Source organism: Phocaeicola acetigenes (assembly GCF_027529745.1).
GTDB classification, from domain to species: Bacteria; Bacteroidota; Bacteroidia; order Bacteroidales; family Bacteroidaceae; genus Phocaeicola; species Phocaeicola acetigenes.
Genome location: NZ_JAPZVM010000007.1, coordinates 57,672 through 156,243, shown reverse-complemented (window position 1 = coordinate 156,243; position 98,572 = coordinate 57,672). Strand labels below are relative to the sequence as shown.

At 41.7% G+C, this 98,572-nt stretch carries 80 protein-coding genes and 2 tRNA genes (1 of these 82 running past the window's edge); 35 read left to right on the top strand and 47 right to left on the bottom strand.

The window, feature by feature from the left end; all coding sequences use genetic code 11:
• Positions 1-344: 344 nt before the first annotated feature.
• Positions 345-551: a hypothetical protein gene (locus O6P32_RS09620; RefSeq protein WP_269878262.1), complete on the bottom strand. Its 207-nt coding sequence runs from the start codon at positions 549-551 to the stop codon at positions 345-347.
• A gap of 98 nt (positions 552-649) precedes the next feature.
• On the opposite strand from O6P32_RS09620, the gene O6P32_RS09615 reads away from it, so the two are divergent.
• From O6P32_RS09615 to O6P32_RS09600, 4 genes are all read left to right on the top strand, one after another.
• A complete protein-coding gene (locus O6P32_RS09615; RefSeq protein WP_269878260.1) occupies positions 650-1,222 on the top strand; it encodes a helix-turn-helix domain-containing protein in 573 nt (190 codons plus the stop codon).
• A gap of 71 nt (positions 1,223-1,293) precedes the next feature.
• On the top strand, positions 1,294-3,531 hold the full coding sequence (locus O6P32_RS09610; protein WP_269878258.1) for a heavy metal translocating P-type ATPase: 2,238 nt from the start codon (positions 1,294-1,296) through the stop codon (positions 3,529-3,531).
• A gap of 161 nt (positions 3,532-3,692) precedes the next feature.
• The gene (locus O6P32_RS09605; RefSeq protein ID WP_269878257.1) at positions 3,693-7,970 is read left to right on the top strand and encodes an AAA domain-containing protein; all 4,278 of its coding nucleotides are present in this window, start codon (positions 3,693-3,695) and stop codon (positions 7,968-7,970) included.
• Positions 7,971-7,979: 9 nt separating this feature from the next.
• Complete coding sequence (locus O6P32_RS09600; protein WP_269878256.1) at positions 7,980-8,714, top strand: SDR family NAD(P)-dependent oxidoreductase; 735 nt, start codon at positions 7,980-7,982, stop codon at positions 8,712-8,714.
• 644 nt (positions 8,715-9,358) lie between these two features.
• Here the strand turns inward: O6P32_RS09600 and O6P32_RS09595 are convergent.
• The 4 genes from O6P32_RS09595 to O6P32_RS09580 form a co-directional block, all read right to left on the bottom strand.
• Positions 9,359-10,723: an MATE family efflux transporter gene (locus tag O6P32_RS09595; RefSeq protein WP_269878254.1), complete on the bottom strand. Its 1,365-nt coding sequence runs from the start codon at positions 10,721-10,723 to the stop codon at positions 9,359-9,361.
• Between the two features lie 34 nt (positions 10,724-10,757).
• Entirely contained in the window at positions 10,758-12,038 is a 1,281-nt protein-coding gene (locus tag O6P32_RS09590) for a voltage-gated chloride channel family protein (protein WP_269878252.1), read from the bottom strand.
• Between the two features lie 262 nt (positions 12,039-12,300).
• Positions 12,301-13,335 (bottom strand): UDP-glucose 4-epimerase GalE, encoded by a 1,035-nt coding sequence (gene galE / locus O6P32_RS09585; RefSeq protein WP_269878251.1) that lies wholly within the window; start codon positions 13,333-13,335, stop codon positions 12,301-12,303.
• 93 nt (positions 13,336-13,428) lie between these two features.
• Positions 13,429-15,096: a formate--tetrahydrofolate ligase gene (locus O6P32_RS09580; RefSeq protein WP_269878250.1), complete on the bottom strand. Its 1,668-nt coding sequence runs from the start codon at positions 15,094-15,096 to the stop codon at positions 13,429-13,431.
• Between the two features lie 95 nt (positions 15,097-15,191).
• Here O6P32_RS09580 and O6P32_RS09575 point away from each other — a divergent pair, with 95 nt between their 5' ends.
• Genes O6P32_RS09575 through O6P32_RS09565 form a run of 3 tightly spaced genes read left to right on the top strand, consistent with a single transcriptional unit; the run spans position 15,192 to position 18,973 of the window.
• On the top strand, positions 15,192-15,683 hold the full coding sequence (locus O6P32_RS09575; protein WP_269878249.1) for a pyridoxamine 5'-phosphate oxidase family protein: 492 nt from the start codon (positions 15,192-15,194) through the stop codon (positions 15,681-15,683).
• A complete protein-coding gene (locus O6P32_RS09570; RefSeq protein WP_269878248.1) occupies positions 15,680-17,020 on the top strand; it encodes an MATE family efflux transporter in 1,341 nt (446 codons plus the stop codon). The genes O6P32_RS09575 and O6P32_RS09570 overlap by 4 nt, the downstream gene beginning before the upstream one ends.
• 27 nt (positions 17,021-17,047) lie before the next feature.
• On the top strand, positions 17,048-18,973 hold the full coding sequence (locus O6P32_RS09565) for an SUMF1/EgtB/PvdO family nonheme iron enzyme (protein WP_269878246.1): 1,926 nt from the start codon (positions 17,048-17,050) through the stop codon (positions 18,971-18,973).
• A gap of 125 nt (positions 18,974-19,098) precedes the next feature.
• Here the strand turns inward: O6P32_RS09565 and O6P32_RS09560 are convergent, their stop codons facing one another.
• From O6P32_RS09560 to O6P32_RS09550, 3 genes are read right to left on the bottom strand one after another with little or no spacing between them, the layout of a single operon-like run.
• Positions 19,099-19,548, bottom strand: coding sequence for a DUF4293 domain-containing protein (locus O6P32_RS09560; protein ID WP_269878244.1), 450 nt, complete (start codon positions 19,546-19,548; stop codon positions 19,099-19,101).
• A gap of 22 nt (positions 19,549-19,570) precedes the next feature.
• A complete protein-coding gene (locus O6P32_RS09555; RefSeq protein WP_269878243.1) occupies positions 19,571-19,906 on the bottom strand; it encodes a DNA-directed RNA polymerase subunit omega in 336 nt (111 codons plus the stop codon).
• Between the two features lie 25 nt (positions 19,907-19,931).
• The gene (locus O6P32_RS09550; protein ID WP_269878242.1) at positions 19,932-20,765 is read right to left on the bottom strand and encodes an outer membrane protein assembly factor BamD; all 834 of its coding nucleotides are present in this window, start codon (positions 20,763-20,765) and stop codon (positions 19,932-19,934) included.
• Positions 20,766-21,113: 348 nt separating this feature from the next.
• Between O6P32_RS09550 and uvrB the strand changes: the two genes are divergently transcribed.
• The gene (gene uvrB / locus O6P32_RS09545; RefSeq protein WP_269878241.1) at positions 21,114-23,141 is read left to right on the top strand and encodes an excinuclease ABC subunit UvrB; all 2,028 of its coding nucleotides are present in this window, start codon (positions 21,114-21,116) and stop codon (positions 23,139-23,141) included.
• Between the two features lie 21 nt (positions 23,142-23,162).
• Positions 23,163-23,714 carry a sugar O-acetyltransferase gene (locus O6P32_RS09540; RefSeq protein ID WP_269878240.1) on the top strand — a complete coding sequence of 184 codons (552 nt, stop codon included), beginning with the start codon at positions 23,163-23,165 and terminating at the stop codon, positions 23,712-23,714.
• A gap of 289 nt (positions 23,715-24,003) precedes the next feature.
• Here O6P32_RS09540 and nqrF read toward each other — a convergent pair whose 3' ends face one another.
• The 8 genes from nqrF to O6P32_RS09500 form a co-directional block, all read right to left on the bottom strand.
• Positions 24,004-25,272, bottom strand: coding sequence for an NADH:ubiquinone reductase (Na(+)-transporting) subunit F (gene nqrF, locus O6P32_RS09535; protein ID WP_269878239.1), 1,269 nt, complete (start codon positions 25,270-25,272; stop codon positions 24,004-24,006).
• A 19-nt stretch (positions 25,273-25,291) separates the two neighbouring features.
• A complete protein-coding gene (gene nqrE / locus O6P32_RS09530; protein ID WP_269878238.1) occupies positions 25,292-25,915 on the bottom strand; it encodes an NADH:ubiquinone reductase (Na(+)-transporting) subunit E in 624 nt (207 codons plus the stop codon).
• 18 nt (positions 25,916-25,933) lie between these two features.
• Complete coding sequence (locus tag O6P32_RS09525) at positions 25,934-26,572, bottom strand: NADH:ubiquinone reductase (Na(+)-transporting) subunit D (RefSeq protein WP_269878237.1); 639 nt, start codon at positions 26,570-26,572, stop codon at positions 25,934-25,936.
• A 19-nt stretch (positions 26,573-26,591) separates the two neighbouring features.
• Positions 26,592-27,272, bottom strand: a complete 681-nt coding sequence (locus O6P32_RS09520) for a Na(+)-translocating NADH-quinone reductase subunit C (RefSeq protein WP_269878235.1) — start codon at positions 27,270-27,272, stop codon at positions 26,592-26,594.
• Between the two features lie 14 nt (positions 27,273-27,286).
• Positions 27,287-28,450, bottom strand: a complete 1,164-nt coding sequence (locus O6P32_RS09515; RefSeq protein WP_269878233.1) for an NADH:ubiquinone reductase (Na(+)-transporting) subunit B — start codon at positions 28,448-28,450, stop codon at positions 27,287-27,289.
• 72 nt (positions 28,451-28,522) lie between these two features.
• Positions 28,523-29,872, bottom strand: a complete 1,350-nt coding sequence (locus O6P32_RS09510) for a Na(+)-translocating NADH-quinone reductase subunit A (protein ID WP_269878232.1) — start codon at positions 29,870-29,872, stop codon at positions 28,523-28,525.
• 317 nt (positions 29,873-30,189) lie between these two features.
• The gene (locus tag O6P32_RS09505; protein ID WP_269878231.1) at positions 30,190-30,981 is read right to left on the bottom strand and encodes a glycoside hydrolase family 16 protein; all 792 of its coding nucleotides are present in this window, start codon (positions 30,979-30,981) and stop codon (positions 30,190-30,192) included.
• Positions 30,982-30,992: 11 nt separating this feature from the next.
• Complete coding sequence (locus O6P32_RS09500; RefSeq protein WP_269878230.1) at positions 30,993-32,366, bottom strand: C1 family peptidase; 1,374 nt, start codon at positions 32,364-32,366, stop codon at positions 30,993-30,995.
• A gap of 99 nt (positions 32,367-32,465) precedes the next feature.
• On the opposite strand from O6P32_RS09500, the gene O6P32_RS09495 reads away from it, so the two are divergent.
• From O6P32_RS09495 to O6P32_RS09485, 3 genes are read left to right on the top strand one after another with little or no spacing between them, the layout of a single operon-like run.
• On the top strand, positions 32,466-37,001 hold the full coding sequence (locus O6P32_RS09495) for a translocation/assembly module TamB domain-containing protein (RefSeq protein WP_269878228.1): 4,536 nt from the start codon (positions 32,466-32,468) through the stop codon (positions 36,999-37,001).
• A gap of 10 nt (positions 37,002-37,011) precedes the next feature.
• Complete coding sequence (locus tag O6P32_RS09490) at positions 37,012-38,046, top strand: agmatine deiminase family protein (protein WP_269878227.1); 1,035 nt, start codon at positions 37,012-37,014, stop codon at positions 38,044-38,046.
• A 4-nt stretch (positions 38,047-38,050) separates the two neighbouring features.
• Complete coding sequence (locus O6P32_RS09485; RefSeq protein ID WP_269878225.1) at positions 38,051-38,938, top strand: carbon-nitrogen hydrolase; 888 nt, start codon at positions 38,051-38,053, stop codon at positions 38,936-38,938.
• Between the two features lie 467 nt (positions 38,939-39,405).
• Here the strand turns inward: O6P32_RS09485 and rsxA are convergent, their stop codons facing one another.
• The 10 genes from rsxA to O6P32_RS09435 form a co-directional block, all read right to left on the bottom strand.
• On the bottom strand, positions 39,406-40,005 hold the full coding sequence (gene rsxA, locus O6P32_RS09480) for an electron transport complex subunit RsxA (RefSeq protein WP_269878223.1): 600 nt from the start codon (positions 40,003-40,005) through the stop codon (positions 39,406-39,408).
• 22 nt (positions 40,006-40,027) lie between these two features.
• Positions 40,028-40,612, bottom strand: a complete 585-nt coding sequence (rsxE, locus tag O6P32_RS09475; RefSeq protein ID WP_269878221.1) for an electron transport complex subunit RsxE — start codon at positions 40,610-40,612, stop codon at positions 40,028-40,030.
• 15 nt (positions 40,613-40,627) lie between these two features.
• The gene (locus tag O6P32_RS09470) at positions 40,628-41,266 is read right to left on the bottom strand and encodes an RnfABCDGE type electron transport complex subunit G (protein WP_269878219.1); all 639 of its coding nucleotides are present in this window, start codon (positions 41,264-41,266) and stop codon (positions 40,628-40,630) included.
• A complete protein-coding gene (locus tag O6P32_RS09465; protein ID WP_269878218.1) occupies positions 41,263-42,252 on the bottom strand; it encodes an RnfABCDGE type electron transport complex subunit D in 990 nt (329 codons plus the stop codon). The genes O6P32_RS09470 and O6P32_RS09465 overlap by 4 nt, the downstream gene beginning before the upstream one ends.
• Before the next feature lie 118 nt (positions 42,253-42,370).
• On the bottom strand, positions 42,371-43,708 hold the full coding sequence (rsxC, locus tag O6P32_RS09460) for an electron transport complex subunit RsxC (protein ID WP_269878216.1): 1,338 nt from the start codon (positions 43,706-43,708) through the stop codon (positions 42,371-42,373).
• Positions 43,709-43,745: 37 nt separating this feature from the next.
• Complete coding sequence (locus O6P32_RS09455) at positions 43,746-44,702, bottom strand: Fe-S cluster domain-containing protein (RefSeq protein WP_269878214.1); 957 nt, start codon at positions 44,700-44,702, stop codon at positions 43,746-43,748.
• Positions 44,703-44,722: 20 nt separating this feature from the next.
• Positions 44,723-45,145 carry a SoxR reducing system RseC family protein gene (locus O6P32_RS09450; RefSeq protein ID WP_269878212.1) on the bottom strand — a complete coding sequence of 141 codons (423 nt, stop codon included), beginning with the start codon at positions 45,143-45,145 and terminating at the stop codon, positions 44,723-44,725.
• Between the two features lie 154 nt (positions 45,146-45,299).
• Positions 45,300-45,875: an RNA polymerase sigma factor gene (locus O6P32_RS09445; RefSeq protein ID WP_269878211.1), complete on the bottom strand. Its 576-nt coding sequence runs from the start codon at positions 45,873-45,875 to the stop codon at positions 45,300-45,302.
• 316 nt (positions 45,876-46,191) lie between these two features.
• On the bottom strand, positions 46,192-48,819 hold the full coding sequence (locus tag O6P32_RS09440) for a valine--tRNA ligase (protein WP_269878209.1): 2,628 nt from the start codon (positions 48,817-48,819) through the stop codon (positions 46,192-46,194).
• A gap of 109 nt (positions 48,820-48,928) precedes the next feature.
• Positions 48,929-49,426 carry a DUF805 domain-containing protein gene (locus O6P32_RS09435; protein ID WP_269878207.1) on the bottom strand — a complete coding sequence of 166 codons (498 nt, stop codon included), beginning with the start codon at positions 49,424-49,426 and terminating at the stop codon, positions 48,929-48,931.
• A 407-nt stretch (positions 49,427-49,833) separates the two neighbouring features.
• Here O6P32_RS09435 and lepA point away from each other — a divergent pair, with 407 nt between their 5' ends.
• Positions 49,834-51,615, top strand: coding sequence for a translation elongation factor 4 (gene lepA / locus O6P32_RS09430; protein ID WP_269878206.1), 1,782 nt, complete (start codon positions 49,834-49,836; stop codon positions 51,613-51,615).
• Between the two features lie 89 nt (positions 51,616-51,704).
• On the opposite strand, the gene O6P32_RS09425 is transcribed toward lepA, so the two are convergent.
• The 3 genes from O6P32_RS09425 to O6P32_RS09415 all read right to left on the bottom strand — a co-directional run bounded on the left by O6P32_RS09425 (position 51,705) and on the right by O6P32_RS09415 (position 54,378).
• Positions 51,705-52,703 carry an MBL fold metallo-hydrolase gene (locus O6P32_RS09425; protein WP_269878205.1) on the bottom strand — a complete coding sequence of 333 codons (999 nt, stop codon included), beginning with the start codon at positions 52,701-52,703 and terminating at the stop codon, positions 51,705-51,707.
• Positions 52,704-52,884: 181 nt separating this feature from the next.
• The gene (locus O6P32_RS09420) at positions 52,885-53,334 is read right to left on the bottom strand and encodes a hypothetical protein (RefSeq protein ID WP_269878204.1); all 450 of its coding nucleotides are present in this window, start codon (positions 53,332-53,334) and stop codon (positions 52,885-52,887) included.
• A gap of 63 nt (positions 53,335-53,397) precedes the next feature.
• Positions 53,398-54,378: a DUF6340 family protein gene (locus O6P32_RS09415; protein WP_269878203.1), complete on the bottom strand. Its 981-nt coding sequence runs from the start codon at positions 54,376-54,378 to the stop codon at positions 53,398-53,400.
• Positions 54,379-54,785: 407 nt separating this feature from the next.
• Here O6P32_RS09415 and O6P32_RS09410 point away from each other — a divergent pair, with 407 nt between their 5' ends.
• Entirely contained in the window at positions 54,786-55,415 is a 630-nt protein-coding gene (locus O6P32_RS09410) for an HU family DNA-binding protein (protein ID WP_269878201.1), read from the top strand.
• A gap of 77 nt (positions 55,416-55,492) precedes the next feature.
• On the opposite strand, the gene O6P32_RS09405 is transcribed toward O6P32_RS09410, so the two are convergent.
• From O6P32_RS09405 to lnb, 4 genes are all read right to left on the bottom strand, one after another.
• Complete coding sequence (locus O6P32_RS09405; protein WP_269878200.1) at positions 55,493-56,269, bottom strand: carboxylesterase family protein; 777 nt, start codon at positions 56,267-56,269, stop codon at positions 55,493-55,495.
• Between the two features lie 256 nt (positions 56,270-56,525).
• Positions 56,526-59,828 carry a preprotein translocase subunit SecA gene (secA, locus tag O6P32_RS09400; RefSeq protein WP_269878199.1) on the bottom strand — a complete coding sequence of 1,101 codons (3,303 nt, stop codon included), beginning with the start codon at positions 59,826-59,828 and terminating at the stop codon, positions 56,526-56,528.
• A gap of 102 nt (positions 59,829-59,930) precedes the next feature.
• Positions 59,931-61,514: an alkaline phosphatase family protein gene (locus O6P32_RS09395; RefSeq protein ID WP_269878265.1), complete on the bottom strand. Its 1,584-nt coding sequence runs from the start codon at positions 61,512-61,514 to the stop codon at positions 59,931-59,933.
• Complete coding sequence (lnb, locus tag O6P32_RS09390) at positions 61,514-62,683, bottom strand: lipoprotein N-acyltransferase Lnb (RefSeq protein ID WP_269878197.1); 1,170 nt, start codon at positions 62,681-62,683, stop codon at positions 61,514-61,516. The genes O6P32_RS09395 and lnb overlap by 1 nt, the downstream gene beginning before the upstream one ends.
• A 143-nt stretch (positions 62,684-62,826) precedes the next feature.
• On the opposite strand from lnb, the gene O6P32_RS09385 reads away from it, so the two are divergent.
• From O6P32_RS09385 to O6P32_RS09340, 10 genes are all read left to right on the top strand, one after another.
• Positions 62,827-63,552, top strand: a complete 726-nt coding sequence (locus O6P32_RS09385; RefSeq protein WP_332909936.1) for a type III pantothenate kinase — start codon at positions 62,827-62,829, stop codon at positions 63,550-63,552.
• Entirely contained in the window at positions 63,542-64,798 is a 1,257-nt protein-coding gene (locus O6P32_RS09380) for an OmpP1/FadL family transporter (RefSeq protein WP_269878195.1), read from the top strand. The genes O6P32_RS09385 and O6P32_RS09380 overlap by 11 nt, the downstream gene beginning before the upstream one ends.
• A 36-nt stretch (positions 64,799-64,834) precedes the next feature.
• The gene (locus O6P32_RS09375) at positions 64,835-66,196 is read left to right on the top strand and encodes a tetratricopeptide repeat protein (RefSeq protein WP_269878194.1); all 1,362 of its coding nucleotides are present in this window, start codon (positions 64,835-64,837) and stop codon (positions 66,194-66,196) included.
• A gap of 3 nt (positions 66,197-66,199) precedes the next feature.
• The gene (gene lptC, locus O6P32_RS09370; RefSeq protein WP_269878193.1) at positions 66,200-66,814 is read left to right on the top strand and encodes an LPS export ABC transporter periplasmic protein LptC; all 615 of its coding nucleotides are present in this window, start codon (positions 66,200-66,202) and stop codon (positions 66,812-66,814) included.
• 18 nt (positions 66,815-66,832) lie between these two features.
• Complete coding sequence (locus O6P32_RS09365) at positions 66,833-68,089, top strand: hemolysin family protein (RefSeq protein ID WP_269878191.1); 1,257 nt, start codon at positions 66,833-66,835, stop codon at positions 68,087-68,089.
• 93 nt (positions 68,090-68,182) lie between these two features.
• Positions 68,183-70,321, top strand: coding sequence for a peptidylprolyl isomerase (locus tag O6P32_RS09360; protein WP_269878190.1), 2,139 nt, complete (start codon positions 68,183-68,185; stop codon positions 70,319-70,321).
• 208 nt (positions 70,322-70,529) lie between these two features.
• A complete protein-coding gene (locus tag O6P32_RS09355; protein WP_269878189.1) occupies positions 70,530-71,111 on the top strand; it encodes a LemA family protein in 582 nt (193 codons plus the stop codon).
• A gap of 4 nt (positions 71,112-71,115) precedes the next feature.
• Entirely contained in the window at positions 71,116-72,042 is a 927-nt protein-coding gene (locus tag O6P32_RS09350; RefSeq protein WP_269878188.1) for a TPM domain-containing protein, read from the top strand.
• 32 nt (positions 72,043-72,074) lie between these two features.
• Positions 72,075-73,154 (top strand): chorismate synthase, encoded by a 1,080-nt coding sequence (gene aroC, locus O6P32_RS09345; RefSeq protein WP_269878187.1) that lies wholly within the window; start codon positions 72,075-72,077, stop codon positions 73,152-73,154.
• Between the two features lie 204 nt (positions 73,155-73,358).
• Entirely contained in the window at positions 73,359-74,738 is a 1,380-nt protein-coding gene (locus tag O6P32_RS09340; RefSeq protein WP_269878185.1) for an MATE family efflux transporter, read from the top strand.
• A gap of 140 nt (positions 74,739-74,878) precedes the next feature.
• Here the strand turns inward: O6P32_RS09340 and O6P32_RS09335 are convergent, their stop codons facing one another.
• The 6 genes from O6P32_RS09335 to O6P32_RS09310 all read right to left on the bottom strand — a co-directional run bounded on the left by O6P32_RS09335 (position 74,879) and on the right by O6P32_RS09310 (position 78,807).
• On the bottom strand, positions 74,879-75,961 hold the full coding sequence (locus O6P32_RS09335; RefSeq protein ID WP_269878184.1) for a phosphotransferase enzyme family protein: 1,083 nt from the start codon (positions 75,959-75,961) through the stop codon (positions 74,879-74,881).
• 79 nt (positions 75,962-76,040) lie between these two features.
• Positions 76,041-76,493: a macro domain-containing protein gene (locus tag O6P32_RS09330; RefSeq protein WP_269878183.1), complete on the bottom strand. Its 453-nt coding sequence runs from the start codon at positions 76,491-76,493 to the stop codon at positions 76,041-76,043.
• A gap of 131 nt (positions 76,494-76,624) precedes the next feature.
• Positions 76,625-76,698: transfer RNA gene (locus O6P32_RS09325), tRNA-Arg, on the bottom strand.
• A gap of 24 nt (positions 76,699-76,722) precedes the next feature.
• Positions 76,723-76,796: transfer RNA gene (locus O6P32_RS09320), tRNA-Arg, on the bottom strand.
• Positions 76,797-76,892: 96 nt separating this feature from the next.
• Complete coding sequence (locus O6P32_RS09315) at positions 76,893-78,197, bottom strand: Na+/H+ antiporter NhaC family protein (protein WP_269878182.1); 1,305 nt, start codon at positions 78,195-78,197, stop codon at positions 76,893-76,895.
• Positions 78,198-78,291: 94 nt separating this feature from the next.
• Entirely contained in the window at positions 78,292-78,807 is a 516-nt protein-coding gene (locus O6P32_RS09310; protein ID WP_269878180.1) for a cysteine hydrolase family protein, read from the bottom strand.
• A gap of 254 nt (positions 78,808-79,061) precedes the next feature.
• Here O6P32_RS09310 and hisH point away from each other — a divergent pair, with 254 nt between their 5' ends.
• The 8 genes from hisH (at position 79,062) to O6P32_RS09270 (ending at position 86,464) form a co-directional block, all read left to right on the top strand.
• Positions 79,062-79,652 (top strand): imidazole glycerol phosphate synthase subunit HisH, encoded by a 591-nt coding sequence (hisH, locus tag O6P32_RS09305; RefSeq protein ID WP_269878179.1) that lies wholly within the window; start codon positions 79,062-79,064, stop codon positions 79,650-79,652.
• 24 nt (positions 79,653-79,676) lie between these two features.
• On the top strand, positions 79,677-80,396 hold the full coding sequence (gene hisA, locus O6P32_RS09300) for a 1-(5-phosphoribosyl)-5-[(5-phosphoribosylamino)methylideneamino]imidazole-4-carboxamide isomerase (protein ID WP_269878177.1): 720 nt from the start codon (positions 79,677-79,679) through the stop codon (positions 80,394-80,396).
• A 24-nt stretch (positions 80,397-80,420) separates the two neighbouring features.
• Positions 80,421-81,176: an imidazole glycerol phosphate synthase subunit HisF gene (gene hisF / locus O6P32_RS09295; RefSeq protein WP_269878176.1), complete on the top strand. Its 756-nt coding sequence runs from the start codon at positions 80,421-80,423 to the stop codon at positions 81,174-81,176.
• A 12-nt stretch (positions 81,177-81,188) separates the two neighbouring features.
• Positions 81,189-81,800, top strand: a complete 612-nt coding sequence (hisIE, locus tag O6P32_RS09290; protein ID WP_269878175.1) for a bifunctional phosphoribosyl-AMP cyclohydrolase/phosphoribosyl-ATP diphosphatase HisIE — start codon at positions 81,189-81,191, stop codon at positions 81,798-81,800.
• Between the two features lie 15 nt (positions 81,801-81,815).
• The gene (locus O6P32_RS09285) at positions 81,816-82,496 is read left to right on the top strand and encodes a cell division ATP-binding protein FtsE (protein WP_269878174.1); all 681 of its coding nucleotides are present in this window, start codon (positions 81,816-81,818) and stop codon (positions 82,494-82,496) included.
• Between the two features lie 111 nt (positions 82,497-82,607).
• The gene (locus O6P32_RS09280; protein ID WP_269878173.1) at positions 82,608-83,927 is read left to right on the top strand and encodes an aspartate kinase; all 1,320 of its coding nucleotides are present in this window, start codon (positions 82,608-82,610) and stop codon (positions 83,925-83,927) included.
• Between the two features lie 99 nt (positions 83,928-84,026).
• Positions 84,027-85,187 (top strand): diaminopimelate decarboxylase, encoded by a 1,161-nt coding sequence (lysA, locus tag O6P32_RS09275; protein ID WP_269878172.1) that lies wholly within the window; start codon positions 84,027-84,029, stop codon positions 85,185-85,187.
• Between the two features lie 122 nt (positions 85,188-85,309).
• Complete coding sequence (locus O6P32_RS09270; protein WP_269878171.1) at positions 85,310-86,464, top strand: glycosyltransferase; 1,155 nt, start codon at positions 85,310-85,312, stop codon at positions 86,462-86,464.
• Between the two features lie 21 nt (positions 86,465-86,485).
• On the opposite strand, the gene O6P32_RS09265 is transcribed toward O6P32_RS09270, so the two are convergent.
• The 3 genes from O6P32_RS09265 to O6P32_RS09255 all read right to left on the bottom strand — a co-directional run bounded on the left by O6P32_RS09265 (position 86,486) and on the right by O6P32_RS09255 (position 90,118).
• Complete coding sequence (locus O6P32_RS09265; RefSeq protein WP_269878170.1) at positions 86,486-87,199, bottom strand: TIGR02757 family protein; 714 nt, start codon at positions 87,197-87,199, stop codon at positions 86,486-86,488.
• Positions 87,200-87,272: 73 nt separating this feature from the next.
• Positions 87,273-87,737 (bottom strand): MaoC family dehydratase, encoded by a 465-nt coding sequence (locus tag O6P32_RS09260; RefSeq protein ID WP_269878169.1) that lies wholly within the window; start codon positions 87,735-87,737, stop codon positions 87,273-87,275.
• A gap of 449 nt (positions 87,738-88,186) precedes the next feature.
• Positions 88,187-90,118 carry an NAD(+) synthase gene (locus tag O6P32_RS09255; protein WP_269878168.1) on the bottom strand — a complete coding sequence of 644 codons (1,932 nt, stop codon included), beginning with the start codon at positions 90,116-90,118 and terminating at the stop codon, positions 88,187-88,189.
• Positions 90,119-90,432: 314 nt separating this feature from the next.
• On the opposite strand from O6P32_RS09255, the gene O6P32_RS09250 reads away from it, so the two are divergent.
• Together O6P32_RS09250 and O6P32_RS09245 are read left to right on the top strand one after the other, a co-directional pair.
• The gene (locus O6P32_RS09250) at positions 90,433-90,852 is read left to right on the top strand and encodes a Fur family transcriptional regulator (protein WP_269878167.1); all 420 of its coding nucleotides are present in this window, start codon (positions 90,433-90,435) and stop codon (positions 90,850-90,852) included.
• A gap of 41 nt (positions 90,853-90,893) precedes the next feature.
• Positions 90,894-91,448 carry an NADH peroxidase gene (locus O6P32_RS09245; RefSeq protein ID WP_269878166.1) on the top strand — a complete coding sequence of 185 codons (555 nt, stop codon included), beginning with the start codon at positions 90,894-90,896 and terminating at the stop codon, positions 91,446-91,448.
• 366 nt (positions 91,449-91,814) lie between these two features.
• On the opposite strand, the gene secG is transcribed toward O6P32_RS09245, so the two are convergent.
• From secG to O6P32_RS09220, 5 genes are all read right to left on the bottom strand, one after another.
• Positions 91,815-92,186, bottom strand: a complete 372-nt coding sequence (gene secG / locus O6P32_RS09240) for a preprotein translocase subunit SecG (protein ID WP_269878165.1) — start codon at positions 92,184-92,186, stop codon at positions 91,815-91,817.
• A 3-nt stretch (positions 92,187-92,189) separates the two neighbouring features.
• Entirely contained in the window at positions 92,190-92,942 is a 753-nt protein-coding gene (locus tag O6P32_RS09235) for a tetratricopeptide repeat protein (RefSeq protein ID WP_269878164.1), read from the bottom strand.
• Position 92,943: 1 nt separating this feature from the next.
• Entirely contained in the window at positions 92,944-93,471 is a 528-nt protein-coding gene (locus tag O6P32_RS09230) for an LptE family protein (RefSeq protein WP_269878163.1), read from the bottom strand.
• A complete protein-coding gene (locus O6P32_RS09225) occupies positions 93,458-94,759 on the bottom strand; it encodes a sigma-54 interaction domain-containing protein (protein WP_269878162.1) in 1,302 nt (433 codons plus the stop codon). The genes O6P32_RS09230 and O6P32_RS09225 overlap by 14 nt, the downstream gene beginning before the upstream one ends.
• A gap of 462 nt (positions 94,760-95,221) precedes the next feature.
• Positions 95,222-97,864 carry a DUF5686 and carboxypeptidase-like regulatory domain-containing protein gene (locus tag O6P32_RS09220; RefSeq protein ID WP_269878161.1) on the bottom strand — a complete coding sequence of 881 codons (2,643 nt, stop codon included), beginning with the start codon at positions 97,862-97,864 and terminating at the stop codon, positions 95,222-95,224.
• 233 nt (positions 97,865-98,097) lie between these two features.
• Between O6P32_RS09220 and O6P32_RS09215 the strand changes: the two genes are divergently transcribed.
• On the top strand, positions 98,098-98,572 hold the 5' portion of the coding sequence (locus tag O6P32_RS09215) for a phosphatidylglycerophosphatase A family protein (RefSeq protein ID WP_269878159.1). It continues 5 nt past the right edge of the window; the window shows 475 of its 480 coding nt (coding positions 1-475); the start codon lies at positions 98,098-98,100; its stop codon lies beyond the right edge, outside the window.

Sequence of the window (98,572 nt, the reverse complement as noted above, 5' to 3'; positions counted from 1 at the left end):
ATATTTTCGCAAAGAACTGTTTTACAGCAGGTTTTATGGCTTGTTTTTATGCAAAGGAGGATACAATGGAGATTTCCATATACATTATTATAAATACAAGCATATTTATCTTTCCTCAAGGAAAAAACATCTTTATGAAAAAACATACCCTCAAATGACACAAGAATGAAAAACTCACAGAAAAAACGCCCTACTTTGCTTACAAAAAACCAAATAAACAACACTCAATAGTTTTATTATCATCCTACTGAAGGTATACCCTCCCAAAAAAACAAAGCATAAAAATAAGGCAAACAGCTATACGAAAATTATAATCTCAATATTTTTCCTCCTTTCCCAACATCTTAATACTTCACCAAACGTTTGGGAGAACCATGCCACGAACATCCCAAACAAAAAACTTCTGATGTATCATACCCATCAAGTGAGTGTTCCGGATTCTTGACCACCACTTCCCCTTCATCTGTTACATACACTAACAAACGTTCCCCTTTCTCGTTCTTTACATACATTGCAGCAATCTTACACTGCGGACAAAGCATTTTCTTCATATTTCTTTATATCAATATTAATCGCCATAAATATAAAAGAAAACATCATCTTCTCACAAATTGTTTATAGTTTTGTAAATAAAGTTTGTTATACAGATATGGAAGGAAGTACTATTTATATAAAAAATATGGTCTGCAACCGTTGCATCATGGTTGTAGAACAATTGCTCACAAATATGGGATTTACCCTCCGACACATAGAATTGGGTAAAGTTATCGTTGAAGAACAATTATTACCCAACGACTATAAAGCAATAGACGAACAACTGCGCCCCATCGGATTTGAGCTGATAGACGACAAACGTATCCGGCTAATTGAGCAAATAAAGAAAGAAATTATCGAACTGATTTACTATCAGGATAACAATCTCAAGACCAATCTATCGGATTACCTGACTACACAATGCCACTTCGAGTACAGTCTGCTCAGCAAACTATTTTCAGAAACCACAGGTATGACCATTGAAAAGTATTTCATCGCCCAAAAGATAGAACGAGTAAAAGAACTACTACTCTACAACGAGCTATCCCTCAACGAAATAGCCATAAAACTCAACTACTCGAGCACAGCACATTTAAGCGCACAGTTTAAAAGTGTAACCGGAACCACTCCCAGTCAATTCAGGAAAATAAAAGAACAAAAAAGAAAAGCCATTGACCAAATCGTATAAATCATATCCATAATTATATAACACCTCCTACCGTTTGCCATTGTATCTTTGCTTCCAATAAAAAAAGAATTATGGCAAACAATAAAATCGTCAAACAAACCTTTCCCGTACTCGAGATGAGTTGTGCCGCCTGCGCGGCACGCGTTGATAAAACCCTGAACAAACAACCCGGAGTATTATCAGCCACAGTAAACTATGCAGCAGCTACGGCTACAGTAGAATATGATACTTCACTCTGCTCACCCGAAGCACTGAAAGCTGCCATCCAAAAAGCAGGATACGACTTAATCGTAGACATACAACCTCAAGAACCAGAAGAAGCAGAACATACTCATACAGAAAAACTGCACCATCAGAAAGTGCGTACCATCTGGGCTATTCTTCTGTCACTGCCCATTGCCCTTATCGGAATGTTCTTTATGGACATACCTTATGCCAATTATATCATGTGGATACTCTCCACCCCTGTCGTATTCTGGTTAGGAAGAGACTTTTACATCAACGCCTGGAAGCAACTCAAGCACCGCTCTGCCAATATGGACACTTTAGTAGCCAACAGTACCGGCATTGCCTACCTGTTCAGTCTTTTCAATCTCTTCTATCCTGAATTCTGGCTGGAGCGAGGTGTACAGCCACACGTATATTTCGAAGCAGCCAGTGTCATCATTGCCTTCATCCTATTAGGACGACTGCTCGAAGCAAGAGCCAAAGACAACACATCAGCTGCCATCAAAAAACTAATCGGACTTCAACCTAAAACCGTCACACTTCTTACTCCTGATGGCAAACAGCAGGAAGTCAGTATCGAACAAATCCGTGTACACGACACTCTTCTCGTAAAACCAGGAGAAAAAATTGCTGTAGACGGCATGGTTTGCGAAGGCAATTCGTATGTAGACGAAAGTATGCTAAGCGGAGAGCCGGTGCCTGTCTATAAAGAAAAAGGCAGTCGCGTTTTTGCAGGCACCATCAACCAAAAAGGAAGCTTCCAGTTCAAAGCCGAAAAAGTTGGCTCTGATACCATGCTTGCCCATATCATCCACATGGTACAAGAGGCACAAGGCAGCAAGGCTCCGGTACAGAAACTGGTCGACAAGATTGCCGGAATATTTGTACCCGTCATCCTCAGTATTGCCCTTCTAAGCTTTGTATTATGGCTGATACTTGCCCCAGAGAACGGATTCACCCACGGACTACTGGCCGCAGTTACCGTACTCATCATTGCCTGTCCCTGTGCTTTGGGACTGGCCACTCCAACAGCCATCATGGTAGGAATAGGAAAAGGAGCAGAACAGGGAATCCTGATAAAAGACGCAGAAAGTCTGGAAACAGCCAAACGAATTGACACCATCGTACTGGACAAAACCGGTACTATCACCGAAGGACAGCCTACTGTAAACCACATGGTATGGTGGAACAACAGCGAAGAAATCCGCAATATCTTTTACAGTCTGGAGAAACTCTCCGAACACCCACTGGCCAACGCCGTCACCCACCATCTGAAAGGAGAATTCCTGCCCCTTACCAAATTCGAAAGTCTCACCGGACAAGGCGTAAAAGCCAGTTTCAACAACCAGTATTATCTGGCAGGAAACGAGCAGTTGCTTAAAACACAGGGTATCCGGATTTCCAGCGAGCAGGAAGAAACCGCAGCAACCTTTACCCATGACGCACAGACCATCATCTGGTTTGCCGACGAGAAGCAAGTCCTGGGTATCGCAGCCATCAGCGACCGCATTAAAGAAACATCCAGAGAAGCCATCTCCCTCCTTCAACAACAGGGAATCGATGTCGTGATGCTGACCGGCGACAACCCTTCTACCGCACAAGCTATTGCCCGACAAGCCGGCATCAATCACTACCAAGCAGAAGTATTACCTCAACAAAAAGCTGCATACATCAAATCCTTGCAACAGAAAGGCAAATGTGTAGCCATGGTAGGCGATGGAATAAACGACAGTGCTGCTCTTGCCCAGGCCGACCTGAGTATTGCAATGGGAAAAGGAAGCGATATTGCCATGGATGTGGCAAAGATTACATTAATCTCATCCGATCTGACCAAAATTCCAGAAGCCATCCGTCTGTCTGCGCTTACCGTCCGCACCATCCGTCAGAATCTGTTCTGGGCATTCATCTACAATCTAATCGGAGTACCGGTAGCTGCCGGCATCCTGTTCCCAATCAATGGTTTTCTTTTGAATCCGATGCTGGCGGGAGCAGCCATGGCCATGAGTAGTGTAAGCGTAGTAACCAACAGTCTGCGCCTCCGCAACAAGCCACTGCGAAAAGAAAAAGTACGGACAAAATAAAATAAAAACACTATCTTTGTTTTTCATAGTAAAAACAAAGATAGTATGAATTTTATAACTTACTTTCACACAGACAGATACACTATATCTTATCCTCGTTTTCAGCTTACACAGCTCCACACATACAGTTCTCTGAATATCTCTAATGTATCTGCCCGATAATGTTTGACTTTTCTACCTCACGAATCGAAATACAGTCCTTCGATCTGTACAACCGTATTGAACAGATACACCGCCAGCCCGCAGCAACTCCCGAAAATCTCCGGGCCAAATACATACTTCTGTATAAAGTTTTGGAACAAGCCTGCTACGAACTGACAGTGGGGGTAACCTTTTCTTTTGCCAATCTGTTCTCCCGTATCGACTACATTTGCAAGGAGAAACGCATGACTCCTTCGGACAAATATGCCATACAAACGATGCGCCGCAATTGCAATGCAGCCATGCGAAACGACTTCCAGCCCCTGATGGAAGAATATCTTTACGATTTGCGCGCGCTGGTACGTTTCATTTCGTTGGCCTTCGAAGAAGACATTCCTGCCAGTCTGCTTCCTCAGATACCTCATTCCAACCGTCCTTATAAAGGTACGCAGCACTCACGTATTCCCTACATACGAGCTTCGGTTACAAGTTGGAACGAGAACCACATCTTTGCTGCGACCGACAGTGAAGAAGACCCTTTCATCATCATCGACTATATGAAAGGAGGATGCAACGGAGATTTATCCTATCTGCACGAACTGCTGACAGAAAACCTTCCCATCAACCTGCTCGATGTGCACATTGATGAGGAGAACCATTACATCCCACAGCTCATTATCATTCATCCGGACTACCTGATTGACATCAGTTCACTGGCGGCCTGCTTCCGTGAATACGGACGTCATCCGCTGAACTTTTTCCTCAACAAGGTAAAGCCCAAGGCCAATACCGCCCCCATTCTGATGGGTAACCTGGCCAGCCAGTTTCTTGACGATTACATCAACGAACACAGCGAAGAACCGGTTACCTATGCCCGTACCATCAAAAAGTTCTTTGCCTCATCGGCACTGGAGTTTTGTACCTGCCCGCTCCCAGCCAACTTTCATGAACAGGCACAGGCACAGATGGTCAATATCCGATCGTTTGTACAAGACATACTTCCACACAATATCCATTCCTTCGACAAGCACAACACCCTGCTCGAAGCCTCTTTCATCTGCGAAAAACTAGGTTTGCAGGGACGTGTCGATATGCTACAGAAAGACTTTAAAGTGCTGATAGAACAGAAATCGGGTAAAAGAGATGAGTTCAACCGCAAGCACAAGGAAGACCACTTTGTACAGATGATGCTCTATCAGGGAGTCTTGATGTACAACTTCGGGAAAGAGACCAACGACTTGCAGACCTTCCTTCTTTACTCTAAATATACCGACGGCCTGATGATAGAACACTTTGCTGAAACACTGTTTAGAGAAAGCATGCGACTGCGCAATTACATCGTTGCCAATGAAATCAGCTTCGGAGAAGGAGCCATTACCCCCGTTGTAGAACAACTCAATACAGACCTGCTCAACGAAAGACAGGTGTGCAACCGGTTGTGGAACGACTTCCAGGAGCCTCAGCTACAAGAAACCATCAATACTTTAAAGCGCTGTACCCCATTGGAACGAGCTTATTTCCAGCGCTTCTTCACCTTCGTATCCAAAGAGCAGATTTTAGGCAAGACCGGAGGACGTGTCGACCCCTCCAACGGATTTGCCTCCTTATGGCATATGCCACTTGCCGAGAAACTGGAATCGGGCAACATCTTACTGGGACTGACCATCCGTTCCAAAGCACAAAGCAGTCCCAACAAAGGATACGACCTCATCGAACTGAGTATTCCCCAGCAAGACGATGAATTCCTGCCCAATTTCCGTGCAGGCGACATCATTATCTTCTATTCCTACAAAGAGCAACCCGATGTCCGCAATCAGATTCTGATGAAAGGAAACATTGTCAGCATTCAGACCGACCGGATTACAATTCTGCTGCGAAACGGGCAGCAGAACAAAGATATTATAGGAGATGAACATGAAACGTTTGCCATTGAGCACGACTTCTCCGACTCTTCTGCTACCGCCGCCATGCGTGGACTGTATGCTTTTTTGTCGGCACGTGCAGACCGCAAAGCACTCATTCTCTGCCAGCGTATGCCTTCCTGTTGCACAGAGCGCAAGCTGAACGGCTCTTACGGCCGCTTTGATGAGCTGATTCTGAAAGAGAAACAAGCCGACGACTACTTTCTGCTGGTAGGTCCTCCGGGTACAGGAAAGACCTCCTGCGCCTTGCGCTATATGGTAGAAGAAGCACTGACAGAACCGGATGCTTCACTTTTACTGCTGTCGTATACCAACAGGGCTGTAGACGAGATATGCAGTATGCTGGTCGACTCAGGCATCGCCGCACAGACTCCGTTTATCCGCATCGGAAACGAGCTCTCCTGCGACAAGCGTTTTCTGCCTTATCTGCTGAAAAACAGTCTGGCGGATTGCCCCAAACTGACCGACATCAAACAGAAAATTGCCGATACACGCATTTTTGTAGGAACTACTACGGCCATCAACAACCGCCTGCATCTGTTTAATCTGAAACATTTCCAGTTGGCGATTATCGACGAAGCCTCACAGATTCTGGAACCAGACCTGACCGGAATTTTATCGGCACGCTGCGGACAGGCAAATGCCATCGACAAGTTTGTACTGATAGGCGACTACAAACAGTTGCCCGCCATCGCACAGCAGAGTGCAGAAGAAGCAGCTGTCAATGACCCTATCTTACAACAAATCGGGCTGTACGACTGCCGTAACTCGCTGTTCGAGCGTCTGTACAAGCAATGTGCGGACACCCACCGCAGCATTCTACACAAACAGGGACGTATGCATCCGGCCGTGTCCGAATTTCCCAATCAGACATTCTACTATTACGAGCAGCTGGAGCCTGTTCCTCTGCCTCATCAGGAAGAAGCTTTTCCATATCCGGATACTACAAAAGTACAAGACAGCACCGACCGCCTGCTGGCCAACCGCCGTATGATATTTATCCCGGCAGAAACTCCGCAAGAGGTTCATCTCTCAGAGAAAACCAACTTAAACGAAGCACGTATCGTAGCCTGTCTGCTGCAACACATCTACCGACTGACAGAGGCCAACTTTGATGTCCATAAAACAGTAGGTGTCATCGTACCTTACCGCAACCAGATAGCCATGATCCGGAAGGAAATCGCCCGACTGGAAATACCTGCCTTGCTCGATATCTCCATCGATACCGTAGAACGCTATCAGGGCAGTCAGCGCGATGTCATCATCTACTCGTTTACCATACGCAATTTCAGTCAGTTGAATTTCCTTACCGCCAATACCTTCCGGGAAGGGGATTTTCTGATAGACCGCAAACTGAATGTGGCCATTACCCGTGCCCGTAAGCAACTTATCCTGACGGGAAATCCACAAGTATTGGGCAGCCATATCACCTTCTATAAGCTGATGGAATACATCCGGATGCGAAACGGATACATTGAAACGAATACAGATGATTTCTGCAACGGACGGTTCGATATACCAGACTATACAGCCGGATGGGACTTGAATCCGGCTGTATACCCGCTGCCCGACGCATTCCGGCAAGTTTTTACGGAAATCGTCGAACAACCTTTCCAAGAGCAAAACAACCGTCAGGATGAAGTATATCATCGTGAAATAACCGGTTACGGGCGCTGTACCTTCCGTTCGGAAGCTGCCTTGTCTGCACCCGCCGACTATGCGTTGCTGTACAACCATTATTATATGCCACGTCAATATGCGGCAGCCCGATCTTTATGGGAGGGCAACGGTAACCTTTTTGCCACTGCCATGAAAAATGCATCGGGAAGAACCGTATTCTGCGATCTTTCTTATGAAGCAGGAGCATCGGGTCTGGCATTTGCCGACACCTGCCGCCAGTTGCCGCGTACCGCCCTGACGTACATCGGCATTTATCCGCTTCAGGAAATGGGAGAAACCGCGGCTCATTTTTTCCGGACCGAAAGTTATCGCCATGTAGCATGTGCCTTCTACCCTAAGCTTACGGCCCTGAAAGCAGAGTTCTGGATGGCACATTCGGTATTGTCCGAGCTGGTTGTATTCAATCTGTCGAATCTGTTCGACCGCATCACCCCTGCCGAAGCACGGGCACTAGCACTCGATATCAATCAGATTGTACATGCCTATCCGCTGAACCACTACATTACCGTTTTCCGGGATGATGCTGGAGCACGAATGAACAACCATTCGTATACGGTATTCTGCAATCATCTTACGCAAGAGCTGCGGCCGGTCAACGAGAAGATGCCTTTTGCCGGAAAATTCCATTATGCGCAAGGAGAAACAACGACACCAACCGCACACGATTTTATGTATGAAATAAGAACCAACCAATAGAGAAAGACCATGAACCATAAACGCGCCATTATTGTAGGAGCCACCTCGGGCATCGGTAAAGAAGTAGCCCGACAGCTCGTGGCAGAAGGCTGGCACATCGGCATAGCCGGACGCCGGGAAGCACTCTTAAAAGAACTGCAAGCCGAAGCTCCTTCACAAATCAGTATTCAGTGTATAGATGTACAAGAGGACGAGGCCGAAGCACGACTCTACCAACTGATAGAACAGGTAGGCGGAATGGATCTGTTTCTTCAAAGTTCGGGTATCGGCCGTCAGAACAGAGACTTGAATGCAGACATCGAAATACGTACACTGGAAACCAACGGAACAGGATTTGTACGCATGGTAGGTGCTGCTTTCCGCTATTTCCGCAAGCAGGGATACGGACACATTGCCGTAATCAGTTCCATAGCCGGTACCAAAGGCTTAGGTTCTGCTCCCGCTTACTCTGCAAGCAAACGCTTTCAGAACATCTACATCGATGCACTGGAGCAACTGGCCTATATGCAGAAGATACCGGTTCGCTTTACAGACATACGCCCCGGCTTTGTAAAAACAGATATCCTGAATGACAACAAGCACTATCCTATGCTGATGGATGCACAAACCACTGCCCGACACATTGTCTGTGCACTGAAACGGAAAAAACGGGTGGCAATTATCGACTGGAGATACCGGCTGCTGGTATGGGGATGGCGCCTCATCCCACGCTGGATATGGAAACGGTTGCCTGTCAGGAACTAAGCATTCCGGTCTGCCCTCACCTGCCAGTCAGAAAGAGAGCAGGCCGGAGGTATTTTTTAGATTGACACTTTTATTCCGAAATACATTTTTAACTATACAAATGTGAGGAATCCGCATTTCGCGCTAACGCGTATTTTCAATACAAAGTGCACTCACGAGAAAATCCGGTAGCATTTTTCACTCAAAAAGCAGGCAAATACATGCTTTACAGCAGATTAATAAGGCCTGAAATGACAGCCTACGATACCTGAATAAAGGGCTTACGATACTTGTATCATCTGCCTACGCGACTAATCGCATCAGTCCACGCGACCATTCGCGTAGATTGATGCTGCAGAAAATCTATTTTCAAGCCTTTTTCTACATGATTTTAGCCTCCAACTCCCGATTTCAGCATACATTTTTATTCTGATAAAAGGGGAGAAAAAGACGTATTCACCTTCCCATCTCACGGTTTACTGCAATCAAATCTATCACGATTTCTATTTTTAAAGGTTATTGCTATCTTCCTGATTTCCCCAACCCCTTAAAAATGGAGAAATTTGTCATCGGTACCGTATCCGACTCCAAATAACGCCATGTAGAAAGGTCTGATTTGACAATTTGAAATCTTCATTTACAAAGGAAAAAGGAGCAACGACATATTACATTTTGTCAGCCCGCTCGCGTGCAACAATCACCTTCAACCGGCGATACATATATGCAAAAGCTGGCACAAGGAATATTACTGCAAAAACCCAAGCCGTAGGGTCACCAAAGCAAATTGCCCAGAAGCCCCACAAAGGAACCGCTACCACACTAACCAAGATACGTGCTATCATCTCTGCCACACCGGAGAACATGGCCAGATTGGTATATCCTGCTCCCTGAATAGAATAGCGGAGAATACACAACATACCCAAAAACGGAAAGAACGAAACGGATACATGAAGGAATAAAGCAGCTTTCTCTATTATCTCATGTTCGGAAGCATCGACAAAAAGCAGAGTAAACCGTTCTGCAAATCCCCACAGAATACCGTTTACAATCACCACATAAATAACCATAAGCAATGTAGCCGACTTTACTCCCTGCCAAATTCGCTCCGGCTTTCCGGCTCCGTAATTCTGACCGCAATAGGTAGCCATCGCGATACCCAAACTTTCCAGCATACAGAGGAAGAACATCTTGATACGGATACCAGCTGTAAAAGCAGCCACACAAGCAGTTCCCAAGGCATTGTTCGCACTCTGCAACATGATGCTCCCGATGGCGGTAATGGAGAACTGCAGTCCCATCGGTGTACCGATATAAAGGAGCTGCTTGGCCAATTCCGGACGGAATTTACGGTCGGACGGAGTCATACGGAGAATCTCAAACTTTCGGTTCATGTACAGGTAGCACAATACAGCCGACACGCCTTGTGAAAAGACAGTAGCGATGGCTGCCCCTGCCACACCCCAACCGAAAACCAGGATACAGAGTAAATCGAGTAAAATATTCAATACTGTAGAAAACAGCAAAAACCAAAAAGGTGTCTTGCTGTCGCCCAATGCACGGATGATACTGGACAACAGGTTATAGAAAAAGGTACAAGGTACCCCGATAAAAGTAATCAGCAGATAATAATAGGCATTGTCGAATATTGTTTCCGGCGTCTGCATCACCCACAAAATAAATGCACAAAGCAAGCTGGTAATCAAAGCTATGATTACAGAAAGCAATGCGGCCAGTTTCAGACTGACTGCCACATAACGGCGCATCGTCACATAATCGTGCGCGCCAAACTTCTGCGCTACCGGAATACCGAATCCTCCGCAACAGCCGTTGCAGAATCCCAAAATAAGAAATACAACCGAGGTACTGGCTCCTACTGATGCCAGTGCATTGATTCCTAAAAATTTTCCTACAATAGCAGCATCGACCAATGAATAGGTTTGCTGCAGCAGGCTTCCCAACAACAAGGGAATTGTAAAATTGAATATCAACGGCAACGAAGCGCCGGATGTCATCTCTTTAGAGTGTGCCATAACTCTTTATCCTTAAAAACAATCTTTCTTATGCTTACTTTAATGTATGTCCCTTCTTTCTTAAATACAGCAGATGCTTGGGACTGCCTACTACCTGTGCTGTATAGATTCCGGTATGCCCTGAAAACAGATAAGCTACCACACAGGCTATGCCAATGTAAATACCCGGCTCAATACCAAAAAGTTCAATCCCCATCAGCGTACAAGCCACCGGAGTATTTGTTGCTCCTGCAAAAACAGCCACAAAACCCATTCCAGCCAGCAAAGACATAGGCAAAGGCAAAACAAAAGCCAGCGCACTGCCTAATGTGGCACCGACAAAGAACAACGGTGTAACTTCTCCCCCTTTAAAACCGACACCGATAGTAAAGGTGGTAAAAAGAAGCTTCAGCAGAAAATCGTACCACATCTGCTGCTCGGAAAAGGAAGCCACAATAGCAGGCACTCCCAAACCGATGTATTTCGTTGTACCCAATGCATATACAGCCAGTGCAATGATGATACCTCCTGCTACCGGACGTAAAGGAGGATAAGCAATGTATTTCTTGGCAAGATTTCCCCAAAAACCAATGGAGCGGGAAAAAAGCATCGCAGCAAGTCCGAAAAGAATACCGGCCACGCAAACCCACAGAATAGGAGCAACCTGAAGTTCCGGCACTACAGGAGCCGGGTAATGTGTATGAGCTACTCCCCAGCTATGACAAGTGAGATGAGCAAAAACAGCCGACAGAAAAGCCGGAAGAATGGCTTCGTATCGCATTCGTCCTACTACAATAACCTCCAGTCCGAACACTGCTCCCGCCAAAGGCGTACCGAATACGGAAGCAAAACCGGCACTGATACCCATCAGTACCATTACTTTATGATCGCGGCGATGCAAACGGAACAAGCGGGAAAACTGGTCGGCTATGGCTCCACCCATCTGTACTCCGGTACCTTCACGACCGGCGGATCCTCCGAAAAGATGAGTCAGAACCGTTCCGATATATACCAAAGGAGCCATACGGAAAGGAATAATGTCACGAGGAGAGCGAATTTCCTCTATCAGAAAATTATTGCCTTTAGCTGCTGTACCAGCCCAATAATGATACATCAGACCAATAACCAATCCGGCTAAAGGAAGAGCTGCTATAATCCATTTATGAGCTTCACGATAATCTGTTGCCCAATTTAAAGAGACCAGCAACAACGCGGATGCTGAGCCAATACACACTCCTGCCACACCTGACAGCAACAACCATTTTACCAAATAGGCCAATAAAGGCAACTGTTCTACCTTATGCCAGGCCCACCTATAACGAGTATCTTTTTCCATGTTCTCTCACAATTCGGGCGCAAAGATACAAATTCCCATTGAGGTGACAAACAAAAAACTGTCCCCCGGCTCACGCCGGAGAACAGTCACAACACAAACACAAAATAAAACACGACAAAACTACTATGCATCGACACTTCTCTGCACCCAAAGGAGCAGAAAGCATTTACACATATTCACATATCTACAAATGCCTTAAAAGTGTCTGCACTTAGTATAACACAAAAAGAGTGTTATTTGTTCGCATATTCTCCAAAAAAATTTATTGTATTCCTTCTTCACGAAGTTTTACTTGCCAATTCCAAGCAGAACGCAAGGTTTCTTCTATTGTTGTATCGGCTTTCCATCCCAATTCATTATTTGCGAATGAAGGATCTGCCCATACCTGTTCGATATCTCCGGCACGACGTCCTGTAATCTGATAGTTCAGTTTTACGCCTGTAGCACTTTCGAACGCGTGAATCAGTTCCAATACAGAAACTCCACGGCCTGTTCCGATATTGAACACTTCCACTTTTTCTTTCTGCTTCTTATCCATGATACGGTTCATTGCTATCACATGGGCTTTAGCCAAATCAACTACGTAAATATAGTCACGAATACAAGAACCGTCAGGAGTATTATAATCATCGCCAAAAACACTCAGTTTTTCGCGTATGCCCATTGCAGTCTGGGTAAGATACGGAACCAGATTCTGCGGTACACCGTTAGGAAGTTCACCAATCAATGCAGTAGGATGTGCCCCTATCGGATTGAAGTAACGAAGCAGAATAGCCTGTATCGGAGCTCCTGAAGCTACTGTATCACGAATGATTTCCTCATTAATCTGTTTGGTATTTCCATAAGGAGATTCAGCCTTCTTGATAGGAGCCTGCTCTGTAACCGGCAGTTTGTCAGGCTGTCCGTATACGGTACATGAAGAAGAGAAGATAATGCCTTCTACCTCATGTTTCGGCATCAGCTCAAGCAGATTAATCAATGAAACCAAATTGTTGCGATAATACAACAGAGGTTTCTGTACAGACTCACCGACAGCCTTGCTTGCTGCAAAGTGAATAATACCTTTAATTCCCGGATATTTGCTGAACACAGCATCCATTCCAGCATAGTCCAAGCAATCTACCTTTTCAAAAGCCGGACGAATACCTGTAATCTTTTCAATACTGTCTACGACTTCCGCACGTGAATTTGAAAGATTGTCGACAATAATCACTTCATATCCGTTATTCTGCAATTCCACTACTGTATGCGAACCAATATATCCGGTTCCACCAGTGACAAGGATTCTTTTCTTCATAAGAACAATTATTTTATTAATCAGGAATAATCTAAACAATCTTCTACAAAAGTAGAAATTATTCCTGAAGTTCGTTCGTTATACGGCCAAAATTTATGACAAACCTTCTATTTCTCCATTCACAATATCGATATGTAAAGCCTGAGGCTCTTTAGGCAATCCCGGCATACGCATAATTTCTCCGGCAATTACTACCAGCATCTCAGCTCCTGCATTCAGTACAATGTCGCGTACATGGAATTCAAAACCTTCTACCACACCATACTGTTTAGCATCGGTTGAGAATGAATATTGAGTCTTGGCAATACAGATAGGGAATTTTTCATATCCCAAACTTTCTGCCATCTTGATTTTCTTCTTAGCTGTAGCACTATATGTAATGATGCTGGCACCATATTGATCGCATGCCACTTTACGGATTTTTTCTTCAATGCTGTCTTTTTCTTCGTATGCAAAATGAAGAGGTTGAGAAGGTTTGTTTTCAATGGTATCCACAACCAGATTAGCCAACTCTACCGCTCCTGCTCCACCTTCCACAAAGGCATTGTTTACAGCAAAACCAATACCAATAGATTTACAGTGAGAACGTACAAATTCGATTTCTTCATCCGAATCATTTGCATAGCGGTTGAATGCAACTACAACGGTCTGACCGAATGACTGTAAGTTACGCAAGTGTTTTTCCAGATTGGCAAGTCCTTTATATAAACCTTCCATATTAGGTTCTTTTATCTTGTCAAGGCTGACTCCACCATGCATTTTCAATCCTTGTGCAGTAGCTACTATGACAGTCAGTTTAGGCTGCAATCCCGCCTTGCGACACTTGATATCATAAAATTTCTCTGCTCCCAAGTCAGCTCCGAAACCAGCCTCTGTAATTACATAATCGCCGAATGTCATAGCCAGTTTGGTAGCCAGCACAGAGTTACAACCGTGAGCAATGTTAGCAAACGGACCACCATGAACGAAAGCAGCTGTATGTTCTGTTGTCTGTACCAGGTTAGGAGAAATCGCATCCTTCAACAATACAGTAATGGCACCAGCCACACCCAGATCTTTTACAGTAAACGGCTTATTGTCGATAGTAAAGCCCAACAAAATATTTTCGATTCTACGGCGCAAATCATCTTCATCTGTAGCCAGACACAAAATTGCCATAATCTCGGAAGCTGGAGTGATATCAAATCCAGATTCACGGGTAATACCATTGGTTTTTCCTCCCAATCCGGTCACAATATAACGAAGGCCACGGTCGTTTACATCAAGCACACGATTCCACAAAACTTCTTTCAAGGCAAAGCCATTATCCTGATTCTGATACATATAGTTATCCAGCAAAGCCGCAATCATATTATGGGCAGAAGTAATGGCATGGAAGTCACCGGTAAAGTGCAAGTTGATTTTCTCCATCGGAAGAACCTGAGCATATCCACCTCCGGCTGCTCCACCTTTCATACCGAAACACGGACCCAAAGAAGGCTCACGCAATGCACAAATTGCTTTTTTGCCAATCTTATTAAGACCTAAAGCCAAACCAATAGACACCGTAGTCTTACCAATACCGGCTTTAGTCGGAGTAATAGCAGTAACCAGTATTAAGTTACTTTTCTTTACTTTTTCATCGTCTATCAATGTTTCAGGAACTTTTGCGATGTAACGTCCGTAATTTTGAATTTCTTCTACGGGGATATCATAGTCACGTGCAATCTGTTTAATCTTAGTCAGCTCAATACTACGAGCAATTTCGATGTCTGATTTCATAGTGTTCTTTTTATTTTAGAAAGCGCAAAGATACGAAAAAATAAATAACTTTGCCGCATCATTTTTGTGCATAAATAAACAGAATATATCGCATTATGAAATTCACCAATGAGCATGTACGACGTCAGGATCGTACATTAAACGAAACACGCGCATTTGAGATTTTAAAAGAAGGGGAATTTGGAATACTTTCCATGCAATCTGAGAACGGAGACGGAGCTTATGGTATCCCCTTAAGTTACGTATGGGACAGAGGAAATTCCATTTATATACATTGTGCTCCCGTAGGCAGAAAACTGAATTGTATCGATCGGTGCAATCGGGTTTCTTTTTGCGTAATAGGAAGAACCAAAGTACTTCCGGAACAGTTTACTACGGCCTACGAAAGTGTGGTCGTACAGGGAGAAGCCTATCATAGTCTACCGGATGCAGAACGTATGTCGGCCCTTTCTTTATTCATTAGCAAATACTGCCCGGAGCATAAGATAAAAGGCATGACATATGCTGAAAAATCTTTCTTCCGGACTGAGATTATCCGCATTGACATACAAGAAATAAGTGGAAAAAGCAAACCATTATTCGGATGAAATCATCAGCAACACATTATACCCACAAACAAATCTGGCTTATAACCTATCCTATTCTAATCAGTCTGTTGATGGAGCAGATGATTGGAATTACCGATACTGCCTTTTTAGGACGTGTAGGAGAAGTTGAGTTAGGAGCATCTGCCATTGCCGGTGTATATTACCTTGCTATTTTCATGATTGGATTCGGTTTTACCATCGGTTCTCAAATCTTAATAGCCCGACGCAATGGAGAAGAGCAATATCAGGCCATAGGAAATATTTTCTATCAAGGCATCTATTTTCTGATGACCATGAGTGCAGTTGTGTTTACCTTGTCGCAAATCTTTTCTGATGAGATTTTAGGATTCCTGATTTCGTCTCCTCACGTAAGAGATGCAGCAGCCGACTACATCCACTGGAGAGTATTCGGTTTCTTTTTCTCTTTCATCGGAGCTATGTTCCGTGCCTTCTTTGTCGGTACCACACAGACAAAGACACTGACACTGAATTCTATAGTCATGGTACTTTCTAATGTGATATTCAACTACACATTAATATTCGGTAAGTTCGGCTTTCCTGCTTTAGGCATTGCCGGAGCAGCCATCGGTTCTTCACTCGCAGAACTGGTCTCTGTCATCTTTTTCATCATTTATACAAGGAGACGAATTGATTACCGGAAATATGCCCTACATATTATTCCAGCATTCCGAGCCAAAGAACTTGTACAGATAATGCATATTTCCTTATGGACCATGATACAGAACTTCGTATCACTGTCTACCTGGTTTCTGTTTTTCATTTTCATAGAGCATTTAGGAGAACGACCTTTAGCTATCTCCAACATTATTCGCAGTGTATCGAGCTTACCGTTCATGACAGTAGCGGCTTTCTCCTCTACCTGCGGTTCTTTGATAAGCAATCAGATTGGAGCAGGCCATGTACATGAAGTACCTGCCCTTATCCGCCAACACATCCGCTTGTGCGCCTACATCGTACTCCCTCTTGTAGCGCTAATCGCTTTACTACCGATTCCGGTACTAAGTATTTATACAGACATTGAAGAACTGAAACAAGCCTGCATACCTACCTTATGGGTACTATGTTCTTCGTATCTGTTCATGATACCTGGTCATATTTATTTTCAAGCTGTATCCGGTACCGGAAACACAAGGGCAGCCTTCATACTGGAGATGGCTTCACTTTGCATTTACCTGATCTATACATCAATCATTGTAATGGGGCTAAAAGCTGATGTTGCTATCTGTTGGACAACTGAACATCTTTATGCATTTTGCATCGGTATAGTCAGCTACTTCTATATAAAGAAAGGAACATGGCAACATAAAAGAATTTGAATAAGAACTACTTTGACTAATAATTACATGAAAAAACTACAAACCTTTTTAACCGTCTGCTGTTCTTGCTTGATATGCAACAATCTATACAGCCAACGTATAGAGACTGTAAATATTCCTGCCGGAACTTTTTACATGGGAAGTACAGATGCTACTGCCGGAACCGATGAATCTCCCATCCATCCTGTGACACTGACCTATTCTTTCAGAATGGGTGTTACAGAAGTAACCAATGCACAGTTCGAAGAATTTATGCCCAGTCATAAGAAGTACAGAGGGAAAAACGGACTTTCCTGCAACGATAATGATGCAGTAGTTTATGTTTCGTATCAAGATGCCGTTGATTTCTGTACATGGCTCAGTAAAAAAGAAGGAAAAAACTACCGACTGCCTACCGAAGCCGAATGGGAATATGCCTGTCGTGCCGGAAGTTATACTCCATATAATACAGGAGATGCCCTTCCGGAAGAAATGTGCAAGAACCAAGTCATTGCCAGAGATTATCAACCTGTTTCTCTAAAGGTGGCTCAGTCGGCACCCAATGCTTTCGGGTTATACGATATGCACGGCAATGTAGAAGAATGGTGTTACGACTGGTATGGAGCATATAGCAGCGAAGCTCAAACCAATCCGGTAGGCCCGGACGAAGGAGAATACAAAATAACCCGAGGCGGAAGTCACCATACCCCTGTACAATATTTACGAAGTGCAACCCGAATGGCTATGATTCCGGAAGATAAACATAGTCTGACCGGATTCAGAGTGGTAGAGAGCGACTTCAACCCCATATCTTGCAGAATAGACAAAGAAAAAGCATTCTTTCTTCCTCCTATTCCTTATGTCATACCTCCTTCCAATAAAAAAATTCCTTTCTACAAACACAACCATCAACCCTCTCTTACCTGGTGCGATAACGGTGACTTACTCGCCGTCTGGTTTTCTGCCAATGAGGAAAACAGCAGAGAGATGGCTGTACTCTCATCCCGATTGAAGAAAGGCACAAGACAATGGAGCGAAGCTGAACTCTTTCTCAAAATACCGGGCCGGAATCTGACAGGAACATCTCTGTTCAACAATGGCAAAGGAGAACTGCTTCACCTGAATGGAGTAGAAGCTGCAGGCGACTGGCAAAACCTGATGATGATACTTCGCAGAAGCCATGATAATGGATTAAGCTGGAGCAAACCACAAATCATAGCTTCAGAGCATACCAAAAGACATCAAGTCATTTCAGGTACATCAAGATCGAAAGAAGGATACCTTATCCAGGCATGTGATGCCGGACCAGGAAGTCATGACGGAAGTGCCATTCATATCAGTAAAGATGAAGGTAAAACATGGACTGACCCTTGGGACGGAAAAGCCTTGCCCGACTTCAACAAAGATAAGCAGGGAAGTACTATTGCAGGAATACATGCAGGAGTAGTGGCCTTAAAAGACGGCACGCTTATGGCTTTAGGAAGAGGTAACAGTATCGTCAATCAGGAAGGAAAGAAAAGAATGCCTATGAGTTTGTCACACGATTTGGGTAAAACATGGACCTACTCTCCTTCTCCCTTCCCTCCCATCGACGGAGGACAGCGACTGGTATTGATGAGACTGAATGAAGGAGCTATTCTTCTTGTTTCGTTTACCGACCATCCGCAACGTACTCCGAAAAAAGAAAAAGGACTGACCTTTACTGCTGCCGATGGAACCACGTACACCGGATATGGAATGTACGCAGCCGTATCCTACGACGAGGGAAAGACCTGGCCCGTTAAAAAGCTACTGACAGACGGAACAACACGTTTTCTGAATGGAGGAGCATGGACTGGACATTTCATTATGGATGCCACTCATGCAGAACCCAGAGGTTATCTGGCAGGAACACAAACCCCGGATAATACAATACATATTGTAAGTAGCAACCTATATTACCAGTTCAATCTAAAATGGCTGGAAAAGAAATAATAGTTCTTAATCCAATTAATATCATTATCCCTTATACAGGAATACAAAAAAATCAAGCTTGGCTGAGAAAAGCAACCGCTTCACAAAGCCAAGCTTGATTTTTTATATTATAAATAAGTTCTCTATTAACGAAGTCTTTCGTACGCCTTTACCAGCATTTCATCTTTACCAATAGCACGTATTGCCAACCAATTCAATACAATAGCGACTAAAGGCAAACAAAGTGTCCACGACGGAGCAAAACTATTCTCCCCTTTCAACATCAGTACAAAAGTTACCAATGTAGCATAATAGCCGACCAGCAGAATAATGCTGAACAAAGTCAAACGAATCTGCAGCATACGCTTTCTATACAAGAAAATTGTTCCTAAAGCTACAAATCCTACCACCAGCAAAATTACAAACATAGCCCAAGGAGCATAATCGGCAGTACCGTCAGCGGCTACCAAAGCCAAATTGGTAAACTCTGTTACCGTATAGTCGGCAGCAATCAGATTACCAACCGGGAAAGACATCATAACTACCATCAGGATAGCTACGATCAGCAAATAAACTGTTTGAATACGCTGTATCATAATCGTAAACCGTATTCTATCTTTACTGCAGTTTTTCTTTCTCTTTCGCAGGGTTTCTATAATATACCTTTCCTTCGATATACTCCTGAGTAGCAATCAAAGTCGGCTTCGGAAGTTTTTCGTAATAACGAGAAATTTCAATCTGTTCTCTGTTTTCAAATACCTCTTCCAAGTTATCATTGTAAGACGCAAACTCCTGCAATTTCTTTGAAAGATCATTTTTCATTTCCACTGCAATCTGATTTGCACGTTTACCGATGATTGCCACTGTTTCGTATACATTACCAGTATCTTCGCACAATTCCATCATGTTACGAGTAACAGTATTCGTCGGAGCGTTTGTTTTTTTGTAATCCATAATTTCTTATTTAATTATAAACTGATTAATTTTCGTCATTCACATATTTGCTGGCATCTTTAAAGATAGCCTCTACTTCTTTCATATACTTGCTATCAGGAAACTCATTTTTGAATGCATAATATTCGTCAATGGTTTCGCGCATACGCTCAGCTTTCTTTTCCAAGACACTTTCCTTTGCCATATCATATTTGGCACGGAGAATCAAAATAGACAAATCCTCACGTCTCTGAGTGTACGGATATTCACGAAGAATATTCTGAGCAGTCACAACAGCAGCCAGATAGTTATTACCCGTACTACTGTATACGGTATTTCCGGTGTAAGACCCCAAATCGTAATACAACTTGGCAGAAAGATATTCCTTTTCTACCAGTTTATCCTGCAGTTCAAATATCATATTCTGGGCTATATCACGACGATTGCTTGTCGGGAAATATTCCAAAAACATCTGCAACTCATCGATAGCCTTGTATGTACTACTCTGATCCAATCGAGGTTCCGGAGTATCCAGATAAAGAGCCTTACCACTATGGAAACGGGCCAATTCGGTATAGGTACCGCGAGGATAAGTCGTATAATAGGTATTAAAATAGTGAGAAGCTGTTACAAAATCTCCCTGATTATAATAAGTCATAGCCAACATATACAAAGACTCCTCTCCGTTGGATGTACCTTTCATAATAGGTATCAACTCTTCAAGAATAGTTGCCGCTCTCGAGTTTTGTCCTTTCGCAAAATAAGCTTTTGCAGCTTCATATTTATATTCGTAGTCTGTGCTTTTCAGCACTTTATTATACTCTCCGCACGAAGATAAAACTCCGGCAGAAAGGAGACCTATAACGATGTACTTTTTCATGCTAATAAATATAGTTGTGCAAAATTACGTCTTTCCACCGAATAATACAATACAGCAACACGGTTTTTATATTAAAGCTTGTTTAAATTTCAGCGAAACGGGTTCAAACTCCGTAAGTTTGCCGACAGAAAGAGCTACTTCCACTCATAGTTCCAACGGAAAGGCCAGCTTCTGTTTCCTCTTTCCTCCTTTGGATAAAAAGCTGCAAAAAGCAACATTCCACAAAAGGAAATTAAAGAAACTGCAGAGAGAATTTCTTTTACTTTTGCCCCCGTCTGTCGGATGAACAAAAATAATTGTGTATTTTTACACGATATATTACAAATCAACTAATCTTGTCCGTATTTTATGAATTTCGAACTTGTATCAGACTATCAGCCGATGGGTGACCAGCCGGAAGCTATTGCACAACTGACTGAAGGAGTGAAAGCCGGCACACCGGCACAGACCTTATTGGGGGTAACCGGTTCGGGAAAGACATTTACCATAGCCAACGTAATCAAGAATATCAATAAGCCTACACTGATCTTGAGTCATAACAAGACATTGGCAGCCCAATTATATGGAGAATTCAAGAATTTCTTCCCCAATAATGCCGTAGAATACTATGTGTCTTATTACGACTACTATCAGCCGGAAGCATATATCCCGTCTACCGATACGTATATTGAAAAAGACCTTGCCATCAACGACGAAATAGACAAGCTGCGTCTGGCTGCTACCTCGGCCCTGCTGTCGGGAAGAAAGGATGTCATTGTAGTATCATCGGTATCCTGTATATACGGTATGGGAAATCCGTCTGATTTCTATAACAATGTCATCGAAGTAAAGAAAGGAAAACTGATAGACCGCAACGTATTTTTAAGACGTCTGGTAGACAGTCTTTATGTAAGGAACGATATCGAGCTGAACCGAGGAAATTTCCGCGTGAAAGGAGATACTGTGGATATTTACCTGGCATATACCGACAATTTGCTCCGTATTATTTTCTGGGATGACGAGATAGATGCCATCGAAGAAGTCGACCCCATTTCCGGACATCGGCTGGGCCGTTTCGACGAATACAAAATCTATCCGGCCAATCTGTTTATGACAACCAAGGAAAGTACCTTACGTGCCATCCATCAGATAGAAGACGACTTGACCAAACAAGTAGCCTATTTTGAAGAAATAGGAAAACCTTATGAGGCAAAACGTATTTACGAACGCGTGACGTACGACATGGAAATGCTCCGCGAACTGGGACATTGTTCGGGTATAGAGAACTATTCGCGTTACTTCGACGGAAGAGAAGCCGGCACACGGCCTTACTGTCTGCTGGATTTCTTCCCGGAAGATTTCCTCATCGTAATCGATGAAAGCCATGTCAGCGTACCGCAAATACGGGCTATGTATGGTGGAGACCGTGCCCGAAAAACCAACTTGGTAGAATATGGATTCCGCTTGCCTGCCGCCATGGACAACCGTCCGCTTAAGTTTGAGGAATTTCAGGAAATGGCCAAACAGGTGATTTACGTCAGTGCTACTCCTGCCGACTACGAATTAATACAAAGTGAAGGTATTGTGGTGGAACAGGTCATTCGTCCTACCGGTTTGCTGGATCCGGTCATCGAAGTACGCCCCAGTATGAATCAGGTAGACGACCTGATGGAAGAAATACAACAGCGCATCGAAGCAGAAGAACGTGTACTTGTCACGACTCTGACCAAGCGTATGGCCGAAGAACTGAGTGACTATCTGCTGCGCCACGATATCCGTTGTGCATATATACACAGCGATGTCGAGACTTTGGAGCGTGTAAAAATCATGGATGACCTGAGAGCGGGAGTATATGATGTGCTGATTGGAGTAAACCTGCTGCGTGAAGGACTGGACCTGCCCGAAGTGTCGCTGGTTGCGATTCTGGATGCCGACAAGGAAGGCTTCCTTCGTTCCCACCGTTCACTGACACAGACAGCCGGACGTGCAGCACGTAATGTCAACGGTAAAGTGATTATGTATGCCGATAAAATTACAGACAGTATGAAACAAACCATCGACGAGACCAACCGCCGACGGGAAAAACAGCTGGCTTACAACGAAGCGCATGGCATTACTCCCAAGCAGATTAAACGTGCACGAAACAATGCGCTTTCCAATCTGCAACCGGCTTCTTCGGAAACTCCAAAAGCTCCCAAAGCTTATTCCGATGCTCCGGAAACCATCACCGCTGCAGCAGACCCTATTGTACAATATATGTCGAAAGAGCAACTGCAGAAGAGCATAGAACGTACCCGAAAGCTGATGCAGGAAGCAGCCAAGAAACTGGACTTCATCGAAGCTGCACAATATCGCGACGAATTGCTCCGTATGGAAGAAATGCTGAAAGAGAAATAACACATAAACTCAATACGCACCATGAACGAACTGGAAAAAATGAGGAATGGTCTGCTTGCCGACTTTACTGCTCCCGATATACAGGAGAGTTTCCGGCACTGCAAAACCTTATTGGCAAAATTCCGTATGCTCTCCATGTATGATGATGAGTATAGAACAATTCTGGAAGAATTGATACCGGGAATACCGAAAAGTGCTGTCATCATGCCTCCTTTTCATTGCGACCACGGCAATGGGATACGTTTGGGAGAGCATGTATTCATCAATGCCAATTGTACCTTTCTGGATGGTGCCTTCATTACTATCGGGGCACATACACTGATAGGTCCTAACGTACAGATATACACGCCTCATCATCCTCTGAACTACCTGGAACGCCGTGAAGGGAAAGAATACTCCTACCCTGTCAGTATAGGTAGTGACTGCTGGATAGGAGGTGGAAGTATAATTCTTCCCGGCATTACTATCGGAGACCGTACCGTCATTGGGGCAGGCAGTGTAGTGACCAAAGATATCCCGTCGGATTGTGTGGCAGTGGGAAATCCGGCTGTAGTCAAGAAAAGATTGCTTTAAGATAGCAAGAATGGAAAGAGAGTGATGTGTGTCGAATAATTTAATCGACGACGTCGTACGGAAAATCAACGGCGCCAACTGTACAGCCAACGGCGCCGATTATCCGTACGACGTCGTCGTTTTAAACCAGCAAACAATATCACAGCATGATATTACTATAAAAAGTACCATTCCCTGCTGGTAATTCAAACTACAGTAATCGCAGTCACTTAGTCCGATATAAAAAAAAGAAAGAGAGCGTTTCAGAATCTGAAACGCTCTCTTTTCTTTATCTCGATTGAGTGAAAAATTATCCACCAAAGTTATCGTACATGATAGAAGATTCTTCAACGCCCAAGCTATCCAACATGCTAACCACAGCTTTTGACATCGGACCAGGACCACACATGTAGTATTCGATGTCTTCTGGAGCTTCGTGATCTTTCAAGTAAGTATTCAACATTACCTGATGAACGAATCCGGCAGTGTATTTTACACCAGCTGCATCTGCTGCAGGGTCCGGACGGTCCAGAGCCAAGTGGAAGTGGAAGTTCGGGAAGTCTTTTTCCAAAGCAAGGAAGTCTTCCAGATAGAATACTTCGTTCAATGCACGAGCACCGTAGAAGTAGTGCAATTCGCGGTCTGTAGTATGCAATGTACGAGTCATATGCATAATCTGTGCACGAAGCGGAGCCATACCGGCACCACCACCGACCCAAATCATTTCTTTCTTAGAATCGAAGATTGGGTGGAAGTCTCCGTAAGGACCACTCATCAACACCTTGTCACCCGGTTTCAGAGTAAAGATGTAAGAAGAAGCGATACCCGGATTTACATCCATAAATCCGCTACGGTCTGGTTTGAACGGAGGAGTAGCGATACGTACTGTCAACATGAACACGTCACCTTCTGCAGGATAGTTGGCCATAGAGTAAGCACGGATAGTTTCTTCCGGGTTCTTACATTTCAAGCCAAACAAACCGAATTTTTCCCAAGCTGGCAAATATTCGTCACCGATAAGGCTCTTATCAATGTCCTTGTTGTAATCCATTTCAAATTTAGGAATCTTAATCTGAGCATAAGAACCCGGGATAAAGTCCATGTGAGCACCTTTAGGCAACTGCACTTTGAACTCTTTGATAAAAGTAGCCACGTTCTTGTTTGAGATAACGGTACATTCGTACTCTTTTACACCCATTACAGATTCTGGCACCTTGATAGCCATATCACCTTTTACTTTTACCTGACATCCCAGACGCCAGTGGTCTTTCTGCTGTTTACGGCTAAAGTGGCTTACTTCTGAAGGAAGAATTTCACCACCACCTTCTACAACCTGACATTTACATTGTCCGCAAGAACCCTTACCACCACAAGCAGAAGGCAAGAATACATTGTTTACAGCCAATGTGTTCAACAGAGTAGAACCAGATTCTACTTCCAGCTGGTTCTCACCATTGATAGTCAATTTCACCTTACCCGATGCAACCAAGAAATTCTTGGCAACCAAGAGGATAACGACCAGCACAAGAATAGTCACAAGGAATACTCCAATGCTTGCTAAAATAAAATTCATATCCATTGTTTTATTCCTTTCTTTATTAGATGTTCAAACCAGAGAAACACATAAATGCCATTGCCATCAGACCTACAGTGATAAATGTGATACCCAATCCTTTCAACGGAGCAGGAACATCAGAGTAAGTCATCTTTTCACGGATAGCAGCCAAACCTACAATAGCCAGCAACCAACCGATACCAGATCCCAATGCATAAGAAATAGCATCACCGATACCACCGATAAACTTCGGATCGGAAGCTCCCAAGCCAATACGCTGCTGCATAAACAAAGAAGCACCCATGATGGCACAGTTTACAGCAATCAAAGGAAGGAAAATACCCAATGATGCATACAGAGAAGGACTGAAACGTTCTACAATCATTTCAACCAACTGTACGATAGCCGCAATTACGGCAATGAAAAGAATAAAGCTCAAGAAGCTCAAGTCGATACCCAGAATACCATCTGCTGCAAGTACTTTTGTCTGGAGCAAATAGTTTACCGGCAATGTTACTACCAATACGAATGTAACGGCAATACCCAAACCAAGAGCAGTCTTCACATTCTTCGATACAGCAAGGTATGAACACATACCCAAGAAGAACGCGAAAATCATATTGTCCACAAAGATAGAGCGGACGAATAAACTTATAAAGTGTTCCATAATTATTTCCTTATTTTATTATTCTTTTTCCTGCAATTCTTTGTGTTTTGCACGCTGGTACCAAATAATACAAGCAACGATAATCAATGCCATAGGAGGCATCAACATCAAACCGTTGTTTACATAACCGGCACTCTTAATTGCATCGTAATTCAAAATATTGAAACCAAGCAGAGTTCCTGAACCAAGCAGTTCACGGATGAATGCTACCATAACCAGAATCTTGGCATATCCCAAACCGTTTCCAATACCGTCCAGACAAGATTCCCACGGACCATTTGACATTGCAAAAGCTTCCAGACGTCCCATCAGGATACAGTTTGTAATAATCAAACCTACGTATACAGACAACTGTACGCTTACATCATACGCAAATGCTTTCAACAGTTCACTTACAATTGTTACCAATGCAGCTACTACTACCAACTGTACGATGATACGAATACGGTTAGGAATAGTTTTACGGATCAATGAAATTACTACATTGGAAAATGCTGTAATGATTGTTACTGAAAGACCCATTACAATAGCCGGCTCCAACTTAGAAGTTACGGCCAATGCAGAACAGATACCCAATACCTGAACGGTAACCGGGTTGTTCAAGCCCAACGGAGTAGAAAATACTTCTTTGTTTTTAGCTGAAAATAAACTTCCCATATGATTATCTCCTCCTTTTTTATTCTTTAGTAGTTAAAAATTTGGTATACTGTCCCATACAATCTTTCAACATTTTGTCTACTGCAACTGATGTGATTGTACCTCCAGAAATACCGTCTACCTGGAATTCCGGTTTTTCAACCTTACCGTTCTTTACAACACCCAGACCGATTGCTTCACCATCCAGTACATTCTTATCCTTGAATTCATTCTGGAAATGTTCTGTTGCAATTTCAGCACCCAGACCCGGAGTTTCAGAAGCATGAGAGAAATAAGTACCGTAAACAGTATTCTTGTCTTCATTCAATGCAACATATCCCCAGATAGCGCCCCACAATCCGGCACCGTATACAGGAATTACATATTTAGTCTGACCTTCGATTTCGCAAACGAACAAATGAGAACGTCCGTTTTCCTTGAAGTCTTTTTCATAAGCAGTTACAAAAGCTCCTTCATACGGAGTAAGTGTACCGTCTGCTGCTACCAGCATATCAGATTTTACAATCTTAGCAAATTCAGCCTCAGCATCCTGAACATTTTTAATTCCTAATGAAGAAAGGATCTGTTTTTTAGTATCCAGCTCTACGTTCTTTCCCTGAATATCGCGCAGAGAAGAGTTAACGAAAGCCAGCAAGAATGCTACGATAACAACCATTACCGAAGCATAAATGATAGTATAAGAGTTACTATTAGTATTCATTGTATATTCGGTTTTTACTTGTTAGACATAGCACGTTTTGCACGACGGGAAATATTGTTCTGAACCACTACATAGTCGATCAGCGGAGCAAAGATGTTCATCAGCAGGATAGCCAACATCATACCTTCTGGATAACCTGGGTTCAATACACGGATAATGATTGCCATAGCACCAATCAGGAAACCATATACAAACTTACCGTTTTCTGTACGTGAAGAAGTAACAGGGTCTGTTGCCATAAATACAGCACCAAAGCAGAAGCCACCCAAGCACAAGTGTTCATACCAAGGCATATGAGCGATTGAAGTATCAGGACCGATTGTATTGAAAATCCATCCCATTACAGCACCACCTACAAATACAGACAACATAGTCTTCCAGCTTGCCACGCCTGTCCACAAAAGGATTACTGCACCGATTGCAATAGCGATTACGCTAGTTTCACCGATAGAACCCGGAATCAAACCAGTCACCATATCCCAAGAGAATGCAGGACATTCTGCAACTTTAGCCACACCAAGAGGAGTAGCAGCAGTCAAACCGTCTACAGTCTGTCCCATACCGAAGATGCTGTTACCTGATACCCATACAGCATCACCAGACATTTTAGTAGGATAAGCAAAGAACAAGAATGCACGAGTAATCAATGCAGGGTTAAAGATATTCATACCTGTACCACCGAATACTTCTTTTGCAAAAATTACAGAGAAGGCAGTAGCAACAGCTAGCATCCACAACGGACAGTCTACCGGAACAATCATCGGAATCAACATACCAGAAACCAGGAAACCTTCCTGAATTTCTTCTTTCTTCCACTGAGCTACGATAAACTCAATACCCAAACCTACTACATAAGAAACAATGATTTTCGGCAATACAGCCAAGAAACCATATACAAATTTTTCAATAATGCTACCTTCGATACCTGCTGCAAGATAGTGCTGATAGCCTACGTTAAACATACCGAACAGCAATGCCGGTATCAATGCAATAACCACGATTGACATGATACGCTTACTATCAATCGCATCGTGGATATGCGTACCTGTCTTCGATGTTGTATTCGGAACGAACAAGAATGTTTCAAAACCGTCGAATACAGAACGAAGAGCATGGTATTTGCCTCCCTCTTCAAAGTTCGGCTTTATCTTGTCGAGATAATTTCTTAATGCTTTCATTTAGTTTTATTCTTTAAATTAGTTGACAAGGGAAAAGATTGATATTTTTCCACTCCTTGTTACCTTTATTTATTAACACATTTCACGACGGAGCATATCCAGTCCCTCACGAACGATACGCTGTAATTCCATCTTTGAAGAGCAAACAAATTCGCAAAGAGCGAAATCTTCCGGTGCAACTTCGTAGATACCCAACTGCTCCATGCGGTCAATGTCGCCAGCAATGATAGCCTTAATCAAATACTCAGGCATGATATCCATCGGGAGTACCTTATCGTATTCATTAGCCATAATCATATGACGTTCTCCACCTTTCACACGTGCATCGAGTGTATATTCTTTTTTACCCATCAACCAGCTGAAGTAAGAATGGCTTACACTAAACTGATTGAAACGAGGCATAATCCATCCCAACATTTCGTGTACATCATTTCCTTCCGGAATTACAGTCACCTGGCTATGGAAAGCGCCCAAGAAGCCGTTTGCTGGAATCTGCTTACCAGTCAACGGGTTACCACTGATATAGCGCAATTCTTTGTCTTTGTTTACATTGTCAGCCAACACATCTGTCAGCAATGCACCGACTTTCAACTTGCAATAAGCAGGTTTCTTTACTTCTGAACCAGTAATAGCTACGGTACGAGTCAAATCCACACGTCCTGTGTTGAACAAGCGACCAATAAAGATAACTGCTTGAGGATCGATAGTCCATACAGTTTCACCTTTATTAATAGGTGCAATGTGGTTAATTTGCACGCCCACATTTCCAGCCGGATGAGGACCGTCAAATGCTGTAACAGTCACATTCTTTGCCTGAGTCAAAGCAGATGACTTCTGATTCACACTCACATTTAAATAAGTCTTGGCCATTTTAGCCAAAGCATCAAGTCCTGTCTGGAAATTAGCTTCTTCACCTTTCAAAGCCACTTCGAAATCGGGAGCCAGCGGATTGCTATCGAATGCAGATACGAAAATTGCATTCGGTGCAATAGTAGGATCAGCTACTACATCATACGGACGCTGTTTGATAAATGCAAACATACCGGCATTCAGCAATGCTTCCTTCACTGCAGCACCATCCAACTGAGCTACATTTTTCTTGCCAAACTCTTCGAAATCTTGTTCAGCAGCAGCTTCAACTGTAATGCTTAACACTTTACGGCGGGCACCACGCTCCACACATGTCACTACGCCACTTACAGGCGATACAAATTTCACTTCAGGATGATTCTTGTCAATAAACAAGGGTCCTCCGGCCATTACATATTCCTGTTCTTTTACTACAACCTTCGGTGTAACACCTGTAAAATCATCGGGACACAAAGCATAGAATCCCGGCTCTTTTACAGCCATAACCTCAGCAGCAGCTTTGCCTTTCAGGTTTATGTCCAAGCCTTTACGCAATTTAATTACATTTGCCATATTGGGTTATAAAAATGGTTTACTAATTTGCGTGCAAAATTAAAGAAAAAATAAGTAAATAAAGAACAATTCTGCTGCGAATTAGAGAAATATTTCTTTAAAATAAAGAAGTCTTACAGATTTATCCACAAAGAGATACCGGGCACCTCAAAGCAACACCCAAACAAACAGCCTCCCTATCACAATGATAAAAACGACCGCCACAGCAGAATGGTATCAATATCCGATAAAGATGTAAAAATACAATAATTACCATCTAATTCCCAGCAACAAAAAAAAGGCTGCAAGGACATTCCCTTACAGCCTTCAAGCATTTGTTATTTCTCTTTCTGGTAATAACGTACCCAATCAATCTGCATTTCCACAGGAAGATCAAGAGTATCAACCTTTCCTACCCAGTTTCCTCCCAGCTGCATATCAATAAGCAGATAATAAGGACGATCAAACGGGAATTGCCCTTCTTTATCCGTCTCAATGCGAGGATAAGTCAGCGTATGTTTGTCATTGATAAAAAACACTACACTATCCGGATACATTTCCACCGCATATACATTATAATCATTCGGATTGATTGAAGCAGTTGTTCCCCGTTTCGGATTATCCAATATTCCCAAATGTTGGGTATAAACCGAATGCACAGTCTGATAAGCAATTGAATCATAGTTCAACCGTTCCATGATATCAATCTCACCCCCTGTCGGCCATACATATTTCTCTTCCTCAAAAGGCTTCAGCCAAATAGCAGGCCATGCTCCTGTACATCCTTCCAACTTTGCCTTCACCTCAATGCGGCCCCCATAAAATGCCCGCTTGCATTTGGTATACAATCCTCCTGTAATATAGGCAAGTGTATCCTTGGTTCTGTCGGGATTCATAATACCTTTCAGCACCAGATTGCCATTACGCATTTCATAACATGCCTCATTATCGGACATATGCTGTGCCCATTCCGGATGCCATCGGGGAATCTTTGACCATGTAGCTGTATCAAACGCTGTTCCTTCAAATTCATCCTCCCAAACAAGTCTCCAGCCATCTTTCCCCTTTTGAGAAGAGCAAGAGACCAGCGAGGTAAAAAACAACACTCCTAACAAGTAACTTAATTTCATAGCCGAAACTGTTATTCTTCAGAAGCAAACATCGGATCCCATGCCGGCAAGCGAACCGGTTTCTGTTTCAGGATATCCAATACTTTTTCCGGAACATATTTCTTTTCTACTACCAGGCGGAACATATATTCATCAAACCATTCATCAGTCATAATCATATGTCCCTGATATCCAGAAGATGCTCCCCAACTATTTTCCACCATCCACTTTTTAGGCTTACCGTTTTCATCCAAATCGACAGCCATCAAAGTCATTGCATGACTTGAGCCACTGGCAAAAGTCTGAATACGTTGTTTTTTATTCATGCCGAATGTGGTCCCCATCAATGAGTCATAGTCAAAATTGCGCAAATCAAGAACACCACGTTGACGATCCATAAATTTACCTACATCACACGAGAAGTACATCATCGTACTGTCTTTAATAGAAGCAATTGCCATCGCCTTGATATCCTCTATCGGCAAGTTCACATAAGTCCAGTTCTTTCCATCGTATGCATGGCGGTCGAAATCAATTTCATAACATTTATAATACTCACGGCTTGGATCATTCATCAGCATGACATAGTTGTTGGTCAAATCATTACCCAAGAATTCCTTGTAGAAGGATTGCGGCGTATATTCTTTTGTCACTCCATTAATAGTCCAAGAAAAGCGTTCAACCGGCTCACCAAAAGCCAAAGCCAACATCCGATATACTGTACCCAACATTTCTGTTTTTTTAGCTTCGAGAGCAGATGGTTTTACGCCTTTAGATGCTTCCTCACGAAGTTGCAGACCAAACTCTTTCAACTTCAATCCTACCAACCGGCTAATCTGAGCTGTGTTTTCACTGCTATATGTTTCCGGCATCACTTCAGAAGGTACGACACCATACTTGCCAATAATATCAGAAATACCAGTAAACTGCCCTCCATCATTCAGTGGATTACGGAACAACCACTCTACCATTTTATCATCCAAAGGCTTCTTACTGGTATCGATAATACCTTGCAGAAACAAATTGGCCTTTTCCAACTGATCATAGAAGAAACAATAATTCTGAGAAAAAGTCAATTCATCAAGTCCGTATTTAGCCATCATCTGGGCACGAAGCACATTCAATCCGGTAAACAGCCAGCAACGTCCTGACTGCTTCTGGTTAGTAATGCCATGTGACACCACCTTATGAGAAAAATGAGTATCAAAATTAGCCAGACTTTCCTGATTACGCGCCAACACACTGATATCAGTACCAGCCATTGCATTATGAATAGCCTTATCGGCTGCCGTATGTTTATAAGCTCCTTTTATTTTCCCGAGCATCTCCTGAGTAATTCCCCCATCCTGTGCCTGTACAGCAAGTGCAGTAGCCAACAGACATGCCAATGTCATGTGTTTTTTCATCGATTTTTGTCTTTTATTTTATATTAATAATGTTTTCTGCGCCAAAAGTAGGAAAACTTCTCCGATATTCGTAATTTTGATGACTTTTTTGTTACTAACATGCGGTTAAGACCTATCAAACATATCATACAGTTTACCATCATTCTGCTACTTGTCCTGTATTTCGGGATAATAGGCATTCTGAATGTTCCTTATATTCAGCGTCAAATGTCTGTTTATACTAGTCAAGAATTAAGCAAGATTTTACAGACAGAAGTAAATGTTGGTAACATTGATTTAGGATTACTAAACCGTATCATCATTCAGAATGTAACCTTACAAGACCGGCAGGGAAAAGAACTGCTGAAAGTAGCACGCCTATCAGCTAAGTTTGATATCCATTCACTTGTATCTGGAAAAATCCGTATCAGCAGTGTACAACTGTTCGGTCTCAATGCACATTTAAATCGTCCTACCCCCGATAGTGCACCTAATTTTCAATTTATACTCGACACTTTTGCTTCAAAAGATACGGTAAAAAAAGAATCCAACATCGACCTTCGTATTAATGCCGTATTGATACGCCGTGGACAAATACATTATGATTTGCTTTCGGCTCCTGCTACTCCAGGAGTATTCAACGGCAATCATATTGGTATTGAAAATCTTTCTGCTACACTTTCACTGAAAGCTTTCAGCCGCGACTCTTTGAATGCACAAATCCGCCGTATGAGTTTCAATGAGCAAAGTGGATTTACGCTGAAGAAATTAGCTCTTAAACTTACGGCCAATCGTCGCCATCTGGCAGCGAACCACATTGAAGTAGCACTTCCACAAACATTATTACAAATTGACACCATTGCAGCCTTCTACAATGGATTCGACTCTCTGCCTAAGCTCAGCGAACAAACACGCTACATGGGTAAACTTCATGCAGAAATTACCCCATCCGATATTGCATCTTTTGTTCCGGCTTTACAGCATTTCCACGATCCGGTTACCTTGCGCCTTGCATTCAAAGGAAAAGGAAATCGTACGGAATGTACAGAGCTGTATGTTACCAATCCGTCTCAGAGCCTGCTTATAAAAGGAAACGCTACTGCCGACCAATGGAACAGCAAGCGTAACATGTATTTATCCGGCAATCTGGAAACAGCTCAAATCAATAAAGAAGGAGTGCAGTGGCTCCTTCAAAATTTAACAGGAAAACAGGATAAAGAAAAAACTTTAGAACGTCTTGATTTTGTCCGGTTCAACGGTAACATTTCCGGCCACTTACAGCAACTCACCACAAAAGGAAGTTTCACCTCAAACGCAGGAACAATCAATGGTAACGTCACCATGCATACAGATACCCTCACAGGCTTACGTTCATATTCCGGGAAGATTTCCAGTAAAGAGCTGAATTTGGGTATTCTGTTGAACCAGGAAAAGACCTTAGGAAAAACTTGCTTTGACGTAGAACTGAAAGGATTCAAATACAGAAACAACAAACCCGAATCGTACATAAAAGGAAACATTGCTTCGTTTGAATACAAACAATACGAATATCATAACATCAGTCTGGACGGACAGTATACACGAGGAGGATTCAACGGACGGTTAGCCCTTAACGACCCCAACGGAAATATTGAAATCAATGGAAAGTTTGTCACTTCACAGCAAACTCCCGATTTTAACCTAAGAGCCGTAGTACAACATTTTCGCCCGAATGATCTGAACCTGACAACCAAGTACAAAAATAAAGACTTGTCATTAAGTCTTACAGCCGATTTCAGCGGTCATTCCATCGACGATATGCAAGGCAAAATCAGTATAGACAGTTTACTGGTAAACTCTACAGAAGAAGACCAGCGATATTTCCTGCCTAATTTGTCGGTTACTGCCGGTAGTGTCAAAGATAGAAGTGAGAAACAAATACGCATTGACTCTCCTTTTATTCAAGGTAGCGTAGAAGGAAATTACTCTTACCGTACACTGTTGACCAGTATTCTCAAAACCGCACAGCGATACGTACCGGCATTGGTTTCTTCTAAGAAAAAATTACCTGAAACCAACAACAATTTCCGCTTCCGTTTTGCACTGGAAAATGCAGAATTCTTTTCGAAAGTACTGGATATGCCGGTAGAATTGTCTATGCCAGCCAATATAAGCGGTTATTTCGACGATGAGCAGACCCGTTTGCAAATCCGAGGATATGTGCCCGAATTTACATACAATGGCTCCTACTATGAATCAGGAGTACTTTTGTGTGAGAACAGCGAAGATATGCTTCAATGCCACGTCAGGGCAAACAAGAGAATGAAGAAAGGTGCCATGGTAAACCTGGCATTGACAGCCAGAGCCAAAGACGATAAGCTTCGCACTACAATAAACTGGGGAAATAATACAAACACAACATTCAGCGGGAAAGTGGAAGCTTTGGCTCATTTCAAACAGTCGGAAGAAAAAAAACAACTGCATACCACTATCGACATACAGCCAAGTCAAATTATTTTAAATGATACGGTATGGCGTATTCACCCGGCAGAAATTATTGTCGAAAAAAACAATATAGAGGTAAACAACTTCCTCTTTGAGCATGCAGACCAGCATCTGAGAGCCAACGGAAAAATCGGCAAGGAAGAAACCGACTCCTGCATTGTAGATCTGAAGAATATCAATCTGCAATACATCATGGATATTATCGAGTTTCATGCCGTGAAATTCAACGGAATGATAACCGGAAAAGTACATCTGAATCACGTACTTGAAGATCCGGTGATGCACACACGGCTCGATGTAAAGGGATTCTCTCTGAATGATGCACTGCTGGGAAGAGCCGACATTACCGGTAAATGGGACAAAGAGCTGGGAGGAGTACGACTGTTTGCAGACATCAAGGAAGATACAGTTTCGTTCACTAAAGTAAACGGCTATGTGTCCCCAAAAATGAAAGGTCTTGACCTCCATATACAAGCCGGAGGAACAAACCTTGCGTTGTTACAACCATTCATCGAAGATATTTTCAGTAACGTACAGGGACGTACATATGGCAATATCCGACTGTTCGGCCCATTTTCGCAATTAGACTTAGAGGGAACAGCCAATGCCAATGTATCAATGAAAGTGAATATTCTGAATACGAGCTTTCAGGCCAGCTGCGATTCACTGCGAATTACCCCCGGACACTTTGCTTTCCGAGATGTGAGACTAACAGACCCGGAGGGACATACCGGAACTGTAAATGGCGATCTGAACCATACAAAACTCAAGAATCTGTTGTACCGTTTCCGTTTCGATACAGACAACATGCTGGTATATAAATCTGAAAAAGAGACTCCCGACTTCCCTTTCTACGGACAAATCTATACAAGCGGAAATGTCAGTCTGCAAGGAGGAGGAGCCAACGGACTTAGTGTAGACGGAAACTTACGTACCGATGCAAAAACTTCATTTGTATACGTAACCACTACAGCTGCTGAAGCTACCAGTTCGCAGTTCATCACATTTGTAGACCGTACTCCACACCGGCTGCAGGAAAATATACAGACCGACTTATACCATCATCTCAATGAAGAAAAGGAAGATGATGAAGATGATACTCCGGGGGATATTCGTCTGAACCTCCAGATAGAGGCCACACCGGCTGCTACCATGAAAATTGTAATGGACCCTGCCGCAGGCGACTATATCTCTGCAAACGGAACAGGCAACCTTCGTATCAACTTCTTCAACAAAGGAGATTTCCAGATGTTCGGAAATTATAACATCGAAGAAGGTATCTATAAGATGAGTATGCAGAATATCATCAGAAAAGACTTTATACTCCAGTCCGGAGGAACGGTATCTTTCAATGGTAATCCTAAGCAGGCGAATCTGAATGTGCAGGCTATTTATACTGTCAACTCTGCTTCGCTGAACGACTTGATTGCAGATGCTTCTACAAATAAGGGAACAGTAAGGGTTAACTGTATTCTGAACTTGTCCGGCAATCTGACCGCACCTACCTTAACGTTCGATCTCGACCTGCCGACTGTCAGCGACGAAGACCGGGAACTGGTACGCAGTCTGACCAGTACGGAAGAACAGATGAATACTCAGATTATCTACCTGCTGGGAATTGGTAAATTCTACACTTACGATTATGCCAACAATGCACAGTCGTCGAATGCAACCAGTTCACTGGCTTTCAGTACGCTCTCCGGTCAGTTGAACAACATGCTCTCGCAGGTAATAGACAGCCAGAACTGGAACGTAGGAACCAGTCTGAGTACCGGTCAGGAAGGATGGACAGATGTAGAAGCCGAAGCCATCTTGTCCGGAAGATTGCTGAACAACCGGCTAATTATAAACGGAAACTTCGGATACCGTGACAATCCGATGCGGAACACCAACTTTGTGGGCGACTTCGAAGCAATGTGGCTGCTTACCAAAAACGGAGAATTCCGTCTGAAAGGATACAACGAAACAAACGACCGATACTTTACCAAATCTACGTTGACTACTCAAGGTATCGGATTTATGTACAAGAAAGATTTCACTAACTGGAGAGAGCTTTTCGACTGGATTTTCCTTCGCCGAAGAGGCAAGCGAAGTTCTAAAGAAAATGCATCTTATAAACCCGAGGCCATCCAACCGACCTCACAAGATAAAAAAACAAAAAATACAAACTAACAAGATAAATATGGAAACAACGTTTTTTCTGCCTGCCGAATGGCACAAACAAAGTTATATCCAGCTTACATGGCCTCATGCTGATACAGACTGGGCTTATATGCTGGACGAAGTAGAAGCTTGCTTCCTTCAGATAGCCGAAGCAATAGCCAGCAGACAACCGCTGCTGCTGGTTGCCCCTGAGTTTCCCGAGGTATTAAAGGACTCTCCTTACAAGGAAAACATTCATTTTACAAGCTGTCCGACCAACGACACTTGGGCCCGCGACCACTCTTTCATTACTCTGCTGGATGCACAGAACCATCCTATCCTGCTTGACTTCTGTTTCAACGGATGGGGAATGAAGTTTGCAGCCGACAAAGACAATCTTATCAACAGCCATCTGTACGAACAGAAAATGGTACAGGGAGAATATGTCAACTGCCGCAACTTTGTTCTTGAAGGAGGCTCTATAGAAAGCGACGGAGAGGGTACTCTTCTGACTACTTCGCTGTGTCTGCTGGCCCCTAACCGTAACGATACCATGAACCGCGCACAGATAGAAGAGTATCTGAAAGAACGCTTTAATCTTCGTCAGGTATTATGGTTGGATCATGGTTTTCTGGCAGGAGATGATACCGACAGTCACGTTGATACATTAGCCCGCCTGTGTCCGGATCATACCATTGTGTATGTACAGTGTACCGACGAAACCGACGAGCACTATACAGCACTGCATGCCATGGAAGAACAGCTGAAGAGCTTCCGTACAATAGACGGAAAACCTTATCGCCTGTTTCCGTTACCAATGGCAGATGCCGTATACGACGAAGACGGACTCCGTATTCCGGCTACTTATGCAAATTTCCTGATTATGAACGAGGCTGTACTCTACCCTACTTACAATCAGCCGGAGAACGACCGTAAGGCAGCATCTGTACTGGCAGAAGCTTTCCCCGGAAGAGAAATTGTAGGCATAGACTGCCAAGCACTGATCAAACAGCATGGTTCACTGCACTGTGTAACAATGCAATATCCCGAAAATGTAAGACCTAACACTTTATAAAATTATGAAAAGAACTATCCGAGTAGGTATCGTGCAGCAATCATGCACCAACGACCTCAAATTCAATTTGGAAAAGTTGCACCGCAACATTGCGTCTGTGGCACAGGCTGGAGCTCAGCTCGTAGTTTTGCAGGAACTGCATAACACTCCTTACTTCTGCCAAACAGAAGACACTAACCTGTTCGATTTGGCAGAACCTATTCCCGGACCTTCTACCGGTTTTTATAGTGAAATAGCGGCTGCTTATCATATCGTTCTTGTGACTTCCCTGTTCGAACGACGTGCTGCCGGACTGTATCACAATACGGCTGTAGTATTCGATGCAGACGGAAGTATTGCCGGCAAATACCGCAAAATGCATATTCCAGACGATCCTGCCTATTACGAGAAATTTTATTTCACACCGGGCGACATTGGCTTCGAACCGATTCAGACATCCATCGGAAAGTTGGGTGTACAGGTTTGCTGGGACCAGTGGTATCCGGAAGGAGCTCGTCTGATGGCACTGAAGGGAGCGGAACTGCTGATTTATCCTACCGCTATCGGATGGGAAAGTACCGACACACAGGAAGAAAAAATGCGCCAGTTGGGAGCATGGGTTACCGTACAGAGAGGCCATGCTGTAGCCAACGGATTGCCGGTTATTGCAGTAAACCGTGTAGGACTGGAACCGGATCCTTCGGGACAGACCAACGGAATCCAATTCTGGGGAAACAGTTTTGTAGCCGGTCCGCAGGGTGAACTTCTGGCACAGGCAAGCAACTTGAAAGAAGAAAACCTGGTAGTGGAAATTGACATGAACCGTAGTGAGAATGTCCGCCGCTGGTGGCCATTCCTGCGCGACAGACGAATTGATGAGTTCGGCAACCTGACCAAACGTTTTATCGACTAAACGCATATATTAAGAAAGGATAAAGGTCATTGCCTTTCTTTATAAAAGCTTCCGAAAATTGGAGATGAATAACCTTCGTTTTCGGAAGCTTTGTTTTTACTCTCATTCTTCTACTCTCCCCTCTCCTGCACATTCCGATAGCTGACACATAAAGGCATGGTATCAATCAGAGAGTTCATTCGACGACGTCGATTTTACGTTCAACGCCGTCGTTTATAAAACCAACGACAGTGGCTGTAAAACCGACGACATCGGATAAAGTGAAGTACACATTCTTCTACTCTTCGCGAAAGGCTACACCAAACTATCTTTCTTGCAGTACTTCCTATCACAAACCAACATTGGAGGAAAGGATGCAAAAAAACATCGGCGGTGCTGGCCTCTGCTTTCTAAGCATGAAACCAACACCGCCGACGGTGTATCAGAAAAATCTTCTCTCCGCTTCTCGGAGAGAAGGTCTTGAATTATTACAAGCCAAACAATACAGCCAGGCCCTTATCTACTCCGGAAAAGCCCATAAAGGCCATAGCCAGCAAACCAGCTGTTACCAGAGCGATAGACATACCACGCATTCCCTTCGGAATATTTACCAGACTCAACTGTTCGCGAATACCTGCAAATACAATCAGAGCCAAAGCAAAACCAAGTGCTGTAGAGAAAGCATATACTACACCTGTAAGCAGATCGTATTCCTTCTGAATAACAAGAATAGTCACACCCAGAATACAGCAGTTAGTTGTAATCAACGGAAGGAATACTCCCAATGCCTGATACAAAGAGGGAGATACCTTTTTCAGAATAATTTCCACCATCTGTACCAATGCAGCAATTACCAAAATAAAGGCAATAGTCTGCAAGTAACCCAATCCTGTAGGATTCAGTACAAAATGCTGAATCAGATAAGTTACAATAGTAGCCAGTGTAAGTACGAAAGCCACGGCAGCTCCCATACCCATTGCGGTTTCCACCTTCTTAGAAACTCCCAAGAACGGACAGATACCCAAGAACTGTGACAACACAATGTTGTTCACAAATATAGCGGTGATAAATATCAATATATATTCCATATCTTCTTTTTGTTTTTAGGAGTTAAGCTTTCTTCAGTTTGTTTACAATTGCAATCAGGTAACCCAATGCAATGAATGCTCCCGGTGCCAATACGAAAATCAGCATACCGTAATTTTCGGGCATCAAAGCTATATTAAACAATTTTCCTGTACCCAGGAATTCGCGTACACCACCCAGAATAGTCAGTGCAATGGTAAAACCAAGTCCCATTCCCAATCCGTCGAAGAAAGAAGCCAACGGAGTATTCTTGGCAGCAAAGGCTTCTGCACGTCCCAGCAAGATACAGTTTACTACAATCAACGGAATGAACAATCCCAATGTAGCATACAAAGCCGGAACATAAGCCTGCATAATCATCTGCAACAAAGTCACAAACGAAGCAATGACTACCACAAAGATAGGAATACGTACCATATCAGGCACCAGTTTCTTGATTAATGAAATAACCACATTCGAACAAATCAATACAAACATGGTAGCCAATCCCATACCCATACCATTGATGGCAGAAGAAGTAGTACCCAACGTAGGACACATACCTAAAAGGAGTACAAACGTAGGATTCTCTTTCACAATCCCGTTCATCAATACTTTAAAATTATTCATAGTCTATTCCTCCTTTTAATTGTTTTCTACGTTTTCTGTATTCTCGCTCTTAGCCTGAGAAGTAGCACCACTGGTTCCGTCTACGTGCTGATTCTTGTAAGCCGCATACGCATTGTTTACAGCTTGCAGAAATGCACGGGTTGTAATTGTAGAAGCAGTAATGGCATCTATTTCTCCTCCGTCTTTATTTACTACCAAAGGAGCATTACCCGGATTCTTTCCGGTGATATCGCCTTTGGCACCTTTCTTAAACCAGTCGGCTGCTTTCGAACCTAAGCCTGGAGTTTCCGAATGGCTCAACAAAGAATAATCGATGATGTTTCCTTCCGGATCGAAACCTACCAGCACAGTCAGCGTTCCGCCAAAGCCGTTGGAAGAAGATTCTACGGCCGCACCGATAAATTCTCCACCTTTAGTAGCCTTATAGATTTTGTACGATACTCCACTTACCTCGATAGTTTCGGGAGCCTCAGCCGGATTGTTGTCAAATCCGGGTACCACCACAGCAATTGCATCACTCAATGTCTTGGCATTGGCCTGTGCAATCGGTTCGGCTGTTACTTCGTTCACCCATCCCAGCAATGCACCGGCAACAACTGTAAATCCGGTGAGCGACAAAGCCATATTCTTTAAAGATGATTCTAACTTTTTCATTTCTTCACAACCTCCCCAAAACGTTTAGGTTTACAATAGGTGTTAATCAGCGGAGTAAATGCATTCATGATGAGAATAGCAAAAGACATACCTTCCGGATATGCACCGAATGTACGGATTACTACAGTCAGGAAACCAATTGCTACACCATAAATAAGCATTCCCTTGTGGTTCATCGGAGAAGTCACATAGTCGGTTGCCATGAAAATAGCTCCCAACATCAAACCACCGGTAAACAGATGAGTCAGTCCTCCTGCATATTTCACCGGATCAACCAGATTCAGAATAGAAGCAAATACAAATACGGTGAGCAGGATAGAAACCGGAATGTGCCATGTAATGATTTTCTTCCACAGCATATAGACCAAACCTAACAACAATGCGACTGCACTGATTTCGCCCACACAACCAGGATTATTTCCCAGGAACAAATCCAGTACACTTGGCAACTGGCTCAGTGCTTCTGTATCGCCGTGTACAGCCTGTTTCATCAGGGCCAAAGGAGTAGCACCTGTAGCAGCATCAGTGTAAGAAGTCCACTGAGAAGTAAGTGGCCATGAAGTCATCTGAACAGGGAAAGAGATAAGCAGGAACACACGCCCTACCAATGCTGGATTGAAAGGATTGCATCCTAAACCACCAAATGTCATCTTACCTATACCGATAGCTACCAACGCACCGATAATAATAATCCATAACGGAAGATTGGAAGGAAGATTGAATGCCAGCAACAAACCTGTAAGAGCGGCAGAGCCATCCAGAATAGTATTGCGGCTGCGTTTCAATATAAATTTGGTAATAGCCCATTCAAAGAACATACAGGCTACAACCGATGTCAGCGTAACAATGACAGCTCCCAGGCCGAACATATAAAACGATACAAGCAAGGCAGGTATCAAAGCGATAATTACACCGTACATGTTTTTCTGTACGCTGTCGCCGCTATGCACGTGGGGAGATAACGATACTATTAATTTATTTGCCATAATAACTTTTGAGTTTTTGAGTTTGTAAGTTTTTGAGTTTAAGTCTCCGAGTTTATAAGTCTATATGGCTGCAAACCGTGCATCCATCACAAACTTAGGAACTTAAGAACTTAAAAACTCACTTTTTAGCATTACGTGCGCGGATAATACCACCCACCTTACCTTTACCTAAACGAATATAATCCAGCATCGGACGATGTGAAGGACATGTAAACTGACATGAACCGCACTCAATACAAGACATAATCATTTCGTGCTCTACACGTTCCCAGTCTTCATGTGCCGAACAAGTAGCCAAAAGGAATGGCTCCAGTCCCATCGGACAGGCACTTACACACTTCGCACAACGGATACAAGGATCTGGTTCTGCACGGCGTGCCTCCTTCTCGTTCATCAGCAATACACCTGAACTACCTTTGCAGATAGGAACTTCTGTATTGGCCAAAGCTTTACCCATCATTGGTCCACCTCCGATTACCTTTCCGGTATCTTCCGGCAGTCCGCCGGCAGCCTCAATAAGCTGGCTCATCGGAGTTCCCATACGAGTAAGGAAGTTAGACGGATTTTTCACCGACTTACCTGTAACGGTTACAATACGTTCGAACAAAGGTTTGTTCTTCTGAACTGCTTCGTATACGGCATAAGCAGTACCTACATTCTGCACCACAGCTCCTACATTAATAGGAATAGCAGGAGGAGCAGGAACCTGACGACCGATTACAGCATCGATCAACTGTTTTTCACCTCCCTGCGGATATTTTACTTTCAAAGGTACTACCTCAATGCCTAGGTAAGATGCAGCTTTTTCAGTCATCAGTTTAATTGCATCAGGCTTATTGTTTTCTATACCGATATATGCCTTTGTTACTTTAGCAGCTTTCATCAGAATGCTTACACCCACGAGTACTTCATCTGCTTTTTCAAGCATCAGACGATGGTCTGCAGTCAGATAAGGTTCACATTCTACTGCATTGATAATAACACATTCGGCCTTGCAACCCGGAGGAGGAGTCAGTTTCACATGAGTCGGGAAACATGCACCACCCATACCAACGACACCTGCATTTTTAATCTTTGCAACAATTTCTTCCGGAGATAAACTGCACTCTTTAACCAAAGTTGTGCTGCGGTCGATAGTTTCTTCCCATTCATCTCCTTCTACATCAATATAAATAGCCGGTTTACGATAACCACTTGCGTCAATTACGCTATCAACCTTACTCACCTTACCGGATACAGAAGAGAAGATAGCTGCCGAAACAAAGCCTCCGGCCTCAGCAATTTTAGTACCAACCTTTACCACATCGCCTTTCTTCACGATAGCAGTAGCAGGAGCACCAATATGCTGAGACAAAGGGAACACAGCCTGCTTGGGCAGAGCCAATGTTTCGATTGCCTTACCGGCTGACAATTTATTTTCTGCTGGATGAACTCCACCAATTCTAAATGTCTTCACTGTTATATTATTTATTAGTATTTACGACTTAAGTTAATTAAGCTTCTGCTTTCGGAGCCTGTGCCGATTCAGTAGCTGATGCAGGTGCCGGATTGACAACTTCTGCTTTTGGAGCAGATTCAACCGGAGCCTTCGGAGCTACCGAAGTTGCTACTGCTTCAGCAGGTTTAGCTTTGCGAGGAGGAAAGTTCTTCGCAATGATTGCTCCCTGCGGACATTCCATCTCACATTTACGGCACGACTTACATTTAGCCGGATCGATGTAGGCCAAATTGTTTTCCAACGTAATGGCTTCGAACGGACAAACCTTCACACACTTACCGCAACCAATACAAGCAGCAGTACATGCTTTACGAGCTACCGCTCCTTTTTCCTTGTTCACACACTGTACATACACACGGCGGTTGTTCTTACCTTTCGGACGAATTTCAATAATATTGCGCGGACATGCTTTGCTACAAGCACCACAAGCCGTACATTTTTCTTCGTCTACTTCCGGAAGACCTGTCTCCGGATTAATCTGAATTGCACCAAATTGGCAGACCTTTACACAGTCTCCACAACCCAAGCAACCAAAAGAACATCCGGTCTCACCTCCATAAGTTGCATGTGCTACAGCACACGAACGTACTCCATCGTAGTGAGTAATCTTTGGACGGTTCGCACAAGTACCGTTACATCTTACTACTGCTACTTTTGGTTCTGAAGCCGTAGCCTCCAATCCCAAAATAGCTGCCACTTTCTCCATAGTAGGTTGTCCACCTACCGGACATAATTTCCCTTCCAATGAACCGGCCTTTACACAAGCTGCAGCAAAACCAGAACATCCAGGATAACCACATCCTCCACAATTGGCTTGCGGTAAAACTTCCGCAACCTGCCCAATACGTGGATCTTCATACACAGCAAACTTCTTTGAAGCCACATAAAGTATGACTGCTGCAATCAGACCTATAGCGCCCAATGAAATCACTGCCACCAAAATTAAACTCATAATAAAAAGTAGGTTATTAATTATTTTATAGTTTCCAACACAAATACAAAAGTCCGACTTAACTTATTTCGGCACATATATATAATAAGATAATAGGGAATTAACATAACCAATGCCACTAAAGCCGAAAAAGCCTCATTACCATCGGTCAATCTCATAGCAATAAACAAGACAGACAACAAAATCAGAAAAGGAAAGCCAAATGCCAACCATACAGCCTTCATCCCCATTGAAGTTGCCCCTACAATCCATACCTGATCGCCAACCTGACAATCAAGATTATTCCGATTATATACATCTATTAATTTTTCTTTTGTTTCTGAAGCATTGCAGTGACCTTTCACACTACAAGACGAACAAGCAGATGTTTGCTGAATCCTTACCCGAACGTAAGAACCTTGAATGTTTTCCACAATACCCAGATGTTTTATTTTATTGGCCATTTTTGTCAAGTACACTTTACAAATGCGTGACAAATGTACTATAAATATTGTATTATAGTGTATGTTAACCCCGAATTTCTCATTAAAAAAAGTAAAAAAGGAGAAGAGAATAATCTTTTTGTCTTCTCTTCTCCTCCCTGTCGACTTATTTCAATCATGAACTCAGATCTATGCCTCTTCCTTTCATCAAGCGCTTCATTTTCGCACAAACCGTTCTTAAACGCTTTATTACAGTAGACATATTTATTCCTGTTCTATTGGATATTTCCTGATATGTACAGTCTTCCCAGTATCTCATTCTGATAAGCCGTTGCATAGGCTCCGACTGCTCCTTCACTACAGCCTCCAAAATACGGAAACACTCCTCCGAATGAGAAGAGACCGATTCCTCTGCTGCCAGTTTATTATGATTCAGCAAGTTCGGACTTAACTCGACCGTATCTGGCCTTTTCTTCCGATAAGTAGAATACAAATAATTACCTACTACACAATGTGCCCACGCAGGGAAATATCCTCTTCCCTCGTATACATTCTTCAATTTCTGGGAGATTCGCAACGAAATCTCCTGATACAAATCAGCAACCTCATCCTCGTTATTTGTTTTCTGACGAATCCAGTACAGAATACAAGATGAATAACGTTCCAACAGTACATCAAAACATTGAGTATCACCAGCGCGATATCCTTCTATCAGCGCATCATCGGATAAATCTAACAAATGTTTTTTCATATTCGATATTACTCCATCATTTACAGTATAAAACAATATATTTCTCAAAAGTAAATACAAAGGAAGAATTCAATAAAAGAAATTATATCTGCAACAATAGAGTATTTAGTTTTAAGGTCAGGTTATTTTTAATTTAAAACTTAATATACGTCCGATAAAAAATCTTGAATATTTTCTTTTTTCGTTGTATTTAAGAATGATTTCTAGAGTAAATTTAAATATTTTTTTCAATAAAGCAAAATAATATTTAAAAAAAAGCGCAAATACATGATCTGAACATGTATTTGCGCTTTTATCAAAGAAACAACTGATGGCTTTATTTCTTCAATGCAGCTATACTTTCTTTCAATGCTGCAATTTTAGTTTCGGCATCAGCCTGTTTTTTACGTTCCATTTCTATTACATTTGCCGGAGCCTTGCTGACAAATTTCTCGTTGCTCAGTTTCTTCAACACACTTTGCAAGAATCCTTCCTGATATTTCAAGTCAGCCTCCAGTTTCTTCAGTTCCTCTTCTACATCAATAAGATTACCCAAAGGAACAGCATACTCTGTAGTACCTACCATAAAGGCTGCAGCTCCTTCTGCTTTCGTTTCCACAGAAGTAATGGCCGACAAATTACACAATTTTGCAATAACAGAAACAAAAGCCTCTACAGGATTTTCTCCTACTACTTCCAAAGACAATGCTTCTTTCTGTGCAATATTCTTTTGCAGACGGATAGTACGGATACCACCAATCACCTCTTTCACTGCTTCAAACTGAGCAATCACAGCTTCGTTGTACGAAACATTCATATCCAAAGTCTGCGTCATGATACTTTCGCCTTGCTGACGATCGTAAATATGCTGCCACAGCTCTTCTGTAATAAAAGGCATAAACGGATGTAACAGTTTCAGCAATGTATCGAAGAAACTCAGTGTCTTTTCATAAGTTACACTATCGATAGGCTGTCCGTAAGCCGGTTTCACCATTTCCAGATACCAACTTGAGAATTCATCCCAGAACAGTTTATAAACAACCATCAAGGCTTCACTCAAGCGATATTTTCCGAACAGATCGTTTACTTCGGCAGCTGTCTTAGCCAACATAGCCTCAAACCACTCAGTAGACAAGCGCGCATATTCCGGCTGTTCAATTTCAGCTACATTCCATCCCTTTACCAAACGGAATGCATTCCAGATTTTATTATTGAAGTTACGTCCCTGTTCGCACAAAGCATCATCAAAGAGGATATCGTTACCTGCAGGTGCAGCCAACATCATACCCATACGTACACCATCAGCTCCATACTTATCAATCAAATCCAATGGGTCTGGAGAGTTACCCAATGATTTTGACATCTTACGGCCAATCTTATCACGTACAATACCGGTGAAATATACATTCTTGAACGGCATATCACCCATGTATTCGTAACCAGCCATAATCATACGGGCTACCCAGAAGAAGATAATATCCGGTCCTGTTACCAGATCGGAAGTAGGATAGTAATATTTGATTTCTTCATTTCCCGGACGGTTGATACCATCGAACAACGAGATAGGCCACAACCAAGAAGAGAACCAAGTATCCAAACAGTCATCATCCTGACGAAGATCTTCCAACTTCATATCCTGCTTACCAGTCTTCTCTTTAGCAAGTTCAAGCGCTTTTTCTGCAGTTTCAGCTACCACGAAACCACCTTCCGGCAAGAAATAAGCAGGAATACGATGTCCCCACCACAGCTGACGGCTGATACACCAGTCTTTGATATTCTCCATCCAGTGACGATAAGTATTCTTATACTTAGCCGGATAGAACTTCAACTCATCATTCATTACAGGTGGCAAAGCCATATCTGCAAAATGCTGCATTTTAAGGAACCACTGCATAGAAAGTTTCGGTTCAATAGCTACATTGGTACGTTCAGAGAAACCTACTTTATTGGTATAAGCTTCCACTTTTTCCAACAAACCTGCTGCAGCCAAATCTTTTTCAATCTGTTCGCGAACATCGAAGCGGTCCATACCCACATACATACCAGCAGCTTCACTGATAGTTCCATTATCGTTGAAAATATCAATGCTCGGCAAATTGTATTTCTCACCCAACATATAGTCGTTCACATCGTGAGCAGGTGTTACCTTCAAACATCCTGTACCGAACTCAATATCTACATAGTCGTCTTCAATAACCGGAATCACACGGCCCACCAACGGCACAATCACCTTCTTACCCTTCAACCATTGGTTCTTCGGGTCGTTCGGATTGATACACATTGCAGTATCACCCATAATTGTTTCAGGACGAGTAGTTGCAACAACTGCATAACGTCCTTCTGCGTCACCTTCTACCTTATAACGCAAATAAAACAACTTGCTGTGTTCTTCCTTATAAATTACTTCTTCATCACTCAATGCTGTCAAGGCTTTCGGGTCCCAGTTTACCATACGAACCCCACGATAAATCAAACCTTTATTATAAAGGTCGACAAATACCTTGATTACACTTTTGCTGCGTTCTTCGTCCATTGTAAAGGCAGTACGATCCCAGTCGCACGATGCCCCCAATTTACGCAACTGCTTCAGAATAATACCTCCGTGTTCTTCTGTCCAAGCCCATGCGTGCTTCAAGAACTCCTCACGAGTCAAATCAGTCTTTTTAATACCTTGCTGTGCCAGTTTATTCACAACCTTTGCTTCTGTTGCAATAGAAGCATGGTCAGTACCCGGTACCCAACAAGCATTTTTCCCCATCATACGGGCACGACGTACCAGAATATCCTGAATGGTATTGTTAAGCATGTGTCCCATGTGGAGAACTCCGGTCACATTTGGCGGTGGAATAACGACGGTATAAGGTTCACGTCCGTCAGGTTTCGAACTAAATAGTTTATTGTCCAGCCAATACTGATACCATTTTCCCTCCACATCAGCGGGATTATACTTACTAGCTAATTCCATTGTTTCTATATCGTTTGTTTTAATAATTAACGTAATATGCGATTGCAAAAGTAATAAAAGTTGTTGAAACTGCGATACTCCCCCGAACGAAAACTTATATTCTGCATTTTTACTCTTCCACTTCTATGTATTTGGGAGACTTGCCATATTTATTTTCTCCTTTCTGGCTATCAAAACACAATAAGACAATTAATATCAGCTGAACGAGAAAACATAAGATGTGCAGCCATACATATTTCAGCAAAGTATTGCTCATCATCCTGACGGCTTCCATTCCTTCCATACCATCTGCAGCCTGTACAATTTTCCACTCCTCCATTCCTAACAAAAGCAAATACACAAACATCAGCGTAAAATCGAAAAACGCCCATCCTCCGCTTCTTCCCGTATCATGCAAGCGCCTTACTCCCATCGGAAGCAATATACATTTCCACAAAAATATCCCTCCCAAAACATACAATGGAAAGAATGGTAAACTAGCCGGTCCTAAAGGGAAAGTTACCGAAAACACACCCAATATTACATAAATCAACAACATGCCCCACCAATATTCGGAACGGCGGGAACGACCTTTAAAGACAAACAGTTTCTTAACTATTTCCTTCATGGCCTCTGCAGGCCCAAGCGATGAGACGACAATCCTCTTTTCCATAGCAAACAAATACAATTAATCAAATACCCATAAATTCTCTTTGACCTGCTTATTCAGCATCTCTTCCACCGTACCCGTCTTCACTTAATTGATTTCGTATTCTGTCTTTTTCATAGTGCAACAGCAAATATGGAAGTAAAAGAATCCCTTCTAACCACATGCCATTTCGATTTAGATTCTTCTTCCGATTAACCAGGCCAGCATTTTATGATTGTAAATTTAAGAAAAAACATTCAAATTTCATCTAACCGTAAAAGATAAAAAAACAATGATTACATTGCAAGCCTCTTGTTGAACTGGCTTAGAGTATCAAGTTTTTTTCTTACCTTTGCACCATTAATACTTTAATTTATAAAGCACAGATGAAGAATATCAGAAACTTTTGCATCATTGCCCACATTGACCACGGAAAGTCGACACTCGCAGACCGTCTGCTGGAGTACACACAGACCATTAAAGTGACCGAAGGACAGATGCTCGACGATATGGATCTGGAACGTGAGCGAGGCATTACCATCAAAAGCCATGCTATCCAGATGGAATACAATTATAAAGGGGAAAAATATATTCTCAACCTGATTGATACTCCGGGACACGTAGACTTCTCATACGAAGTATCCCGCTCTATCGCTGCCTGCGAAGGAGCATTACTGGTAGTAGATGCTTCACAAGGCGTACAGGCACAAACCATCTCCAACCTTTATATGGCATTGGAACATGACCTGGAAATCATCCCGGTTATGAACAAATGCGATATGGCCAGTGCCATGCCCGAAGAAGTAGAAGATGAAATCATCGACCTTCTGGGATGCAAACGGGAAGACATCATCCGTGCTTCCGGAAAGACCGGTATGGGAGTAGAAGATATTCTTCAGGCTGTAGTAGAACGTATCCCCCACCCGACCGGAGACGAAGAAGCTCCGCTTCAAGCTCTGATTTTCGACTCTGTATTCAACTCATTCCGAGGCATCATCGCTTACTTTAAAGTAGTGAACGGTGTAATCCGTACCGGAGACAAAGTGAAATTCTTCAATACCGGTAAAGAATACGATGCCGATGAAGTGGGTGTACTGAAAATGGATATGGTTCCTCGTAAAGAACTCAGAACGGGAGATGTAGGTTATATCATTTCCGGTATCAAGACTTCAAAAGAAGTAAAAGTTGGAGATACCATCACTCACATTGCACGTCCTTGCGACAAAGCCATCGAAGGATTCGAAGAAGTGAAGCCGATGGTCTTTGCCGGTGTTTACCCCATTGAAGCCGAAGATTATGAAAACCTGCGTGCATCTTTGGAAAAGCTGCAGTTGAATGATGCCTCACTGACCTTCCAACCCGAATCATCACTGGCTTTGGGATTCGGATTCCGTTGCGGCTTCCTGGGACTTCTCCACATGGAAATCGTACAGGAACGACTCGACCGCGAATTCGACATGAATGTCATCACCACTGTGCCTAACGTATCCTACATGGTATACGACAAACAGGGAGGAGTACAAGAGGTACACAACCCGGGTGGTATGCCCGACCCTACTTTGATAGACCATATCGAAGAACCATATATCGACGCTTCTATCATTACTGCAACCGACTACATCGGTCCTATCATGACTTTGTGTTTAGGTAAAAGAGGTGAACTGGTACGTCAGGATTATATTTCCGGAAACCGTGTGGAACTGCATTATAAGATGCCTCTTGGAGAAATTGTCATCGACTTCTACGACAAGCTTAAGAGCATTTCAAAAGGATATGCTTCATTCGACTATCACCAGTCCGGCTTCCGTCCGTCTAAGTTGATTAAGCTGGATATCCTGCTGAACGGTGAATCGGTGGATGCACTCTCCACACTGACCCACTTCGACAATGCTTACGATTTAGGACGCCGTATGTGTGAGAAACTGAAAGAGCTTATTCCACGCCAGCAGTTTGAAATTGCTATTCAGGCTGCTATCGGAGCCAAAATCATTGCCCGGGAAACCATCAAGGCAGTACGTAAAGACGTAACAGCCAAATGTTACGGTGGTGACGTAAGCCGTAAGCGTAAACTGCTTGAAAAGCAGAAGAAAGGTAAAAAACGTATGAAGCAGATTGGTACAGTAGAGGTTCCGCAGAAAGCTTTCCTTGCCGTATTGAAACTGGATTAAAAACAACAATCATACTATATAGAAAATCTCCAAAGCACCTCTATCCGGTTGCTTTGGAGATTTTTTGTTTTCTTCTTATCAAAAGATATTCATCTCATCGGCTTCAGCTTCACCACCTCTCCCAGTTCCGGCAACAAGACAGGCATATCACGCTTCTTTGCTTCTGCCTTAAATACATGAGGTGGATCGAAAAGAGGCTCGTCCGAAAGATCGAATGTACCATAATGCATCGGAATCGTAAGACAGGCTTGCATATCTGCCGAAGCAGTCAGTGCATCATAAGGCGAAATATGATTAGGTTTCATAAACCAGCGCGGTTTGTAAGCCCCTATTCCTACCATACAATAATCAATATGCGGGAACAAATGAGGAAGCTCACTGAAATGAGGAGCATACCCTGTATCTCCACTATTATAAATTACAATTCCTCCAGCTTCTATCATGAATGCTCCCCACAAACGTTCTCCCCCATCGCTGACTCCGCGCTTGCTCCAGTGCTGTGCCGGAAGAAAAGTCAGTTTCAAATCACCGTCCTGATATTGCTGGTACCAGGCAGCCTCTATCACCTCCATATCCGGGAACCATCCTTTAATCAAGGCTCCGGTACCAATACCGCAAAAGAGCTTCATCTGAGGATTATCCGCAAAGAGACGAGCCACACTGGGCTTGTCCAAATGGTCGAAATGATCATGGCTGATCAACAAATAATCGATATGCTGAAAAATAGAAGGATTGGCCGGAAACAAGCTACGGCGCTTTACAAAAGGGATATTGCCATATACCGGATCAATCATAAAACGCTTTCCACCCAACTGCAAGAAAAAGGTATTGTGCCCCAGCCATATCAGAGAATTACCTACCACATTATCCAGCGAGCGTAAAAAATGTATCTTGGGATTCCATTTTACAGTACGCTTTTCCTTTCGCTGCGGATTTGGGGAGAAACGCCATTTCAACACGCTCCCCATTCCAGGACGCCAACGATGCTGCCGGTTAAAGAATTTACCTTTTGCCACCGGGTTTCCCCTCCAGTGCGGATTAATCATGTGCAAACGCTCATTTTTCCGAAATGTAATCCGTTCTCCCATATATTCCTCCTCTAAAAAAAGAAAACTGTGCCCAAAGAAAACAATATTCTTCCGACACAGCCTTTTATTTCGTTCTATCTGTATTACAAAACCTCAGAATAACAGGAGAAATCACTATACAGCCTTCAGATACATGGCCTTCTCCCCTCTCATCCTGAACTCCAACAGTTCTGCCCTTTTATTATTTTTCAAGCAAATCTTTCAGAAAAGCATCCAGTTCTTCGTCCAGTCCCTTAAGAAGCTCTTCATTCAATAAAAGTGTTTCTTCATCGTCTACCAATAAAAGTTCAGCTACAGTTTCTTTTTCATCGTCTACCAAAACAAAAGAAAAAGGCTTCAACAAACATAACTTATCCAGCAGACCCTCGTCCTTCAATACTGTAAGTTCCGAACGCAGCAAAGATTCCACCTCTGTATAGAAATCATCCTTATCGTAATCCACCCACTCATCCACGATAGTACGTGCCAATTCTTCGTCATCGTCATTAAAAACAATAAATTCGCCGCTATCTTGTTTGGGCTGTAAATGGATATCTGTAACTACAGAACCTTCACTTCCTGTAATATATCTGCATAAAGCTTCTTTCAAAGCAGAAATAATCGAAAAGTGCGAATGTTCACTTATATTCATATGCTATGCCTTTCTTTTTATACTTCAAATGTACAAAAAAAATCATTCCTGCAAGAATTATTCTCAGAATTTGTTTCCAAAACGGCTCATTTGAATATTCAATTTCAATGTAGTTTCCTTTCTTGCTTTCAGCTGCTTCTCATACAAAGCCAGCATTCGTACGTCATCACTTCCCGATTTCAAAAGAGATTTTGCCTTGTCCAGCCATTCTTCTGCCTTGTCAAAATCCCCTTCCATTTCATACGACAGTGCGACATTATATGCAGCCTTCATTTTCAATCCGCCTTTCTTATAGCGGTTGTACAATCCGGTCCATAACTCCCGCGCTCCTTTCCAGTCATTTTCACCGACACAAACCTCAGCATCACGCATTTCCACACATCCTCCTCCAAAATAAGAACGTTCCACTGTCTTCCAGCACGGAACCAGCTGACTAGTCAACATTGAGGCTGCCATCTGACCACTTTCAGCCATCAACTGCTTATCCGAAGGCAGATTGGACATATCCCAATATACACTGTCCGTAGCAGCAACTACATGCAACGGCTTTTCACGGAAGGGAGCATAAATGCTCAACACCGGAGTCACTTTTACCTTTACTGCCTGCCACACCATTGCCCATTCCGGATAGAAAACATCTTCCTTGGCTGTATGAATCATTACGCGATCCAAAGAAAAAATCAAATCGGCACCCAAATCGGATGAAAGTTTCTTCACTTCCTCCTGCGACAAGGCGGCATGAACTTTATCTTTCGTACACAAAGCCGAATCACAAATTACCACCTGATAGAAATATCTGGAATCGGCAAGAGAAGTAGCCAGTGCCTCTGCCGCAGTCTTACCGTCCGCATTCAGTTCTCCTAACGTAAGAACTCCCTTTTCTGAAGTTGAAGAAAGTTCCGGCATATTATTGACTACTGCTACTGTTCTTACATCTGCAGGAAAATTATACTTGGCCGGAGCAAGTTCTTCAAACGAAAGAATCCGTACAGAAGTACAAGAAGAAAGCACGCATGCCAAGGCCCACATCATATATTTTTTCATAAATCTTGTCTTTAGCGTTCGTAAACAAAGGTAATGAAATTCGCAATACCGAAAAGATAAAAAGAAAAAAATGCAAAGAAAAGGAGTTAAAGTACCTTATGCGCACGGCTTATAAAGTATTGTTTCCAGAGATTGAAACATTAACCGGCTTGTGCAGCACACACTGACTTAAGAAAAATTTTGTACCGATTTCGTCCCAGATCCATCGACATCGGACATAATAGATAATATGAACTTTAGGCGACTATATCTTTGCCTGAAAAGGGGTATAGCCGACGACGCCGGCTGTGTAGCCAATGGCGCCGGCCATACAAACGGCTACGCCGGATGTATGACCGACGTCGCTGAATACAATCCTTCACGTATTACGATTTAGTCTATAACCATCATTTAAATTTTATCTAACCATGAGCGTTAATTACACATTGCAGAGAATGAACGACCTCAACCACGAGGGAGAAACCATCCTTGTTCCTAAAATGATTTTAAGAGGCCGCTACTCCTCCAAAGAACTTGCCAAAGAAATGGAGAAATATTCTACCTTCAGCCGAAGTGAAATTATGGGTATACTGACTCTTCTGAGTGAAATGATTGCCTATAAAATGGCTAACGGCTATTCCGTGAAGCTGGATGAGATTGGTACCTTTACTCCAGCACTGTCAGTCCGGAAAGAGATAGAAACAGATTGCCAGACAAGAACCGATGCCCGGCACATTGGTGTATCGAACATTTTGTTTCGCCCGGATAAAACACTTATCCTAAATACCGCCATGCAATGCAAGCTGAAAAAAGGTCCCCAAAGCTATGGCTGCCTGCACACACAGTATACCCCTGAAGAGCGTCTGAAAATAGCACAGACTTATCTGGAGTCTCACGAGATACTGACTGTAAAAATATACGAAGAGATTGCCGGATTAAGACACACCCAAGCTGCCAGTGAACTTAAATTATGGAGCAGAACACCGGAAAGCGGAATCGGTTGTCATGGAAAAGGAAGCCATAAGGTGTACGTACGAGACAAAGCAGAAATGAAGTAAAGAAACTTCTTTTTACGTAAGAAAAACGACAAAGATTCATAAAAATAAAAATCACCCCTTATGAGGGTGATTTTTATTTATTTCTTCTGACTGAACAACCATTTCATAAAATCCGGATAGTTGAAAGCAGGATGCCAACTGGCATGACCACATCCGGGGAACTCAATATACTCTACCTTGGCACCGGCTTTCTTTAGTGCCTTATAGGCAGATCTGGAACCAATTACAGGAACTACATCGTCTGCATCACCATGGAATATGCGGAACTTAACTTTTTTTGCTACGGCAAGTCTGGACGGATTTACAATACCACAAATGGGAATAGCAGCAGCAAACACATCCGGATAACGGCTTACCAAGTCGAAAGTAGCCATTCCTCCCATAGAAAGTCCCATCACATACACTCTTTTCTTGTCAACCTGAGGAAGGGACAAGTATGAGTCAAGAAGTCCCTTAAGAAGCTTGGTAATCTGCACATCGTCTGTAGAAAGTGGCATTTCCTCCGGTACAAACGATACAGGTCGGGTTCCATAAGCCCAGTAACAGCTATCCGGACACTGTGGAGCAAGCACAAAAGCCGGATAATTTTCACGATTTACTGGATTAAGCCACATCTGTCCTCCATGAAACAACTGCTTTTCATTATCACAGCCTCTTTCTCCTGCTCCATGAAGAAACAAAACCAGCGGATAACACTTGTTTTCATCGTAGTTTTCCGGCAATAGCAAACGATATCTTAAAGTATCTCCTGCCTCAGATACATAAACTTTCTTCTCAAATCCTCCCATTTTATCCTGTGCATTTACACATAAGGACAATAGAAAACATACAGTTAAAATAAAATTTCTTTTCATTTTCCGGTCTTTTTAATTTAAAAGCAATTCGATAGTAAAAGATTTAATATAAAGTTACAGAGATTTCTCACATAGCAAATAATGTTTGAAAAAGAATTTATCTTGCATCAGAGAAAAACTTATACTACTAAAAAAATATTCTCCATAAACCACTCAAAAGAACTCTCATACCACAGCAAAGAAAATGAATCACATAAAAAAACTCCCAAATGAAAATTACCTTTCATCTGGGAGTTCTCTATATTAATCCAATATTTTATTCAGCTTTATCCTTACCATGACAGTTCTTATATTTCAGTCCGCTGCCACAAGGACAAGGATCATTACGGCCTACTGTTTTTTCAGCACGGTAAGGCTCCTGTTTTACCTCTCTTGTGTCGCGTCCTGCAGCTGCCTGCTGATTAGGATCTGTCAAATCTTGCTTCTCTTCACGATACTGCTGACGAGGACGTTCCGGTTCGGGAGCAGCCTCACGTACCTGTTCCGGTTCCTGTACCGGTATCTGACCACGCATCAATACAGAAATTGTATTGTTATTGATCTTGTTCACCATATTATCGAACAGGTTTACAGATTCCAGCTTGAAGATCAACAGCGGATCTTTCTGCTCGTAACTTGCATTCTGTACAGAATGTTTCAACTCATCCAGTTCACGCAAGTTTTCTTTCCAGCCTTCGTCGATAGTGTGAAGAAGAATAGCCTTTTCGAATGCCTTGACAATTGCCTTCGATTCTGTTTCGTATGCTTCTTTCAGGTTGACTGAAATATTGTACATACGTTTACCGTCGGTAATAGGAATCATAATGTTTTCGTACATATGACCTTGCGCTTCGTATACCTGCTTAATCACCGGATTGGCAATCTGAGCCATACGTTCAGTCTTACGCTTAAACAATGTCATTGCTTCTTCGAAAGTCTTTTCTGCAAGAGTTTCTTTCTTTGTTCCGCGGAATTCATCTTCTGTAAATGGAGCCTCCATTGCCAGTGTCTGAAGAATTTCCATCTTCGCATCTTCGAAAGTAGGCTGCTCTACCGCGTTGACACAACGTTCCCAAATCATATCTACGATATCCATACCGATACGTTCACCCATCAAAGCATGACGACGTTTAGTATAAACTACAGTACGCTGCTTGTTCATCACGTCATCGTATTCCAGCAAACGTTTACGGATACCAAAGTTATTTTCTTCGACTTTCTTCTGTGCACGTTCAATAGAATTTGAAATCATCTTATGCTCAATCATTTCACCTTCCTTGAAGCCCAGCTTATCCATTACAGAAGCAATTCTGTCTGATGAGAACAAACGCATCAAATCGTCTTCCAATGACACAAAGAATACAGAAGAACCCGGGTCACCCTGACGTCCGGCACGACCACGCAACTGACGGTCTACACGACGTGATTCATGACGTTCCGTACCAATAATCGCCAAACCTCCGGCAGCTTTCACTTCCGGACTCAACTTGATATCGGTACCACGACCGGCCATATTGGTTGCAATAGTTACAGTAGAGCTCTGACCAGCTTTTGCCACAATATCAGCTTCTTTCTGATGCAACTTCGCATTCAGTACATTATGCTCAATCTTACGCAAGGTAAGCATCTTACTCAACATTTCAGAAATCTCGACAGAAGTAGTACCCACCAATACAGGACGACCCGCTTCTACCATCTTCACGATTTCTTCGATTACAGCCTTGTATTTTTCACGTTTTGTCTTGTACACACGGTCGTTCATATCGATACGTGCAATCGGACGGTTAGTAGGAATAACTACTACATCCAATTTGTAAATATCCCAGAACTCACCAGCTTCTGTTTCAGCAGTACCGGTCATACCCGACAATTTATGATACATACGGAAATAGTTCTGCAAAGTAATGGTAGCGAATGTCTGAGTAGCAGCTTCTACTTTCACACCTTCTTTTGCTTCTACAGCCTGGTGCAAGCCATCGCTCCAACGGCGTCCGTCCATAATACGGCCGGTCTGTTCGTCGACAATCTTAACCTGACCGTCCATTACTACATAGTCTGTATCTTTTTCGAACATTGTATAAGCCTTCAACAACTGGTTGATGGTATGTACACGTTCTGACTTGATAGCGTAGTTGGTAAGCAATTCGTCTTTCTTTGCCAATTTTTCTTCATCGGTCAATCCTGCCTGATTTTCCAATTCTGACAATTGTGCGGCAATATCAGGCAACACAAACAAGGTTGGATCTTGCGAATTACCTGTAATCAAGTCTACACCCTTATCTGTCAAGTCAGCACTCTTCATCTTTTCATCAATAACGAAATACAGAGGCTCTACAGCTTCAGGCATACGCTTGTTATTCTGTTCCATGTAGATTTCTTCGGTCTTCAACATACCAGCCTTGATTCCCGGTTCACTCAAGAACTTAATCAGCGGTTTGTTCTTTGGCAACGCCTTATGACTACGGAACAAAGCAAGGAAACCTGCTTCTACATCTTCCTTCTTATCAGATGCAATCAAACGTTTGGCATCGGCCAAATATTGAGTGGCCAGACGACGCTGTGCTTCTACCAGTCGTTCTACCAGCGGACGCAATACTTCGAACAGCTGCTGGTCTCCCTTAGGTACCGGACCTGAAATGATAAGCGGTGTACGCGCATCGTCGATCAATACAGAGTCAACCTCATCGACAATGGCATAATTATGCTTACGCTGTACCAAGTCTTTCGGGCTGATAGCCATATTATCACGCAGATAGTCGAAACCGAATTCATTGTTTGTACCAAATGTAATATCGGCCATATAAGCACGACGACGTGCCTCTGAGTTAGGCTGATGCTTATCGATACAGTCTACACGCAAACCGTGGAACATATACAAAGGTCCCATCCATTCCGAGTCACGTTTTGCCAGATAGTCGTTGACAGTTACTACGTGTACACCATTTCCGGTCAGTGCATTCAAGAATACAGGCAAAGTTGCAACAAGAGTCTTACCTTCACCTGTTGCCATTTCAGCAATCTTACCCTGATGCAATACCACACCACCGAACAACTGTACATCATAATGTACCATGTTCCACTTCATCTCGTTGCCTCCGGCTTTCCAGTGGTTCTTCCAGATTGCCTTATCGCCTTCAATACGAACAAAATCTTTTCCTTGAGCAGCCAGTTCACGGTCGAGTTCAGTAGCTGTTACTTCAATTTCTTCGTTTTCAGACAAGCGGCGAGCTGTATCTTTTACAATAGAAAAAGCGATTGGTAATATATCATTCAAAGCCTGTTCGTACTTGTCGAGTACTTCTTTTTCCAGTTTATCAATCTGGTTAAACAAGGCTTCACGTTTTTCCAATTCAGTTGATTCGATAGTTGCCTTCAGTTCTTCAATCTTTTTGTTTTCCTCGGCAGCCGAATCCTTGATATACTTTTTAAGTTCCTCTGTTTTTGCACGCAATTCATCGTGGCTCAACTTGGCAATTTCAGGATAAACCTCTTTCACCTTGTTTACCCAAGGCTGAATCTCTTTCATGTCGCGAGTAGCCTTATTTCCGAAAAGCTTGCTTATAAATTCATTAAATCCCATTGTGTATTGTTGTTTTTATTATTATCAAAAAAATGTATAATTAAAAAGTGAACGCGCAAAGATAACTAAATTGCTAATTATCTTACGAGTATTCTTCACAATTTATTTACGAATACCCGTTAATGGAGATTGTGAAGCAGCATTCGGTGCCCGTATACGCATGAAATGAGAAATAGTCGGTGCAATAGTAGTCATTTTCACCGGCGTATAAAGAATCTCGGGCTTAATATTATGTCCTAAGAAAATAACAGGAACAGAAGCATAAGTGTCTCGGATTGTTTTGGTATGATGAGAATATTCATCAACAACCGACCATCCGGGCAAGACTTCTACATAGATATCCCCCGAACAACTTACATTAAAGCTGTTTCTGATTTTCTCTATTTTCGGAGTCCATGCTCCCAATAAAAGACGTTGTGAAGAATAAGCAGTACGCACCCCACTCATTTGTACAATGAAATCGGACGCACGATTCAATACTTCTGTCAGATTCAGTTTCTTATCTTCAATCAGTTTATGATTCAAGTAAATCTGACGGTCGTAATAAGTTTCCACGTATTGTCCCTGGCCATAAATTGCCATCAGGTACATGTTCAAAAGGGCAGCACAACGCTTGATATGGAATTCTCCTCCCGGAATACGATATTGCTCCGGATCTTTTGGATCAGAATCGACATAACCGGTAGAGGTAATAAAAAACAACGTATTCTGAAGACCAACCTGACGGTCGACCATTTCCAATAAATCGCCGATACTGTTATCCAAACGCACATAAGCATCCTGAATTTCCATAGGATATTCTGTATTCGCCTTATGTGCATAGTTTCCGGCATAATAGGAAAGAGTTAAAAGGTCTGGAATATAATCTTTACCAATATTCGTTTTGGTCAGACAGGCACGAACCAATCTGTTTACTTCATCGTTTACGTAAGGACTCGTTTTGAAACGCTTATACTTCTCAGCCCGTTCGTCAAAAAAATTATGCTTAAATGTAAGTTGTTTTACATCTGATGTAATATATCTGTACGCAGTTACAGGCAGATAAGGCCCCCACACCAAACTACTGATACGAAAATCCAGTCCGTCTCTGTCATTATATGTCGTCACCCATTCTGGAAACGAACCATAATAAGTAGAGCCACTCCACTTTCCTGTTTCATTATTAATCCAGAAAGCTCCTTTTGCAGCATGTCCTGCCGATAAAACAGCCATTTCCCTTGTAGGAGCAATGGAGTATACTTCGGCATTACCTTGTGTTGCAACCATCAGTTCATCCGATAAAGTAGAAACTAACAGATGTTGCGGTGAAGTGCTTTCAGAAGTATAAATCCCCATGTGAGCCGGGTCATCTACTGCCTTAATAATACGTAAAGAGTTACGGTCCATCCATCTGGTACCTACAATACCATTATAATAAGGAGTAGTACCTGTATAAATAGAAGCTACAGCAGAGGCCGGATCAATATTAATGAAATCATATTCAGCATTACAATATACACGCCCTTCTTTAAAAAGACGCTTGAATCCCCGTTCACCATACATAGAAGAAAATGCTTCTATATAGTCAGCCCTTAACTGGTCAATAGTCAATCCTATCACCAATTTCGGAACAGGCGAAACAGCTTGTGCCCGTAATCCTGTAATAACTACGGCAGCAATCAAGGAGGTTAATATACGGTCTTTCATCATTGTTTTTTGCTCAATACTAATACGTGGCTCGCTGATGTAACCAGCAAACTCAGTGCCAAAGGTAACACTGTTAAATTAAATTCTTGCAAACAAAACGGGAATATCACTATAAAAAGTGTTAAATACACCATATTCACGACATGATACCAGTCTTTCCGACGCGTTACTGAGAAATAAACCATAAAAGGCAAATACAACAAAGGTATCGGATTAAACAAAATCAACAGCCAATTTGAACCCACAGTAGGATGAACAGAAAAGAAAAACAAAAAGGCTATAATACATCCCGCTATTCCTTGAGCGCCGAACAATAAAAGTTCCCAAATCCAGCAAATCTTATTACGACGCCATTGCCACCAGCCAATTAATACCGATATAGCCAATAAAAAAGTGGCACACCAAAGTGGAGATAAAAAAGAAGAATGAGTTTCTGCAGGAGCTACATCAACTACCTTTTCCTCTTTTAACACCAGCGGGCGCCTCTGTCCATTGTCTCCGATAATATAGGCACCAGAAGCATATTCCTTCATGTAAAAAGGAGAGAACATTTGTTGTCGCTTATCAATCGGAGTATCAGCTTCTGCTCCCAAGCACAAGTCTATCCCCAATTCACCCCAAGCAGCCCCTACGGTAAACTCATGTACAATACTTCTGAAGCTTCGATTAGGAAAAGAGTCCGGATAAACCACTGTTCCCTTTATACATCTTTCTATTTGGTCTCTCGCACGAGTTGTACAATTGTCATAAAAATAATTATAGCGATAAGTACGGTTCTCGGGTAAATAATTTTCCGTCAACAAGTGCAATAGAGTTTGTTTTTCTTCTGCAGAAAGATTAAGTACCTGCTGGTACACCGAAGAACCTCGCTCCGCATATTCTGCCTCGAAATAGACATAAGGAATCACCCCTAATTGATAATCGGTTTCTCCTTTTATGAAGCGATATATAAAATGAGGAGTATTAAAACTAAACATTCCATAATTAAATACGACATCAAGATTACGGGAAAAATTCTGAACACGTAGAGCCGTATGTCCAAACAAAGAATATATTTCTGTACCAGGCGAACAGGTCAACAAGCTAATCTGAAGACTATCCTGCTGCGCATGAAGTACATTAAACACCGCCAGCCACATGCACACTAGCCAAAGCCTTATTTTCTTCATTCCTAATAAATTTTATATCAAATCTTATTAAAATCCGGCCACAAATGTACACCTATATTCTATATTGTTAAATAAAATCACGACTTTTATTGCAGATTCTATTTATTTTTCTGTTACTTTGCAGACACAAAAACAGATTAAACGTGAATTTAGTAATCGATATAGGAAATACAGTTGCCAAATTAGCTGTATTCGACGGAGATGAAGTTATAGAAGTTTTAAGAGGATCGAATCACTCTTTAGACTGCTTGACTATGCTTTGCAACAAATACCCAATAGAAAAGGGTATTATCGCATCTGTCATTACACTAAGCAATACTATTAAAAAACAATTGGCCAAACTGAATATGCCAATATTGGAATTGTCATATAAAACGCCCGTGCCTATTACCAATTTATACAAATCACCACAAACGTTGGGAATGGACCGTTTAGCGGCTGTAGTGGGAGCCAATTATATTTTTCCCGGGAAAAATTTATTAGTTATAGATGCCGGAACAGCACTGACTTATGAATTTATTGATGCAAAAGGACAATATTGGGGAGGAAATATATCACCTGGGATTTATACACGTTTTAATGCCCTTAATGCATGCTGTGAAAAACTGCCACTAATAGAGAAAAACGGAGACACACCTGATTTTGGATATAATACAGAAACAGCTATCCGATCAGGAGTCATCAAAGGCATAGAATTTGAAATCATGGGATATATCACCCTTATGCAAAAGAAATATCCCGATCTTTTGGTTTTTTTAACTGGCGGGGATAAATTTTCTTTTGATACAAACTTAAAAAGTATCATCTTTGCAGATAGATTTTTAGTATTGAAAGGTTTAAACAGAATATTGAATTATAATGTTAAGTAATAAAGTTCTTCTTAGTGCATTGTTTGTGGCAGGTTCTTTTACTGCAAGCGCACAAACAAGCTCTAACTCTCCTTATACAAGATATGGCTTAGGAGACTTAGCCGATCGGGCTTTTGCGAATAATGCAGCAATGGGTGGAATAGGTTATGGCCTTCGCAACAGTAAGCATATTAATGTAATGAATCCCGCATCTTATTCTGCCGTCGATTCATTGTCTTTTATGTTTGATTTAGGCATGAGTTTAAAAAGCTCTAACTATCAGGAGAACGGAGTAAAAGCCAAAGCGAAGAACTCAAGCTTTGATTATATCGCCATGCAGTTCCGTCTGCATCCCCGTTTGGGAGCTGTAATCGGATTTACGCCCTATTCGACTGTAGGATATAGCTTTACTACAACTAAGCCATTAGAAGGAAGCGAAAATTCGAGCACAAGTATTTTTACCGGTGATGGAGGATTGCAACAGGTATTCGGAGGATTAGGATTCAAAATTCTAGACAATCTTTCTATCGGAGCCAATTTTGGTTACCTATATGGAGACATTAATTATCAGACACAAATTGGCTTTAATACAACTGCTGATTACAGTATCACATACAATAAAATTAAAGTAAACAGTTTCACTGCAGACTTTGGAGTACAATATACACAACCTATTTCCAAAGATGATAATCTGACATTGGGACTTACCTATGGATTAGGGCATAATTTGAATTCCAGTGAAGAAAAAGGTATACAAATAACTGATAATTCTGATTATGTAGTTAACAATAGCACTACTATCAATGATTCATATGGCATCCCTCATACTTTTGGAGTAGGTGTAGCTTATAACCGTAAACAGAACCTGACTCTAGGAGTGGATTACACTTTACAAAAATGGTCAAATGTAAAATACAATAACCAAACTGATGCTTATAAAGATCGTTCAAAAGTTGCAGTAGGAGCAGAATTTTTACCAAATCCTATAGGTAGAAACTATTTTAAACGAATAAGATATCGCGCAGGAGCATATTACTCTACTCCCTATTTAAAATTAGGTGATATAAATGGTCCTTCTGAGTATGGAGTTAGTGCCGGATTTGGCTTACCTCTATTCTTATTCCAAAGAAAAACGATACTAAACATTACAGGACAATATATACATGTTAAACCATCTATATCCAATATGTTGTCCGAAAATCGCTTCGTAATAAAATTAGGACTGACATTTAATGAACGTTGGTTTATGAAATGGAGAGTTAATTAACCAGAAGTCAATAACAAATAATTAAATTTATATACAATGAAAATGAAAATGTTTACAATGTTGTGCGTTCTTGCATTAGGAACAACAGCAACTTTTGCTCAAAAAGGAGTAGAAGACGGATCACGTTTTGGACATGGTGCGGACAGTCTTCGTTGTCTGGAAAACATCAGTATTTATACTGAATACGTAAAAACAAACAATTTCAAAGACGCTTACAAACCTTGGAAAGTAGTATTTACAGAAGCTCCTATCGCACAGGTTGGTACTTACACCAATGGTGCAAAAATCCTTCGTGCTTTGATAGCTTCTACTAAAGATGCTGCACAGCAGAAAAATTATTTCAATGAATTAATGGCTGTTCATGATCAGCGTATCAAATATTTGGATCAGCTGAACGGTTTGGTTAAAACTCCAACTACAAAAGGTTCTATCTTGGGAATGAAAGCACACGATTATATCGTATTCTCAGGTAGCAATCTTGATGTAGAAACTGCATACAAGATGGTCAAAGAAGCTATCGACTTGGAAAAAGAAAACTCAGATTACTTCATGTTCCAGGATTTGATGGATATTTCTTCTCGCAAACTGAAGACTGATGATGCCCACAAAGAACAGTTCATTCAAGACTATCTGACAGCGTCTGGTTATGCTGAAGAAGCTTTGAAAGCAGCAACCAAACAGAGCACAAAAAAATTATTGAAAACAACAAAAGACAATGTAGATGCATACTTCATCAATAGTGGAGCTGCAAGTTGCGAAAACCTGCAGGCTATCTATGGTCCGAAAGTTGCACAGAACAAATCTAACCTGGATTACCTGAAACAGGTTATCTCTGTAATGCAGATGTTGAAATGTACAAACGAAGAAGCATATTTTGAAGCATCAGAAGCTGCACACGCAATCGAACCAACTGCTGCTACTGCTGCCGGATGTGGATACATGTATTACAAGAAAGGTGATTTGGATAAGAGTATCAGCTATTTCGATCAAGCAATTGAATTGGAACAGGATGTTATGGCAAAAGCAGAAAACAGCTATAACGCAGCTGTTGTGCTGATGAGTAAAAAAATGTACGGAAAAGCAAGACAATATGCCAACAAAGCTCTTTCATTCAACCCCAACAGTGGTAAAGCATATATTTTGATTGCTCAGATGTATGCTGCAAGTCCTAACTGGAGCGATGAAGCTGCATTGAATAAATGTGTATATTTTGCTGCAATCGACAAATTGCAACGTGCTAAGAATGTAGATCCTAGCGTAGCTGAAGAAGCTCAAAAACTGATCAATACATATTCTGCATACACTCCGAAAGATGAAGACCTCTTCTTCTTGGGATTGAAAAAAGGTAGTTCAGTAACTATTGGCGGATGGATTGGTGAAACAACAACAATCAGATAATTTATGTCGGCTAGACTGAAAAATAAAAAGCTATCAATTATTTTAAACATAACAGTTGCCACATGGGCAACTGTTATGTTTCTTTTATTGCCAGCATGTAACAATAATAAAAAGAACATAGCAGAAGCAGTCAATGAAAAAGACTCCCTGCCTGACATGCGAACTACAGGGGTTACCACCTACATATCCGACTCCGGTATGATTCGCTACAAAATCATTACAGATGAATGGTTAATTTATAGCCAAAAAAATCCTCCCTATTGGGCATTCGAGAAAGGAGTATATATGGAAAAATTTGATACTCTTTTTAATATTGATGCCAGTATCGAAGCTGATACAGCTTATTATTATGAGCAGAAAAAGCTTTGGGAATTACGCAGCAATGTACATATCAGAAGTCAAAAGGGAGATAAATTTGATACCGAACTCATGTTTTGGGATCAAGAAAAAGAAAAAATCTATTCAGATAAATTTATTCGAATCGAACAAGTAGACCGGGTACTAACTGGATACGGTTTTGAATCGAACCAACAAATGACAGAATATCAGATATTCAATAATACAGGTATTTTCTTGGTAGAAGATACCGCACCCTCAGATACAACAACCAACAAATAGCATATTCAGTACCACACAATGGGACTTATTATACAGATACTTATTTCTATGGCGTTTTCCGCATTCTTTTCAGGAATGGAAATCGCCTTTGTTTCATCCAATAAGCTACGTTTTGAAATGGAACGTAGTAATAATATCTCTACACGCATATTATCCACCTTCTACCATAATCCAAACAACTTTATATCGACAATGTTGGTAGGAAACAACATCGCATTGGTAATATACGGTATATGGATGGCAGAATTGATTGAACACTACATTTTAATAGATTTAATCAGTAATGAAGCGGCATTAGTGGCAATAGAAACCATTCTGTCTACTTTAATTATTCTGGTCACAGGTGAGTTTATGCCTAAAACCCTGTTTAAGATAAACCCTAATGCAACATTACGCTTCTTTGCTATTCCTACATTTATATGCTACGTAATACTCTACCCCATCAGCCGTTTTTCTTCCTTCATTTCGGCATGCGTACTACGTTTATTTGGTACCCGAATCAACAAGGAAGCTACAGATAAAGCTTTCACAAAAATAGATTTAGATTACTATATACAAAGTAGTATAGGAGAAGCAGAAAGTCATGACCAAATTGAAACTGAAATAAAAATATTTCAGAATGCTCTTGATTTCTCCAACATTAAGGCACGCGACTGCATGATTCCTCGTACAGAAATTATCGCAGTACCCATTTCTACTCCAATAGAAGAGTTGAAAGAGGAGTTTATAAAAAGTGGGCTCAGTAAAATTATTGTTTACCAAGGGAATATCGACAACATAATAGGTTATATTCATTCATCTGAAATGTTTAACCCAACTACTAACTGGCAAAAAGGTATACGCACTATCCCTATCATTCCTGAAACTATGGGAGCCCATAAGCTCATGCAACTACTAATGCAACAAAAACGCTCTTTGGCAGTAGTTGTGGATGAGTTTGGAGGCACTTCAGGTATTATCGCCATGGAAGATTTGGTAGAAGAACTATTAGGCGATATCGAGGATGAACATGATACCAATTCTACTGTTGCTAAAGCTGTCGGAGAAAATGAATATATTTTATCCGGAAGATTGGAAATAGAAAAAGCCAATGAACTTTTTGATTTAGGTTTACCAGAAAGCGATGATTACCAAACTATCGGAGGATTTATCTTACACGAATATCAAAGCATACCAAAAGTGCATGAAATCATAAATATCCAGCCATTTCAGTTTAAAATAATTAAAGTGACAAGCACTAAAATTGAATTAGTCAAACTGAAAGTAAATAAATAGCTGTTTTTTTTACCATAAAATAGATATTAATTTGCATTTTTTGTATCTTCGTGCCCTAAATGAAGAAAACATAATAATAAAAAATAACTTTAAATGGCAACTTTACAAACAATTAGAAGCAAAGGACCTTTATTGGTCATTGTAATTGGTCTTGCCTTGTTTGCATTTATCGCAGGTGATGCTTGGAAAATACTCCAACCACATCAAGGTAAACAAGACGTAGGGGAAGTTAATGGAAAAACACTTTCCGCACAGGAGTATCAACAAATGGTAGACGAATTAAGTGAGGTAATTAAACTGACAAACGGTTTAAACTCTCTGAACGAAGACCAGTTGACAAACATAAAAGACCAAGTATGGAATACATACGTAACCAACGAAGTAATAGCAAACGAAGCTAAAAAGTTAGGTTTGCAGGTTACTAAAGCAGAATTGCAGGCCGTTATCAATGCAGGTTCTCATCCTCTGTTGATGCAGACTCCGTTCCGCAATCCTCAGACAGGTGCATTTGATAAGGATATGCTGAAAAAATTCCTCGTAGATTATGCAAATCTGGATGCAAACAAAATGCCTGCTCAATATGTGGAATATTATCAGAAGATGGGTAATTTCTGGAATTTCATTGAAAAAACCCTTTCAGAAACTCTGTTGGCAGAAAAATATCAGAACTTGATCGGAAAATCTCTGATCTCTAATCCGGTTGCTGCAGAAGATGCATTCAATGCACGCACAGAACAGACTGATATGCTTTTGGCTGCAGTTCCTTACTCTTCTATCAGTGATTCTACTATTACTGTTTCAAAAGAGGAAATCAAGAAACTGTACGATTCTAAAAAAGAATCTTTCAAACAACCAGTAGAAACACGTAATATTAAATATGTAGATGTACGCGTTGTTCCTTCAGATGCTGACCGCAAAGCAGTACAGGAAGAAGTTACTGAATATACAAACCAGCTTATCAGCACTACAAAAGATTATGTATCTTTCGTACGTTCAACAGGTTCTACTATTGCATATTCAGATATCCCTGTCAGCAAATCTGCACTTCCTAATGATGTAGCAAGCCGCTTGGATTCTACTTCTGTGAATGAAGTATATGGACCTTACTATAATCAGACAGACGATTCATACAATGCATTCAAAATTGTAGCTAAAGTAAGTGCACCGGATTCTATCCAGTTCCGTCAGATCCAGGTATATGCTGATACAGATGAAAAAACAACTGAATTGGCAGACAGTATCTATAATGCACTGAAAGCTGGAGCAGATTTCGCAGAAGTTGCAAAGAAATATGCACAGACAGGAGAAGCTACTTGGATTAACGCAAGAGGTTGGGAAGGTACAACAGTGGATGCAGACAATGCAACTCTGATCAACGCTTTGATTGAACAGCCTGTTTCTGAAATTTCTAACTTGAAGATTGGACAGTCTAATATCATTCTGCAGGTAATGAATAAAAAACAAATGCAGGATAAATACAAAGTGGCTATTGTAAAATGTCCGGTAGAATTCAGCAAAGAAACTTACAACGACACTTACAACAAGTTCAGCCAGTTTGTTGCACAAAGCACTACAATCGAAGCTTTGGAGAAAAACGCAGAAGAAAACGGATATACTGTACTTCCACGTATGAACTTCAGAAGCGACGAACACTATGTAGGTGGTGTAAAATCAACTCGTGAAGCTTTGAAATGGGTATTTGATGCAAAAGAAGGTGAAGTATCACCTTTGTATGAATGTGGTGAAAATGACCATTTGATGGTAGTAGCATTGGAAACTATCAACCCTGCCGGATACACCAACATCAATCAGGTTTCTGACATGTTGAGAAGCGAAATTATCCGCGACAAGAAAGCAGAAAAGATCATGGCTGAAATGAAAGGCTTCAATACTTTAGCACAGGTTAAAGGAATGAAAGATGCTGTAAGCGACTCTGTAAAACACGTTACATTCTCAGCTCCAGCATATATCTCTGTCACAAGAGCAAGCGAACCTGTTATCAGTGCTGTGGCTTCTAAAACTGCTGTAAACGCAACTTCTGCTCCAATTAAAGGTAATGCAGGCGTTTATATGATTCAAGTTTACAACAAGAATAAGAATGCTGAAACATTGGACAGCAAGACAGAACAAGCAACATTAGTCAATATGATTTCTCGTTATGCTCCTCAGCAATGCATTTATGAACTGAGAGAAAAGAACGAAATCGTAGACAAACGCTATTTGTTCTTCTAAATCAGGAAATAGAAACTTATATAAAAGTTCAGCCAACATCTTAAAGATATTGGCTGAACTTTTTTTATAGTATATTCATTCAACTCATTACATAGGTTAAAAGACGTTTTAGACCGTAACTTTATTCGAAAATTTAAATTTCCTCCTCAATTATTCCAGCATTTTTTGTTATGTTTGTAAATAAACAAATCAAAAACAAAACAAAAGCATGAAAAAAACTTGGATTATCGTTATTGCAGTTATTGCTGTCATTGCAATATACTTCACTTCTACTTACAACTCGATGGTAGCTCAAGAAGAAGCTGTCAGTACAGCATGGAGCAACGTAGAAAACCAATACCAACGTCGTTCAGACCTTATTCCAAATCTTGTAAATACAGTCAAAGGATATGCAGCACACGAAAAAGAGACATTTGATGCAGTAGTATCGGCTCGCGCCAAAGCTACACAGACTACTGTAAGTATAGACGATTTGACTCCGGAAAAGATGCAAGCCTACCAGCGTGCACAAGGTGAAGTAGGCAGCGCTCTAAGCCGTTTGCTGGCTGTAACAGAAAACTACCCTGAACTGAAAGCCAACGAAAACTTTAAAGAACTACAAGCACAGTTGGAAGGTACTGAAAACAGAATCAGTGTAGAACGCCGTAATTTTAACAAGACTACACGTGAATATAATACGGCAATCCGTAAGTTTCCACGCAATATCGTAGCCGGTATGTTCGGATTCGAAAAACATCCATACTTTGAAGCTGAAGAAGGCAGCGAAAAAGCACCGGAAGTAAAATTCTGATTTTATGAAACTGAAAACCTTCTTATACCTCCTGCTACTTCAGCTCAGTTGTCTGTACGCAACAGCAAAGGAATATCGGGTGGAGGATGTCCCCATGGTTCATCTTGAAAACCGCATGCGATATGTCAGCAATCCGGATGGTATTCTATCGGATGCTACTGTAATGACTATCGACACTACCCTTTACCGTTTGGAGCAACAAACCGGAATACAGACCTTGGTTGTAGCAGTCAACCAAATAGAAGGAGGCGACTGCTTTGACTTTGCATACCGGTTAGGAAGAGAAAACGGCATAGGCCAGAAAGGGAAAGACAACGGTCTGGTAATTCTGCTGGTCACAGGAGAAAGATGCATTCAGTTCGCTACAGGATACGGACTTGAAGGCGACTTGCCCGACGCACTCTGCAAACGTATCCAGGAAAGGTATATGAACAAATATTTTTCCGAAGGCAATTGGGATCAAGGTATGCTGGCTGGTGTACAAGCTATACGCAAGCAGCTAGACGGAACGGGTACTCCTCTGACATTACAAACACCAGAAGGAGAAAGCGGCTTGTTGCTGATAGGTATCTTGATTTGCTGCTTCGTAGTTGTTCCACTGGCCTTATGGTATATGGTAAGACAGCGCAGCAAATGCCCGAATTGCCACAAGCACACACTTCGCCCGCTTTCCAGCCGTACCATTGAGCGAATAAACGGAATACGCACGGAAGAAACAGTATACCGCTGCAGCAATTGCGGATATACTCAACGACGACAGCAGCGTAAAAGAGACGACGATTTCCATCACCATGGCGGAAGCGGTGGCCCTTTCCTTGGCGGTCCATTCTTTGGCGGTGGATTTGGAGGTGGCAGTCGTGGTGGCGGTTTCAGTGGCGGTAATTTTGGAGGAGGAGACTTTGGAGGCGGTGGAGCCGGAAGCAAATTTTAAATGACATTTATCGAACAAGAGAAAACAAAAACATGTACAATAATACATTTGGAAACCTATTTCGACTCACAAGCTTTGGAGAGTCGCATGGGAAAGCTATAGGAGGAGTAATTGATGGATTCCCAGCCGGGATTGTAATTGACATGGATTTTATCCAACAAGAATTAAACCGACGCCGACCAGGACAATCAGCTATTACAACGGCTCGCAAAGAGGCTGACGAAGTAGAATTCCTTTCTGGTATCTATGAAGGTGTATCGACTGGATGCCCCATCGGCTTTGCTGTATGGAATACCAACCAACACTCCAACGATTACGACAATATGAAGGATGTATATCGTCCCTCACATGCAGATTATACTTATACAGAAAAATATGGCATACGCGACCACCGTGGTGGAGGTCGTTCATCTGCCCGTGAAACTATTGCACGAGTGGTAGCCGGTGCATTAGCCAAATTGGCTTTGCGCCAACTGGGTATCCAGATAACCGCTTTCACCTCTCAAGTGGGCCCTTACATTTTAGAAAAAGACTACACACAGTACGACCTTACCCGAATAGAAGAAAATTCAGTACGCTGTCCGGATCAGGAACTGGCAGCAAAAATGGCTGACTATATCTACAAAATAAAAGGAGAAGGAAATACTATCGGAGGTGTCATCAGTTGTGTAATCAAAGGATGCCCCATAGGATTGGGTCAGCCTGTATTCGGAAAACTGCATGCAGCTTTGGGTAATGCCATGCTTAGTATTAATGCCGTAAAAGGATTTGAATACGGACAAGGATTCGGCAGCATGGAACAAAAAGGAAGTGAGCAAAATGATATTTTCTATAATGAGAATGGAAAGATTGCCTTGCGTACCAACCGTTCAGGAGGAATACAAGGTGGTATCAGTAACGGTGAAGATATTTACTTCCGAGTAGCCTTCAAACCTGTGGCTACGGTTCTTATGGAACAGCCTACCGTAGACCGTTTGGGAAATGAAACGATACTGAAAGCCAGAGGCAGACACGATCCCTGCGTACTTCCACGTGCCGTTCCTATTGTAGAAGCAATGGCAGCCATGACCATTCTTGACTATTATCTTCTTAATAAAACTACCAGACTATAAATAAAGGAAATATAATATGGCCGACAATTATCTGGAAAGGCAACGCGAGCTATACGAAGCGCGTAAAGCAGCATGGGAAAAAACACGGCGAAGTAAAAAGCGAAAGGTACAAACCCCAAAAACTGCTTCCTCGCCCTCTGCTACTCCATCTCCTGTCCCATCAGATGAGACAGATAAGGAAAATATAAAGTAAACTGTAATCACATGAACAACCGATACGAGGAACGTTTAGGTACAGACCGGATACTACCTCTTGTCTTCAAGATGGCACTTCCGGCTGTAGCTGCTCAGTTAGTGAACTTATTATACAACATTGTAGACCGGATTTATATCGGGCATATTCCCCACATAGGAACTGATGCTTTAGCCGGCATTGGAGTAACTGGAGCCATTATAATTCTTATTTCCTCATTTTCGGCTATTGTAGGGGCTGGCGGCTCTCCACTGGCCGCTATTGCTTTGGGGCAAGGCGATCGTGTGCGTGCCGGAAGAATTTTGGGTAATGGATTTGTACTACTGCTTATTTTTACGGTTCTCACTTCCGGATTGACTTATCTGTTCATGGAACCGATTCTACGCTTTACAGGTGCCTCCGACCATACAATCGGTTATGCAATGGATTACTTGTCCATTTATCTTTTGGGCACTCTGTTTGTGGAAGTATCTGTAGGACTAAATCCCTTTATCAATACCCAGGGACGTCCGACTATTGCCATGTACTCGGTTCTCATCGGAGCCTTACTCAACATCATTCTCGATCCACTTTTTATTTTCACCTTTCAGATGGGGGTAAAGGGAGCTGCTCTGGCTACGATACTTTCTCAAGCTTGTAGTGCAATATGGGTACTTTCTTTTCTCACCTCTTCGCGTGCCTCTCTCCGACTGGAACGAAAATACATGAAACTGAACTGGAATGTAATTCTCTCCATCTTAGCCCTAGGTGTATCCCCTTTTATTATGGCCAGCACAGAAAGCTTGGTTGGCTTTGTCCTGAACGGAACCTTAAAGACATACGGTGACATTTACATCAGTGCACTAGCCATTATGCAGAGTGCGATGCTGTTTGTCAGTGTACCACTGACCGGTTTTGCACAAGGCTTTGTTCCTGTAGCCAGTTACAACTACGGGCATCATAATCGCGAACGCGTAAAATCCTGTTTCAAAGTAGCCGTTACGGTAATGTTTACTTTCAACTGCGTATCAGTTGTGTGCATGATTATTTTTCCATCAACCATTGCCTCATCCTTTACCAACGATGAAAGACTCATCCAAACCGTATCCCAACTCATGCCTATTTTCCTGGCAGGTATGACCATATTCGGACTTCAACGAGCTTGTCAGAATATGTTCGTCGCACTGGGACAGGCTAAAGTATCCGTATTTATCGCCTTGCTCCGCAAAGTATTTCTGCTAGTTCCCCTGGCATTACTGCTTCCACGTTTTATGGGTATGACCGGAGTCTTTGCTGCAGAAGGAATCTCCGATGCAGTAGCTGCCATCTGCTGTACTGCCATATTTGCCATGCAGTTTCCACGCATTCTTCGGAAGATGGATACGACTCCTCTCAATCGGTCTAATGACTAAAAAAACGTTACTTGTATCGTAAGCTTACGTGATTAGTCACAGAAGCCAACGATACAAGTAACGTGAGCTCACGATACAAGTCGCGTTTTTTAAGCTTATCTATACCGCCAGAACAGGGCTGTAGACAACATACAAAATCTTTATAGAAGCGAAGCGATATACTGCTTCATGGCCGGCATAGCCTTCTGTACTTCACAATACAGTTTGTACTGATTGCGGGTACGGTCCAGGTTGTGCGCCGGATAATCAGTACGATAATAGGTATCTCCATTTATATAGTCTGTAAGAAAGCGTACTGCCTGCATGTAGGGGAACAATGCTACCGCATAAGGCAGCAATTCTGTTTCGCAGGGAGTAAGAAAAGCTTTGGCCGATTCGATGTATCCTTTTGCAAAAGCCTCAAAAATAGTTTGATTGAAAGATACTTTTTCTATATCAGGATCATCTTCACGGGTGGTATTGGCTGCCGAACGAAGGAAATCACCAAAATCGGAAAAGACAAAGCTGGGCATTGTGGTATCCAAATCAATAACACAAAGCACATTTCCTTCTTTATCGAAAAGCATGTTGCTTACTTTGGTGTCACAATGACAAACACGTTTAGGTAATTTTCCCTCCCTATACAAACGCTCCGCACAGCACATTTCTTCGGCATCACGAAGTATATCATCTACCAGACTTTTTACCTCGTGCAGACGTCCTGCAGCATCAGCTGCTACTGCATCATTCAACTGGCGCAGACGAAACTCCATGTTATGAAAATCGGGAATAGTTTCTCCCAGAGTTTCCGGCAAATCGGCAAGCATTGCCTCAAACTCACCAAATTTCAATCCTACCAGATAAGAAGATTCCGGTGTAACCGCATCTTGAGTAACCGAATCCGGAATAAATACAGAAACTCTCCAATAACTTTCTCCATCGAAAAAGTAAGTCGCTCCTGCAGCAGACGGAACAAAGCGTAATACCTTCCGGTCTATATCCTTTTCACCACGTTCTTCAAGCTTACGACGGATATGCTGGGTTACCAGTTCTATGTTATGCTGCAAAAGAGGAACATCAGTAAAGACCTGATGATTGATACGTTGCAAAATATAATCGGGTGAAGCCGGTTCGGCTGTTTTTACCAAATAAGTCTGATTAATAATACCGGAAGTCAAAGGAGCAACTTCTTTCACGGTACCGATTTCCGGAAATTGACAAAGAATGTGTTCAAATGTATTCATAGTTATCTAATATTTAGAGTAAACAAAAGTAAACGATTCCCTTTACATACGCAAACAGAAATTCTAAAATAGCATTCTCTTAAGGCTCATATTCCTCTACAACAAGTAGCTCAACCTCAGCCTCATCTCCCGCTACCCGATTGATAACTGTTTTTACTTCTTCCCAATCCAATTTTCCTAAACCGGCTGCGATACGGGGTAATGCTATCCGATCGATATGATGTGCTTTCGCCAACTCTACCATACCCGTCAACGATTGTTCCACAAAAGAAAGTTCCGCCCCAAGCCTCCAATGTTTTTCTGTACCCAAATTAAAGACAGCCTCTTTCCCATTCTTATACAAGTAAACGTCTCCGGGACAAAATTCTCCGACTTTACACCTGCGTAAATACTCCCGGTACATTTCCGGATAACGCTCTTTAAACTGTACAGCAATACCTCTCCCCATAGCTCCAGCACAATTGCACCCGTGCGCATAAGCATGTACTCCGGCAAGTTTGAAGATATTCCCTTTTGTTATATATGTAACCATCTCTAGATTTATTTATATAAAAACTGAAATAATCTACTGTGAAGTGATAAAGATATTAAATTTAATAATACACATAAAAAGAAAAAAGAGACCACCCATTCCCAAACAGAAAGAATTGTCTCTTTTTTCAGTGATTCCGCTGCGATTCGAACGCAGGACCCACGCCTTAGAAGGGCGTTGCTCTATCCAGCTGAGCTACGGAACCATCCTTGTGATTGTAAAGCTTTTGTGATTCCGCTGCGATTCGAACGCAGGACCCACGCCTTAGAAGGGCGTTGCTCTATCCAGCTGAGCTACGGAACCATCCTTATTTGCGGTGCAAAGGTAGTATATTTTTTTAAAATAACAAACAATGTCTTTTGTTTTTTAAACCAACCGGTCGGTTTAAAAACAAAAAGATTAAGAATAGCGTCTAGGATATCGGAACAAAATACTCAATAAAGCCACTCCTCCCAATACCATCGGATAATATAAATACTCCATTATATTAATAGGAGAAAGTCCGGCTAATTCTGCTGCAAAAAGCATTTGTGCTCCATATGGAATAAGTCCTTGTACTACACAGGAAAAAATATCCAAAAGACTGGCACTTTTTCGCTTGTCTATACGGAACTGCTCTGCGATATTGCTTGCTAATGGACCTACTGTAATGATGGCAATAGTATTATTGGCTGTGCATACATTCGCAAAACTTACTAAAGCAGCAATCCCTAATTCGGCAGCCCGTTTACTTTTTACACGCAACGTAAGACAATGCAACACATAATCTATTCCTCCATTAAAACGAATCAGTTCGAGCATTCCCCCTGCCATCAAAGTAATGACAATCAGTTCGCCCATACCGGTAATTCCACTTCCCATTGCCCCAAACCAACTGAACAAATCAAACTGTCCGTATATCATACCAATCACTCCAGTAGAGATAAGTCCCAACAATAAAACAAGGACTACATTCACTCCAATCACTGCAGTGCCAAGTACAATGAGATAAGGCAACACCTTTCCCCACTCAATCTGCTGTACCTCGTTCACTGTTTCAATATGCATTCCATATATGATGTAATAAATACAAACCAACAAAGCAGCTGGTATGGCAATCATAGAGTTTACCCGGAATTTATCTTTCATCAGACATCCCTGTGTTCGGGTAGCCGCAATTGTCGTATCAGAGATAAAAGAAAGGTTATCGCCAAAGAAAGCACCTCCCACAACCAACGCTGTCATAAAAGCCATATCGACTCCTGTCTTCGAAGCAATACCGGTTGCCACCGGTACTAAGGCCACAATGGTTCCTACGGAAGTTCCTATAGAAAGAGAAATAAAACAAGACGCAATGAAAATACCGGCTAACAGTAAATTATCAGGCAACAGCATCAACGTCAGATTTACTGTTGCATCAATCGCTCCCATTGCCTTAGCCGAGTGAGCAAATGCTCCTGCCAGAATAAACACCCATATCATCAGCATGATGTTCTTATTGGCAGCTCCCTGCGAATACTGCAATATGCGGTCGTTCAGGCTCAGCCCTTTTGTAGCAGCAACAGCATAAACAGATGCAACCAGAAACGCAACGGTGATAGGCACCTTATAAAAATCATTGACTATCAGCGATATCACCAGATAAAGGCATAGGAATACAACAAGAGGCATCAAAGCCCATCCATTCGGTTTATTTACAATCGGCGTCAGTTTCTTTACATCCATAGATCGTTGCTCTTTAAAAAAACAGCGCAAAGATAGGAATTTATATTCAATCTACCTAAAGCACTTCTTTTCAAGAAACTGATTTACCCTAAAATCATGACATTACCTGAATCTGACACATCTGCATGGCACGTAAGGCATTGGTATGACTCTCTGGGGTAACTCCTGCACAGCAGGATGCATCGACCGATATCGGTATTTCCGGGAAACGGGACTTCAAAATCATCGCATTGGATATGACGCAGATATCTGTGCACAAACCCACCAGTTCGATAGATTCTACTTCTCCTATGCCAGCAATCATATCCGACAGTTCCAAAGAACCAAATCCTTTCTTTTCAACGACAGGAGCACCCGTTTTATAAACTTCAGACAGAATCTCCCATCCCCAAGAATTTTTCAAGCAATGTTCTACCGGCAGGTTTCTACCCTCTTGTGTCTGCAAATAATTGGTGGCGTGCGTATCTTGGGTATATATCACTTTATCTCCCACACTCCAATACAACTCTACTTTCTTTTTCACATTTTCTACAATCTGTTTTGCTTCAGAAGTTCCTAAGGCTCCATCCACAAAATCGTGCTGCATATCTACTACAACCAATACTTTCATCACTTTAAATTTATTTATTAGGAATAAAAGTACAAATAAACAAAGACTTACCCAACAAAATACATCATATATATTTTCATAAAAGCTTCTTACTCCCATCCAAAAGTATTTTCATCCCAACCATACGGCATAGCCTAATCAGTGGCATTTTTACTAATTAAATACTACTATAACGAACTTTATGTTATTAATATTAGATAATATACAATAATTCGTTATTTTTGCACGCATATCCCAAGAAAGAATATAACATCATGAAAGTAGCAATTATCAAATACAATGCCGGAAATATTTTTTCTGTACAGCACAGCTTACAGCGTTTGGGTATAGAAGCTCTGATTACTGCCGATAAAGAAGTTATATCCGGTGCCGATAAAATTATTTTTCCGGGAGTAGGACAAGCGGAAACAACTATGAATTATTTGCGCTCCCAGCACTTAGACCAGCTAATCAAAGAGCTGAAGCAACCGGTATTGGGTATTTGCCTGGGAATGCAGCTTATGTGTGATTATTCGGAGGAAGGAAATACAGATTGTTTGGGAATCTTTCATACACCGGTCAAGCGCTTTATTCCAACCCAGCAAGAAGACAAAGTTCCTCATATGGGATGGAATACACTTACACATTTAGACAGTGACCTGTTTAAGGGGATGGAAGATAATGAGTTTGTATACTTCGTACATAGCTATTATGTACCGGTCAATGAATATACCGCTGCCCAGACCGATTATATCCTGCCGTTTAGTGCTGCTTTACACAAAGATAATTTTTATGCAACACAATTCCACCCTGAGAAGAGCGGAAAGACAGGAGAACAGATTCTTGTCAATTTCTTAAACCTATAATATAACTATATAATACAAATAACCATGATAGAACTTATCCCAGCCATTGATATTATAGATGGAAAATGTGTACGTTTATCACAAGGTGACTATTCTTCAAAACAGATATATCATACTCACCCGGTAGAAGTAGCCAAAGAATTTGAATCTTATGGCATCAAACGATTGCATATTGTCGACTTAGATGGAGCAGCTTCTCATCATGTAGTCAACTATCGCATTTTAGAGCAAATAGCCAGCCGTACTTCTCTTGTCATCGACTTTGGAGGTGGTATAAAAAGCGACGAAGATCTCATCATCGCATTTGACAATGGTGCTCAAATGGTTACATTGGGTAGTGTAGCCGTGAAACAACCGGAGCTTTTCTCACGATGGCTTACTCAATATGGAAACGAAAAAATTATCCTTGGGGCTGATGTAAAAAACGAAAAAATTGCCATTGCTGGATGGAAAGAAGAAAGTTCACAAGAACTGATGCCTTTCTTGGAAAACTACCGTAGCAAAGGTATCTCAAAAGTATTGTGTACCGACATTAGCCGTGACGGAATGTTGGAAGGACCTTCTACAGCACTCTACCAGCAAATTATGTCGGCTTACCCAGACCTTTACCTAATAGCTAGTGGAGGAGTCAGTAGTATAGATGACATTCTGAAGTTACACGAGATAGGTGTTCCTGCTGTAGTAATCGGAAAAGCGTTATACGAAGGACGTATTTCCATCAAAGAGTTAAGCCGTTACCTATAAACGTTTGAAAACAATACATATAATATGTTAGCCAAAAGAATTATCCCTTGTTTGGACATCAAAGACGGACAAACTGTAAAAGGTACCAACTTTATCAATCTCCGACAAGCAGGCGACCCTGTAGAATTAGGACGCATATATAGCGAGCAAGGAGCAGACGAGTTGGTATATCTGGATATTACCGCCAGCCATGAAAACAGGAAGACTTTTACACATCTTGTGGAACAGGTAGCAGCACAGATTAATATCCCTTTTACAGTAGGAGGAGGAATTCACGAGTTAAAGGATGTAGAACGGTTACTGAATGCAGGTGCCGACAAGATTTCCATCAACTCTTCAGCCATCCGTACTCCACAACTGATTGACGAAATAGCAAGACATTTCGGTTCACAGGTTTGCGTTGTCGCCATTGATGCCCGCCAAACCGAGCATGGATGGAGATGTTTTTTGAATGGAGGACGAATAGAAACAGATTTGGATCTATTTACCTGGGCTCACGAAGCCAACGAACGGGGAGCAGGAGAAATTCTGTTTACCAGTATGGACCACGATGGCATTAAACAGGGATATGCTAACACTGCGCTGGCTCAATTAAGTGAACGACTGACCATCCCTGTTATCGCATCGGGAGGAGCCGGCAGCAAAGAACATATAAAAGAAGCTTTTACAGAAGGAAAAGCCAGTGCTGCACTTGCTGCCAGTGTTTTTCACTTTGGAGAAATAAAAATTCCCGAATTAAAACAATATCTTTGCTCAGAAGGTATCAATGTAAGAATTTAAAAAGAACACATTATGACACTCGATTTCAAGAAAATGAACGGATTGATTCCGGCCATCATTCAGGACAATTATACCCAGAAAGTACTGATGCTGGGATTTATGAACGAAGAAGCCTACCGTAAAACCGTAAAAAGCAATAAAGTAACATTCTTCAGCCGTACTAAAAACCGTCTGTGGACTAAAGGAGAAGAAAGTGGAAATTTTCTCCATGTAGTATCTATACAGTCTGACTGCGACAATGATACTCTTCTCATCAAAGTACACCCCGAAGGACCGGTATGTCATACTGGAAGTGATACTTGCTGGGGAGAAAAGAATGAACAGGACATCATGTTCCTGAAAGAGTTACAAGATTTCATCGACAAACGTCATGAAGAGATGCCGGAGAAATCATATACCACTAGTCTGTTTCAGTCAGGCGTCAACAAAATGGCACAGAAAGTAGGTGAAGAAGCTGTAGAAACTGTCATCGAAGCATGCAACGGCACAGATGAACGACTCATTTACGAAGGAGCCGATTTACTTTATCACCTCATCGTATTGCTTACCTCTAAAGGTTATCGTATCGAAGATCTTGCACGGGAATTGAAAGAGCGTCATAGTGAAAACTGGAAGAAGCATTAATCAAATTCAGTATACATGGAAGAAACACTTCTCATCTCTTATAAAGGAGTAGATATCAACCAGCAGGCCCTTGGTATTTTGAATCAGGTAAATTTCGAATTACACAAAGGAGAATTCATCTATTTGATAGGAAAAGTAGGAACAGGTAAATCAACTTTTCTGAAAACTATCTATGGCGAATTGGACATTGCCGGAGGAGAGGCTACTGTATTAGGCTACAACATGCGTACTATCAAACAAAAACAAATAGCTGATTTACGCAGAAAGTTGGGGATCGTTTTTCAGGATTTCCAGCTGTTGACAGACCGTTCTGTATACGAAAATCTGGAGTTTGTACTCCAAGCCACCGGTTGGAAAAACAAGACCGACATACGCAACCGTATACAGGAAGTTCTGGAATTAGTAGGAATGAGCAATAAAGGATATAAGATGCCTAACGAATTATCGGGAGGAGAGCAGCAACGTATTGTCATAGCAAGGGCCATCCTCAACAAACCTGAAATCATCATTGCCGATGAACCCACAGGAAATCTGGATATAGAAACAGGCAATAAAATCGTTGAGTTGCTGCACCAAATCTGCCAACAAGGCTCAGCTATTATCATGACAACCCACAACTTGAGTTTTCTCACAGAATATCCGGGAAAGGTATATCGATGTGAACAGCACAAGCTACAAGGGGTTAGTGATTTATAAAAAAAGTCAACCATCGTACATTTTATTGATAAAAAAGAGTTTGTATTCATTTTATCACTATATTTGTACGCTAAAATTATTATAGAACAATTAAAAATTCGGAACAAGAAAATGAAAGTTTTAAAGTTTGGAGGAACATCGGTAGGCTCTGCTCAGAGAATGAAGGATGTTGCCAAATTGATTACTGACGGTGAACAGAAAATTGTAGTTTTATCTGCAATGTCAGGTACGACAAATACCTTAGTTGAAATTTCGGATTATCTTTATAAAAAGAATCCCGAAGGTGCAAACGAAGTCATCAACAAGCTGGAAGCCAAATATAAACAGCACATCGAGGAACTTTATTCTACCGAAGAATATAAACAGAAAACATCAGAATTTGTAAAATCTGTATTCGATTATATCCGTTCTTTTACAAAAGATTTATTTACTTTATTTGAAGAGAAAGTAATCCTTGCACAAGGTGAAATCATCTCTACAAATATGGTTACCAACTATCTGTGCGAACAGGGGGTAAAAGCTGTTTTATTGCCTGCATTGGAATTCATGCGCACAGACAAGAACAGTGAACCGGATCTTACATACATCCGCGAAAAACTTGCCGTACAGTTGGAAGAACATCCCGGACAGGAAATCTACATTACTCAAGGATTTATCTGCCGCAATGCATATGGAGAAATAGACAACCTGCAGCGTGGAGGAAGCGACTATACCGCTTCATTGATTGGTGCGGCTGTCAATGCATCTGAAATTCAGATTTGGACAGATATCGACGGTATGCACGACAACGACCCACGTATTGTTGACCATACTTCTCCGGTACGTCAGTTGCACTTCGAAGAAGCTGCAGAATTGGCTTATTTCGGTGCTAAGATTTTGCATCCAACTTGTGTACAGCCTGCTAAATACGCTAATATTCCGGTACGTTTGCTCAACACTATGGAACCTGCAGCTCCAGGTACACTGATTTCAAACGACACTGAAAAAGGTAAAATCAAAGCAGTAGCAGCAAAGGATAATATTACAGCTATCAAAATCAAATCGAGCCGTATGTTATTGGCTCACGGATTCTTGCGTAAAGTCTTCGAAATTTTTGAAAGCTACCAGACTGCCATCGACATGGTTTGTACTTCGGAAGTAGGTGTATCAATGTCGATAGACAACACCAAGCATTTGAATGAAATCATCGATGACTTGAAGAAATACGGTACTGTAACTGTAGACCACGATATGTGTATCGTATGCGTAGTAGGTGATTTGGAATGGGAAAACGTAGGTTTCGAAGCAAAAGCTTTGGATGCCATGCGAGATATTCCGGTACGTATGATTTCTTTCGGCGGAAGCAATTACAACATTTCTTTCCTGATTCGTGAATCAGATAAGAAAAAAGCATTACAGTCACTTAGCGACGTATTATTTAATCATAAATAATTGATTATCCCTCATTGACATAAGCGGATGGTACGGTTTCACTCAAGCCGCGTCATCCGCTTTTATTTTTCACTTATAATATATAAAGACTAAACAAGTATGAAAGGAACATTTCCGATTAACAAATTCAGGGAACTAGAAACACCTTTTTATTATTATGATGCCAACCTGCTGCGCGACACATTGCAAGCAATAAAAACTGAAGCAGGAAAATATAGCAAATATTGTGTACATTATGCAGTAAAAGCCAATGCAAATCCTAAGGTATTGAGCATTATCCGTGAAAGCGGACTGGGGGCAGACTGCGTGAGCGGAGGAGAAATCAAAGCCGCTATCAAAGCAGGATTTCCTGCCAGCAAGATTGTATATGCCGGAGTTGGTAAAACCGACTGGGAAATCAATTTGGGGTTAGACTATGATATTTTCTGCTTCAATGTAGAATCGGTACCCGAATTGGAAGTTATCAATGAGCTGGCCGAAAAGAAAGGTAAAATAGCTCGCGTAGCTTTCCGTATCAATCCAGACGTAGGTGCACATACACATGCCAATATTACTACCGGTTTGGCTGAAAACAAGTTCGGTATCAGCATGAAAGATATGGATGGTATCATCGACCGCGCTTTGGAAATGAAAAACGTCAACTTTGTAGGTTTGCATTTCCACATTGGTTCACAGATTCTGGACATGGGAGACTTTGTAGCTCTTTGCAACCGTATCAATGAATTGCAGGAGAAACTGTATGCACGCCAAATCATTGTAGAACATATCAATGTAGGTGGTGGTTTAGGTATAGACTACGCACACCCTAACCGTCAGCCAATCCCTAACTTTGCCGAGTATTTTGCTACTTATCATAAACACCTGCGTCTGCGCCCACAGCAAACCCTGCATTTCGAATTGGGACGCGCAGTAGTAGGACAATGTGGTAGCCTCATCACCAAGGTGGTTTATGTAAAACAAGGTACCAACAAGCAGTTTGCTATTGTAGACGGTGGTATGACCGACCTGATTCGTCCTGCACTCTATCAGGCATATCACAAAATTGAAAATATCACTTCCGAAGAAGCTGTAGAAACATACGACGTAGTAGGACCTATCTGCGAATCATCGGATGTGTTTGGTAAAGCAATCGACTTGAATAAGGTGAAACGAGGAGACCTCATTGCACTGCGTTCTGCCGGTGCATACGGGGAAATTATGGCTTCGGGATACAACTGCCGAAACCTGCCACAAGGATATACTTCGGATGAACTAGTATAAAGATATAACTCTATCTATATTTTATAAAAGACTGTTTCTGCATGAAGCAGTCTTTTTCTTTTTAAAGAGAACACAGCCCGATATTTTTCATTACTTTTGCACCGTTCAATGAAAAATAAACAATGGAAGCAACTGATATCTGTACACTCTCTACCCTATCCATTGGGTTATGTGGAATACTATTTCTAATCCAGTTATATTATATCTTTGGCGTATACAACCGTATCCACTGTGCTCGCCGCAACACCTCCTCTGCTCCGATACAATATCCTCCCGTTTCAGTGATTATTGTCACCAAAGACTCAGGAAAAGCATTAGAAGAAAATCTTCCGGCTATTCTCGAACAGGACTATCCGGAGTTTGAAGTTATTGTTATCAATGATAAGTCGGCAGGTGAAGACGATGACATACTGAAACGCCTGTCTTTACGTTATCAGAATCTTTATCAGAGCTTCATCCCGGAAAGTGCCAGATATGTGAGCCGGAAAAAGCTTGGCATAGCAATGGGAATACGCGCTAGCCGATACGAATGGCTTGTCTTTACAGAGCCTTATTGTCGTCCGACAAGCAAGAACTGGCTGAAAAGTATGGCTGGTCACTTTGATGACAAGACTGATATCGTATTAGGGTATAGCAACTACCTGCCTCAATCCGGATGGTTTGCACGTAAAATTACAACAATCGAGTTCTTCCATTCTTTACGTTTCTTAGGCAGTGCTTTAGCCGGACGTCCGTATATGGGTATAGGACGAAACTTAGCATACCGGAAAAGCCTATACGAACGTCACAAAGGATTCTCCGACCACTTACAACTGCAACGTGGAGAAGATGACCTGTTTATCAATGCTGTAGCAAGAAAAGAAAATACACAAGTGGCTACAGAAGCTGAAAGTATCGTCCGCATGCCGGTACCTCCTTTTAAACGCATCTGGTACGAAGAACAAATGAATCATTTAGTTACCGGACACTATTACAAAGGTGTTTCCCGACTGATGAATGCCATAGAAACCGGCACATGCATTCTTTTCCAGTTAACTACACTCTGTGCTTTAGCATTAAGCATTTTCCAACAGTGGTGGACGGGAGTAGCCATAGCCTTTCTGCTTTGGCTGATACGCTTCGCATGCCTGATGATAGTTTTCCGAAATACAGCAAAAGACTTGCAGGAAAATCTTTGTTGCATATTCCCGTTCTTCGATATGGCTCGCCCGTTTTGGAGCATAGGTATGAAAATCCGCTATTTGTTCCGTACCAAAACCGACTTTATGCGGCGATAAGATTGGGGATAAGAAAAGCTTTTATTCTTTGTGATTTACTCCATAACCAAACAAAGCAAAATCGCCCAGACAAGGATCGCCGGGAAACACTTTTTCCAGTGCGGCTGTAATCTTTTTCGCATTGTTCAGCGAAAAGGAAGCACTTTCGGTCAGCCCCAACTGATAGGCCACCCTACACACGTGAGTATCTAAAGGTATGACGAGTTGCGAAGCCGACATAGTAGACCAGATACCAAAGTCTACCGGCGAACCGGTACGAATCATCCAACGCAAAAACATATTCAGTTTCTTCTGAGGACTGCGATCGGAAACTCCTAAAAAACTACACAGTTGCTGCATGGGGATACCCTTGTATTCCTTCAAAGCATTTTCCAGTGTTTTTCCTGCAGCATATACTCTATATAGTTTTTCAAAGTATCCACGAACATCGGCATAAGACAGCATACGATAAAAGCTACGACCATCCGATTCCGGAAAATCATCTCTCCATTTTCCGGATAAAACATAAGTCAACGGTGCATGCCCCATGATTCTATCCAGTTCATCGGCTTTCTTCAGAATCTGAATCCGGTTACCAAAACTCAATACCGCTGTCAGCAGCCCACTGATTTCGATGTCTTCTTTCACCGTATACCGGTGCGGAAACTGTACCGGATCAGCCGCTATAAAATCACTACAATGATACTCTTCTGCCCATTTACAGAGACAAGTATCCAATTCATTCTTTGTCAGCATAATATATACATAAAAAATGCCATCCTTCGCTTACGCGCCGAATGGCATTTCCTTTTATTTCATGAGTCTACAATCAGTTGAAATAATAAAGGAAAGTAGCAATACCTTCGAGTGCTTTTTTCTTTTCTCCTTCTATTTCGATAGCAAACTTAATTTCAGCCTTTGCAGTACCACGCAAATTTACCAGTGAATGCAAATGAGCTACCATACGAATTTTCTGTCCTGACAACACAGCCTGACCGAACTTCATTTTATCCATTCCGTAGTTTACCATCATTTTCAAGTTGTTCACCTCGATAATCTGATTCCAGAAATAAGGCAACAATGAAAGGGTAAGATAACCGTGTACGATAGTGCTCTTAAACGGACTTTCTGCTTTAGCTCTTTCAACATCAACATGAATCCACTGATGGTCTAAAGTTGCATCAGCAAACTGATTAATACGTTCCTGAGAAACTTCCAGCCACTCGGATACACCAATCTGCTGCCCCAACAGTTTTTCAAATTCTTCGTACGAATTAATAATTACTTTACTCATATAATAAGATTTTATTGATTACACAGTTACATATAAAGACTGGAAAAACACAGACAATAGTATACAAAATTTCATAAAGCTTAAATTATAGTATACCAAGCTATAACCAATCTGTTGCAAAGATAGTGAAAACTCTACGAACTCTTACTTTACCGTATCATTTTATAATAAATTTTACACAAAACGAATAATGTTCTATAGCCGCCGACGTCGGCTGCAAAACCAACGACGCCGATTATACGGACAACGTCATCGGCTATGCGGACGACATCGTAGAACGAAATACGTTATTGCATACAGAATAATCTGATAAATAAACATTTCTATACTTCAATATCATACCTTCATATTTACACAAAAAAACTGCAATTCTCTCCTGAAATAAAAGTCCGAAGACCTTCAGGCAAGAATTGCAGCTATAATCAATAAAAAATAGTTTAATCTGATATTCAGAGTTCCTCACACTCCTTCAGCCACAATGCCGAACTTGCATCACTCGGCATACGCCAATCGCCACGCGGACTAAGCGATACCGAACCAACCTTCGGACCGTCAGGCAGGCACGAACGCTTGAACTGCTGATTGAAGAAACGACGGCAGAAAGTAGTCAGCCATTTCTTGATAATTTCGCGGTCATAAACATCCTTAAAGGCTATCTCTGCCAGATAGAAAATCTTAGCAGGACGAGAGCCAAAGCGCAGGAAATGATAAAGGAAGAAATCGTGCAACTCGTATGGACCTACCAAATCTTCCGTTTTCTGTTTTATGTTTCCGTTTTCGTCGGCAGGAATCAACTCCGGACTAATTGGAGTATCAATAATATCAAGCAAAGTAGCACGTGACTCTGCATCGACTCCTGTTTCGGCTACCCAAGTCACCAGATAGCGAACCAGTGTTTTAGGTATGCTGGCATTCACTCCGTACATCGACATATGGTCTCCATTGTACGTAGCCCATCCCAAAGCCAGTTCAGACAAATCGCCGGTACCGATAACCAATCCTCCTACTTTATTGGCATAATCCATCAGAATCTGTGTACGCTCACGAGCCTGACCGTTTTCATAAGTGACATCGTGTACATTAATGTCATGCTCTATATCTTTGAAATGCTGAATACATGCATCCTTAATGCTGATTTCTTTAGTGGTAACTCCCAAAGACTGCATTAAATCCAGTGCATTATGGTAGGTACGATCGGTAGTTCCAAAACCAGGCATTGTAATACCTACAATTCCCTTACGGGACATCCCCAGTTTATCAAACGTTTTCACACATACCAGTAAAGCCAGTGTAGAATCAAGTCCTCCGGAAATACCTACCACTACTGTATTGCAGTGTGTATGCACCAAACGCTTGGCCAAACCAGCTACCTGGATAGAGAAAATCTCCTCACAACGTTCGTCAAGCAGTTTGCCACCCGCAGGAACAAAAGGATGCGGCTCTACCGGACGTGTCAGATGCAAGTCTTTCACATTGACCATTTCAGCGCAAACACGCTTTACTGGCTGCTGACTGTAAGCCCGTACACTTGCGGCAAAAGTTGTATTGCCTAATCGTTCGCCGCGCAATCGTTCTACATCAATCTCACTGATGACCAATTGTTCTTCGAATGAGAAGCGTTCGGATTCAGCCAACAGAGAACCGTTTTCATAAATCAAAGCATTACCGGCAAAAACTACATCGGTAGTCGACTCACCAAAACCGGAAGAAGCAAATACATATCCGGCCAGACAACGTGCCGACTGCTGAGCCAACAAAGAACGTAAATACTGGTGCTTGCTGATATTTTCTGTATCGGCAGACATATTGAAAATAATCTCTGCTCCTTTCAATGCCAATGTAGAGCTAGGCGGAATCGTAGCCCATACATCCTCGCAGATCTCAACTCCAAAACATACATCGGAAGTCTCAAACAACAGGTTGGCGCTTACAGGAACCAACTGTCCACACAGACGGACTACAGTATCATCAGAATGAGCTGTAGAGGGAGCAAACCAACGTTGCTCATAGAATTCCTTATAATTAGGTAAATAAGTCTTTGGTACTACTCCTAAAATTTTTCCTTTCTGAAAGACAACAGCACAATTCAGCAAAGTAGAATTTACCACTACCGGTAATCCCACAATGGAAATGATATCCAGTTGGCGAGTATTGTTCATAATCTGCATCAAGGCAAATTCTGCCTGTTCGAGCAGAAGTCCCTGTTCAAACAAATCTCCACAAGAATATCCGGTAAGATTCAGCTCCGGAAAGATAATAATCTGTACACCTTTCTCCTCTGCCTGAATTATCTGTTTCTCGGTTTGTTGCGCATTGAACAAACAGTCGGCCACCTTCACTGAAGGAATAGCAGCCGCTACTTTTACAAAACCCAATTTCATATATCCTTACTTATATAAAACAAAGGTAAGAATTAAAAACGAAAAAGCCGGAAAAAGCATCCAATAAAACTCTTTGTGAAAAGAAACACTCAAAATCAATTAATGTACAATAAAAGCCCATCCATGAAAATAACAGTTCTTGTAATGAACCAAAGAAACCAGTAAAACGTTGATTATATAAATTCTATTATACATAGAATTGAACAAAATTAAAAAGATATTATTTTTTAGGCTTGCATCTTGTTATTTAAGAAAATGTTTGTATCTTTGCCTTTGAATTAAAATTGTAACAATTACAAAAATCTAAATATAACATGAACGTTTACGAATATTTGCTTAGTTATAACATCAAGCCATCCGTACAACGCATAGCTATTATGGATTATTTGCTCAAGCACAAAACTCATCCGTGCATTGATGAGATTTATTTGGCTTTATGTAAAGAGATACCAACTTTATCGAAAACTACTGTATACAACACGCTAAAGTTGTTTATCGAACACGGTGCAGCCAAAATGCTAACGATCGACGAACGAAATGCCTGCTTTGACGGAGAAATTTCTGCACATGCCCATTTCCAATGCAAAGTTTGCGGAAAGATCTATGATGTCCCTTATAAAGAAGAAACAGAAGAAGTAAAAACCCTGGAAGATAAAGGGTTTATAATAAACGAAACTCATCGATATTACAAAGGAGTTTGCAGTGAATGTGCAGCAAAATCCTCAAAAAATTAAATAGGAAAAAATTAACAACTAACTTAAAAAACTTTGTGATTATGAAGAAATTTATTTGTACTGTATGTGGTTACATCCACGAAGGTGAAACAGCTCCTGAAAAATGCCCATTGTGTAAAGCTCCTGCTTCTAAATTCAAAGAAATGGAAGAAGCTGCAGAAGGCGGTTTGCAGTTTGTAGACGAACACGTAATCGGTGTTGCTAAAGGTTGTGACGAAGAAATGATCAAAGACTTGAACAACCACTTCATGGGTGAATGTACAGAAGTTGGTATGTACTTGGCTATGAGCCGTCAGGCTGACCGCGAAGGCTATCCTGAAGTAGCTGAAGCTTTCAAACGTTACGCTTGGGAAGAAGCAGAACACGCTGCTAAATTTGCAGAATTGTTGGGTGACTGCGTATGGGATACAAAAACAAACTTGGAAAAACGTATGAACGCTGAATGCGGTGCTTGCGAAGACAAAAAACGTATTGCTACTCGCGCTAAAGCTTTGAATTTGGACGCTATTCACGATACAGTTCACGAAATGGCTAAAGACGAAGCTCGTCACGGAAAAGGTTTCGAAGGCTTGTACAACAGATATTTCAAGAAATAATCTTACCCAAGATAGATTGTTTAAAGGCATCCTCAAAAAGGATGCCTTTTTTAATGTAAAGACCTTTATAAAAATAAAAAGCCAACTTCCAATCTGAGATTTTTCTTTTACCGAATTATTTCAAATACAGAAGCATGTATAACTTTATCTATCCAATACTATTGCTTCAGTGTCAAACAAAACTTTTATTTACAAACGCCCCACACTCCCTTCAATACCCCAACGCATTAAACCATAGCCTCTGCACAAATACATAATAGAAAGCTATATATACATTTACAATGTAATCTATATAATAGAAACAGAAAACGCGATTCCTCTTCAATAAATAAAGAGAAATCGCGCTTGCACTATATGATTATATTATTAGTTAGCAGCAGAGTCCTTTGCAGCAGGTGCTACAGGTGCATCAGTTGCGTCTTGCTGAGGAGCAGCAAATCCAGCCGGAGCATTCAACGGATTTGTTTTCTGTTCTTCAATAGCCTGTTCCATAATCACAGAAGAAGATTCTACTGTAGTAGGAACAAGATAAGAGGTAGCAATACTTAACACTACCATGAAAATAGCCAATCCCCAAGTCAACTTTTCAATAAATTCTGTAGTCTTACGAACTCCCATAATCTGATTTGAAGCAGCAAAACTAGAAGAAAGACCTCCTCCCTTAGAATTTTGTACCAATACTACAAAGCACATCAGTACAGCTGCAAGTACAATCAATCCAATTAATAAGTAATACATTTTCTATTTTGATTTAGCGTTAATAATCAATTTTTGTAAAAATCTAATTTGGTCTGCAAAGTAAATGTTTTTTTTCGGATATTTCAAATTTAATTTTTCAATAATTTCCAATGCTTTATCGTATCTATGCTGTTTCACATAAATTTTAGCCAAAGTTTCTGTAAAATAGCTTTCATCCAACTCCTCTCCCTCTACCTTTTCAGGTTCAGTATCTTCTGTTTCTTCTTCCAAATCCACAGTTTGTTCCGAGTCAGGATGTTCATCTACAGACGATTGAAGATTCTGCTTTTCTATAAAATCATCTATCAGCTCCTGATTCTTCAAAGGAACTGTCACTTCCGGTTGAGCATCCTCCTGAAGCAAAATAGAAGTATAATCAATACTCACTTCCTGAGGTATTGAAAGTTCTTTAGCTGTCTGTGCCGGAAGTTCCGACAAAAAACGGTCAATCAAGTCTAAAGTTCGATCCGTACTTTCAGCATTTTTCTCTGCTGTTTTTTCACCATGCTTACCAATTACAAAGCGTTCTCCTTCTATATAATAAAACAGCAAACTCAAGTCAGCGACATATAAAGCACTTTTTTGCAATTCGGTTTTAAAGTCCGGATCTTGCAGAAGAAACAAGTTTTTCAGATAGAGCAAACGCGCAGTCTGAAAATACGGATAGCGTGCCAACAAACCTCTCAGTTCGCCCAGACTCTCTCTATCCAAAAGTTCCGGATGTGCAATCCATTCCTGCAAACGCTGTTGTATCATATTACCAATTAGCTACAGTTGCATTGAATATCTGTTCTACAATTTCATCAATCATCTGACTTACATATTCCTCCTGTACGGCTGAAAGCTGCTGACTGGCATTATACTCACGACTGGCAGAAAACTGCTGTTCAAAGTCTTCTGTATGGTTTGTATTATTGACAAAACGTACATTCACTGTCATACGCAATTCGGCCATGGTAGAATAACCATCCGAACCGATACCTTTATTGTAAGCATCGTAATTGGTAATCTCACCCGAAAGTTCCAAATCTCCTCCCTGGCGAACCTGTTTCAGACGAGTCTGCTGCATAAACTTATCCTGAAGAGCTACGTTAAACATAGACTCCATCGGTCCCCATACGAAAGCAGCCGAACGGTTAGGAAAATTTTCAAACGAAATGGTTTTCACCTTATCGTAGTTAATAGATGAGCCATTGAATTTATACGAAACCGTACATGCTACCAATACACAGGAAACAAGTACAAACGAAGACAGTATTTTCCAATATTTCTTAATCGAGACCATATTCTTTGATTTTACGATAAAGGGTACGTTCAGAGATCTTCAAATCCTTTGCAGCATTTTTTCTTTTACCATGATGTCGCTCCAAAGCTTTACGAATCATCTCTTTTTCCACTTCATCCAGTGATAAATTTTCTTCTATATATTCTTCAGTATCCTGCACATCGGGTTCCTCTACAGGAGTTTCGGTTCTGTTTACCGGATAATTATTGACCAAAGGCACCGATGTCTTTACCACAGGTACAGGAGTCATTACAACAGGTGTTTCAGGCATCATACTGACAGGCGCCTCCTGAATATACTGTACAGAAGAAGTCTGTGCCGGATGACTGACCTGTGTTCCTGCCCGCTCCGACATAATATCGTGTACCAGTTTCTTGAGTTCCGTCACGTCACGACGCATATCAAATAATACCTGATACAAGATTTCACGTTCACTTTCAAAGCTTTTCTGCGATGTTGCAGCTTTACCTCCAAACAAAGCCGGAAGACGGGATACATTTTGTGCGGGAAGATACTGTTGCAGAATATCTGCACTGATATCCCGATTTGTTTCAATGATAGAAATCTGCTCTGTAATATTTTTAAGCTGTCGGATATTACCCGGCCAGGAATAAGAAACCAACATCCGTCTGGCATCTTCCGTCAACTGAATGGCAGGCATACGATATTTCTCTGCAAAATCGGATGCAAACTTACGAAACAACAGTGCAATATCATCCGCGCGTTCACGTAAGGGAGGAACCTTGATTGGCACTGTATTCAAACGATAATACAAATCCTCACGAAAACGTCCTTCGGCTATAGCTGTAGCAAAGTCTACATTCGTAGCAGCTACAATCCGTACATCTGTTTTCTGTACTTTTGAGGAACCAACCTTAATGTATTCACCCGACTCCAACACACGAAGCAAACGAGCCTGAGTAGACAAAGGCAACTCACCCACTTCATCCAAAAAGATTGTTCCACCATTTGCTTCGGCAAAGTATCCATTCCGGTCGCTGATAGCCCCTGTAAATGCACCTTTCTCATGCCCAAACAACTCAGAGTCGATAGTTCCCTCCGGAATTGCACCACAGTTCACAGCAATATAAGGCCCATGTTTACGACGGCTAAACTGATGGATAATTTGCGGAAAGCTTTCCTTACCGACTCCACTTTCTCCCGTAACCAGTACAGACAAGTCGGTAGGAGCCACTTGCATCGCGATATCAATAGCCCGGTTCAATCCCTCAGAGTTACCGATAATCCCGAAGCGCAACTTTATATTCTGTATTTCCGATTTAACCATAAATTCTCTTCCAATAGACAGCAAAAATACAAAAATAATCGAACTCTAAAGGCATAAATCCGCATAGATTTTCACTCTTTTCTACCCTCTTCCGAATCTTATGCCTGCTCCGCCGTTTCTGTATTGACATGATATCACAGAACATTTCCGGTCAATGACTGGAAGACATAATTTCAACTACAGACAAAGACAATGAAAACATCAGTATCCGATAACAGAAGAACTGTTCGGCCGACGGCGATGGCTCTGCAGCCGGCGACGTTGAATAGACAAACGCCAACGCCGGCTATACAGACAACGACGCCGGCTATCATAGACGGATGGTATCGAACACGCTCCTTACAGATAAAGCAGCATCCTCATCCAGTCATAAAAAAAGAACCAGTCGCTTTCCTCTTCTCGTCATAACCGGACGAAATCGAAAAACGACTGGTTCTCCTTACAATAAAGAAATCTATAAAATCAGAATACTGTACGTATCATGAAACGAATACCCCATTTATTGGCTGTAGGCAAATGGTTGTAATTCAAACGACGTACATATTCCACATGAAGCAATTTAAAGATATTATGAATACCAGCTGTAACTTCCACATAAGGAACCTTAGGATCCATCACATTGCTGGAGTAATTATAATGCCCTGTACGGTCATAATGTCCGGGGAACATCATCAGTTCATTGTCGTTACGGTTCTGTTCAAGGAACGGATTGTTTTTATCAGTCAACTGTCCCCATAAACATTTAATCCCGATAAACTCACGCCACTTCAATCTGTTCAGCAGAGGAATACGGTTGAACAACTTACCCTGCATGTTCCACGATACATCCAAAGAAGCATAACGGTCGTTCAGGAACTCCATGTTGTTAATCAAGTTGAAAGTTTCATCCTGAATGATGTACGACAAGTTGGCTGCAGGCATAATCAGCAGAGGGAACGGGACCTTATTCCACTGGATACCCGCTTTCAGACGTGCATCAATATTTCCCCACGAACTCAACCAGATACGCTTATAGAAACCTACTTCGGTCACATTGTAAGTATAATCGCCTCCCAGCACCCCTTTCAACGCCAAGGTATGTTGCAGAGTAAATACCGGTGCATCCAGATTAATAGGCAAACGGCGCTGCTTGGTATTCACAAAGGTTTCTCCCGGTGCATAGCGGAATGCCAAAGTTGCTTCGGATACCGTAATATCGTGTACATTGAAAGGAGATTTCACCCATTCTGTTCCCGTCAGCTCACCGGCAGCAATAGCTTCCTGCAACTGGTTTTCTCCGGCATTAGTACGATAAAACAGCATACCGCAAGGTTCGTAGTTTGCATGTTTCAACGTAACGGTAGTCTTCAATCCCGATTCTTTTTCCAGTTCGTACTTCACAATCGCTCTGCGCTCATAGTTATACTGGTCTACCGTAGACACTTTCAGCGAAGTAAACACGTTATCCTTATCGGTATTGATATATTTGTCGGAAGGCAACATATTATCATACTGATAGGTAAATGTCAGTGAGTTTTTCGGATATTCGCGGGGCAAATATTCTTTTTTATTGAAAGAATACTCCACCTCACCCATATATTTCGATTTCTGATCCTTGAAACCATACGCATAATATCCCTTCAGGAAGAGATGAGGATGCAGATTGGCCGTAGTCTGTGCCGATGCACGCAAACGGAGTCCATCGATATAGTTGCTCGTAATCATGGTATTGATAGGTCCGATGTCCACTTTACTTGGATGCTTGGGCGAACCGGTTTCCACAAAGTTCTCAATCAGCGCCTTCAAACCAAACATAATATACTTGAACCCTTTTATTTTTGTCAGATTATCCACAAACGAGCCCATCTTACTCTCCGATTTACTCAGTTCCTCCTGACGATACTGATTCCAGTACGCGTCATCCCGCATCATGGCATTGACGTCTTTCACCTCACTGCCTTTCCGTTTGAATATCTTTTCGGGTATGGGTTCAAAACTAAAATCGAAATAACGCGTCGTTCGCCTTACCTGATACGAGCCCAATACCTTTTTCAGATAAGACAATTCACACAGCATATCGTCTTCCATCAGGGCCCATTCGCCGGTAGGAAGTTCACCAAACTTCTGGTCTATAATCATATTATCCACAAAGTTGATGTCAGTCTTCTTCGGAAGATTCAACGTACACTCTTTCACCCGATAGGTAGAGTCGGCCAGGATATACAAATGTCCTGTAAAGCCAAAGTCACGGGAGTTATTGGGCACAAATGTAAGATGGAAACAGCGTTCTTTTTCCACATACACCGTATCCATGATATAGAACTTATAGAAGTCGATACCTGCTTCAGATACCGGACTGTCGAACGGATACTGCAAAAAACGGAAACGGTCTTCATAAATATCAATATCCTGGAATACATCTTTCAGTACAGTAGTCAGCATATCTCCCGTACTGAAGAGTTCATTGATACCTGAAGAATTAATCCCTTGAATAATAGTCTTCTCTGCATGCGGTTCCTTACGGTATACCTTCTGTGAAACCGTTTCATCAACCGACACAGGAAGAATATTCTTTCCCGTCATTTCGCACAATTCTACCTGATCTCTAAAGAACGGATATTTCTTGAAAAGGAATGACTCGCGCAAGGAGTCGGCAGTAATGTTATTGACTGCAAGAGTAATCTTCTGATACTTATTATAACTGTAAAAGTCATTCTTCTCCAAGCTGGTACGCTGCTTGGAGGAAATCACTTTCTTCATCAATTCTACTGCCGGATTATTCTTACGGGAATATTTTTCCTTTTTGGGCTTCACAACGACTTCATCAAGCACTAAATCAGAACGCATGCTTACATTCAATTCACGCGTTTTGGAAGACACTTTTTCTACCCTTGTAGTATATCCTACCATTGAAAAAGTCAAATTGGTCCATCCCGGACGATAGTCAATAGAATATTTACCGTCAATATCGGTTATTGTTCCCACTCCTTTCCCGTCATAATACACATTTAAATAAGGAATAGGATCTCCTGTATCCGAATCTATAACAACACCGTGTATCTGAGACCATACATTAAGCGTCCAGACACATGCCATTATCACAAACAGGAATAATCGTTTTATCATACAAACAATCTTTTTTACCCTTTATATTTGAAAAACGAAGCGAAATTACTGCTCTTAATTCTTTTAGACAAATCCAACACCCCGAAAAATGACAAATAGACCGTCTTTTATGTAGTATTAACCATTATTAATTTAGATTTTTAGAAATTGCATTTAAAATAAAAAGTGTACTTTTGTAGGCTCAATCGAATTGCAAAAAGAGACAAATTAAAATTCATAAGATATTAGAGAATATGCCAAAAGCGCCTTTATTCCATAATTTTATAGCAACAGGATTTGGTTCAGGATACAGTCCAATAGCACCGGGAACAGCCGGAGCTCTGCTTGCCATGCTCATTTGGTGGGGATATTCCCTCCTCTTCAGCCACTGTATCTCCATCCCTGTACTTACCTTTATTGTAATTGTGGTATTTACTTTTGCTGGAGTATGGTCTTCCAGTGTAGTCGAAAAATATTGGGGAGAGGATCCGTCACGGGTTGTTGTAGACGAGATGGTAGGCACATGGATTGCCTTGCTGGCTGTACCGGAAGGTGCTCATTGGGGATATATGCTGGCCGCATTCGTATTGTTCCGCTTTTTCGATATAGTGAAACCGCTTGGAGTAAGAAAAATGGAAAGCTTGCCTTCCGGATTCGGAATCATGGCCGATGATATTCTGGCCGGAATATATGGTTTTATTGTAATTTATTTATACAGACTCTGCTTCG

Excerpts from the sequence above, each read along its gene's own strand:
- O6P32_RS09590 (WP_269878252.1), bottom strand. The coding sequence starts at position 12,038 with ATGGAAAAAGATACTCGTTATAGGTGGGCCTGGCATAAGGTAGAACAG.
- O6P32_RS09280 (WP_269878173.1), top strand. The coding sequence starts at position 82,608 with ATGAAAGTTTTAAAGTTTGGAGGAACATCGGTAGGCTCTGCTCAGAGA.
- O6P32_RS09315 (WP_269878182.1), bottom strand. The coding sequence starts at position 78,197 with ATGGATGTAAAGAAACTGACGCCGATTGTAAATAAACCGAATGGATGG.
- O6P32_RS09445 (WP_269878211.1), bottom strand. The coding sequence starts at position 45,875 with ATGAAAAAACATTTGTTAGATTTATCCGATGATGCGCTGATAGAAGGA.
- O6P32_RS09505 (WP_269878231.1), bottom strand. The coding sequence starts at position 30,981 with ATGAAATTAAGTTACTTGTTAGGAGTGTTGTTTTTTACCTCGCTGGTC.
- O6P32_RS09580 (WP_269878250.1), bottom strand. The coding sequence starts at position 15,096 with ATGAAATCAGACATCGAAATTGCTCGTAGTATTGAGCTGACTAAGATT.
- O6P32_RS09620 (WP_269878262.1), bottom strand. The coding sequence starts at position 551 with ATGAAGAAAATGCTTTGTCCGCAGTGTAAGATTGCTGCAATGTATGTA.
- O6P32_RS09220 (WP_269878161.1), bottom strand. The coding sequence starts at position 97,864 with ATGATAAAACGATTATTCCTGTTTGTGATAATGGCATGTGTCTGGACG.
- O6P32_RS09380 (WP_269878195.1), top strand. The coding sequence starts at position 63,542 with ATGTTAAGTAATAAAGTTCTTCTTAGTGCATTGTTTGTGGCAGGTTCT.
- rsxE (WP_269878221.1), bottom strand. The coding sequence starts at position 40,612 with ATGAATAATTTTAAAGTATTGATGAACGGGATTGTGAAAGAGAATCCT.
- O6P32_RS09600 (WP_269878256.1), top strand. The coding sequence starts at position 7,980 with ATGAACCATAAACGCGCCATTATTGTAGGAGCCACCTCGGGCATCGGT.
- O6P32_RS09335 (WP_269878184.1), bottom strand. The coding sequence starts at position 75,961 with ATGAATACATTTGAACACATTCTTTGTCAATTTCCGGAAATCGGTACC.
- O6P32_RS09395 (WP_269878265.1), bottom strand. The coding sequence starts at position 61,514 with ATGAAAGACCGTATATTAACCTCCTTGATTGCTGCCGTAGTTATTACA.
- O6P32_RS09515 (WP_269878233.1), bottom strand. The coding sequence starts at position 28,450 with ATGAAAGCATTAAGAAATTATCTCGACAAGATAAAGCCGAACTTTGAA.
- O6P32_RS09425 (WP_269878205.1), bottom strand. The coding sequence starts at position 52,703 with ATGGGAGAACGGATTACATTTCGGAAAAATGAGCGTTTGCACATGATT.
- O6P32_RS09470 (WP_269878219.1), bottom strand. The coding sequence starts at position 41,266 with ATGAAAAAGTTAGAATCATCTTTAAAGAATATGGCTTTGTCGCTCACC.
- O6P32_RS09255 (WP_269878168.1), bottom strand. The coding sequence starts at position 90,118 with ATGAAATTGGGTTTTGTAAAAGTAGCGGCTGCTATTCCTTCAGTGAAG.
- O6P32_RS09500 (WP_269878230.1), bottom strand. The coding sequence starts at position 32,366 with ATGAAAAAACACATGACATTGGCATGTCTGTTGGCTACTGCACTTGCT.
- O6P32_RS09435 (WP_269878207.1), bottom strand. The coding sequence starts at position 49,426 with ATGAAGGAAATAGTTAAGAAACTGTTTGTCTTTAAAGGTCGTTCCCGC.
- O6P32_RS09415 (WP_269878203.1), bottom strand. The coding sequence starts at position 54,378 with ATGAAAAAATATATGATGTGGGCCTTGGCATGCGTGCTTTCTTCTTGT.
- O6P32_RS09605 (WP_269878257.1), top strand. The coding sequence starts at position 3,693 with ATGTTTGACTTTTCTACCTCACGAATCGAAATACAGTCCTTCGATCTG.
- O6P32_RS09575 (WP_269878249.1), top strand. The coding sequence starts at position 15,192 with ATGAAATTCACCAATGAGCATGTACGACGTCAGGATCGTACATTAAAC.
- nqrE (WP_269878238.1), bottom strand. The coding sequence starts at position 25,915 with ATGGAACACTTTATAAGTTTATTCGTCCGCTCTATCTTTGTGGACAAT.
- O6P32_RS09555 (WP_269878243.1), bottom strand. The coding sequence starts at position 19,906 with ATGGATTACAAAAAAACAAACGCTCCGACGAATACTGTTACTCGTAAC.
- lptC (WP_269878193.1), top strand. The coding sequence starts at position 66,200 with ATGTCGGCTAGACTGAAAAATAAAAAGCTATCAATTATTTTAAACATA.
- O6P32_RS09375 (WP_269878194.1), top strand. The coding sequence starts at position 64,835 with ATGAAAATGAAAATGTTTACAATGTTGTGCGTTCTTGCATTAGGAACA.
- O6P32_RS09235 (WP_269878164.1), bottom strand. The coding sequence starts at position 92,942 with ATGATACAACAGCGTTTGCAGGAATGGATTGCACATCCGGAACTTTTG.
- O6P32_RS09270 (WP_269878171.1), top strand. The coding sequence starts at position 85,310 with ATGGAAGCAACTGATATCTGTACACTCTCTACCCTATCCATTGGGTTA.
- rsxA (WP_269878223.1), bottom strand. The coding sequence starts at position 40,005 with ATGGAATATATATTGATATTTATCACCGCTATATTTGTGAACAACATT.
- O6P32_RS09490 (WP_269878227.1), top strand. The coding sequence starts at position 37,012 with ATGGAAACAACGTTTTTTCTGCCTGCCGAATGGCACAAACAAAGTTAT.
- galE (WP_269878251.1), bottom strand. The coding sequence starts at position 13,335 with ATGAAGAAAAGAATCCTTGTCACTGGTGGAACCGGATATATTGGTTCG.
- O6P32_RS09410 (WP_269878201.1), top strand. The coding sequence starts at position 54,786 with ATGAGCGTTAATTACACATTGCAGAGAATGAACGACCTCAACCACGAG.
- uvrB (WP_269878241.1), top strand. The coding sequence starts at position 21,114 with ATGAATTTCGAACTTGTATCAGACTATCAGCCGATGGGTGACCAGCCG.
- secG (WP_269878165.1), bottom strand. The coding sequence starts at position 92,186 with ATGTATTACTTATTAATTGGATTGATTGTACTTGCAGCTGTACTGATG.
- aroC (WP_269878187.1), top strand. The coding sequence starts at position 72,075 with ATGTACAATAATACATTTGGAAACCTATTTCGACTCACAAGCTTTGGA.
- hisA (WP_269878177.1), top strand. The coding sequence starts at position 79,677 with ATGATAGAACTTATCCCAGCCATTGATATTATAGATGGAAAATGTGTA.
- nqrF (WP_269878239.1), bottom strand. The coding sequence starts at position 25,272 with ATGGATATGAATTTTATTTTAGCAAGCATTGGAGTATTCCTTGTGACT.
- O6P32_RS09485 (WP_269878225.1), top strand. The coding sequence starts at position 38,051 with ATGAAAAGAACTATCCGAGTAGGTATCGTGCAGCAATCATGCACCAAC.
- O6P32_RS09440 (WP_269878209.1), bottom strand. The coding sequence starts at position 48,819 with ATGGAATTAGCTAGTAAGTATAATCCCGCTGATGTGGAGGGAAAATGG.
- O6P32_RS09225 (WP_269878162.1), bottom strand. The coding sequence starts at position 94,759 with ATGGTTAAATCGGAAATACAGAATATAAAGTTGCGCTTCGGGATTATC.
- lysA (WP_269878172.1), top strand. The coding sequence starts at position 84,027 with ATGAAAGGAACATTTCCGATTAACAAATTCAGGGAACTAGAAACACCT.
- O6P32_RS09245 (WP_269878166.1), top strand. The coding sequence starts at position 90,894 with ATGAAGAAATTTATTTGTACTGTATGTGGTTACATCCACGAAGGTGAA.
- O6P32_RS09405 (WP_269878200.1), bottom strand. The coding sequence starts at position 56,269 with ATGAAAAGAAATTTTATTTTAACTGTATGTTTTCTATTGTCCTTATGT.
- O6P32_RS09560 (WP_269878244.1), bottom strand. The coding sequence starts at position 19,548 with ATGATACAGCGTATTCAAACAGTTTATTTGCTGATCGTAGCTATCCTG.
- O6P32_RS09520 (WP_269878235.1), bottom strand. The coding sequence starts at position 27,272 with ATGAATACTAATAGTAACTCTTATACTATCATTTATGCTTCGGTAATG.
- O6P32_RS09310 (WP_269878180.1), bottom strand. The coding sequence starts at position 78,807 with ATGAAAGTATTGGTTGTAGTAGATATGCAGCACGATTTTGTGGATGGA.
- lnb (WP_269878197.1), bottom strand. The coding sequence starts at position 62,683 with ATGAAGAAAATAAGGCTTTGGCTAGTGTGCATGTGGCTGGCGGTGTTT.
- O6P32_RS09615 (WP_269878260.1), top strand. The coding sequence starts at position 650 with ATGGAAGGAAGTACTATTTATATAAAAAATATGGTCTGCAACCGTTGC.
- hisH (WP_269878179.1), top strand. The coding sequence starts at position 79,062 with ATGAAAGTAGCAATTATCAAATACAATGCCGGAAATATTTTTTCTGTA.
- O6P32_RS09525 (WP_269878237.1), bottom strand. The coding sequence starts at position 26,572 with ATGGGAAGTTTATTTTCAGCTAAAAACAAAGAAGTATTTTCTACTCCG.
- O6P32_RS09495 (WP_269878228.1), top strand. The coding sequence starts at position 32,466 with ATGCGGTTAAGACCTATCAAACATATCATACAGTTTACCATCATTCTG.
- O6P32_RS09340 (WP_269878185.1), top strand. The coding sequence starts at position 73,359 with ATGAACAACCGATACGAGGAACGTTTAGGTACAGACCGGATACTACCT.
- O6P32_RS09565 (WP_269878246.1), top strand. The coding sequence starts at position 17,048 with ATGAAAAAACTACAAACCTTTTTAACCGTCTGCTGTTCTTGCTTGATA.
- O6P32_RS09265 (WP_269878170.1), bottom strand. The coding sequence starts at position 87,199 with ATGCTGACAAAGAATGAATTGGATACTTGTCTCTGTAAATGGGCAGAA.
- O6P32_RS09355 (WP_269878189.1), top strand. The coding sequence starts at position 70,530 with ATGAAAAAAACTTGGATTATCGTTATTGCAGTTATTGCTGTCATTGCA.
- O6P32_RS09250 (WP_269878167.1), top strand. The coding sequence starts at position 90,433 with ATGAACGTTTACGAATATTTGCTTAGTTATAACATCAAGCCATCCGTA.
- O6P32_RS09610 (WP_269878258.1), top strand. The coding sequence starts at position 1,294 with ATGGCAAACAATAAAATCGTCAAACAAACCTTTCCCGTACTCGAGATG.
- O6P32_RS09465 (WP_269878218.1), bottom strand. The coding sequence starts at position 42,252 with ATGGCAAATAAATTAATAGTATCGTTATCTCCCCACGTGCATAGCGGC.
- O6P32_RS09285 (WP_269878174.1), top strand. The coding sequence starts at position 81,816 with ATGGAAGAAACACTTCTCATCTCTTATAAAGGAGTAGATATCAACCAG.
- hisIE (WP_269878175.1), top strand. The coding sequence starts at position 81,189 with ATGACACTCGATTTCAAGAAAATGAACGGATTGATTCCGGCCATCATT.
- secA (WP_269878199.1), bottom strand. The coding sequence starts at position 59,828 with ATGGGATTTAATGAATTTATAAGCAAGCTTTTCGGAAATAAGGCTACT.
- O6P32_RS09540 (WP_269878240.1), top strand. The coding sequence starts at position 23,163 with ATGAACGAACTGGAAAAAATGAGGAATGGTCTGCTTGCCGACTTTACT.
- O6P32_RS09570 (WP_269878248.1), top strand. The coding sequence starts at position 15,680 with ATGAAATCATCAGCAACACATTATACCCACAAACAAATCTGGCTTATA.
- O6P32_RS09350 (WP_269878188.1), top strand. The coding sequence starts at position 71,116 with ATGAAACTGAAAACCTTCTTATACCTCCTGCTACTTCAGCTCAGTTGT.
- O6P32_RS09455 (WP_269878214.1), bottom strand. The coding sequence starts at position 44,702 with ATGAGTTTAATTTTGGTGGCAGTGATTTCATTGGGCGCTATAGGTCTG.
- O6P32_RS09510 (WP_269878232.1), bottom strand. The coding sequence starts at position 29,872 with ATGGCAAATGTAATTAAATTGCGTAAAGGCTTGGACATAAACCTGAAA.
- lepA (WP_269878206.1), top strand. The coding sequence starts at position 49,834 with ATGAAGAATATCAGAAACTTTTGCATCATTGCCCACATTGACCACGGA.
- O6P32_RS09450 (WP_269878212.1), bottom strand. The coding sequence starts at position 45,145 with ATGGCCAATAAAATAAAACATCTGGGTATTGTGGAAAACATTCAAGGT.
- hisF (WP_269878176.1), top strand. The coding sequence starts at position 80,421 with ATGTTAGCCAAAAGAATTATCCCTTGTTTGGACATCAAAGACGGACAA.
- O6P32_RS09595 (WP_269878254.1), bottom strand. The coding sequence starts at position 10,723 with ATGGCACACTCTAAAGAGATGACATCCGGCGCTTCGTTGCCGTTGATA.
- O6P32_RS09330 (WP_269878183.1), bottom strand. The coding sequence starts at position 76,493 with ATGGTTACATATATAACAAAAGGGAATATCTTCAAACTTGCCGGAGTA.
- O6P32_RS09365 (WP_269878191.1), top strand. The coding sequence starts at position 66,833 with ATGGGACTTATTATACAGATACTTATTTCTATGGCGTTTTCCGCATTC.
- O6P32_RS09230 (WP_269878163.1), bottom strand. The coding sequence starts at position 93,471 with ATGGTCTCGATTAAGAAATATTGGAAAATACTGTCTTCGTTTGTACTT.
- O6P32_RS09260 (WP_269878169.1), bottom strand. The coding sequence starts at position 87,737 with ATGAGTAAAGTAATTATTAATTCGTACGAAGAATTTGAAAAACTGTTG.
- O6P32_RS09420 (WP_269878204.1), bottom strand. The coding sequence starts at position 53,334 with ATGAATATAAGTGAACATTCGCACTTTTCGATTATTTCTGCTTTGAAA.
- O6P32_RS09360 (WP_269878190.1), top strand. The coding sequence starts at position 68,183 with ATGGCAACTTTACAAACAATTAGAAGCAAAGGACCTTTATTGGTCATT.
- O6P32_RS09550 (WP_269878242.1), bottom strand. The coding sequence starts at position 20,765 with ATGAAAAAGTACATCGTTATAGGTCTCCTTTCTGCCGGAGTTTTATCT.